The sequence below is a fragment of the Acinetobacter towneri genome, assembly GCF_017498585.1.
GTDB lineage: Bacteria > Pseudomonadota > Gammaproteobacteria > Pseudomonadales > Moraxellaceae > Acinetobacter > Acinetobacter towneri.
Genome location: NZ_CP071766.1, coordinates 2,017,433 through 2,132,775, shown reverse-complemented (window position 1 = coordinate 2,132,775; position 115,343 = coordinate 2,017,433). Strand labels below are relative to the sequence as shown.

Sequence of the window (115,343 nt, the reverse complement as noted above, 5' to 3'; positions counted from 1 at the left end):
CGCAAGACATCAGCGCTGCACCTGCATTGGCACGTGCGTCGCCACGACCTGCGCGTACTTCCATGCCTAAACTGGCAATGGTTGCGGTGCTTGATACAAAACCTGAAGCAATTGCAGATAATATGAGGGCGTTGCTGCTTGAGAGTAAACGCTTGGCGATATGCGCCAAAGCCTGCACACTTAGAATTAAAATCAATAATTTTAAAATCACATAAGGATTAAGCACATTGCCCCATAGTGCAGTATTAGGCGTCAGTGGCAAGGCAATTAACACCAAAGCCAGTAAAAACAAGCCATCACGTAGTTCAGCTTCGGTAATCCACTGACTGACAATGCCATGCATGGTGTGCTTGGTCATGAGTAAACCTGTCAAAATAACCGATAAACCTGCTGCCAATGGAATATTCCATAAACACAATGCACCAATAAAATAGGTCATCACGAAGGCAAGTTCGGTGGTAGCGCCGGGGTCATCTTCCGTTTGATTTTTGAGGGAATATAAGCCAATTCCCCCAACAATCAACGCACCCACAATGGCAATGCTCGTGCCCAATAAGAAGCAAATGGCACCTAATAATGCGCAAATTCCAAAGGTACGTACGCCTGCAAAACGGTGATGTTGTCCATTTTTTTTACTGCGTTCACGCTCTAATCCAATCAGTAAGCCACAGCCAAGTGCTGCTGCAAACATGGTGAGCAGTTCGGGAAAATTGGTTGTAACCAAAGATGGAGGAGTCAGAAAATCCACAGCAACATTCCAAATACAAGGTGTTATTTTAAACATCATATATTTGAATTGTGTTTATCGCCATTTATGAATCTATTTTCACTCTAAAATTATGGCTTAATCGAACCATACAAGATTACTGTATTAAAGAAGTCATTCAGCCCTGAAAGCAAACTCTGCTATAGTAAACCCAGATTTTGGGGCATATAACAATGAATTTTAATTTTGAAATAGACAGTACTTGGTGCTTAGAACAATTAGTCAAAGATGGTAAAATTACCGAACGTGATCAGGCTTTGGTACAAACCACGCATCGTCAACGTGATCAATTAAAATGGCATCCGTTACAATGGATTGCCAACTTTAATTTGGTCGATCAAAGTCATCCCCAAACCACTTTAACTTTAAACCGTTTATGCCAATGGCTGGCTGATAAATCAGGCTTGCCATTCTATATTATTGATCCGTTAAAAGCCGATGTTGCTGCTTTAACAGCTGTGATGTCGCAGGAATTTGCACTGCGTAACCGTATTTTAGCGGTGGAAGTGACTGCAGATGCGGTGTTAATTGCGACAGATCAACCTTATAAAAAAGAATGGGTTGCCAACTTAGAACATAGTTTATTGCCCAAAAAAATTCAGCGAGTTTTACTCAGCCCAGATCAATTACAGCGTTATTTGATCGAATATTACCAAGTGAGTCGCGCAGTACACTCATCACAAAAATCTTCTGCACATGACCGTGAAAATAAAGGGGTCGAGGCTTTATTGCAATTGGGCGATACCCAAAACCCAGATGCCAATGATCAACATATTGTGAAGTTGGTGGATTGGGTGCTGCAATTTGCCTTTGAACAAGGCGCAAGTGATATTCACCTCGAACCACGTAAAGACACAGGCAAAGTACGTTTTCGTATTGATGGCGTGTTGCACACCATCTATAACATGCCTGCCAATACGCTTACCGCAGTCATCTCACGGATTAAAATTTTAGGGCGTATGAATGTAGCCGAAAAACGTAAACCGCAAGATGGACGTTTAAAAACCCGAACTCCAAAAGGACAAGAAACTGAACTGCGTTTATCGACCTTACCAACGGCGTTTGGCGAAAAACTGGTGATGCGTATTTTTGACCCAGAAGTATTGGTACGCAGTTTTCAGCAATTGGGTTTTGATAGTCGTTTGTTGAATGAATGGCATGCCCTGACTGCACATAGTCACGGCATTATTTTGGTTACAGGCCCTACAGGTTCGGGTAAAACCACCACGCTGTATTCATCGCTAAAGCAATTGGCTACCGATGAAGTCAATGTCTGCACCATTGAAGACCCGATTGAAATGTTAGAACCGAGTTTTAACCAAATGCAGGTGAATACTGCAATTGATTTAGGTTTTGCCGATGGTGTGCGTGCCTTAATGCGTCAAGACCCTGACATTATTATGGTCGGAGAAATTCGAGATCAGGATACCGCAAATATGGCGATTCAAGCGGCACTGACGGGGCATTTAGTTTTATCGACACTGCATACTAATGATGCGCCGTCAAGTTTGACTCGTTTGCATGATTTGGGCGTGCAGCCATTTTTGACTGCTGCCACAATTTTAGGCGTTTTGGCACAGCGTTTGGTGCGTAAGCTATGTCCGCATTGTAAGCAGGAAGGCTCAATAAATGAAAAAGACTGGGAACATTTGACCTTTGACTACATTATGGAAATGCCTGCACAAGTGTTTAAACCTGTCGGATGCGATGAATGTCGTCAAACGGGCTATAAAGGTCGGGTCGGAATTTATGAGTTTATGCCTTTAAGTTTAGACACCAAACAGCTCATCAGTGCCAATGCCAATTTAAATGAATTACGTCAGCAAGCTAAAAAAGAGGGCATTGAACCGTTGCGTATTGCAGGCGCACGCAAAGTTTTAGAAGGCATGACCACTTTAGAGGAAGTGTTGCGAGTCGTGCCATTAAATTAGCAGATTCAAACTTTTTACGATGAATTTTAAAAAATGGAAATCTTAAGATTCAGCTCATCTTGCTTTGTTTTAATCACCATAACGAAATGAGCAACACAAAAAGGTGAAGCAATGAAATTTACAATGAAAGCAATGTTGATGGCAGGTTTAATGGCAATGGCTTCAATCACCATGGCAAACGACAGCATTAACACCCAAGCACTACATCAAAATGTAACTGTAAAACAAGCTTTAAGCCTGAAAGATGACAGCAAAGTGCAGTTAAAAGGTTATGTGGTGAAATCTATTGGTGATGAAAAATATCAGTTCCGTGATAACACAGGCACTATTACGGTCGATATTGATGATGACTTATGGAATGGCAAAGCAGTTTCTGCCAAAACGCCTGTTACCTTAATTGGTGAAGTGGATATTGATCACAAGCCTACAAAACGTATTGAAATAGATGTGGATCAAGTTCGTTTCTAAATCTACGCTGTGTAAAACAGCATTAGTTGCTACACAAAACTGATTTCACTCAAAAACCACATACGCTGTAAGGTGTATGTGGTTTTATCATGTAAAGTATTTTGAAATCATAAAATTTTGAAGCATAAATAACAGAGGAAGATATGCGCTTACTCTTGGCTGAAGACGATGTATCGCAAGCAGAAAGTATAAAAACTTGGCTGGAAATGGATGGTTATAATGTCGATTGGGTTGAACGTGGTGATCATGCCATTTTAGCGATTCAGCAGCATCATTATGATTGTGTGTTGTTAGACCGTGGGTTGCCTAAAAATAGCGGTGATGAAATTCTGCACGCTTTACGACAGCAGCAACAGGACACACCTGTTATTTTTATTACTGCGCGCGATAGTATTCAAGATCGGGTACAGGGACTTGATTTAGGTGCCAATGATTATTTGGTCAAACCGTTTAGCCTTGAAGAACTATCGGCGCGGGTACGCAGTCAGTTACGCAGTGCGCAAAGTCATCCGACACAGCAGCTTGAATTTGCCAACTTGGTTTTAGATACGCAAAGCAAACAAGTGAAAGTGGATGATCAACAGGTCAATTTAACGGCCAAGGAATTCCAGATTTTACATAAACTGATGCAAAACCCGCAGCATGTGGTGACTCGTGAACAGCTCGAAGAGTCTTTATATGCATGGGGCGATGAAATTGAAAGTAATGCGATTGAAGTATTTATTTATCAATTACGCAAAAAAATTGGCAGTAGCCGCATTAAAACCATCCGAGGTTTAGGCTATCGTATGCAGCAAGATAACTAATTCAGTTTGATCTCCGCATGTCTAAACAGGTCATTTCTTTACAGTCCAAACTGGTTAAAAGCTCCGTTTTAAGTTCGGTCTTGGCGGGTGGACTCGCCCTGATTTTATTATTGGCGGTTGCCAGTTATCAGACCATGCGCGTGCATGATGACATTATGGATGAAATAGCCGATATGTTGCTGCGAGCAGACTTGCGTGACCATGCAGGCAATCAGGTCGATGAGTTGAGTGAGCAATTTCATATTGCCTATCAATTGGGATTAGATGATCTGATTTTGACTACCTCTGAAGATGAACATGACATTTCTCAGCTTCACTTGTCTCAGCTTGCCGTGGTATCTGAGCATGGTTTTTCATTTCACTGGCAAGATGGACAAATTTGGCGCAGCTATGTGGCAGAGGAAGATGGCTTGCATGTGATTGTCGCGCAGCCGCTTAAATATCGCTTCAAGGAAATTGCTGCAACCAGTTTAGGTTATGCCGCTATTTTATTGCTGTTGTGGTTGCTGCAATGGGCCATTGTGCATTTTATGATTGGTCGTCAATTTAAGCGGATTCAGCAACTCTCCCAACAAATTGCAGAAAAAAATCAACATGATTTGACGCCAATTATCCCCACACAACCTGAATTGAAAGAACTGCAACCCATGCTGCAGCAATTGAATAAATTGTTGGGGCGAGTAGAGCAGTCTTTAATTGCAGAACAGCGATTTACAGCAGATGCTTCGCATGAATTACGCTCTCCTTTATCTGCCATTCAATTGCGTTTGCAGGTGCTAAAACGTAAATACCAACAACAACCTGAGTTGGCACAAGATTTAGAGCAAATTCAGCGTGATGTCAGTCGTGGTACACAAGTATTGGAAAATTTGCTGTTATTGGCACGTTTAGACCCGACAGATGCGGCATCGTTAAATAAAAGTGCGGTATCTATAGCAGACTTGGTGCAGGAAGTTTTACAAAGTCTGACGCCGTTTATTCAGGAAAAAGCCATTCAGATTCAGTCAGATATTCAACCGATACAAGTGCAAGGCAATCCTGAATTGCTATTTAGCTGCCTGCGCAACTTGATTGACAACGCAGTGCGTTATGCAGCACCTCAAGGACGTATTTGGATTGAAGCGAAACCGCATGAATTGATGCAGGAAATTTGCATCGCCGACAATGGTCATGCAGTGACTGATGACGTTTTGGCACGTTTGGGCGAACGCTTTTACCGTGCTTTAGGCAGTAAAACTCAAGGTTCTGGTTTAGGACTGTCGATTTGTAAGAAAATTATAGAGTTGCATGCAGGAAAAATTGAATTTTCACGTGCTGAACAAGGTGGTTTAAAAGTGCGTATTTTGTTGCCTAAAGCCCAGTTGTAAATATGATTGGTTTTAGGAAGCAAGTTAAAATTAAACAAGTCAGAACTTAAAAGCAGTATGCGCTGATTCATACTGCTGTTTCCACGTTTATTATTGTGTTGATTATTTTAATTATTTTGTGAGAATAAGACGATTGTTACGGGTTAAGCGTAAACGATATTCTTCGCCTGCATGCAAAATACGAATTTCGCGTCCTAGCGCGAACAAGTTATTTGAATGTAACATAGGTAGGGCATGCTGAGTGTCTGAATGACGTGAAAATAAGTTAAATGGGGCGTTCATTTTGAGTTACTCCGTGGTGTGTAAGAATAGTTTTAAATGATAATGATAATGATAATGATAATGATAATGATAATCATTATCATGTAAACCTGTCAACGGATTATTTTTAATTTTATAAAAGTCTACAATTTGCAGTAAAACGTACATTGCAAAAAAGGAATCGGGTTCATGTCCAAGCCAAATATTCATGTGGCAATTGCGCTGTTATTTCATCAAAACAAAGTGTTGGTGGGTTGGCGCGAAGCCAAACAACATCAGGGCAATAAACACGAATTTCCAGGTGGGAAAGTGGAAGCAGGCGAAACTCCTGTAGATGCTTGCCGCCGTGAAGTGTTTGAAGAAGTTGGTATTGGCATACAGCATTGGCATGCCTTTGATATTATTTGCCATGAATATGATGATGTGATTGTCAATCTGCATATTTTTCAGGCTGCTGTACCCGCAGCTTTATTAAAAGATATTCAAGTGCCTTGGACATGGTTTAGCCGTCCGCAACTTTTAGAGCTGAATTTTCCACAAGCCAATCGTGCAATTGTGCAACGACTAGTGTGGCAACAGGCAATTAAAGTCAGTGAAGATTTAAAACATTTAGCAAATTTGCCTAAGCAAAAACTGCTGTATTGGCGGGTTGAACCCAATGCTGCATGCAAGGTCGAATTGTCAGAATATTGCATTGAGCAACTGGGGCAAGTGATTGTCAATTTGGAATTGTGGAAGCAATTAAATACGATTCAGCAACACGCCATTGCAGCAATTCATTTAAAACAATCGCAACTGATGCAATTACAAAAGGGCGATTTAAAAGTTGGGCAGCGTTATATTGCAGCATGTCATGACATTGTTTCGGCACAACATGCACAGCAAATTGGTTGTGAAGCAATTTTACTCAGTCCTGTTTTAGTAACCACCACGCATCATGATGCCACACCTTTAGGATGGGAAAAATTCCAGCAGATCGCTGAATTTGTCGATATTCCTGTTTTTGCTTTGGGTGGCTTAACTCAAGATGATTTAACTACCGCAGAGCAGCATCATGCCTATGGCATTGCAGGTGTACGTTTTATTTGATTTTTTCTAGTTTGCGCAAATAAAAAAATCGCTGATGTAATCACACTCAGCGATTTTTAGTTTATTAAATTATCGTCCTTACAAATCTTTCAAAGCTTGTTGGGCTTGCGCAAGGCTTTTGGCATTATTTTGTTGCTGTGCTGCTTTTTGAATGACTAGCCATAATTGACGTTTCATGGCATCGCTTTGTGCATAGCTTAAACCACGACGTGCCAAGGCTTCTGCATTAGCGGGTTGCTTCTTTTGGTTGGCAATTAAAGCCAAATATAAATAGGTTTCAGCCGCTTGCGGGGCAAGTCGCTGCGCTTGCAAAGCTGCTGTTTCGGCCTGATTGAATTGACCTTGTTTATAAGCGGTCTGGGTTTGCTGCATCAACTTTTGAAAAGCAGGCAAACTACGACCATCCTCTAATTTTTGTTGCACGGTTTGTTGTGGCACCACCACTTGCAACGATTGACGCTTAATTTCTTCACGTTCATAAGGACGAATCACCACACCTTCTGGTGTCGTCACAGTTTTAGGTTTTTCAGGCACAGGCTGAGGAGCAGGCGGTTCAGGTAAACTCTGGCAAGCTACAATCGTTGCCATCGCACCCATAGCGAATGTGGTGAAAAAAACTTGTCTTAAACGTGATAATTTCATAAGCGTAACTGACCGATATCCTCAAGTTTAATTGATATAACTGCCACTTGAGATGACACGACCATCGGTATTGTCATCTGTTACGGGTTCAGTTTCACGGATATAATTTTCGATACTGTCACTGGTTTCAGGAGCTGTTTGCTGAGTTTCAGTATCGGGTTGGTAAACGGGTTCAACTTGATAGTGTGAAAAACCACATGCGGTTGCCTGACGCGGTACATTATTACGATTCACTGGAATATACATCGCACCTTCACAGCCTTGTGCAGATAAATGCCCAGAACTGCGGTCAATCCAATGCCATTGAATTTGTTCGGTCTGACGTAAGTTGACAGGTTTTTGACGCAATTGCTGCATCACATTACTCCAGACAGGCAAAGCACCAGACGAGCCTGTTAAGCCTGTGACTTTGTTATCATCCAAACCAAGCCATACAACGGCTAAATAATTGCCTGAATAGCCCGCAAACCATGAATCACGAGTATCATTGGTTGTACCTGATTTACCTGCCAATTTTAAATCTGTCGATAAGCTATTGTAAGCTGAACGACCTGTACCAGAACTCATCACTTGCTGTAAGCCATAATTCAAAATATAGGCGGCAGAAGGATCAATGGTTTGTTGTACGGTTAAACCATAACGATCCAGTAAACGTCCATTGGCATCGACTACGGTGCGAATCGCTTTGGTCGGATATTTAAAACCACCTGTGGCAAAGTTACCGTAAATGTCCATCACTTGCATTGGTGATAAATCTACCGCACCCAAGAAAATAGATGGATATTGCGGAATCGCATCACTTGGTACACCAAATTTAATGAGGTGATTACGGAAGGTGGATAGTCCAAACTCCTGACCCAAACGAACTGCAGACAGGTTATAAGACTGCGATAAGGCTTGTGACATAGACACAATCCCATGGTCGCTGCCACTGTAATTACGTGGTGTCCAAGATTTACCATCAATTGGGATGCTGATCTGACTGTCTTCTACAGGACTTGCCCAATTATAACGACCAGACTCAATTGCACTTAAATAAATAATCGGTTTGAGCAGTGAGCCAACTTGACGTTTGGCGTCCAAGGCACGGTTAAAACCCGTAAAATCTTGCGTAGAACCTACCGCTGCCACTAACTCGCCATTTTCAGGATGAGAAATCAGCACCGCGCCTTGTAAATCTTTTAAACGCTTTGGATTGGCTTTACTTAAACGCTCAACCGATGCTTTAAAAGCATTTTGTACGTTGGTTTGTGCAATCGGATCAAGCGTCGTGAAGATACGCAAACCCTGATTGGTCAAATCTCCTTCTTGATATTCAGTACGTAATTGACGGCGGACAATATCTAAAAAGTCAGGGAAACGGGCAGGGCCAATGGTCGGTTTTGTAATGACATTTAAGGGACGCGCAGTTTCTTTTTCATATTGTTCTTGGTTTAAATAACCCATCACCAACATATTGTTTAGCACAATGTCACGGCGCTTTTTGGCAGCTTCTGGGTTACGCCAAGGATTATATAATGATGGGCCTTGTACCAAACCCACCAAAAAGGCTTGCTGTGAAATGTTTAGCTCACGCAACGGCATACCAAAATAAAACTGTGAAGCCAGACCATAACCATTAATAGAATAGTTACCGTTTTGACCTAAATTCACTTCATTTAAATAGGCTTCTAAAATTTCATCTTTGCTGTAATGCAACTCAATCAGCATAGCCATGAGTGCTTCATTGGCCTTACGTTTTAAAGTGCGCTCAGGACTTAAATAAAAGTTTTTCACCAATTGCTGTGTAAGGGTAGAACCGCCCTGACGTTTGCCACCCGTGACGTTGCTGACAATAGCACGCGCAGTACCACGAATTGAAACGCCGTGGTGTTGATAGAAATTACGATCTTCAGTGGCAATAAGGGCTTCAATCAGCGGTTTAGGTACTTTATTCAGTTTAATCAGCACACGATCTTCATTGTGCTGTGGATAAATTCCGCCAATCAACATCGGTTCTAAACGTGCAATACCTGTATTAGATGGTTTGGTGGCGCTCACTTCACTAATTTGATTGTTGGCAAAACTGACTTTTAAAACCTGTTCAGGTTCGACACTGTCTCCAAAGTCAAAACCACGGGTATGCACAAATAAAGTATTACCATCGCTGACATAACTGCCTGATTTAGCATAATTATCTGTATTTTTATAGCCAAGCAGTTTCAGTTCTTGAGTAAAGTCGGTCTGGCTGACAGGTGCATTGCTATACACTTCTAACGGGCGTGCAAAAACCTTGGCTGGAATATCCCAACGCTGTCCTTCAAATTTGTCTCTGACAATATTATCCAGACGAATCAAGTAGATACTAAATGCAATAAATCCACCAATAACGATGATGCAAAATAGTAATGCAATTATGCCTATGCCACGCTCAGACTTCATAAATCGCGATAAGATCCTGATAAATTTTGCTAATCATGCGAAGCTTTTACTGAATTTGCAATAATTAATCTGTGACTGAAGGGAAAATATCGTCATAAAATTGAGCAGAAATGTAGTTTTAAAGTTTTTTTAAATCAACTAGGTTAGTGCTATGATAGGCGTCGAATCGTAGCGGAGCGATATCGCAGGTGCAAATTTCACATAAGAACTTTCGGAACATTGGACTGATTGGCCGTCCAGACAAATATTCTGTCGTAGAAACATTATGTCTGATTCACGACCATATTTTAGGATTGGGTTTGCATCCCGTTTTTGATTCTGACACTGCTCAACTTGTACCTTATAACAACACCCAAACAGTCAGCCGTGCTTTATTAGGCGAAGTGGTCGATTTGGTGATTGTGGTGGGGGGGGATGGTTCATTGCTGCACGCAGCGCGCGCTTTGGTTAAATACAATACCCCTGTAATTGGTGTGAACCGTGGGCGTTTAGGCTTTTTAACCGATATTAAACCGACAGAAGTAATCTTTAAACTCGATCAGGTTTTGCAAGGACATTTTCAGTCAGACCGTCGTTTTTTATTGGAAATGGAAGTGCGCTCTAAAGGTGAAATCATTTATGAAGCGATTGCCTTAAATGATGTGGTGCTACATTCGGGTAAGTCGGTTCACATGATTGACTTTGAACTGAATATTGATGGGCAATATGTCTATCGTCAGCACAGTGATGGTTTAATCGTTTCGACCCCAACAGGTTCAACGGCTTATGCTTTGTCGGGTGGTGGCCCAATTGTACATCCGAGCATGGATGCAATTGCATTGGTGCCTATGCATCCACATACCTTGTCTTCACGCCCAATTGTGGTGGGTGGACACAGCGAAATTAAAATCAATATTCGTGAAAACCGTGTGTTGCCGATGGTTAGTGCTGACGGTCAACATAGTGTTTCATTAAATGTCGGAGATAGTTTGCATATCCGCAAACATCCTTATAAATTAAATTTATTACATCCACCAGGTTATGACTTCTATATGGCTTGTCGAACCAAGTTAGGGTGGAATCAAGATTTTGAATCAATGCAACAGCAGGATGAATGATGAATATTGAACAAATGCTTGCCGTACTCGATCCTGAAATTGTTGGACGTTTAAAAACGGCAATTGAAATTGGCAAGTGGCCTAATGGTGTTGCGCTGACCCAAGAGCAACGTCAAATTTGTATGCAAGCAGTGTATGCGTGGGAAATGAAAAACCTGCCTGAAACTGAGCGTAGTGGCTATATTGACCGTGGCACTAAAGAAGAAGGCGAGCAGTGTGATGACGATCATCACAAGCATGAAGAATTTAAACCGATTCGTTTTGTTTAAATGATGTAAGAAAGCTTTCAGAAAAATTGAAAGATAAAAAAGACACCTGAGATGGGTGTCTTTTTTTGTATTTTCAATGACGTTTTAGTTGTGACGATTTTGCCAAAGCTGCTGTGCGTTTTGCATCGCTACAGCATAATCATCACAAACGCCCATGGTATATAAAGCGATACCTATGGTTTCGGTAATGGCGACTTCACCATACTCATGAGTTTGCTGATCTAGCCAGACGGCTTTAAATACTGCCAAATCCAGTTCTTCTTCTATAGGGCTGCGGTTATCGGTCAGTTTAGGCAGTTCGTGTTCATATAAAGCGCCATTTTTGATGCCACAAATTAAAGTTTTGGCATCGGGGTTGCGTTCAAACTCGCCACCTTCGCCTTTAATCACTGCACTGTTTTGATAACCCAGCTGAAATGCGGCTTGTTGATGTGAACTGCGATAGGCAGGGTGAAAAATCGCCTGCATGGTGGCTTTGGCATTAAAAGGATTGATTAAACGGGCAAGGGTATGAATAGGAGAACGTAAACCCATCACATTGCGTAAATTAATCAACTCACTCAAAATCGGTGAAATAACATCTAAAGGTAAATAAGCAAAATTACGCTGCGCTAATTGTTGCTCAACGTCTAGGTCATTTTGGCAAATTGGATAATCTAAATATTGCAGTGCTTGTTCGGTATATAAACGGTTGATGGTATGCCCAGAAGCACCATGCATCACCACTTTATAGCCATGTTTTGCTAAAGTCAGCGCTGCCAATAAAAACCACGGATAATGTCTGCGTTTACCTGCATAAGATGACCAGTCTAAATCGACCTGAAGCGGTTTAAATTGCAGTTGATCACGGGTAGCTTGTACAAAACCTGCCAACTCCTCTACAGATTCTTCCTTCACACGCAGCAACATTAAAAAAGCACCCAATTGCACATCCAACACTTCATTGCGCAAAATCATAGAAAAAGCTTGATAGGCCTCGTCATAGGTCAGTGAACGTGCGCCTGTTTTGCCTTTGCCAATAATTCGAATAAATTGTGCGAATGGATGTTCTGCATCTTTATAAATATTTCTTTTATTGGGGTTTGTATTTGGCATAAGCGAGTTCACACACATCTTTAGTTAGTATACTAGTGTATAAACTTCGGCAACAGTTTGCAGCACTATTCACAGCTTCAGCTTGTACGAGCTGCCACAAGTTTCATTGCATATCTGAAATGACGACTAAAGTTTGACTGTAAAGTAAGACAATCTGTAGGGATAACACATGACAGCCTGTATAAAAATGCATAGCATGGATACTATTGAAAACAACAATTGAAAAATAAAGGATTGGATATGCTGGCTTATGATGCTGATTTAGAATTATTTAGAGATAACTTTCGACGTTTTATGCAGGAGCATATTGCACCGCATTATGCTGCGTGGGAACGTGAGGGCATCATGCCGCGCAGCGTGTGGAATCTGTTAGGTGAAAATGGCTTTTTATGTATTGATGTGCCTGAAGAATATGGCGGCTATGGTGTTCCAACGCATTATTCCCTAATGTTGGTCGAAGAGTCGGCACGTGCAGGTTATAGCGCACTCTCTACAGGTATTTCCTGTCACTCTGAAATCGCTGCGCCGTACATTTTGCATATTGGTACAGAAGAACAAAAACAATACTGGCTGCCTAAAATGGTGTCGGGTGAAGTGGTTGGTGCAATTGGCATGACCGAGCCAGGTGCGGGTTCAGACTTACAAGCCATGCGTACCAACGCCATTTTGCAAGATGATCATTATGTACTGAATGGTTCTAAAACCTTTATTTCTAACGGTCAGCATGCAGACTTAGTGGTTTTGGCAGTAAAAACAGATCCGCAAGCACGTGCCAAAGGCGTGTCGCTCATGTTGGTCGATACTCATTTAGAAGGCTTTAAAAAAGGCACCAATTTGGAAAAAATTGGTTTGCATTCACAAGACACGTCAGAGCTATTCTTTGACAATGTCAAAGTGCCGAAAAATCAATTGTTAGGACAGGCAGGGCATGGTTTTGCCTATTTAATGCAAGAATTGCCACGTGAACGTACTGCGATTGCAGCTACTGCATTGGGTGCTATTCGAGGTTCAATTGATGTGACCACACAATATGTGCAAGAGCGTCAGGCGTTTGGACAAGCCATTGGTCAGTTCCAGAATACCCGTTTTGTTTTGGCACAGGCTAAAATTGATGAATTGGCAACCGCTGCTTTTTATAATCAAAACGTCGAATTGTATATGCAGGGCAAACTGGACGTCGAAACTGCAGCCGCTTTAAAAAGCTTTGCGACAGATATGCAAATGAAAATTGCCGATCAATTGCTGCAACTGTTTGGCGGTTATGGCTATATGACGGAATACCCGATTTCTCGTTTCTTTGTCGATGCGCGAATCCAGCGAATTTACGGTGGAACCAATGAAATTATGAAAGAAATTGTCGCGCGTGGTTTATTGGGGCGTTAAAACAATGCCTAAAAGCCCAATTGAATAAAGATCAAGGATCATCTCCAGAGTCAGCCCAGTGCTGGCTCTTTTTTTATGAATTTGATCAGACTTAAAAGCAATGAGCTGATTGATAATTACACTTAAAAATAAAATTACACCGCTTAGAATTAGAGATGCAAAAAAGAAAAGCATAGTTGCCCAGTTTTAAGCGGTACGTTGTGCAAAGTTGCGGCTTAAATGTATAGATTGGTGATGCTTTGATCAACTGTATGTTTTTAAATCTGAAACACTGAAAGTTGTATTGCGCAACATTTGAAAGCTAACTATTGTTATACTATTTGCAAAATGTTTATGAAGGGCGACATAACAATGATCCAAGACGATCAGAACACAACGACTTCTCTTGATCTCGCTAAAATCCGTGAAGATATTGACTCTGTAGATCAACAGATTCAGCAGCTGATTAACCGTCGAGCACGACTTGCTGAAGCGGTGGCGAAAGCAAAATTTGCAGCAGAAGAGAGCCCGTTGTTTTACCGTCCTGAACGTGAAGCGCAAGTTTTACGTAATGTTATGGAACGCAACGAAGGGCCGTTGTCTGATGTGACCATGGCACGTTTATTCCGTGAAATTATGTCGGCATGTTTGGCACTTGAAGCGCCACAAAGTATTGCGTTTTTAGGGCCAATTGGTACTTATACGCATTCCGCAGTACTTAAACATTTTGGTCAAGATGCGATTGTGCGTCCTTTGCCTACTATTGATGAAGTTTTCCGTGAAGTGGAAGCAGGCAGTGCACACTATGGTTTAGTACCTGTCGAAAACTCATCTGAAGGTGTGGTGAACCATACTTTAGATTGCTTTAAATCATCGCCATTAAATGTGATTGGTGAAGTGGAATTGCGTATTCATCACCAATTCCTTGTGTCAGAAAACACTCGTAAAGACAGCATTAAACAAATTTATGCGCATCAGCAAACTTTGGCACAATGCCGTAAATGGTTAGATGTACATTATCCGGGTGTAGAGCGTGTAGCACTCAGCTCCAATGCAGAAGCAGCACGCCGTATTCGTAATGAATGGCATTCTGCTGCAATTGCTTCTGAAATTGCGGCCAATATTTACGAACTTGAAATTTTACATAGCAATATTGAAGATAACCCAGAAAATACCACACGTTTCTTGGTGATTGGTCGTGAGAAAGTTCCACCTAGTGGCAATGACAAAACTTCATTGTTGGTGTCTGCACATGACCGCGCAGGGGCGTTGCTTGAGATTCTTGCGCCATTTGCGAAGCATAATATTAGCTTGACCAGTATTGAAACACGTCCTGCCTTGCCTGAAAAATGGGCCTATGTATTCTTCATTGACCTAGAAGGGCATGTCGAGCAAGACAATGTCCGTGCAGCGATTGAAGAAATCCGTCCATTGGTGAAAGAAATTCGTGTCTTGGGTTCTTATCCTGCTGCCGTGTTGTAATCGTATTTAATTCAGTGGTGTGCATGTTTGTCATGCGCGCCACATTCACCACCTAGTCAACTGGAAGTGTAAAATGTCGTTTGTCCCAGCCAATGAAGGCATCTCGAAGTTAAAGCCTTATCAACCAGGTAAACCAATCAGTGAACTTGAGCGTGAGTTGGGGATTACAGATATCGTCAAACTTGCTTCAAATGAAAACCCATTGGGCTGTTCAGACAAAGTCAAAGAAGCCGTTGCAGCAGAAATTGCTGAAATTGGTCGCTATCCAGATGGTGGTGGTTTTATTTTAAAAGACCAAATTCAAAAACAATTTGGCTTTGCGCATGACCGTATTACTTTGGGCAATGGTTCAAACGATTTGCTAGAAATGTTTGCTCGCGCATTCGTTTCAGATCAAGATTCAGTGTTGTATAGCCAACACGCCTTTGCAGTATATGCTTTGGTGACGCAAGCGATTAATGCTCAAGCGATTGAAGTGCCTGCCAAAGGTTTTTCACATGACTTGGATGCTATGGCGGCAGCAATTCAAGACAACACCAAGTTAATCTTTATTGCCAACCCAAATAACCCAACAGGCACATGGTTTGAAGAGGCTGAATTTGAAGCCTTTATGCAAAAAGTTCCTGCACGGGTGATTGTGGTATTAGATGAAGCCTATGTGGAATATTTTCCAGAGAACTTCAATAGCCTTAAATTCCTTGAGCAATATCCAAACTTAATCGTGAGCCGTACTTTATCTAAGTGCTATGGTTTGGCGGCGCTGCGCGTTGGTTTTGCTTTAGCTTCTGCAGAAGTGACCGATTATTTAAACCGTATTCGTCAACCATTTAACGTCAATCACTTGGCAATGGTGGCTGCGGTTGCGGCATTAAAAGACGAAGATTTTATCGAAAAATCACGTATTACCAACAAAGCAGGCATGGCGCAATTGGAAGCAGGCTTTAAAGCATTGGGTCTGAATTATGTGCCTTCACGTGCTAACTTTATTTTGGTAGATGTAGAAGCCGATCCGGGTCAAACTTTTAATGCCTTATTGAAAGAAGGTGTAATTGTACGTCCTGTGGGTATTACGACCCATTTACGTGTTTCAATTGGCACAGAAGCAGAAAATGCCAAGTTCCTGCGTGCATTAGCCAAAGTATTGGGCAAGGAAGCGAAGGCATAAAACATGGCGCAACCATTGTTTGAAAAAGTTGCATTTATCGGACTCGGGCTAATAGGCTCGAGTTTGGCACGTGTAATGCTGGCAGAAAACTTAAGTCGGCATATTGTGGCATCGACCCGTTCTGAAAAAACGCTGCAAGATGCTTTGGAATTAGGATTAATTGAACAAGGCTTTAACAATCCTGTAGATGCGGTACAAGGCGCAGATTTAGTGGTGTTGGCGCTACCTGTGCAAGCTACAGAAAAAGTCTTGCGATTAATTCAGCCACATTTGGCAGATAATGTAATTCTGACCGATGTAGGCAGCACCAAAGGCAGTGTCGTGGCTGCAGCCAAAGCGGTTTTTGGAGAACATTTACCTGCAGGTTTTGTACCCGGGCATCCAATTGCTGGGGCAGAGCATACAGGCGTGCATGCAGGCAAGGTTGATTTATTTGCCAATCACAAAGTCATTTTGACACCATTGCCAAGCAGTGCGCCGTGGGCAGTCAATAAACTGATTCAAATGTGGGAAAGCGCCAAAGCCGAAGTAATTTGCATGGATGTGGAAAAACATGATGAGGTATTGGCGTATACCAGTCATCTTCCACATTTAATGGCCTTTAATTTGGTCGAACAATTGGCAAATCGGGAAGATAATTTAGACATTTTCCGCTATGCTGCAGGTGGCTTTCGTGACTTCTCACGTATTGCTGCCAGCGATCCACAAATGTGGCATGACATTTTCTTGGCCAATAAAACTGCATTGTTAAAAGCGGTGGATGGCTTTGAAAGTCAACTCGCGATTATTCGCCAACTGATTGAACAAGAAGACTCGCATGCTTTAATGGGCTTGCTTGGACATGCACAAGCGGCACGACAGCATTTTAATCATATGCTCGCCAAGAAACCTTTTATGGAGAACAATAACGTGACACAACAATTTACGATTTTGCCAGGTGCTAAGACTTTCCAAGGTAAATTTACCGTACCGGGTGACAAATCTGTGTCACATCGTTCAATTATGTTTGGTGCAATTGCCGAAGGCACTACGCATGTGACAGGTTTCCTTGAAGGTGAAGATGCATTGGCGACTTTGCAAGCATTTCGTGATATGGGTGTGAGCATTGAAGGCCCTAAAAATGGTGAGGTCACCATTTATGGCGTAGGTATGCAAGGTTTAAAAGCACCTGCAGGCCCAATTTATATGGGTAACTCAGGCACATCTATGCGTTTGTTGGCAGGCATGTTGTCTGCACAGCAGTTTGATTCTGTTATGACAGGTGATGCGTCACTGACCAAGCGTCCAATGGAACGTATTGCTAAACCATTGCGTGAAATGGGTGCACAAATTCAAACGACGGGTGAACGTGGCACACCGCCAGTATCGATTACAGGTGCGCAAGCGCTGAAAGGTATTCACTATGATTTGCCAATGGCATCTGCACAGGTGAAATCTGGTATTTTATTGGCAGGGCTTTGGGCAGAAGGTGAAACTTCAGTGACTGAGCCTGAACCAACGCGTGACCATACCGAACGTATGTTACGAGCATTTGGTTATGAAGTGAAAACTGAAGGTAACCGTATTTCATTGCAAGGCGGCGGTAAATTGGTGGGTACAGATATTCAAGTACCTTCTGATATTTCATCTGCGGCATTCTTCATGGTGGGTGCAGCCATTACAGAAAATTCAGATGTAACCTTAGAAGCGGTGGGCATTAACCCAACCCGTACAGGTGTGATTGAAATTCTGAAACAAATGGGTGCAGACCTGAGCGTGGAAAATGAACGTATTGCAGGCGGTGAACCAATTGCAGATATTCGTATTCGTGGTTCACGTACTTTAAAAGGGATTCATGTTCCTGAAGATCAAGTGCCATTGGCAATTGATGAATTTCCTGCATTGTTCATTGCTGCAGCTTGTGCTGAAGGTCAAACTGTACTGACAGGTGCTGCAGAATTGCGCGTAAAAGAATCAGACCGTATTCAAGTGATGGCAGATGGTTTAAAAACCATGGGCATTGACTGCACACCAACTGACGATGGCATCATCATTCAGGGTAAAGGCAAAGCAGGCGACTGGTCAGCGATATTTACAGGCGGCGAGATTGAATCACATCATGACCATCGTATCGCCATGAGTTTCTCTATGGCAGGCTTGCGTACTTCTGGTGAAATTAAAATTGTAGGTACAGAAACAGTAGCAACAAGTTTCCCTACCTTTACTGAGCTTGCAGGTGTGGCAGGTCTGAATATTCAAGTGACAGAATAAGCCAAAACGATAGGGGCTGCGATGAAGAGTCGCAAAGCCTAGACTTTATGCTGAAACAGCCAAGCTTTTGCTTGGCTGTTTGCGTTTTATTGCTTATGCTAAACCCATACAAGAAAAAAGCCTTTGGGTTCGAGCATGCGCAAATTAAAATTTATGGCGAATTGTGAAAATAAACAAGAGTTACAAGATTGCACTCTGGCACAGAATTATGTGGCGAATTTACTTTCACAAAACTTATCTCATTATGGCTTTCAAACGTTGCCGCAGAGTGGTGCACAAGTCGCTGTAAGTGTAGATCAACATGCGCTGCCTTTGGCAGTAAACTGTCAAAGCCGTGGTGAAGATGGGCATCTTGTTTGTGAAATTACTTCATACCCAAATGAGGAACAAGACTGGCTAGAACGAATTACCGAGCAAAGTTTATTAAATCAATTGGCGCAAGCGGTAGAAAATACTCTGAAAGAAGACCAATCTTTTAGTGAGTTTGAATGGAAAGGTTAAACCAAGCTGCAAAGACGTTGGATGTTTAAAATTTATACTTGATTTTTAAATTAAAAATAGGGTCTGTTGACATTTCATAAAGGCAGCCACAGATAAATACAAGCTAAGGCAACTGCGCTTCGAAAGTTTCGCTTTAGTTTATCAAACCGTGTAGCAATTCCTCGGAATTGCTACAAACGGCAAAAAGCATTCTCAACTAAGTGTCTGATTTTATATAAATACCAGTCCATATGATCATTACTTGATTTCGTGTTTGATTTCTTCGGTATATTCGCTTTAGCACTTTAATTTTTAATCTGCTCTCTTAATATTTCAGAATCATAGCCTTTATCCATACAGACTATTTCAGTGTCAGTTAAATCTAATTGTTCGACTAAAATAGGGGCAACTTTGACATCATGGGTGGTTCCATCTGAAATAATAAATTCGATCGGGTTACCGTGAGAGTCAATAGCTAAGTGAATTTTAGAACTATTACCCCCAACACTTTTTGAAATATCCTGATTAGGGATTTCTGCTGAATGTTGGTGTGCTCTAACATGAGTAGCATCAATAAATATCCATTCACGATCAGCGTTCTCTGAGAATATTTTAAATATTTTCATTATCTTATCTTTATTAGACCAGCGATTTTACTTTTTAAAAATTGAGTTTGGATTACCAAAAACCTCGGGTAAATCTCTCGAAGGGCATCCTGTTCTAATACGATATAGGATTGCCTCAAAAAAATTTCTCAAATTTGATTTGAGATAAATATTAAAATTGCGAGAATAGCTTTTAACTTAGACCAGTGTTGATCATTCAACATTGTACGAGGTATAGCGAGTAGTGAATTTGGTTTGGCGATTGAATTTTACTATCTCGCTATTTTTTTATACAGCAAATGTCAACAGATCCTATTCATTTTTTAATTGAAATGTCATCTAAATGACACATCGCAACCGTATATTAAGCAGCAAGAACAATACAACAAAATAATTTTTATTTAACCCGCTTAATTTGGGAGAGTTAAGTGGGTTTTTTATTGCCTAGAGAAATGTTGCAAGTACTATAAAAAAAATAAGCTCAACTGATCAGAGTGAATCAATGTTTTTTTAAAGCAGACACTGAAATAAAAGCACCTCAGCCTCCACGTTGGATTGATCTAAGAGATCATCTTCTAGCAATACAACGCAACGTGTTTTTCCGATAGGGTTAAACAAAAACACGCATTGGAGTTTGTTGAAAGCTGCTGCTATAGTGAGCGCAGTATTTTTTATTTAGGTGGTTTATGCTCGCTTTAATTTCTCCAGCCAAGACTTTAGATTATGAAACTGCATTACCAAGCGATGAATATACTCAACCTAGATTACTTCAACATTCACAAGAGTTAATTGATGTAGCACGTAAACTTTCTGCTACAGAAATTGCCAGTTTAATGAGTGTGAGTGAAAAAATTGCCACTTTAAATGTCGAGCGTTTTCGTGACTGGCAAGCAGAATTTGATCTTGCCAATGCGCGTCAGGCCATGTTTGCTTTTAAAGGTGATGTGTACACAGGCTTAGATGCTTATAGTTTGTCTGCTGCAGATATTGAGTTTGCTCAACAACACCTGCGTATGCTTTCTGGCTTATATGGCTTATTGCGTCCATTGGATTTAATGATGCCGTATCGTTTGGAAATGGGCACTAAGTTGCATAATGCGCGCGGTGAAAATTTGTATCGTTTCTGGGGCGATATCATCACCAATTTAATTAACCAAGATTTAAAACATAACCAGTCGGCATTATTGGTGAATCTAGCTTCCGATGAATATTATAAGTCGGTGCAGGAAGCAAAAATTCAGGCTGAAATTATTAAACCTGTATTTTTAGATCAGAAAAATGGTAAATATAAAGTCATCAGTTTTTATGCCAAAAAAGCCCGTGGTTTGATGGCACGTTTTATCATCGAGAATAAATTAGAACGCGCAGAAGACTTAAAAGCATTCAATAGTGAAGGTTATTATTTCGATGCAGACAGTTCTTTAAAAGGCGAATTGGTCTTTAAACGTGACGAGCAAGCCGCCTAACTGTCGGTTTAATCGTTGAATCTCCCATCATGCTAACCTATGGCAGATGGGGGCGAGACTGACCAATCTCCTGTTTGTACTCTTAAAGCTGTTTAAAGGCTTCAATGGCACGTAAACGGCTGAGCTTTAAATCTACAATTGGATGAGGATAATCCAGTTTTAGGTTTGGATTTTTCACATACGGTTCATGAATGTTTTTGGCATCTAAATGTGCCAGCTCAGGTAGCCATGTGCGAATATAATCACCATTGGGGTCAAACTTTTGTGATTGGCTTACTGGGTTGAAAATCCGAAAATAGGGCACTGCATCTGTACCAGTTGAGGCACACCATTGCCAGCCACCGTTATTGGCAGCCAAATCACCATCAATTAAATGTTGCATAAACCACTGTTCGCCCAAGCGCCAGTCAATCAATAAGTTTTTACACAGAAACATCGCGCAAATCATTCTGACTCGATTATGCATCCAGCCCTTTTGTAAAAGTTGCTGCATACCTGCATCCACAATGGGGATGCCTGTTTTTCCTTGCTGCCATGCTGCTAAACCAGCAGAATCATTGCGCCACGCCACTTGTGTGGTCTGATCTTTAAAAGGACGGTGCTTGGAAACTTTGGAATAATCAAACAAAATATGTTGATAAAACTCACGCCAAAGTAATTCATCTAACCAAGTTTGTTGTCCTACATTTTCGAGATGAAAATGCCCTTGTGAATGAGCAAAAACCGCAGCCAGACATTGCCGAATGGAGAGAATGCCACAGTTTAAATACGCAGATAATTGGCTGGTACCAGACAACGCAGGAAAATCACGCTGTTGCTGATAATCGTGCATTTTTTCACGTGTAAAATCATCCAACAAGTGATGTGCATGTTGTTCCGTGACTGCCCATAAGTTTTGTTGTGCCGTTGGAAGCGGGTCGAAACCTAAGTGTTCTAAACTTGGCACTGTAGAGAGATATTGTTTAGGAAGTTGGATGGGTAGTTGTGGTTGCGGCAGAGGAAAGCAACGCGGAATACTGACATTCAACTGTTGATAGGCATACTTTTTAAATGCGCTGAATACCTGATACGGTTTCATGCTCTGATTGCGCACCGTACCCACAGGAAAAAGCGTGCGGTCATGGTACAAAACCAAATCCTGACCGTGTTGGTTCAAGGTTTGTTGAACTTCAAGATCACGTTTTAGCTCATTCACTCCTAATTCAATATTGGCATAAATATTTTGAATCGGATGTGAGTCTTTTAATGTTTGGCATAGTTGGAGCAGTGTTTGTGCAATGTCAGCCCAAGATGGTGTAATTTGAACAATCAGTGGGATATTGAGTTGTGCGAGTTCGTCTTTTAGTGCATTTAATTGACGCAAGTAAAAGTCAATTTTAATGGGCGCATCGTGATGTAAACGATATTGCTGAGGCGAAAGAATCACTACGCCAATACAAGCTCCTACTTGGCTAGCATGCCAAAGTGCGGTGTGATCTGAAATTCTTAAATCTTGTCGGAACCAAACTAAATTATAGTTTTGCATGGGAAGAATGCTTGATGTGAGCGCTAGAAAGGTGACTTCATTATAAGCATGACTGGGTAAAATTGTCTTAAATGTGAAGGATTTATTTGACCAATAAAACAACAATGTGCTGTGTTGATTTTTCCTATAATGATCTTTCCGCAATAGTCTGCCTGAAAGGATCTTTCAGTCATGTGCTTATCCTGAATTTTAGAATGACAAACAAAAAAGGCAAAGTAAAAATACTTTGCCTTTTGCTTCGATCAATACTGATCTTAGTGGTGATGACCACCCGCACCGTGTACGTGACCGTGATCTAATTCTTCTTGAGAAGCTTCACGGATTTCAATGATTTCAACTTCAAACGTTAAATCTTGACCAGCAAGTGGGAAGTTTGCATCAACAATTACGTTGTCGCCTTCAACTGCTTTTACAGTTACGATTTGAACGCCATCATCAGTTTGCGCTTGGAATTGCATGCCTGCTTGGATGTTGTCTACACCTTGGAACATTTGTGCAGGAACTTCTTGTACTAAGTCTGGGTTGTATTCGCCATAACCTTCAGCTGCAGGTACGTTTACAGTAAATTTTTCACCTACTGTTTTACCTTCTAACGCTTTTTCTAAACCAGGGATGATATTACCTGCACCATGCAAATAGGCAAGTGGTTCACCTTGAGATTTGTCGAGAGTTTCACCCTCTGCGTTAGTCAATGTGTAGTGGAAAGAAACCACGAGGTCATTTGCAATAGCAGTCATGTTATTGATCCATTCAATTTTTTAAGGGTACATCATAAAGTGAAACGTGGAATTTGTTATAGACATTTCTGCAAATTCTTCACTTTTCCGAGTTTTTTATGACATTTTTTAGTTAATCGGGGCAATTTTTATAATTTCAATGCAAATTTGTGCGTCATACCTATAAATTTGCAGATTTTATTGCAGGCTCATTTTAAGCCCTTTGTATGATGTGTAGATGACAATAAAAAAGATGGGACATTGCCCATCTTGGTGATATTTAATTCTTGAGGATCATCGGCTTCTAACCGAGTGAAGTTTTCTCATCTTCTACAGGTTGATGGCTAAAGAAATTAAACAAACTGCCAAACCACATCATGATTCTTTCAAAAATATTGGCTTCAACAATGTTGACCTGTTCTTCAATTGCAAAGCTGTTAATCAATTGATTATTTTGATAAACGTGTACGGTTGCCAGTTTCATAACCTGTGCCAATGGCGCAGTCAGTAACTTTTCAGACAATTCAATATTGACATGCGTTTGTGTACGCTGTGCAGGTTCAAGTGTTTCTAATTCGCCCTGTGCATTCGTAAGTTGTAGACGTTGAGTGCTTTGATCAAACTGCGCCAAGTTAATTGCATGTGGCTGTTCATACAGTGATGTCGTTACAAACTTTGGCTGACTGCTTTCAATCTTAAACATGCGTAAGGTCGATTTCACCACAGGCAATTCTGCAATCATTTGTTTGGGTTTAATCGCGACTTCATTACGGGTATAGCTATAAGCTAAATTTAATAATTGATGTGCCACTTCAGCACGTTTTTGCGCACTCTTGGTTCCCATCACCACCACCACTAAACGACGCTCAGGTGCAGCACTATCCAATGTTGGGCGGTTTGCAGTTAAGGCAAGGTTGTAGCCTGCAGCTTTGGTGAAGCCTGTTTTTAACCCATCTACACTTGGGTCTTGTTTTAATAATATATTGGTCGCACGGTGAAAGTGCTGATTGTAGGTAAAACTAGTTTGTTTTGAATAAGCCAAATAATCGGGTGTTTCAGTCACTATCGCTTGTGCTAAACGTGCCATATCTGCCGCAGAAGAATAATGACTAGGCATAGTCACACCAGACGGATTCTGAAAATGTGTGTCTTGCATACCCAAAGCTTGCGCTTCCTGATTCATTCGGGCAATAAACTGCGGCACACCACCTGCAACACGTTCACCTAAAGTGAGTGCAGCATCGTTAGCAGACATAATAATTAAGCCTGCCAATAATTGATCTACCGAAATCTGCTCACCTGCTTTTAGATACATTTGTGATTCATCCCACATCACTTGTTCTACCACAGGTGTTGCGGTCAAAATTTCATGTCGGTCTAATTTACCTGCCTGAATATCTTTCAGCACAATATAAGCCACCATCATTTTAGTGAGTGAAGCAGGTGCACGTTGTACGTGACTATTGTGTTCTGCAATCACTTGCCCAGATTGTGGGTCTAAAATTGCCCATGCTTCGGCTTCGACACTTTCAGCTTGAATATTCAATAATGCGGCATGCGTGATTGCGCTGCAGAGCCAGCAGAGCGCCGCAATCAGATAGATAACACGTTTCAAAGAAGTTCCTTATTTACACCAATCCATTGGTGTCACAATGGTTTTAAGCAGCAAAAACAATAACAATTGACTAGGGAATGCTATGCCTTTTTTGCTCAGATGGCTACCCATAAATGCAGACAAATCTCGTCTTGACGCATCAAATGCTAAAAAAATGTTAAGCTTGTGGCCAAGTTCTTATTTATACATTTTGTATTGCCCATTATGTTGCATTATCAAATCGAATTTGACGATTATCGTCAGCATCTTATGCATGTCACCGTGCGTTTTTTGGCTAATCCTACTCAGGTTTTATCTCTACCCACTTGGATTCCAGGCAGCTATTTAATTCGTGAATTTTCCAAACATCTTGAGTCGGTACGTGCTTATGATGAAGCGGGGCGTATCCTCAAAATTCAGAAATTTGAAAAGAATAAATGGCGCTTATTTAACACCGATCATGAATTGATTACGGTGGAATATGATGTCTACGCTTATGATTTGTCAGTGCGTGGCGCTTATGTCGATCAAACCCGTTTATACGTCAATCCTGCCTGTGCCTGTTTGGGCTTAGATGGGCAAGAAGATAAAGCTATTGAAGTTGAATTATTTTTACCAGACGAGCTGAAGCATTTTCAGCTTGCGACAGGTTTGGCAGCAAAAAGTTTGGTAAAAGGGCGTTATACCTTAAAAGCCAAAAACTATGCCGAACTGATTGATGCACCGTTTGAATTGGCAGAACAAACTCGTTTTAGTTTTACCGCAGCAGATATTCCACATGAATTTGTGGTTTCGGGTAAACATGCAATGAATGCTGCACGTATGCAGCAAGATATTGAAAAAATCTGTGCCACGCAAATTGCTATGTTTGGTTCTGCGCCATTTGCAAACTATACCTTTATGACCATGGTAACAGGCAATAGCTATGGTGGCTTAGAACATCCAAACAGTACCAGTTTAATTACACCGCGTGATGATTTGCCGAAAGCTAACGAGCCTGAACAACCCTCTAAAGATTATCAGCGCTTTTTAGGTCTGTGCAGCCATGAGTATTTTCACAGTTGGTTGGTGAAATTCATTCGTCCTGAAAATTTTGTGAATTATGACCTGAATCAGGAAGGTTATACGTCACTGTTATGGATTTTTGAAGGCTTTACGTCTTATTACGATGATCTGTTATTGCTACGCAGCGGTGTGATTGATCAGGCGTCTTATTTGGAGCTGCTCAAAGCACAAATTAATCGTTATTTGCAAAACCCGGGTCGTGCGATTCAAACGGTGGCAGAATCCAGTTTTGATGCTTGGGTCAAGTTCTATCGTCAAGATGAAAACTCGAACAATGCAGGAACCAGCTACTATAACAAAGGCTGTTTGGTGGCTTTATGTTTAGATTTGGGCTTGCGTTTACGTGGTTCAAGCTTAGATACCTTAATGCAGAAATTGTACGCTAATGCGCAACAGGGCATTCAAGTGCATGAGCGCACCATCTTTGATTTATGCAAAGAATTAACTGGGGATGATTGGTCGGAGCAAATCCACCATTTAATCAACACGACTGATGAATTGCCGCTCGATCAGTTATTGCCTGAGTTCGGGATTGATTATCAGCTAAAACAGGATAAGTCTTTGCCATTTGGTTTGAAATTGGCAGATAAACCTGAAGGGGTATTGGTACAAACTGCACATCGTCAGGGTTCAGCGGCAAAAGCGGGACTTTCTGCGCATGATGTGATTATTGCGATTGATGGTTTAAAAGCTACGGTAAAATCCCTTGAGCGATATGCCAAACAGGATGCAATTTATACTGTTCATGCTTTCCGCCGTGATGAGTTGATGACTTTTGAGCTAAATGCTGCGCAGATTGAATTGCCAGAAGTGGTATTAAATGTTACAGATCAGGCAAAAGTAGAGCAGTGGTTGAAAGGTTGATTTAAAGTTTAATTTAAAATTCAGCTAAAAAAAATGGATGTTTCGGCATCCATTTTTGTATTTTGAACAAGTTGAGTTTTGACTCACCAACTCATTAACGTGCCCGACGTCCACGGCTTTTGGTATTAGGGCGTGTAGTACCATTGGTCTTACGACGAGGTTTCTCACTTTCTTCCATTTGCCAAATACGTGGCGTACCTGATTTTTTCTTGGTAGTGCCATCTTTATTTTTCTTTTGATGGATTGGCTTGCCACCCGTACCACCAGGTTTTTTCACATACGAACGCGAGCGATACGGTTCAGCAGCAGGCACATCTTTAAAATCAGGATACAACAACGGTTCGATTTCTTTAGTTTCACCGGGTTGTAAACCCAATTGTACCAAGTCAATTGAACCAATTTTGGTGCGGATTAAACGCAAAGTTGGAAAACCAACCGCAGCCGTCATACGACGCACTTGGCGGTTGCGACCTTCACAAATTGAAATTTCAATCCACGAAGTAGGTACAGAAGCACGGAAACGTACAGGAGGATCACGCTCCCACAACCATTCAGGCTCATCGACTTTATACGCTTGCGCAGGCAAAGTCATGCCATCTTTCAGTTCCACGCCTTTACGCAATTGTGCCAAGGCATCTTCAGTGACATCACCATCGACTTGAACCAAATAGGTTTTGTATTTTTTATTGGCTGGATTGGTAATAAACTGATTCAAGCCGCCATGATCAGTCAAGAACACCAAGCCTTCCGAATCCATATCTAAACGACCAGCTAAACGTAAGTCTGGATCATCAACAAAAGCCGACATGGTGAGATGTTTTTCATCTTCACGGAATTGAGAGAGAACGTCATATGGTTTATTTAAGATGACGATTTTCATAAGAAATGCTTCTTTAAATTCAATAAATTGGGAAAATTGAGAGTATTTAAAAGGAAAAACGGGCGATTTCCAATTAAATCGCAAATACAGTGCGTTTGAGATGGCTCTATTATGCGATAAGAATGGGGGAAAGTATTGCTTATTGATAAATATTTTTTTGGTGTGCTTGCCAAAATGAGCAGCAGTATCACAACGATTAAAAACTAGAAAGCTAAGCGCTAAAAAAGCCCAATGTTGGGCTAAAGAAGACAGCTTTTACAAACTTGGCATCACAGCCAATAACATACTTCCCTGATACTACTGCTCGCTTTATGCCGAATTAGTCCAAAATCAACCCGCTTGGCAGATTGAAAGTACAGAAATTGGCTAGGCACTTATAGTGAAAAGAACTTAAGATGAAATAAGTGTATATATTTTTAGGATCATGAGTTCATTAATGAAAATTTACCAAGTCGATGCTTTTAGCCATGAATTATTTAAAGGCAATCCTGCTGCCGTACTTGTTAGTAAAACATGGTTAGCCGATGATTTAATGCAAAATATCGCATTGGAAAATAATCTGTCTGAAACCGCTTTTGTCAAAATGATAGATGCGGAAAACTTTGAAATTCGCTGGTTTACACCCACAACAGAAGTCGATTTTTGTGGACATGCTACACTTGCCAGCAGCTTTGTTTTATTTAAGGATTATACCGAGGCAAAGACAATTCAATTTCATGTGAAAAATTTGGGGATTTTTACAGTTCAGCAACAGCAAGATGGCAAAATTTGCATGAATTTCCCGATTCGTGCTGCACAGCAAGTTACAGATTATCCCGACATTTTGCGTCAAGCGTTAACTAAACCGTTTAAAAACGTCTATATCAATGCTCAAGCCTATATTGTGGAATATGAATCGGTACAAGATGTGCTAGATGAACAGCCTAATCTTGAATTATTAAAACAATTGGGACAATTGCGCACAGCCATTACGGCGCAGTCGAGTGATGATGTTGCGATTACTGCTTCTAAAAATGCACAGTATGACTGTGTGTCGCGTTATTTCGCACCCGCTATGGGCATTGCAGAAGACCCTGTTACAGGCTCAATTCATACTGCAATTGCACCACTTTGGGCAGAAAAATTGCAGCAAACCGAACTTGTGGCATATCAGGCTTCTGCCCGAGGTGGCATACTGTATTGCAAGATGTTGCCTAATGGTCGTATCGAAATTTCAGGTTATGCACAGCTATATTTGCAGGGCGAAATCATGATTTAAACTATGTCCTGCATTAGATTTCTTTCATCCTTTAAAAATGATCAAATGCATAGTCAAATTTACGATCGATCATTGCTTTATTTTTGTCATATTAAGTTTTCATCTTTCTTTATTGGAAAAAAGCTGAGATGAGAGTAGTTTGCAAGTTTTGCTTGGTTTAAATCATATATTTTGCAAATTTTTACGGTTGATTTAATCGCAGCTTGGTATGCTGTTAAGCTCAAGTTGAAAATTGCCATTTTCGATGGCAAATCAAAAATAGAATGAAATCAATCGGGAAAAAGAAGTTGCTACGTTTTAAAACCCTCACTTTATCTTTATGTGTACTGGCATTTAATGGCGTGATTTTCGCGCAGCCAGTTTTAGTAAAATCTAAGCAAGAAATACAAGAATATCAACTTGATAATGGCTTAAAAGTCATTTTGGCACCCAATCAGAAAGAAAATAAAGTCTTTATGAATATGGTGTATTTAACGGGTTCATTGAATGATCCACAAGGCAAAGGTGGTTTGGCACACTTGTTGGAACATTTGGCATTTAAAGGTACAGAAAACGTACCTGCCGAGGAGTTTCAGCGCCGTTTAGATCAATATAGTTTAATGCACAATGCCAGCACCGACTATTACTCCACTAAATACACCAACATCATTCGTCCTGAAACTCGCGCCGTCAATGAGATGATTTATCTTGAAGCGGAACGCATGGATAAATTGGTCATGCAGGAAAAATATGTGCCTGCCGAAATTGCGATTGTAAAGCGTGAACGCGAAGTGCGTATGGATCAACCGTTTTCAGTCTTGTTAGATCAGGTGTGGAAATCGGCCTATGGCAATCAGTATTTCGGACGCTTACCCATTGGCGATTTAAATGAACTGCAATCCATTAAAATGCAGGAGTTAAATCAATTTTATCGCACATGGTACGCGCCGAATAATGCCATTTTAGTGATGACAGGCAAGTTTGATCAGGCAGCGGTGTTAAAACAAATTGATCAACATTTTAGTCCAATTGCAGCACGACAAATTCCCAAACAAGTACAAGTGCCACGATTAGACAGCAACAAAATTCAGCAACGAAATTTTGTGGTACAAAAGGGCAGTCAACTGGCCAAGTTTAATCTGTATTTAAATGGCAATGACGAAAAGATCAAAACCGCTTTGGTGCTGTCACCATATTTACATACATTGCAACCGAGTGGGCATTTGTATCAAGCACTGGTAGAAACAGGCAAAAGTACCATGGTGCAGTCCAGCACATGGTTAGATCAAGATTTTAATTTGGTGTTGATGGGGGCTTTGTATGCACCCAATCACGATGCCAAGCAAGTACAAACTGGCTTGAATCAAAGCATCGAACAGGCAAAAAACTTTGATGATGCTGAGTTACAACGCGTCAAAAACCTGATTCAAAATCAGGCAGACAGTGTGATGAATGATGCGGTGGCTTTGGGTGGTCGCTTGAGTGATTATGCTGTGGCTTATCAGGGTGATTGGACACAATATTGGCGTGATTTAAACAATATTCAACAGTTAAATGCAGATGAACTAAATCAGCGTTTAAAACAGTTCTTCACTGCACAGCATCGGGTCATTGGCGATATTCAGCCCACACCTGAAGATCAAAAACAGGCACTCACAGCAAAAAATAATCTAAATACAGCAAAAACTTTAGATCAGCAAGATACACCTGTTACACCTTTGAAAGATGTGAAAAGTTATCAGCAAGAAGTGACAGACTATGTGCAAAAATCTAAACAAGCTTTGATTAAAAATGAAAAAAAGATTCAGCGTGGCAGCTTAAAAAATGGTGCCAAATATGCATTATTTCCAACTTCAACGCGTGATGATAAAACCTATGCGACCATTTCGGTGAATTTTGGTACGGCACAATCTTTATTTAAGCAGGGCGAAATTCTGGATTTAACCGCGTATTTGCTGCTGCGTGCATCTCAAGAGCATAGTTTGCAAGACATTGCCGATCAATCGATTGCTGCAGGGGGTTCTGCTTTTGCCCAAGCCGATGGCAACGCAATTCATATTCAAATTGTGGCGAAAAAAGAAAAGTTTAACGCATTTTTTAATTTTGTTTTAGATGTCATGCAAAACCCAAGTTTTGAGCAAAGTCAGTTTGATTTAATTCGTTCTCAAAGTTTATCCAGTTTAGAGCGACCTTATACCGAGCCTGAAACTGTGGCAGCTTTGACTATGGCGCGTTTAATTGAAATTTACCCGCAGGGCGATTTACGTTATCACTTCGAGCCTGAATTTGCGAAGCAACAACTACAAGCTGCAACCCAAGCGCAGGTGCAGCAGTTATATCGTCAATTTTTTGCCATGAATCATGCACAGATTGCCATTACAGGTGAGTTTGATCCGAAACAAATCAAAAAAACTTTAGTTCAGCGTTTGGGGCAATCGCGTAATACGGAAGTGTATCAACGCTTAGATTCAGCCTATACGGCATATCCTGCGAAAAAGTTGCATGTATTGGCAGAACAGCGCGAATTTGGCAGTTATCAAAGTTTATTGACCTTGCCTTTGGGCGTAAATCATCCTGACACACCTGCCATGATGGTGCTGAGTTATATTTTGGGCGAATCGCAATTGTCTTCACGTTTGGCGCAAGAATTACGTGAAAAAAATGCATTGGTTTATGGTTTTAGTAGTGGTTTGAGTTTAAGTGAATTTGAACAATCGGGTGCGCTCAGTATTTCTGCGCGATACAGTGCAGGCAAGTCGGCTCAAGTGTCACAGGCGGTGCATAAAGTGTTGCAGGAATTGCGCCGTGATGGTGTCAGCTTGCAAGAAGTTGAAGCTGCAAAAGCCGATATTTTGAAAAAACGTGTGACTGCCTTAGAAGATGAACGCAGTATCCACCGTATGTTGGTACCGCAATTAGAACAAGGTCGTGATTTACGTTACCGTGAGCGACGTGATCAAGCGTTAGCAAAACTCAGCAAAGCCGATGTAGATGCTGTGATTCAGAAATATTTACGCTTAGAACATTTGCTTGAAGTAGCCGCCGATCAATATGGTCAAGCCAATGTTGAGGTGCTGCCGTTAAAGCCGCAGTCTAAATAAAGATTCAATTTAATTTTGAGCAGATACAAAAAACGCATCCATTTCGATGCGTTTTTTGTCTTCAAGTTTGCTATCTATGCTCAATTGGCTAAAGCTTTATAAACGATAAAACTGTTTGGCATTATGATGAAACACTTGCTGCAAAGCATTTGGATGATAGGCCGCAACAATATCACTAGTCGCATCAATTAAATTGACCAAAGACGTGCTCACTCGATCCATTGGAAAATTGGAAGCAAACATCAACCGATATATTCCAAAGCTTTGTAAGGCATGCTGAATCAGTGGTGCAGTTAAATCTATAATTTCCTGTTTTGAGGCTTCACGTTTTTGCAAGTGAAATTGATGTCCTAAAACAGGCATAAATAACCCTGAAATTTTGCTGTAAACATTTGGACAGTGTGCCAACTCGGCAATATCTTCTTGCCAACGAAACAGAATGTTTTCCCGTGCTGTTTTGGTCACGCCTGTATGTGTGCCAACTTGCCCGAACAGCCCTGCAGGTGTGCCCAAATGGTCAAGTACAATAGAAGTTTCTGGAAATTGTTTAGCCAGCGCCAAGACATCGCCCAATTGGGTCGAATACGTCCATGCATCAAAACTTAAATTATATTGCGCTAAAGCTTCAAAACCTTTTAGAAACTTTTTGTTCCGATATAAATGTGGTTCGTCTGCCCAAGAGAAAATCCCGTGATCTTCATGCACGGCTGCCATTTTACGAATTCCACGGAAGTTTGGAGAGGCTTTGTGATGTAATTTTAGAATTTTCTTAAAATTAGAATCGCGCGGGTCTGCAGTGGCGACAATCGCGCCCAAAGCCAAACCATTATTTTTAAAATCCAGACTTTCTATAAATTCGGTTTCACCAACTACACCTTTGCCTTTATGGTTGTGCCAATTGGCTTCAATATGCACAACTTTTTCAGCCGTATAAAAACCTAAGTCGCGGGCATAATGCTCAGGTAAATAGGGCGATGTGACGTGCTCGGTGCGTCCCAAAGTTTCAATGAGTGTTTTCGGTTTTATCAGGCGGATGGTTTTATCTAGCAAATTGGGATGCTTGCCCAAAAGCTTAACAGCAAGTCGTGCGCTGTGTGGCGTGTTATACGGATCCCACTGATGAATATGTGCATCAATGAGTGCAAATCCTAGATTCTGCATAATGATCCTGTTTTTATGACGCTATTATTTCACTATTCAAAGCCATCATGTTACAAAAGGGAAGGGTTATTTATCGAAATCTACAAGTTTGAAAATTAGCCGCAATAAAAAAGCCCCGTAGGGCTTTGTTTATATGCAAAATTAATGATCGTGCGAGTGGTCGTGATCATGTTTATGGGTATGAAATTCTTCGTTGTGACGGAAGCGCAAATAGTTTTCAAACTGTTCGCAATATTCATCATAGTTATCTTCAAGCATCATTTGAAATTGCTGCAAGATATATGACATAACTTGGTCTTTGGCATCGCGCATTTCATTGCCATCTTTAAAATTATTGGCTGCCACCCAAGTATTAAAACGTGCAGTAGCAAATAACATGGCAGCACTCACCTGACCACGAATTTCGGCAGGTTTTACTGTGGAGCCTTTTTCAAAATGACAGAAGCCATTGGCCTGTTTAATAAATTCATCGGCACGTTCAAAAAAAGCCGCATTTAATGCTTCTTCTTCGGTTACATCGGTTGCTTCAATCTTTTGAACCATGAATTTTTCCTAAGCTAAAAATCTGAATGTTTCATTATAGGCAAAGCCTTGCAGAAACAAAACCTTTGCCTTAAGCTAAAAATAGCCTAAGCAAAATTGGAGTGGTTGATGCAAGATGCGATTGCGGTACAAAGTTTAAAAAGCGACATTGCTTTATTACGTCAAAATATTTGGCCACCCGTGCAACTTGCCCATGTTGAAGGCTTGCCGATTTACTATGGTACACGTGCAGAAGTAGCAGAATACTATAAGCAATGGACAGGGTTGATTGAACGCGCGCAGGATTTATTTCAACCTTTTATGCAAGATGAAGTCATTGATGCGGTGCATTTGCCCAGTCATTTGAACTTGCCTTTATTTTATTTTCATGTCGATCGGATTCGAGTGAATAAAACCCGCGCCAAAGAATCGAAAACTTTTCGAGGGATTGCCAGCCTGATTGAAAAATGTGGGCAATTTGAACCGCAGGAAATTCAGGTTATGCAGCGTTGGTTAGACAGCGATGACAGTGCAGCACTGGTGGCACATCGTGAGTTTATTGATTTGCGTACTTATGTGTTTCAGCATGGGCAAAGTGACTACACGCGCACCCGTTTTTATGTGAATGGTATTGTGTTAAGTGTCGAACCACATTTTGAACTGGTCGATGCCCGAGATAAGCCACGTAAGCAGCGCAGTGACAGTTATCAAGACCCTTTGGCAGATAACCAAACATGGAAAGTATTTGGTAAATATCGTTAATCTTTTAGAAAGTTTGGAATTTGCAGATTAAATACTAATCTAAGATATAAAAAATAAGCTCAACATGAAATGAATCCCTGTTGAGCTTAAATGTGATCATTGATTGATGATCAAACTTCAACTACGACCAAAAAGGCTGACTTTCAGCAAACTGCTGTAAATCCTGTTCAATCTGTATGGAAATATGACGTTCTTCCGACGCAATCCAACCCAATACAAACCATGTTTTCGGTTCCGCTTGGGTATGGCTTTCGAATAAACCTTGTGCCACCATCAAATCATTAAAATGTCCTAAAGTTTCCTGTAATGGTTTTAGAGTTTTTAAATATGTTTTGACATCATCTTCTGCAAATAAACTGCTCACAAACTCCACGGTATAGCGTAAGCGTTTCACACGCTTACGTGTGCGGTGTTTAGAGTCCACATCTAAGGTTTGGAAATGACCTGTATCATCACAAATTTGTTGATGCATTTTCTGCAAGCGTTTACGTAATACTTTTTTGAATGGTTTTGATTCTGCATCTGCAATCGCAGCCGAATGTGCAAAACTCATAAGTTGTAACAGTAATAAGGTTGTGGTCGGTGAGCGGAAAATTGCATCAATCGCAATGTTTTCAGATGCTGCAGGTGGTAGTTCGGTAATAGGTGAGCCTGCATTTTCAAGTTGCGGAATCAGACTTTCGCGCAAAGCATCTTGATCGCGGGTCGAACCTAACTGCTGAAAAAGTGTCGCCAATTGACTTTCCCAATTGTTATTTGCCAACGCATCATATTCAGCAAAAATTTTTAAGGCACTGCGTAAACGTCGAATGGCAACACGCGCTTGATGCACATGCCCACTGGCATAATCTTGACTGGCAATCGCAGCTGCATTGGGTAGCAAGTGTGCCAAACAATTCTGAGTAATTTGTGTCAACAACTCATGCATATTTTCGGGGTGTTGCAATTGTAAAGCACTTTGCTGCTGTACAGGAATCATGGTTTCATTGTTATACAGCATATTGCCACGCTGCGATTTACTACGTGTGTCGAGCCATAAATGATATTTTTTAATCCACGGCTGAATATAGGCAATTAAATCTGCAATTTCACCTTGTTTCAGTTCAAACTCAACTTCGTAAATTTCAATCGAATTTTTACCTTGTCGGATTTCACCTAAATCAAAAGCAACTTCAATTTGGCTGTTTTTATAATGTGCCAATTGACTGTAGCGTAAAACATCGTTTCAAACTGCAGAGTTAAATTGACTTTTGAACCATCCAAAGCCTTTTTTAAAATCTTCCGAGCTTGTTTATGATTTTCATAACATGCCAAATCACACAATTCAGGCGCATCATGTCCTAACTCATGTTCAAGCTCAAAGCGTTCATAATGTTGTGGACTAGGCGCTTTTAAAGTTTGTCGCCAAATATCTCCCTCTAAACGCTGACGCAGGGCAATGCGTTGCTTGGCTAAGTGCTGTTCAGGACTATCATAATATTTAGCCCATAAGCGTTGTTGTTGAACCAGTTTGTTCTTTTTAAATGCTTTTTCAAATGCCGCACGATAGTTGTGTGGAATTTGAAATTTTAATTCTATTTCACACATCGGGAATGCCCTCGATGAAACAAGATAAGTTCTCTTTACTATAGTGTAAATCTATAAATGAACAAGGGGAGAACTGTGAACAAAAGCTTGAAAAATAAAATAATTTGTATTCAGTTTTTAACACAAAGCAGCCGAATGAATATTCACAAGGCTGCCGTTGTATTGCAGTATTTTTAGCGTGTGCTTTGAGGATGTTAAGGATACTTATTTTAAGAATTTACGGCTCACCATAAATTGTTCTGTCGCTTCCAATAAACGCTGTGCATACACTTCCTGTTTTGCAGTGAGCCAACCTAAAACAAACCAGTCGCTCGCTTCCAATTCAGTTTGTTGAATGTATGCTGCAGAAGATGCCAACACTTGATATTCCTGTGCTGCAAGCTGTGCATCATTCAAAGCTTTACTATATTTCTGCAAATTTTTGACATCATAAATATGCGTCAAAATGGGGAAGCTAAATTTTAGTTCCTGAATACGCAAAGCCAGTTGATCTAAACTTTCAAAATCGTGAATATCACTGTGCTGTAATTGTTCATGCAACTGCTTATATTGCTGTTGCAACGTGTTTTGTGCGGCAGTTTTTAAGTCTAAACCTGAGTGATCGCTCGCGGCTAAACTAAACATCAATAATTCTAAATAGTGATGCACATTTTGCGTTGAACGGACTAAATTGACCAATTTTTCTTGGGCGTACAAGGTATCTTTTTTTAGGTTCTCTGCAGTCGTCGGGTTCTGTAAAAATGCGCCGAGTGTGGCTTGCATGTGTTCCAAATGCTGCAGGTGATCAAAATGTTGTTTAAATGCTGCAATTTGCATTGCCCATTTATCGCCTAAATGCTTCGACCAATCTTTAAATAAGGATAGTGTTAGTTGTAAATGTTGCAAAGCGAACTGCGCCTGATCAATATGACTTTGTTCGGCAACTTGAGCAGAAATTGCGGCAATATTGGGCAATAAATGCTGTAATTGTTGTGCAATTAACAGGCGTAAATTTTGGTCGGCATGGTCTTTTTTACTGAATTGAAATTCTTTGCTCTGAGCCGCAGGGCTGACTTTTTGCTGCACAGAAAGCAAATGTCCAATTTCTGCTTTATTGCGCACATCCAGCCATAAATGAAATTTTTTCACCCATTCAAAACTAAAAGCCAGCAATTGCTGAATTGAACCTTGTTTCAGTTCAAACTCAACTTCATGTACTTCAACTTCAGCATCTGCACAACGAATGTGACCAACATCTAAACTGATTTCAATGTCAGTATCTTCAACGGTCATTAGTCGTGAGGTACGTTGAATATCGGTTTCAAATTGTAGTTGCAACTGATCCCAATTTTGTCCCAAAGCTTGATTTAGCAATTGTTGTGCTTCGGGAATACTTTGATAAATTTGCAGATCAAGTTGTGGTGGAGTATCTGGATTTTCAGTTGGCGCAAGTGGATGGTTATGTTCAAAACTATGAAAATGACTTTGACCTGCCGCTTTTAAAGTTTGTACCCATTGCTCACCTTCTAAACGCAGTCTTAACGCCATGCCATGATGCGCCAAGCTGTGCGTAGATGTATCAAAATAGCGTGCTTTTAATGGAATTTGAGTCGATTTTTTCGGGTCTAAAGTTTTGAGTAGTGCAGTACGACGTGCGACTGGAATTTGAAATTTTAATTCAACTTCGACCATGAAAAATATCCTGAACGTAAAGTATGTTGCGCCAAAGCAGCGGCAAGCAAATTGGTATTATGAATGTGTGAAAATTGCAGAACGAAGGTTTTGCAAAAGTGCGTTTGATTGTAACCAAAATATGCCAAGAAGTAAGGCTTGACCTTGGCTTTTTTAGGGTCTGTTGGCATTTCCTAAATGGCTTGCGCTGTAGGCTAAAACTGAGCAGATCAGGCATGAAACGTAGGGTATAGCGAGACTATTGCCAAGTTTCATAACGCAATCTGAGAAAGTTTTAGCCACAGCCTTTCAGGACAAGCATATTTTTTGCTGCTATTGCGTTATGAGTCAGTTATTTAGAACGACTAAATTTCCTGTCTCATGCCTTATATCAGCTGAAAAATATGCGTTGTCGCAAACATAGACGAAGTGTCAACAGACCCTTGAGTTTGGTTTTTTTTTGGCTTAGTTTAAAGTGTCGTTGAGCGTAGCAAAAATAATTCAAACCTATAAACATCAGGATGATGAACATGAACGCAGCATTAAACCCCGAATTTGAGCCGACACCAGATCCCAAGTTTGAATTGCCAATTCAGGATTATTCAACATTTTATCGCTTTTATTTAACTGAACACCGCAACATTATGAGCCGTCGTTTGCACGTTGTTGGCAGTAGTATCGGTTTATATTGTGTGAGTAAAGCCATACGCCATAAAAAAGCCAAATATGTACTCTATGGTTTGCTGGCAGGCTATGCTTGTGCATGGGTCGGGCACTTTGTTTTTGAAAAAAATAAACCTGCCAGTTTTAAACAGCCTGTGTATAGTTTTATTTCAGACTGGCGGATGTTTGCCGATGTTTTGCGTGGTCATTTAAGTTTGCAAGATCGTGCTAAAGATAAAATTCCAAGTTGAATTGAGCGCTTAGTTATACCGTTTAGGCAAAAACTAGACGATATGTGATTATTTTCATAAAAAATGTACAAATAAAATTAATTTTTTGTTGAAATGATAGAGTGAATATTCTAATAATGTGTCATCAAATTTATTGATAAAAGTTTGTGACTTTCCAAGCCTAGAGTGACCTTTCTCTAGGCTTTTTTTATGTGAAAAATTATATTCAGAATGGTGTTAAATCAGAAATCATTCATCTTTAAGCAAGGATATAGAGCAAGCAGGTTACTGATAGAGCGGCATGAAAAAATATAGACACATGATCATTTGTCGCATCCCCACATGCGCTCTGGCACAAATGATCATGTGTCTAAATGGGCGACCTAAATATGTCGTTATTCGCTGTAGTCACCCGTATGGATTTTAAAATCCATATCTTATTGAACTGGTTGCAGTTCTTGTTTTGCGCAGTTCAATTAAAGCTAAATCTATCTTTTAGCGCTATCACTAGAATTTGGTATTTTTAAGTTTTTGACTCAATAAAACCCAAACAAAATAGAAGCTTATAGAGCCTATATAAAAAAACTTGTTGAGCCTGAGGTTCTGACGCATGCCGCCTGAATGTGTAATAATACAGACCTTGTATTATTTGTGGCTGAGATTATGCGCGGTTTATATTTGATTACCAATGATGATCCTATCGAACTGCTTTTGGCAAAATTAGAAGGGGCGATGGCAACTTATGAAGTCGCGGTGTTGCAATATCGCCGTAAAAATGTGCCTCAAGCTCAGCAGGCATACGAAATTGAATATATGAAATCGATGTGTGATCAATACAAAGTGCCATTTGTGATTAATGATGATCTTGAAACTGCAGTGAAATATGGTGTTGGCGTACATTTGGGTCAAGAAGATGGCTCTATTGTTGAAGCGGTTGCACGTTTACCACAAGATGTATTGATTGGTCGCAGTTGTAATAACTCGATTGAATTGGCAGAGCAAGCCATTGCCGATGGTGCAAACTACGTGGCTTTTGGTGCAGTCTATGCAACTGAAACTAAACCTGAGGCAAGTACACTTACATTAGACACGCTCACACTGGCGAAGCAACAACTCAATGTGCCAATTTGCGCGATTGGTGGTTTAACTGTTGAAAACAGTCAGCCTGTCATTGAAGCAGGTGCCGATTTATGTGCAGTGATTAGTGATATATTAAGACGTCCGATGCATACTGTTGCACAGCGTGTTTATGATTGGTCTGCACTTTTCAAAGCAGACACTTAAAGCAGACAGCTAATTTTTTATTTTATTTTTTGAGTTGAGTGCCTCCATGAGCTTATCTCCAAAGCAAGAACAATTGTTTAAACAAGCCAATAAGCATATTCCAGGTGGGGTCAATTCACCTGTACGCGCATTTAACGGGGTAGGCGGAACCCCTGTATTTATTGAAAAAGCCAAAGGTGCTTATTTGTACGATGTCGATGGCAAACGCTATGTCGACTATGTAGGTTCTTGGGGACCAATGATTTTAGGTCATGCCCATCCTGCTATTATTCAGGCGGTGCAAGCTGCAGCTGAAGATGGTTTGAGTTTTGGTGCGCCAACGGTGCATGAAACGACTTTGGCCGATATTATTTGCGAAATTATGCCTTCAATTGAGTTGGTTCGCATGACCAACTCAGGTACAGAAGCCACCATGACCGCAATTCGTTTGGCGCGTGGTTATACAGGTCGTGACAAAATCGTCAAATTTGAAGGTTGCTATCATGGACACTCAGATTCGCTGTTGGTCAAAGCAGGCTCTGGACTTTTAACCAGTGGTGAAGGTGAAGCGACTTCTGCGGGTGTTCCTGCCGATTTTGCTAAACATACGCTGACTTTACCGTATAACGATATCACCACCTTAAAAGAATGTTTTACAAAGTTTGGTGCTGAAATTGCAGGGGTGATTGTTGAGCCAGTTGCGGGCAACATGAACTTGGTTAAACCAATTGATGGTTTCCTGCAAGCAATTCGTGATGTCTGCGATGAACGCGGCTCAGTCTTTATTATTGATGAAGTAATGACAGGTTTCCGTGTTGGCTTAGGCGGTGCTCAGGCGCATTATAATGTTAAACCAGACTTGACCACACTCGGTAAAATTATTGGTGCTGGCTTACCAGTAGGTGCATTTGGTGGTAAACGCGAAATCATGGAATGTATTGCGCCATTAGGTAAGGTGTATCAAGCAGGTACTTTGTCTGGTAACCCGTTGGCGATGCGTGCGGGCATTGAAATGTTTAAACATTTACGTGCCGAAGGTTTTTATGAAAATTTAACTGCGCAACTGGAAAAATTGTTGGCAGGCTTACAAGCTGCGGCAGATGAAGCAGGTATCCCGTTCAAGACGCAACAAGTCGGTGCTATGTTTGGTTTGTATTTTACTGACCAAGATGACATCACCAGTTTTGATTCTATGCTGAATTGCGATGTCGATGCTTTCCGTAAATTCTTCCACGGAATGTTGCAACGTGGTGTGAACTTGGCGCCATCTGCTTTTGAAGCAGGCTTTATTTCATCTGCGCATAGTGATGAAGATATTGCCTACACCATTCAAGCTGCAAAAGAAACATTTGCGGAAATGAAGGCGTAATTTGACCTCTGCTTAACACTGTCCTAAAAGGCATAGATATCTCCAAAATATCTATGCTTTAGGTTAAATTGAAGACATACTCTTCAATTTAATATCAAAGGCTTAGATCAGCGTCTTGTTAAACACTAAAATAGCCTGGTCAAACTAAATATGAATCCTATTACTTCATTTGCTCCCGCCATCAAAGATATAGCTTCAGAACGGCTTTGTTGTGCAACTATCTTGCACTATGATTTCATTGTATTTTTCTATCCAAATTTTAAAAACCTTTAAAACAGTATCTTAAAAAATATTTATGCAACAAAGCCTCCTGCATGCTATAAAACCCACATTTCTAAAAGCAGGCTGATTTAAAATTCAGCAGATTGTCTGATTCAGGAATGTAAATCGGAAAATTCATCGGGAATTGATGTATTTTGCATTGTAATTCTGTGTCAGGCTTTTTATTATTGCCGCCTTGTTTTCACGATCGGCCCGGAATTGAAATTGAGTAATTTTCTAAGCGAACACCTGATTCATCGTGACGATGAGTTTATGGTGATACATAAACCCGCTGGCATACTCACCGTTCCAGGTAAAACAGCAGATTTGCAAGATTGTGTGATGAGTCGTCTAGTTAAAATTGAGCCGCGCACTTTGCTGATTCATCGCTTAGATCGTGATACTTCGGGTATTTTGGTATTTGCACTCACGAAATGGGCGCAAAAACAAATTTCGCGTCAGTTTCAAGAACGCCAAACCGATAAAACCTATCAGGCATTGGTGGCAGGGCAACTGCAAGGTGAAGGCACTGTAGATGTGCCTGTGGTCTATGATCCTGCACATCCTCCATTACACATTGCCGATGCAACCCATAACAAACCTGCGTTAACGCATTGGCGTGCATTGGAGCAATTTGAATTGCAGGGGCAAATTGTGACTCGTGTGCAACTGACGCCTATCACAGGTCGTTCGCATCAACTGCGAGTACACATGCAATATTTAGGTCATCCAATTATTGGTGATACTTTGTATGCCACGCCCGAACAGCAACAACTCATGCCTCGTTTGTGTTTACATGCAGCAGAATTAAGTTTTCTGCATCCACAAACTGAGCAACGTGTACAGTTTACTTGCCCAGTCCCATTTTAAGCGAAAAAGATTACGCAAAGCCTGTGCTTTAGGCTCTCTTTTTAGTGCGCTTTATGTCAAAATATATTGCTATACGCCCTGAATTTTTGCTCAAATACTCAGCAGGTTTTGCGCAAAAATTTATACGTCCTAACTTCTAAATAAAGGTGGAAAAATTGCAGCAGTTTGCTATTGGTCAACGTTGGTTATCAGACACAGAAACGGAATTAGGACTTGGTGTTCTGATTGATGTAGATGAGCGATCGGTCAGCATTTTATTCCCTAAAAGTGATGAAACCCGTGTCTATGCACGCAATAACGCACCTTTATCGCGTATCATTTTTAATGTAAATGATGAAGTTCAAGACCAAGAAGGCAATGCGTGGACGGTTGAATCGGTCGAAGACCGCCATGGCGTATTGCGTTATAACGTGGTGCGTCGTTTGCAAGATGGCACAGAAGAACATAAATCACTGAATGAAACCCGTATAGGGGCCAGTATTCAACTGTCTAAACCTTTAGACCGCTTGCTTGCCAGCCAAATTGATTATAAAGAATGGTACGACCTGCGTATTGAAGCGATGTTGATGCAAGCCAATATGCAAAGCAGTCCATTACGAGGCTTGGTCGGTTCACGTGTCGGTTTAATTCCGCATCAGCTTTATATTGCACATGAAGTGGGTAAGCGTTTTGCACCACGCGTACTGTTAGCAGATGAAGTTGGTTTGGGTAAAACCATTGAAGCAGGTTTGATTATCCATCAGCAACTCAAAACAGGGCGTGCAGAACGTATCCTGATTTTGGTGCCAGATTCTCTGCAATATCAGTGGATGATTGAAATGCGTCGCCGTTTCAATCTGCAATTCTCTTTGTTTGATTTAACCCGTACGGCATCTATTAAAGAACACGATCCTGACCTGAATCCATTCTTGACCGAACAATGCATCATTGCTTCAGTCGATTTAATGATTGACCACGATGATTTACGCGAACAAGCCCTAGAAGCAGGTTTTGATTTGCTGGTGGTCGATGAAGCGCATCACTTAATGTGGAGCGAAGAAGAAGGTGGTAATGACCGTTATGATCTGGTCGAAGAATTAGCCGAACAAACCGCAGGGGTGTTATTGCTCACTGCAACGCCTGAGCAACTGGGTGTAGAAAGCCATTTTGCGCGTTTACGTTTACTCGATCCGCAACGTTTTAGCTCGCTCGACCGTTTCTTGGATGAAGAAGCACAATATCAACATACGGCAAAAATTGCCGAAGTCCTAATGTCAGATGCAGCATTGGAAGAAAGCCATTTGGCTGCACTGGAAGGCTTGTTGGGACATCGCATAGAAGATAACCCTGAACAGCGTTTCCGTGCTATCCACGAATTATTAGACCGTCATGGTACAGGACGTATTTTGTTCCGTAATACCCGTGAAGCAATTCAAGGTTTCCCAGGCCGTGATTGTCAGCCTGCGCCGTTACCTGCACCAGAAAACTGGTCTAAAGATGGTAAATTACGTGAACAAATGTGGCCAGAAGAAGCACAGCTCGATGGCAGTTGGATGGAAACTGACCCGCGTGTAATGTGGTTAATGGAGCGTTTGCGTAGCGACTTAAAACATAAAAAAGTGCTTTTAATTGCGCGTAGCGGCCCTGTGGTAGAAGCCCTTGAAAATGCGCTGCGCCTACATGCAGGTATTCGTACTGCAATGTTCCATGAAGGCATGAGCTTGTTAGAACGTGACCAAGCGGCAGCATATTTCGCAGAAGATTCTTATGGTGCACAAATTTTATTGTGTTCCGAAATTGGTTCAGAAGGGCGTAACTTCCAGTTTGCATCAGACCTGATTTTGTTTGACTTACCTGCCAATCCCGACGTGTTAGAACAACGTATCGGTCGTTTAGACCGTATTGGTCAAGAAAACCGTATTCAAATTCATGTGCCGTATTTGGTGGGGACTGCGCAAGAGCGTATGTTCCGTTGGTATAACGAAGCACTCAATATTTTCAGCAATATTTCACCCACTGCACAAACCTTGCAGGAAAACTTTATTGTCGATTTAAAACACTGCTTACTTGCAGATTTAGGACAACAGTTTGAAGATTTACTGGAAGCAGTCAGTGTGCAGCGTGAAGCTTTGGAAGCAGAACTTCAAGCGGGTCGAGATCGTTTGTTGGAATACAACTCTTGCCGTCCTGTGGTGGCGCAGGAAATTGTACAAGCTTTAGAAGATTACGACGACAATACCACGTTGCCTATGTTTATGAAGCGCTTTATGGCATCGACCAATATTGACTTCGATGAACAAAGCAATGGCACGGTGATTATTAAACCAACTGATCAAATGCAAGTGCAAGGTTTGACCTTAGACGAAGAAGGCATGACCGCGACGTTCTATCGGGATCAGGCGCAAATTCGTGAAGATGCACAGTATTTGACCCTAGAGCATCCATTCACAGAAAGCGTGATGGAAATGATCAATACACAAGGTTTTGGTAGCACCAACGTTGCGGTATTAAAATCTGCCGCTTTGCCACAAGGTTCTGTGTTGCTCGAAGTCTGGTTCAAAGTGGATGTCATTGCACCTAAAGCCCTGAATTTGCCATCAAGCTTGCCACAGCAACTCATTCGTGTCTTATTGAGCGAAAAAGGGCAGGATTTATCGCAAAAAATTGCCCCTGAAATTTTAAAACCTTATTTACATCATTTAGATGGCAACAGTTGTCGTCAAGTGGTGAAAGCACGCCGTGACGCGATTGAAGCGCGTTATACACAGGCTTTGGAGTTGGCTAAAGCTGCATTGCCTGAATTTAAGCAACAAGCTAAAGATGTATATAGCAAAAAATGGCAATATGAAATTGACCGTTTAAGCTATTTGAAGCAATTTAACCCAAGTATTCGTGAAGATGAAATTACACGTTTACAGAAATTGCAAAAAGAAGGTGTTGCATTATTAGATGGTTTGTCGGTCACGCCTGAAGCAATTCAGGTGATGGTGGTGGTAAAGCCATAAAGAGTGCATTCAATACAGGTGTCTAGACGGTGTATTTGTATTGAGTCGGTTTTAATCAATCACTTTTTTAAATATTTGGCATCTTCTAAATTGCACGTTTTAAGTTGGGCATTGCGCCTCATTTTTACGGAGCAGTTTAGCGGGTGCTTTTTTAATATCGCAATAAAAATTTTGTGCGAGATTTTTCACATCACGGACTTAAACAAAGTAGCAACCAGTGCTTATGTGTCATTAAAATGACTCATAATTCATCTTTTTCAGCATTCCGGTCATTTGCAAAACCCAGTGGTATGCGTAGTTTAAAGGCTGTTGATCTTTTATCTATGATTGATGTGCCAAGTGTTGAATCTGTAAGCGCGTACGCATAGATCAAGTCACAGACCCGATATTCTTCTTTTAAGCGTATTTTAAATGACTAAAGCTGCAATTCATTTTACCCATGCCAATGGTATTCCTTCTGCCAGTTATCAAAAGTTTTTTCAATGTTTTGAAGCAGATTATCATTTAAAGGCAATTCCACTGATTGGTATGCAAGCAGAATTTCCTGTGACCTATAAGTGGACCTATTTGATTCATCAAGTGATTCAGGACATTGAGCAGCAGTTTCCAAAGCAACAAGTGATTGGTTTAGGGCATTCTTTTGGTTCATTATTAACCCTGATGTGTGCCTATCAGCGTCCAGATTTATTTTCTCAATTGATTATTATGGATCCACCTTTTGTGATTGGATCGAAGTCGGCATTATTTGAAATTTTACAAAAATTTAAACTGAAATATGTAGATCAACTCACACCTGCCGCCGTGACCATGAAGCGTCGAGATCATTGGGCTAGCCATGCAGAAGCCTATCAAGCTTTGCGGCATAACCGTTTATTTAAAAAATTTGATGCACAATGTTTTGAAGATTATTTTGCCAGCGGCATACAAGTCGATGCATAAAGAGGTGGTGTGACTTTAACAATTCCAAAACGGGTAGAAGCTGAAATTTTTAGAACCGTACCTGCATGGTGGTGGCGCACACCACGCAAAGCCCCAGATGTACCTGTGCATTTAATTACAGCAAGGCATAGCCCATTTTATTTGCAAGGTTTACCGCAAGGCATGCAAAAAACTTATGGAATTGAGTTTAGTGTGGTCGAGGGAGGACACATGTTTCCTTTGGAAAATCCTGAAACCACGGCAACACATGTGCAGCAATTAATTCAAAAACAACACGCTTAACAGCGAAGTCTAGCAATTAAATGCTCAAACGGGCGTGACCTGATTCAGGAAAATCGCCCGATTTATCCTGTGTTATGTTAACGAATTTTGGCATCATCCAAATGTCGTGCACCTTCTAAAATCATGCGAATCATGGTCATGGTTTGTTCAGCGGTTTCTTTACGTTCAGTCGCAGGCATATCAATGACTTTAGCGCCCATATTAAACACCAACTGGGTAATGGCTTTTGCGACAATATCGGGATGCGCTAACTTGCTGTTATTTAAACGTTCTAAACGAATTAAATCATCCTGCAATTCTTGCTGGAAATAATTCAATTGGCGCTCAACAGCTAGCTTATAAGAGGTTGAACCCGTATAACCTTCACGTAATAGCAGACTTAAATTGCCTTCATCGGTATCTAATTGTTCAATAAATACTTCAACCGAGCTGCGAATAATACTGTTTTGTTTAGATGCTTTTAAACGTGCTTCATGCAGAATTTGACGCAACACCACACCTGCACGATCAATCAGTTCAATCGCGAGTTCATCAATATCTTTAAAATGACGATAAAAACTGTTTGGTGCGATGCCTGCTTCACGTGCAACTTCACGTAAACTTAAAGATGCGATACTTTTTTGTGGGCCAATTAAATTTAATGCTGCCTGAAATAATTCTTGTTTGGTAATGGTAGCTTTACGCCCAACCGTACGCACGACAAGAGGCTCATGAACCGTTTCAGATTCTGGAAAAGTCACATCATGGTTTGTTTTCATGGCAGGCTGAGTCATATTTTCAATAATTTATAAGCTTAGAGGCATTATAGCGGTTGCGCCAGTACTTGTGAAATGATTAGAAACAATACAGGTGTATATACAAATATATATACATGTGTATAATAATTAAAATTTCATCGGGTGGTGCTGAATCATGCAGCTAACTGAAAAAAGAAAATCTCCCTTAACCAGTATTGCAACTGCAGTACTAGACCCTTATGCCGCCAATTTCTGGTTGCAAAAAATTAATCCATTATGGTCGGTGAATCAGTCACTCGGCAAAATTGTAAAAAAAGATACCGCTGCACAAGGTGTAGTGAGCTTTACTTTGCAATTCAATAAAAAATTCCAAATTGGCGCAGCAGGGCAGCATCATCCTGTTTATGTGACAATTCAAGGCGTACGCTATGAGCGAACCTATAGTTTGACTCAGCTTGATGCACAACACGTTTTATTGACGGTAAAAAAAGTTGATCAGGGCAAAGTCAGCACATGGCTGGTTGAGCAAGCCAAAGTTGGTGATACTTTGGAATTTGGTGCGCCTTATGGTGATATGCAACTGCCTGCACAAGCCCAGCCTTTAATTCTATTGGTAGCGGGTAGTGGTATCACACCAATGTATAGTTTGCTACAAGACATGGCGAAATCAGGTCGTCTTGGTAGCACTCCAGTAACTTTAATGTATTGGGTAAAAACCTTTGCAGACGCAGCATTTAAAGCACAGTTTGAAGCATGGGCACAACAATATCCAAACTTTAAATTTCAAGTGTTTTATACTCAAGAGCCGAGTGTGGCGCACAGCCGTTTAAATGCAGAACATTTACAAGACTTGGCACAAATCGAGCAAAGTGCAGTGTTTGCATGTGGCCCATCGGGTTTTACCACGCAAGCTGAACAATTATTTGCACAAGCTGCTTTGCTGAAAACAGAAGCTTTTAGCATGACCCCTGTGTTAAGTGACGATGTTGGTTTGGTACAAGTTACACTGACTCAATCGAAAAAGATTGTCACTATTCCAAAAGGCAAGTCCATTTTAGAAAGTCTGGAACAGCAAAATATTAAACCTAAATACGGCTGTCGTATGGGAATTTGCCATAAATGCGTATGCAACAAGGCTGAAGGTTCAACTAAAAACTTGGTCGATGGTGTTCAAAACAGCGAACCGAATAACCAATTGAAAATCTGCGTCAATTCAGCACAAACCGATTTAATTATTGATTTATAAGCGAGTTCCGATTATGAATATGCCAGTAAAAATAGAATATTTCCGCAATCCTAAAAACCGTGAACTCACTCAATTTGAATTAGATGAGCTTGCACGTGAATTAGACGCCATTAAACAAGAAGTTTTGGATGATATTGGCGAAAAAGATGCTAAATACATCCGCCGTGTTTATTCAACCATTCGTTATAGCTCAATGGCAGGTCGTGCCTTATTGTTCGCAGGATGGTTCCCGCCAGCATGGGTTTTGGGTACAGGCTTGTTAGGCTTTGCCAAAATTATGGAAAACATGGAATTAGGTCATAATGTCATGCACGGTCAATACGACTGGATGAATGATCCTAAATTTAATGGTACAAGCTATGAATGGGATACTGTGGGCACTTCAGACAACTGGCGTCAAACCCATAACTTTAAACACCATACTTATACCAATATTAAAGGTATGGATGATGATATTGGCTATGGTTTGGTGCGTTTGTTCCCAGAACAGCGCTGGAGATCAGGCTATTTATTGCAACCTTTATACAGTATTCCTTTCTGCTTACTGTTCCAATGGGGTGTTGCCATTCAGAATTTAGAAATTGGTAAAATTTTGAATGGCCGTAAAAGCAAAGCCCAAGCCAAAAAAGAATGGCAACCTATGCAGAAGAAAATTGGAAAACAATTGTTTAAAGATTATGTGTTCTTTCCATTGATTGCAGGCCCTTCGGCTTTACCAGTGTTTACAGGGAACTTGGTTGCGAATGGTATTCGTAATATTTGGACATTCAGCATTATTTTCTGCGGTCACTTTACGAAGGATGTAGAAGTATTTCCAAAGTCTGTGATGCAAAACGAAAGCCGTGGTCACTGGTATATGCGTCAAATTCGTGGTTCATCGAATCTTACAGGTTCTGAAGCATTCCACATTTTGACAGGACATTTAAGCCATCAAATTGAACACCATTTATATCCAGATATTCCTGCACGTCGCTATCGTAAAATGGCTCCAAAAGTACAAGCTGTGTGTGAAAAGTATGGCTTGAACTACAACAATGCGAGCTTAGTTAAACAGTACGGCAGTGTGCTTAAACGTATTGTGAAATATGCTTTTCCATTTAAGAAATAAGTGACTTACAAATGAGTTGTTTAGTACGAATAGATTAAGTGATTGATCTTGGTTTAAAACTATACTTCTATTTTGAATTAGAGGTGATGCTGTAAAGTGTCACCTTTTTTATTGCTTTAGGTGTTGTAGTCGTTATTTTTATGCAGAATCATCAGCTATTTTATTAAGAGAAAACTCTATTTTTATTTTCTATTCTGGGTATAAAAAAGTAATCACCATAGGCGGCATCCGCTACATGTAACTTAAAAAACCCACAATTCAAATTGTGGTTTTATTATATCATTCATCAAAATCAAGCCAGTTTTTTATAAGTTACAATTTCTGGCAATGAATGATCACTACCCACCATATAAGAATAAGTCGCTAAACTCAGCATGGCATCATCTTCATCACTATTACCATACGCATAAATAGCAGCATAATTTTCTAAATCATATTGTTCTAAAATCCGAATTTGCTTTTGTTCCCGACTACAATCAGCTGTAGAGTATCGTCCTGTAAATTGCTGATTTTCAATTTCTGTTTCGGTACAAATCAAACCAACATTTAATTGCTGACAAATATACTGCAAATAAATATCCACACTCGCAGAAACCACCACCACATCATCACCATTGAATTGATGTTGTTTTAATTGCTGTAACAGTTGTGGGTTTAGATCATGCATTAAATCTGCTGCATAGCGTTGTGCAAGTGCTAATATTTCAGTTGTACTTGCATCTTTAAACATGGCATTAAACAATTTAGGGCGCATGGCATGTGCAGGATAGACTTTTAAATAAAAGGCCTGAATCCACGGTAAGGTTTTTAAACCTTGTTTGATAATGTGTCGTTTAGATAACGCATAGAAAATGAACTCCGTAAAACTGTCTTTGCTGCACAGGGTTCCATCAAAATCAAATAAGGCTAAATTTTTATATTTTTGGCTTTTTGCATGCATGTTTTATAACGTCCATTGACTCGCGTAGCAAACCAATTGGTGTTGTAATCTCGACTCAGTTTAGGCCCTGAAATGACCACTTGCGGCATCATGGCATAAAATGGCTCTTTGCCCGTTTGTGCTTTATAAAGTTTTGTAACCGCTAAATAGGTTGCAGTGTCTTCAAATTTCTTTTCTTTTTCTTTTTTTAAGTCTGCACGAATTTGTCGTGGTGTAACCAAAATATTATGTTTGGCAAAAACAGCAATTAATTCACGTTCTGATTCACTCTTTGCATTACGCACACCGCCATCTTTAGCGTAAAGAAGTAAATCACCATCTAAATCGAGTTCAGCTTCGGTTAAATCATTCAGCATACTTTGGAATGCAGCATTGCGGCTCGAATACATGCCCGAGTTATAGTCAGCAAAACGGTATAGCGGTTGATCATAGTCGGCAGGGTACATCATTAAACGATGAATCCCGTAATATAATCCGCCATATTGAGTGTATAGATCGCTGCGTAACTCTGCGATGTTACCGCTTTGGCGTTTATGCTCTTTGGCATAGCTAATATGTACTTGCATCGAGCCTAAAGTAGTAATTGGATTAAGTTTTTCGCCAATATTTTGTCCAAACAGTTTGGCAGCACCTGTTAGCGCAGACACGTGATAATGTTTGGCCATATAGTCAAAAATTTCACGATACAATTCATCCAGTTCACGTTCGGTTTTCACACGACGCATTTGGCTTAAATAGTTATCTTCAGGGCTTGGGTGGTTTTTCAGTACATCCTGAAAATAGCCTGCAACCGTACCACCAATGGCTTCGCCCAGTTTATCTTTAAATTTCTCATCCAAACGGTCTTGCACTTCTTTAACTGCTTTTTCACCCAGACCATAGACTTGAGGGTCGGCTACAAAGTTCGATTCCTGATCCACCACGGCAATGATGGTGCACATATTTTCTTTGGTTTGTGGGATGCCCAATTGCTCTGAAATATCGTAAATATCTTTTGCCCAAGCACTACGCTCACTGACCCTATTCGGAATGAGTTTGCGGATTTGTTCTGCTTCAAGGGTTGGCTCATTGTCCTTAGACCACCATGCGCTATCTCCACAGGCAGCCAAGCTTAATGATAAAGCAAGCAAGCTGAAGGGTTTCATCAAAGAAGTGAATACAGTGTCTTTCATAGATAGGGAAAACTCGTTCCTAATGGATGAGCCCAAAGGGCAGATGCAGTATACTATGCCAATCGTTAAAGTTAAGAATATATATGTATATTGGTCCCTATCAACTGTCAAATAATTTGATCGTTGCCCCAATGGCGGGTGTTACAGATCGGCCATTTCGCTCACTGTGCAAATACTTTGGTGCTGGGCATGCGGTCAGTGAAATGATGACATCTGACAAAACTTTGCGCATGAGTAAAAAGAGTTTGTATCGTGCCAACTTTGATGGGGAACTTGCACCAATTTCTGCACAAATTGCAGGTTCAGACCCGCATGATTTGGCCGAAGCCGCACGTTATCAAGTCGCCAATGGTGCACAAATTGTTGATATCAATATGGGCTGTCCTGCCAAAAAAGTCTGTAATAAGTTAGCAGGTTCTGCCTTGTTGCAAGATGAAGATTTGGTGGCACGTATTTTAGATACTGTCGTTGCTGCAGTTGATGTACCTGTAACCCTTAAAACCCGTTTGGGTTTTTTAAATGGTCAGGAAAATATCTTACGTGTGGCAAAGCGTGCGGAACAAGCTGGTATTGCCGCTTTAGCTTTGCATGGTCGTACCCGTGAAGATATGTATTTAAATCATGCACGTTACTCACTCATTAAAGACGTGAAAAGTATGTTGCAGATACCTGTGATTGCCAATGGTGATATAGATAGCCCTGAAAAGGCCAAATATGTCTTGGACTATACAGGCGCAGATGCGATTATGATTGGACGTGCAGCACAGGGGCGTCCGTGGATTTTTCGGGAAATTGCACATTATTTAGCAACGGGGGAGCTGCTTGCCGCACCGAGTATTGCAGAAGTTCAAAAAGTCCTATTAGGACATTTAGCTGAGCTGTATGAATTTTATGGTGAATATTCAGGTTGTCGCATTTCACGTAAACATATTGCTTGGTACACCAAAGGTTTACGTTCAAGTAATGAATTTCGTCAAAGTATGTATCAAGTAGAAAGTACGGCAGAGCAATATAAAGTAGTGGAAGATTACTTTAATCAGCTACTTGCGCATGGTGAAATCATGAGTGATGTGCAGGTTGAAGCGGTGAACTTATTAGATACAAAGTAAAAAATTAAAACTCAACCGTGATACACGGTTGAGTTTTCTGTACCTATATTTAGCGTGCGTGAATCATTTCTAAAACCAACTGATTAATTAAATCTGCAGCTTCTAATTCACGAATTTGGCTAACATTACTGCCTGCCCAGAATGGCGCATAACCTTGCTCACCTTGTGTGACGGCTGCTGCATGCAACTGTTTTGCAAGATCATACGTATATGGATAGGTGGGCACAGTTAAACGATTTGGTGTATCTACCTGTGTATGCCAATGATTAATTAAACCACGGGCAGGACGTCCAGAGATGCTGTCGGTAATTTGAGTAATGTTTTGCTGAAATAAAGCTTGTCGATAAGCTGGATTGGCATTGGAACTTTTACATTGCACAAAGGCTGTACCCAGCTGTACCGCAGAAGCGCCCAATTTCAGCATTAACTGTGCTTGCTGACCATTCATAATGCCACCTGCGGCAACCACTGGCAGGGTACAATGTTCACGAATCAGTTGTACTAAATCGCTGGTTTTAATTGCACTATCAAAAGTTTGGTTAAAGATACCCCGATGTCCACCTGCCTCAATGCCTTGGGCGATAATGACATCAATTCCCGCTGCTTCAATGGCTTGAGCTTCGGCTAAGTTGGTTGCTGAAACCATAGTAATGATTCCTGCATCTTTTAAAGCCTGAATTTGATGCGCATGCGGAATCCCGAAGTGAAAACTGACGGCTTGTGGTTTAGTTTCTAGTACAAGATCTAAATATCCATCATGGTCTTTAAAACTTGGATAAATACAATTTAGTTGACTCGGTGCAGTTGCGCCATAGCGTTCAAAGATTGGCTGAAAATGTGCAATCCACGCTTGTGCAGCGACTTCATTTAGTGGACTTGATTCATGGCAAAAGAAATTGACCTGAAATGGAAAATCAGTCAGTTCTTGAGTGCGTAAAATTTGCTCACGTGCAGCATCTACCGTGTTTGCACCTAAACCGAGTGAGCCAAAACCACCTTGATTAGAAACCTCGGCTGCAAGTTCGGGAGTAGAAACGCCAGCCATTGGAGCAAGAAAAATAGGATGCTTTATATTCAGTTGTTCTAATAAGGTCATATTATTTACTCCATGTTTTTATCTACTTTGCCCAACTCTAGGTAGATTGGCAAATCATATCCGTCATTTCTTTATGAAATATTAAGATGAGCGATATCATTAAATTTGCAGATGCTTTCAGGCATAATAAGCCTGATGTATGAATTGATGAGTAAATTAATGAAGCCTTTCGTTTATGGTGGTTTGCTTGTGGTGTGTGGATTAAGTGCGTGTAGCAATCCACAGCAAACTCAAGTAAAAATTGATCCAAAGCAATATCAGGTTCAGGATGCGACTGCATTACAACAGCGTATAGATGCTTTAAATGTCAAATTGGCGCAAGACTTCAAACAATTTAAACAAGTCGAAAATATCGCATTTGCACATCAATTCCCTTTAGATGTAAATAACTTACAAACTTTAAATCAGCATTTAGTCGCCAGTACTGCTTTAAAGCCGACTAAAATTGCTTATTGCGATATGATGAATGGTCATTTTGCTGAGTTATATCGTTTAGGACATTACAATCTAGATTTTCTCAAAGATGTAAAATTACCGCGTGCAGAGCAGGAAAATTTGGTTGAAAATTTTGTCAATGCAGAATCTTATTATGATTTTATTTTGAATCGTTACACCAGTTACCGCCAAGTACAACAGACCATGGGCTATGGTTGTAATTTAAAAGCGGCGTTATAGTTGCGGCAGGATTTAGGTTTACTAGGGTCTGTTGATATTTCATAAATGGCTTGCGCTGTAGGCTAAAACTGAGCAGATTAGGCATGAAACGCAGGGAATAACGGGTTTATTTTCAAGTTTTATAACGCAATCTGTGAAAGTTTTAGCCACATGAGCAAAAACAAAGCACTGCTTTGTTTGCTGCGCAAGGGTACAAGCATATTTTTTGCTGCTATTACGTTATGTGCCAGTCATTTAGAATGAGTAAATTTCCTGTCCCATGCCTTATATCAGCTAAAAAACCTTGCGAGATATATCTCTCATGTCGCAAACATAGACGAATTGTCAACAGACCCTAATTAAATCGTGCTGAATAAAAAACTCCTGAGAACTTGCTCAGGAGTTTTTGTTTTATACAATCAAATTATTGTTGTGCTTTTTCTTTCACATTTGCAGCACCTTGTTCAACCGCACCTGCAGTCGCAGCAGTTGCATCTTTAGCAGCTTGTACAGTCGCATCAGCTGCGTTTTCTGTTGCTGTTGCAACATTGTGTGCAGCATTTTCAGTTGCTTGCGCTGCGTTATCTACCGCAGTTGCTGTAGCAGTAGCAGCTTCATGTGTTGCATCTTTGGCATCATGTGCAGCTTGAGCCGCAGCGTTTTCTAAGTGTTCACCCGTAGTTGCCCCTGTTTCTGGTGCTTTTTCTTTTGCACAACCTACAAGTGCTACAGTGGCAGCAAGACCTAAAGCAATAAGAAGTTTATTCATTATCATGTTTCCTTTTTTTACATCCACTTAAGATGGGATAATGCGAATATAACCAAAAAACAATCAATTTGAAGCTTAAAATTGTTCAAATAATGTAATGGGTTTAGATATTTTTTTGTTGTGTAGATTAGAACGATAAATTAGAGAAAAATATGCCGATGCGATTCATTTTTTCTGATAAGGTGAAATCTTAAGAATGGTTACAGTTTTTATTGTACAGTAATGCCATTCTGTAAGATTGGGATTGTAAAATGCTTAAAAAAGGGATTTATCAACATTATAAAGGGCAATTGTATCAAGTGCTGCATGTGGCTACACACAGTGAAACCCAAGAGAAATTGGTGGTTTATCAATGCTTATATGGCGATTATTCTATTTGGGCCAGACCGCTTGATATGTTCACGGAGAGTATTACTTTGGATGATGACCGTGAACAGGAACGCTTTAAATTGATTCAAGAAGTGTATTAATATTTGAAGTTATTTACCTATTTAAAACGATCCAATCTATTTTTAGATTGGATCGTTATGTGGATGCTCAAAGTTTAATAAAATCAATTATTGAATGGAAATACGGTTAAAGCTTAAATCGTATGCTAAATATTTACTCACAAAAGCTGCTTTATCACTGCGTCTTAATAAGTTGTCATAAATAAATTGTGGTACAGGATGGAATAAATCCCCAGAGCCATTTTCGTAAAATATTTTTAAATAACGTGAAGATGCACTGTATGTCCAGGATGTCACGGCAAGTGTTTTACCCATAAGCAACTCCTTTATTTTTTATATTATTTTTCACAGAATAAATCTGCTTATTTTGAACATAAGTGAAGTGCTTGCTAAAAAGTATTACAGAATTGTAACTTTTGAATATAAGTTTTTTGCGCAACCTAAACGTGCCAAAAACGACAAAACTATTATGAAGCGAAATAAAACACCACATTTAGGATGTGGTGTTTATGCTTTGCACATGAATAGTCATTCATTTAAATAAAATGATTGAAAGACTAGATTTTATAGATGACGACATTGATCTTCTTTGTCACCAGAAACACGGTTTGTGCCGCCAGTCGGTTTTACGCGGTTATCTTCACATTCTAAATTGCCATTCACGCGGTTATTTTTTACAACGATTGAGCCTGAATTATCTTTAAGTTGAATATTGCCATTTACACGGTTTGACGTGAGTTGGATGTTACGCCCATCTTCGAGTTGGATATTGCCATCAATGCGGTTGGCATGTGCATTAACCTGACTAAAGTTTCCTTTAGATTCTAAATTGCCATCAATCGTACTATTTTTAATTGCCGTATGTGAGTTGGAATGCAACATTAGGTTGCCCTTAATAGTCACATGATCAAGAACACATTGTTTATGCACTTTGACATTATCATCAATTGTTCGATTTTTAATGCTGCCATTACAGTTGAAATCAGCTAAAGCTGGCACTGAAAATGCTATTAATGTTGAAAGTAAAAATAATTTTTTCATAGAACAGCCCTCAAAAATAAATCTCACAACTGTTACCGGTACAGATTCGATTGTAGTGTTGTAATGTTTTTACATTTTCTATTCTAGAGATGAAATATGAATAAATAAGGTAGAAAAGGGTGATGTTCTGATTAAAAAAAACCACGCAAAATATGCGTGGTTTTTTTGAGTGGTTTAATCTAAAACTTAGATTTTACCTACTAGGTCGATAGATGGGGCTAAAGTTGCATCACCTTCTTTCCATTTAGCTGGGCATACTTCACCTGGGTGAGCGTGAACGTATTGAGCTGCTTTAACTTTACGAAGAAGTTCTTGAGCATCACGGCCAATACCGCCAGCATTGATTTCGATGATTTGGATTTTACCTTCTGGATCAATTACGAAAGTACCACGGTCAGCAAGACCAGCAGATTCGATTAATACTTCGAAGTTTTTAGAAAGCGTCCAAGTTGGGTCGCCAACCATTACGTATTGGATTTTTTTGATTTCTTCTGAAGAATCGTGCCAAGCTTTGTGCGTGAAGTGAGTGTCAGTAGAAACTGCATAGATTTCAACGCCTAATTTTTGGAATTCTGCGTAGTTGTCTGCAAGGTCACCAAGCTCAGTTGGGCAAACGAAAGTGAAGTCAGCAGGGTAGAAGAATACTACAGACCATTTGCCTTTAAGATCAGCTTCAGTTACTTCAATGAATTGACCGTTGTGGTATGCATTTGCTTTAAATGGTTTAACTTCAGTATTAATTAAGCTCATCATTGTCTCCATGATTAAGGTTTGTATTTCGTTGGCAATAGAGTATCTAATTTTGTTTTATTGCTGAAATGGTATTTTTACATTACTAGCATCGGAAAAACAAATGAGTATGTAAAAAGCGTACACTTTCATCACAGTATTATTGAGTCTTTATTAGGCCTCAAAATGATGATGATTGCATGACAACCTATTTTTCAGGTTCAAATACAACCCATTTCAAGCAATTGGTGAACATACATCTATATAGGGATGCTATTTTGAAATTCAAGGGGGGATTTAAAACTTTTTAAATACGCATTCTAAATCACTGTTCTTTCGCTTAAAGGCATTACAGCGTAAAATACGCGTTTGTGTTTTGGTTAGGAAGCGTATTCTGTGCAGAGTCATTTAAATGTAGACCACCTCGTTTTGGCGCGTGATCGTCATCGTTTAAATCGACTACGAAAAGGCAAAGATGCCAATCCAAAGCAATATCAGGAATTATTTGAAAAATCTAATTTAAAAGTGTTGGAGCGTGCACAGCGCATTCCCAACATTAAGTTGAATCAAGATTTACCTGTGACTCAATCTGCCGAACAGTTGATTACTGCAATTCAGCAACATCAGGTCATTATTGTGGCGGGTGAAACAGGTTCAGGGAAAACTACACAGTTACCACAAATTGCAATGTTGGCAGGTCGTGGTTTAACGGGGTTAATTGGTCATACTCAGCCACGACGTCTTGCTGCGCGTAGTGTATCGCAGCGTATTGCCGAAGAAGTTGGTGAAAAGTTAGGTGAGTCCATCAGCTTTAAAGTTCGTTTTAATGAACAGGGTTCGCAAGATTCAATTGTCCGTTTAATGACCGATGGTATTTTGTTAGCAGAGCTTGCCAATGATCGTTATTTAAATAAATACGACACCATTATTATAGATGAAGCGCATGAGCGTTCTTTAAATATTGACTTCATTATGGGCTATTTAAAGCAACTTTTGCCACGTCGCCCTGATTTAAAAGTCATCATCACTTCTGCAACTTTAGATGTGCAGCGTTTTAGTAACTATTTTAACGGCGCACCTATTTTTGAGGTCGAAGGTCGAAGCTATCCTGTCGAAGTACGTTATCGTCCAATTTCTGAATTAAGCATTGGTGGTAGTGATGATGATGAGTTTGATGACTTTGAAGAAAACTTGCCACGCGCAGTGGTGCAAGCGGTAGAAGAATGCTTTGCCGATGCACAGGAAAAAGGTCATCCTGAACATGCCGATATTCTAATTTTTGCCAGTACTGAACAGGAAATTCGGGAGCTGCAAGAAACCTTGCATAAGCATGGACCGCGTCATACTGAAATTTTACCGTTGTATGCGCGTTTGGCTTTGGCGGAACAACAAAAAATCTTTAATCCTTCAGGTGGTGGTCGTCGCATTATTATTGCCACCAACGTCGCTGAAACCGCACTCACTGTACCCAATATCCGCTATGTGATTGATAGCGGTTTTGCACGTATTTCACGTTATAACTATCGCTCACGGGTGCAGCGTTTACCGATTGAAGCAGTATCTCAGGCAGCAGCGAATCAGCGTAAAGGACGTTGTGGTCGTATTGCACCAGGCGTTTGTATTCGCCTGTATTCAGAAGAAGATTTTTTAAGTCGCCCAGAGTTTACTGAACCTGAAATTAAACGCACCAACTTGGCATCGGTCATTTTACAAATGCAAAGTTTGGGCTTGGGTACGCTCGAAGATTTTGATTTTATTGAGCCGCCAGATCATCGTTTAGTCAATGATGGTCGTAAGCTGTTGATTGAACTGGGTGCGATGATTGAGAAGGGTAAAGCCCCTCTTTTAGACGGAATGAGCAGCTCTGCGACGCAAAAGGGAGACAATCATCCGAATAATTCCACTAAATCCACCGCTAATAAAGGCGAGCTTCAAGGCAGCAGCTTAACCAAAATTGGTCAGCAAATGGCAAAAATGCCGATTGATCCAAGACTGGCACGTATGATTTTAGGCGGTGCGCATTTTGGGGTGTTAAATGAAGTCCTGATTATTGTAGCGGCATTGGCGGTACAAGACCCGCGTGAACGTCCTGCAGACAAACAAATGCAAGCCGATCAAAAACATGCACTGTTCCGTGAAGCAGATTCTGACTTTTTATTCTATTTAAAATTGTGGGAAACTTTACACGAAAACCGTGATGGCATGAGTGAAAACAAACGTCGTACTTTTGCCCGTCAGCATTTTTTAAGTTGGTTGCGTTTACGTGAATGGAAGAAAACTCATGAACAATTGGTGGATTTGGCGCGTGGCTTAAAACTGTCGTTTAATGAGAAAAAAGCCAGTTATGAAAATCTGCATCGGGCGTTATTAACAGGGTTGCTTTCTTTTATTGCCAATAAAACCGATGAGCGCAATGTGTTTATGGCAGTACGCCAACAAAAAGCACGAATTTTCCCTGCATCGACTTTGCATAAAACCAATACACCGTGGGTCATGGCATTTGAGATGGTAGAAACTTCGCAAGTGTATCTACGCACCTTGGCAAAAATTGAACCTGAATGGATTTTATTGGCTGCACGTGATTTGCTGAAGCATCACTATTTTGAACCACATTGGTCTAAAAAAGCAGGCGTGGTGAATGCCTATGATCAGATTTCGCTGTTTGGTCTAATTATCGAGCCGAAACGTCCTGTCAATTACGAAAAGGTCGATCAGGAAGCCGCCCATGAAATATTCTTACGTGATGCTTTAACCACAGGCAACTTGGGCATTACCCCACCATTTTTAAAACACAACCTGCTTAAACTGGAAGAAGTGGAACGGGTTGAAGATAAATTACGTCGTCGTGATTTAGTTGTTGATGAAGAAACTATTTATCAATTTTATGCCGCCAAAGTACCTGCAGAAGTTGCAAGCCGTCGTTCCTTTGAAGATTGGCGTGCCACAGTAGAGCCGCAAAATCCACGTTATTTATTTGTGGAAGATGATGCACTTTGGCTGAATGATCGTCCGACCACGCAGCAATTTCCTGACTATTTGCGTAATGGTGAGCTGCGCTTGGCGGCCAGTTACCGTTTTGACCCCAGCCATGATGAAGATGGCGCAACCGTTAAAATTCCAGTGCAAGCGTTGGCACAGGTCGATGAAAATATCTGGTCGTGGGGTGTTCTGGGTTGGCGTGAAAATTTAATTGAAGCCTTGCTCAAGACTTTGCCTAAAGATAAGCGTCGTCATTTGGTGCCTATTCCAGACACAGCTCGAAAGTTGCTACAACGTGTTGATGCGGTAAATTTACGCGAGCACATTTTTAGCTTTTTGGCATTTCAATTACGTGCTGAACACATCACCGAAAAAGACTTTAGCTTTGAGCGGGTAGATGCGTATTTATTGCCGTTCATTAAAGTGCTAGATGAAAAAGGGCGGGTGATTGAGCAAGGTCGTGATTTATCTGAATTAAAAGCGCGTTGCCATACCGAAACGCATAGTCCTGTAAAGCAGGTGCACGGAGAATTTCAAACTTTTCCTGAACGATTTGTATTTGAAGCTTCGCAAAAAGTTACGGGCGTAGTGGTTAAGCAATATCAGGCGTTGGTACCAAGCAAAACATTTGCAGAGCTTTTACCAAAAGATGAATCGGGTGTGGTGATTCAAACCTTTAATGATCAGAGTGAGGCGATTCGTCAGCACCGTGAAGGCGTGATTCGTTTGCTATATGTGCAATTGGGTGATTTATCACGCCAATTGAAAAAACAAATTGATAAACCCTTGGCTTTGGCGTATTCGCCTTTGGGTGATAAAGCTCAACTTGAGCAAATGTTGATCTATGCAACATTGCAAAGCATTATTGGTGACTTACCAGTCAACTTGGAAGAGTTTCAAAAGTTGCAGCTTGAGGTAAAAAAGACTTTCCTCAGTCATGGTCAAACCACGCTGCGTATCTTTAATGAAATTTATATTGCATGGCAAGACATCCGCCGTCAGCTTCTTATGCTTGATGAAGCAGTTTTTGCTAAAAATATGGATGATATAGAAGATCAGCTGGACTTAATGCATCTGGCAGACTTTGTGTATAGCAAGCCTGTAGAGGTGTGGAGCGAATATCCGCGCTATTTGAAAGCGTTGTTATTACGTTTAGACCGCTTACCCAATAACTTGCAAAGAGACGATGCTGCCATCGCCCAAATTGACCCTTGGATGGACAAATTGTTTAAACACAAACAAGATGCCCGACTCAAGGAATTGTACTTTATGGTGGAAGAATTACGCATATCGCTGTTCTCTCAACCCATGAAAACCAAAATGCCAATTTCTGCAACTCGGCTGCAAAAAGTATGGGAAAAGCTCGGAATCAGTTAAGATATTAGTAATTTCTAGAAGGAGTTTTACATGGGCATTCGCATTATAGGTACTGGTCTTTATCACCCAGAAGATGTTATTACCAATGAAGAGTTGGTCGAAAGTTTAAATGCTTATGTGGAACAGTATAATCAGCTCAATGCTGACAAAATTGCAGCAGGTGAGCTTGAAGAACGTCGTGGCTCAAGTGCTGACTTTATCGAAAAAGCCTCTGGGGTAAAACGCCGTTACGTGTCAGAAAAAACAGGTATTCTGGACATTAACCGTTTACGTCCAAATTTGCGTGAACGCGGGGATGATGAAATTTCGCTACAAGCAGAATGGGGTGTAATTGCTGCAAAACAAGCCATGCAAAATGCAGGCGTGACCGCAGAAGATATTGATGTGGTGATTTTGTCTTGCTCAAACTTGCAGCGTGCTTATCCTGCGGTGGCGATTGAAATTCAAACTGCGCTTGGTATTCAAGGTTATGCCTATGACATGAACGTGGCATGTTCTGCTGCGACTTTCGGCATTAAGCAAGCGCATGATGCGATTAAAGCAGGTGCGCGCCGCGTACTGTTGGTGAATGTCGAAATTACCTCAGGTCATAACGATTTCCGTTCACGTGACTGCCACTTTATTTTTGGTGATGTAGCAACCGCTTCAATTTTGGAAGACACTGAAACCAAAGCAGGTTTCGAAATTTTGGACATGAACCTGTTTACTCAGTTCTCGAATAATATCCGTAATAATTTCGGTTTTTTAAACTTAAGTGAAAATGCAGATATTGACGATAAACGCTTCCATCAAGATGGTCGTAAAGTCTTTAAAGAAGTTTGCCCCTTAGTTGCCAAAATGATTACTGCGCAATTAGAAAAGAATCAGATTGCGCCAACCGAGGTGAAGCGTTTCTGGTTGCACCAAGCCAATGCCAGCATGAACGAACTCATTTTGAAATTGGTGGTTGGTAAAGAAGCAGCACAACCAGGTTTAGTACCTATTATTTTAGATGAGTTTGCCAATACTTCTTCGGCAGGGGTAATTATCGCTTTACACCGTACTGCACACGAAGTCGAAAACGGTGAATATGGTGTCTTGTGTTCATTTGGCGCAGGCTATTCAGTTGGCGCGATTTTGGTACAAAAACGTGATGCTGCATAAGCTTTGCCAAACCGTATAAGATCAGCAAACGCCTAAGTACAGGTATTAAAAAGTTCCTTCTCCTTCGGGAGAAGGCTTGGATCATCCGCGATATTCTCTTCACACAGACACATACAGAATAAAAACATCGAAAAACTTTATGAAAAATAATGCTTAGGTTAAGATGGAGCATCTTTTAATAGACCTATTTTGAAAACCTATGCAACCATTTGTTCTATATAACTCAGAGCAACGAAAAAAAGTTGAATTTGTTCCGCGTAAAGAAGGACATATCGACATGTATGTCTGTGGCATGACGGTTTATGATTACTGTCATATCGGGCATGCGCGGGTTATGGTTGCATTTGACTACATCATTCGCTTTTTGCGCAGTCAAGGTTGGAATGTGAAATATGTCCGCAACATTACCGACATTGACGACAAAATTATTAAACGTGCCAATGAAAATGGCGAGAGCATTCAAGCTTTAACAGATCGTTTTATTCAAGCCATGAATGAAGATGCGGCAAACTTAGGCTGTGTTGAACCTGATGCTGCACCACGTGCCACTGAATATATTGATCAAATGCAAAATATGATTGGTAATTTGGTCAATAAAGGCACAGCTTATCCTGCAAGTAATGGCGATGTTTATTTTCAGGTTGAAAAATTTGACAAATATGGCCGTCTTTCAGGTCGCAAGCTAGAAGACATGCAGGCGGGCGCGTCTGAGCGTGTTGATGTTGAAGTCGACAAAAAGCATCCATTTGACTTTGTTTTGTGGAAACATGCCAAAGAAAATGAACCATCTTGGGCTTCGCCGTGGGGCAATGGACGTCCGGGTTGGCACATTGAATGTTCTGCGATGTCGACTTGCTGCTTAGGTAATCATTTTGATATTCATGGTGGTGGTTCAGACTTAATGTTCCCACACCATGAAAATGAAATTGCCCAGTCTGAAGCATCAACAGGTGAGCAGTATGTAAATTACTGGATGCACGTTGGCTTTATTAATGTCGATGGCGAAAAAATGTCGAAGTCATTGGGTAACTTCTTCACCATTCGTGATGTGATGGAAAAATTCCATCCTGAAGTGATCCGCTACTTTATTGTGTCATCGCATTATCGTAGCCCTGTAAACTTCTCCGATGTAGCACTCAAAGAAGCCAAAACCGCATTATCACGTTTCTATCACTCATTTAAAGCTTATCAACAAGCGTACGGTACGCAAACAGTTGAGCAGTTAGATGAGGCTTTGGTGGAACGTTTTAATGCCGCAATGCGAGACGACTTTAATACAGCCGAAGCAATTGCAGTTCTGTTTGAAGTCAATAAAGAGCTGAACCGTTCAGTAAAAGAGCAGCAGGCAGATCAGGCGGCGGTGTACTATTCGACTTTGCGTCATTTGACCAATATTTTAGGTTTGGTGCAGTATGATGTCGATGAATTCCTGAAATCTGATATTGGTCAGGACGCTTTAGGTTTATCTGAACAAGCCATTGCAGACTTCATTCAGCAACGTCAGGATGCCAAAAAAGCCAAAGATTTCGCCCGTGCTGATGAAATTCGTCAGTCTTTGCTCGATCAAGGTGTGGTCTTGGAAGATACCCGTCAAGGTACAGTATGGCGTCGTGCTGATTAATTGAGCACTTGGGAGCATAGAGAGTTGACAGTTGTATGAAATTCTCTATAATTCACTTCCATATTGCGGGAATAGCTCAGTTGGTAGAGCACAACCTTGCCAAGGTTGGGGTCGCGAGTTCGAGTCTCGTTTCCCGCTCCAAAATTTTAAAAAACGCTTATCGAAAGATAAGCGTTTTTTTATGGCTGTTTGTTACAGCTTGCTTGCAGTCAGCTTTATAGATGGGTTTGATCCATAATTTTTAGAGCATTTTCGTTGAAATATGCTTCTGAGCTAGTTCTATCTTTAGCTTTATCTGCAACTTTGAATCAATAAAATAAATAGCCTAAGCTCAAATATGATTGTTTTTCATTTGAAACTCGAGTCAAAAAGCGAGTTAATTAAAACAGCATACAAAAATGCGTTAAAACAAAAAACACACGCAGAATCAAAGTGTAGAATTGCATAGATATGCTAAAATTGCGAAAATTAAATGTGCTTCAATAAATCGCTTTTATTGAGGTGTAGAAAATACTCAATTTAAGTTGAACGTTGAATGCCAAACATGTCAAATACCATTGATTTCCAATCTGTAGCCTTAGACACTTTAAGAATAGAAGAACAAGCATTACAAGTCTTGGCGACGCAAATTGATCAGCGTTTTAGCCGTGCCTGCGAAATCATGTTGCATTGCAAAGGGCGTGTTGTGGTCACAGGTATGGGAAAATCAGGTCATATTGGTCGTAAAATGGCTGCGACGTTTGCCTCTACAGGCACGCCGTCTTTCTTTATGCACCCGGGTGAAGCAGGGCATGGTGATTTGGGAATGTTGGTACGGGGTGATGTTTTAATTGCCATTTCCAACTCCGGCAAAAGTGATGAAATTATGATGTTGATGCCACTCATCAAACATCTGGAAGTTCCTCTAATCACAATTAGCGGTGATGATCGCGGGCCGATGCCACAAAATGCTGATGTCGCTTTAACATTAGGCAATATTCAGGAAGCTTGTCCACTTGGTTTAGCACCAACCTCAAGTACGACTGCAACCTTGGCATTAGGTGATGCATTGGCTGTAGCGTTACTTGATGCACGTGGTTTTACTGCCGATGATTTTGCTCGTTCACATCCTGCAGGCGCTTTGGGTAAGCGCCTGTTATTGCATGTGAAACATTTGATGCATACCGGTACAGAATTACCTAAAGTTGCACCAGATACACCAATGAACAAAGTGTTATACGAAATTTCAAACAAACGTCAAGGTTTAACCACAATTGTCGATGAAAATGACGTCTTGTTAGGCATTTTCACCGATGGTGATTTACGACGTTTAATTGATAAACAACAGGGCTTTGATGTGAATTTACAAGTTGGGCAAGTGATGACTCAACATCCTGCAACGATTTCACAAGAAGCACGTGCAGTTGAAGCTTTAGAACAATTACGTGACCGTAAAATCAATCAGTTTGTGGTGGTGGATGATGCCAATAAAGTCATTGGTGTGATCAGTATGCATGACTTGATTCAAGCAGGGGTAAACTAAACAATGGCATCTTATATTTTATTAGAGCAAGCGCGTCATATTGAAGCTTTGGTTTTAGATGTCGATGGAATTCTAAGTGATGGTTTTGTCACCTTAACCAACAGCGGTGATGAAATTAAATCATTCGATATTCGTGATGGTTTAGGTATGAAACTGGTGCAACAAGCAGGTGTTAAAGTCATTATCATCACGGGTCGTAAAAGTAATATTGTCGAAAAACGCATGTCCGATTTAGGTGTAGATTTGGTCTACCAAGGACGTGAAGATAAAGGCACTGCATTGCAGGAAGCCTGTGCCAAGTTAGGTTTATCACCTGCAGATTGTCTCTATATGGGCGATGACTGGCCTGATCTTTCAGCGTTTTCGATTGCAGGGATGAAAGTCACAGTGCCAAATGGACATATTGAAGTGCGTCGTCGTGCCGATTTAGTCACACAGGCCATGGGTGGGCGCGGTGCGGTACGTGAAATCTGCGATATGATTTTAACCGCCAAAGGTGTGTACCAAAGCTTACTTGAAAAATATCTCAGCATCCCTCATTAATTAAGTCATACATTCAAAGGTTTGAGTTACAGCCCCACTTATGGATACTAAAGTTTTATACGTTACTGCGATTGCAATTGCAGCTGTAAGTGGTGGTTATTACTATTACAGCGGTAAAGGCAAAAAACTGGAAACTGACGCTGCTCGCTCTATGACTTATAGTGCAGAGCAAATTCATCTGACCCAAACAGATGAGCAGGGCAATTTATATGTGCGTGCGCAAATTGACCGTTTAGAGCAAGACATGCAGCAAAAAACCTCTAAGCTGGAAAATTTGAATGCCTCTATGTATAAAGCGGGCGCGGTGGATGCCACTTTTTTTGCTAAACAGGCACAAGGTTTTAATGACAATGAAAAGGTTGTGTTGTCAGATCAAGTGCTAGCAACCAAGTTACTCGCTCAAGGCAAACTGACGCTTGAAACAGTCGAGTTGAATGTGTTTCCTAAAACACGTGAAATCAGTACCGAAAAACAAGTGACTGTACAATCTCCACAGGCTGATTTTATCAGTCAGGGCTTAAAAGCCAATTTAAATGACGGGCAATACGAATTTTTTAATATTCGAGGAAAGTATGAACCATAAATCTAAGCTTACAGCTCCTAAAGCGTTGATAAAACAAGCAGCACTTGTGGGCTTGGCGGTGCTTTCATCGGCAGGTGCATGGGCAATTCCGTCAGACCGCAGTCAGCCTATTACTTTATTGGCAGACCGTGCGACCTTTAGTGAACGTACTGGCGTCACCACTTATACAGGCAATGTGGTGATTGAACAGGGCACCATGAAACTGCAGGCAGATTCGATTGTTGCTAATCTGAACAGCAAAAAAGAAATTAGTGTCATTACGGCAACGGGCAGACCTGCGCAATTCCAGCAAAAGACTGATCCAGCCAAAGGGCTTGCCAAAGGTCAGGCGCAAAAGATTGTTTACAATGCTGAAACAGGCATTATCACCTTAACGGGTGGCGCACTTTTAGAGCAAGATGGAGCCAGTATTCGTGGTAATACCTTGCGTTATAGTATGAACAAAGGCGATGTTGAAGCGATTGGTACACCGAACAAAACTGGTTCTGAAGCGGGTCGTGTAAAAATTGTGATTCCACCATCAAGTTCAAAATCATTCCCGGGAGCGCGTGATTAATGGATCAAACGAGCGCAGCACAGGACAGCGTCCAGCACGGTCAGCAGACTTTGTGTATTAAGCATTTAGCCAAAAACTATAATAAGCGCTGGGTGGTTAAAGACGTTTCATTTGAAATGAAAAGTGGTGAAATTGTCGGGTTACTTGGGCCGAACGGTGCGGGTAAAACCACCAGTTTCTACATGGTTGTGGGTTTGGTGCGTATGGATAAAGGCGAAATCCATTTAGATCAACTGGATTTATCTGACCTTGCCATGCATGAACGTGCGCGTAAGGGGATTGGTTATTTACCGCAAGAAGCCTCTATTTTCAGAAAGCTGACCATCGCTGAAAATATTATGGCTATTTTAGAAACCCGCAAAGATTTAAATAAACAGCAACGTCAGCAGCGTTTATTAGAATTGCTGGCAGATTTTAAAATCACGCATATTAAAGATTCATTAGGGATGAGTGTGTCGGGTGGCGAACGCCGTCGTGCAGAAATTGCCCGTGCTTTGGCAGCAGACCCTAAATTTATGTTGTTAGATGAGCCTTTTGCAGGGGTCGATCCTATTTCTGTCGGTGATATTAAAGATATCATTCGTACCTTAAAAGATCGTGACATTGGCGTATTAATTACCGACCATAACGTCCGTGATACTTTAGCCATTTGTGAACGTGCTTATATTGTTAGCGAAGGTTCAGTCATTGCAGAGGGTACACCGCAAGAAATTCTGGAAAATGAAATTGTGCGTGAAGTTTATTTGGGTGAAGACTTTTTTGTTTAAAGCTTGAATGTTCTAATCGTTATTGGTTTTCGTATGCTTACTGCATAAGTTGTAGAACAGAAAGTCGTGTAAACATTATTTAACCTTCTATACCTTTGAGGATAGAAGGTTTTTTCATGGTGGTTATCAGTCCAAATAAGCTATAACTCTAAATACGTTAGAGCGCTAAACACGTTATAATTATCAAGTTTTTATTTAACTGGTTGATTGATCTGGAGTGTTATGCCATTTACCATTGCTGCGCCCATCACTTTTGAAGAAGAAATTAAAAAAAGTCGATTTCAGGCAATTGCTGTGCCTGTAGATAATGAGCAAGCGGTAAAAACTTTTTTGGAACAGCAGCGTGATTCATCTACCACACATCAATGTTGGGCATGGAAAATCGGGCATCAATTACGTTTTAATGATGATGGCGAACCTTCAGGTACGGCAGGACGTCCTATTTTAGCCACGATTGAAGGCAATGAGTTGACTAATGTTTTGGTGTTGGTGAATCGTTGGTACGGCGGCATTAAATTGGGCACAGGCGGCTTGGTACGTGCCTATGGGGGATGTGCAGGGCAATGTTTGGCTCTAGCAGAAAAAATAGAACTGATTGAAAAAAAGACCGTGCAATTTTCCTGTCATTTTAATGAGTGGGCAATTTTACAATACGAGCTAAATAGTCAGCAGATTGAGTACAGCGAAGACTACACCGCCGAAGGCGTGTTGGTAAAGGCATTCATGCAAGTCGATCAAATAGACCCTTTAAAACTAAAATTACAAGATATTAGCCGTGGGCGTGAACAACTCAAAATCCTTGAGGATGATCAAGATGACTGAAGCAAATTCACCTGATCCATTATCGAAGTACCGTGAGCAGCATAAACACCGTTTAAACTACATGCCGTGGTTATATTGGTCATTAAAACCTAAACATCGTGCTTGGGCAGAAGCTTGGCAGCAGGAATATCAAGCTTATTTAATGGCAATGGAAACGGTAGAGATTGGCAAAAACTGTTTTATTTCACCATTGGCACATATTTTTGCAGAACCAGGACGTAAAATCAGTATTGGCGATAATACCTTTATTGCAGCCGATTGTACTTTGCATGGCCCTTTAGAAATTGGCAATGAAGTCGCGATTAATCACCACTGTATTTTAGATGGTGGCAGAGTTGGAATTAAGCTTCATGATCAGGTGCGTATCGCAGCATATTGTCATTTATATGCATTTGATCATGGCATGGCTTTGGATCAGCCCATTTATCAGCAAGCGGTGCGTTCACAGGGCATTGAAGTTGGTAAGGATGTTTGGTTAGGTGCGCATGTTGGTGTTAAAGATGGGGTGAAGATTGCGGCACATGCAGTCGTTGGTATGAATAGCATGGTCACCAAAGATGTTCAGGAGCGGGAAATTGTGGTAGGAAACCCTGCCAAATTGATTCGTTATCGTGAGTAAATACGATGCAGCAAGGCTAAATCTTTAAACTTCATTACATTTTTTCATGTCCCTGCAACACGAGTTGTGTTAAGTTAAAAATAACAACTAAAAAATAGCCTGCAAAAGGCAGTAAGAGAGGCAATAATGAAACGTGTAATTGCTTGTATTGATTCTTCGCCTTGTATTAATGCGCTTGCTGAAGCTGCTGCGTGGATTGCAACACAAACTCAACGTGAATTGGTGTTATTACAAGTTTTGGATTATTACCCCGCCAGTTATCATTTGGGGGAAATTAGTGGCGTGATTGGTTTTGAAAGTAATGCGATGTTACTCAAAGAATTAGCTGAGTTGGAACAAAAACAAAGTGAATTAGCACTCGACTATAGCAACAATTTATTGCAGCACATTTCCAATATGATTCAGGAAAAATATGAAATTGTACCTACTCAAATTCAAGAAAAAGGCGATTTTCTAGAACAAAGCTTCAGTGTGTTGAATGAAGACGATATTGTGGTGATTGGACGCGTGGGCGAAAAATCTGCTGAACGCAATAAGGCTTTAGGGAGTAATGTCGAAAACTTTATTCGTGGTGCAAATTGTACCGTGATGACTGTGGGAGAGCATTTTAAAGCACCAACCCGCTTTATTTTTGCTTATGAATATTCCCCAACTTGCATCAAAATGATGAAGCGAATTGCACAAAGTGATTTGCTTAAATTACTGCAATGTCATTTGCTTTATGTGGGCGATCATCCTGAAGTTTTAAATGAACCTGCAGATTTTTTAACAGCAGCGGGTTTAGATGTGGTGGTTGAATATCGTTATGGTGATGTAGCTGAAAATATTTTAGATTATCAACGTGAACATGGTATCCAGTTGATTGTACTAGGGGCATTTAGCCACAGTAAAATTCATCAATTTTTCTTGGGAAGCATTACCACCAATATTTTCCGTAACTCAACTGTTCCTTTGTTGGTGGCAAAGTAAAAATCGTAAATGATTCAAAAAAGATCATTTCAAAAGATTGTTTAGTTGAACTGATGTAAATGCTTGCTGACTGTCCATGGTTATCCGCATAATTTGTGGATAACTGTATGGACAGTATATGTAACATTATAATATATAATGTAAAATTGCTTTAGGTTGTTTTTTAACCTTGTGTGGACTTTACTTTACAATCGCTAAAGCAAAGCCATCATGTCCTTTGCTGCCTACAGTTTGTAATGCTGTGCACGATAAAATTCGCGAATGATTTTGCATGGCTTTGAACATGTCACGAATCCCTTCAATGCTTGGTTTGTGATTGTCAGGATTTAAAATTTCCCCTGCACGAATTACATTGTCTAAAAAGATAATTGTACCTGAGCGTGAAAGTTTAAGACTCAGTTCCAAATATTCAGGATAGCTTTGTTTGTCGGCATCAATAAAAATAAAATCAAAAGCTTCAGTATCTTCTGGCAGAGCTTTTAGAATTTCTGCAGCACGACCAACTTTTAATTCAACCTTTTGTTTTAATTGAGCGCGGTCAATATTTTCCTGTCCCAAAGCTGCATGGGTATCACGTCCTTCAATCGTGAGTATATAACCATCTTCAGGCAGCGCACGTGCTAGCCACATTGTGCTATAAGCTGCGAATGTGCCCAATTCCAACACACGTTTGCATTGATTCATTTGAATGAGCATTTGTAGCAACATGCCCTGATTTGCCGCAACTGCAAGGTGATCTGGAAAACCTTTGGCATCGGTATTTTCTAAAGTTTGCGTCAAAACTGGGTCTTCGGGAATTAAATGTGATTCGATATAGTGATCGATATCCGTCCACATTTGTTGCATAGCGTGCTCACCTTTGTTGCGATGTGTGCATTGTAAACTTTTCTGCTCAGAGTGCAATTTATTCGCGGAATGGAGCAGGTGATAATCTATTTCGCAATAAAAAAAGAGGTCAATTTGACCTCTTTAGGATTTAATTCTAAACAACACTGAATTAGAAATTACACATAGATGAATGGCGGCTTAAATCTGGCCCCCAAGTTCGATAACCTTGTGTATCAATATGAATTTGTCCTGAAGCGTATAAGCCTAAGCCCATGTTTAAACTTTGACCATATTGCTGCCAGAACTGACACAGTCTGTATTTGGTACTTTCAATATAGGCATAGTCTTCGGCATTCGGGAATTGTGGCCCAATTCTAAAATCAATGGCTGAGTTAAATAAGTGACGCGATGAGTTCGCACCACCTGCACATTGATTCAGTGGTAAATCTCGATAGACAGAAGTGACTTCAAAATCAGTTAAGACTTTAGAGGCGACCAAATATTTAAATACACGCAAGGTAGGCACCTGATTTTGCCACAATTCACGACTTGGAATCATAAATTGCGAACGTCCACAACGCTGCCAATCTCGCGCAGTACGCATTAATTCAAAACTTGGGATAATATTGCCCACCCCATTTTGTTCTAAGAAGCGTTCATACTCACGGACTTGACGTAAATTGTCACTTACGGCCACCCAAGCATTGTAGGCGTAGGGCACAATTTTGGGTGCTGCCTGTCGTTCGTAGGTAATTTTTTCTTGAGGAATGAAAATTCGTTTTCCATCGGGCGTGGTGATCGTTGTTGTTCTGTCTGGGGTTGAGCTACAAGCCACCAAAAGCATGGGAACAATGCTGAACGAAAACAGCGCCTTGAAAAATTGCTTCATTAGGCAAATCAGATATTTATTTAAAGTGTCCGTATTCTAATCGAAAATACGGGTTAAAATTTGAAAATATTGCAATCAAATGTGTGTTTTAGGTATAAAAAAAGATCAGCACAGGCTGATCTTTTTAAAAACAGGACAAACTTACTTTTCTAAGTATTGTAATTTGTCTGGCTTGCCATTCCATTCTTCACGGTCAGCAGGTTGATCGCCAATTTGTGTAATGTTTGGCCAAGTTTGTGAAAGCTCTGCATTTAGCTCAATAAAGACTTCTTGACCTTCTGGTAATTCATCTTCAGAGAAAATTGCATTTGCAGGACATTCAGGTTCACACAATGCACAGTCAATACATTCGTCTGGATTAATGACAAGGAAGTTTGGACCTTCGTAGAAGCAGTCAACAGGACAAACTTCAACACAATCTTGGTATTTACATTTAATACAGTTTTCAGTGACAACAAATGTCATGGCGACAGCTACCTAAAAATATGGTTCTAATTCAGAATAGTCTATTTTAGGCAAAAAACACTGTAACTAACAATTGCTTTTACTGATATTTGATATAGATAGTGCTACTAAATTTGATAAAAAGTGGGTAAAACCATCAAAAAAACTTATAAATGAAAAAGACTCTCAATTGAGAGTCTTTAGTTTGTTAATTTTTTCTAAAAATCTTAGCGGTTTAAATTAGCTATTCAGTTGCTCTTTTAAAGCATATAACTGATCTAATGCTTGACGTGGAGTCAAATTATCTACATCTATACTGCGCAATAAGTCTAGCGCAGGTGATGGTTTTTCTACCTCTATTACACGTTCAATCACTTCTGGTTCAGCTGAGCTTGTTGCTGGTGCAAATAGGTCATCTAGAACGGCTAAATTGACATTTTTGTGCTGCTGTTTTTCTAAAATTCTTAAACGGTTTTGCGCTTCTTTAATCACATTGGCTGGAATGCCTGCCAATTTTGCCACTTGCAAACCGTGACTTTGGCTTGCAGGACCTTGTTGAACTTTGTGCAAGAGAATCAGGTTGCCATTCATTTCTTTGGCGGTTACGTGGTAGTTATCCACCCCAGATTCTTTGCTTAATTCGGTCAATTCAAAATAATGCGTTGCAAATAGGCATAAACATTTGATGCGTTTGCTTAAATCCAACACACATGCCCATGCCAAAGATAAGCCATCGTAGGTACTGGTTCCGCGACCAACTTCATCCATCAGCACCAAAGACTGTGAGGTTGCATGGTGTAAAATTTGTGAAGTCTCAGTCATTTCGACCATAAAGGTCGATTTACCTGTCGATAAATCATCGGCAGAACCAATACGGGTAAACACGCGATCAATAGGACCTAATACGGCTGTTTGGGCAGGCACATAACTACCACAATAGCCAAGTAGGGCAATGAGTGAGGTTTGACGCATATACGTTGATTTACCGCCCATATTCGGGCCAGTAATAATTGCCAAACGATGATTGTAGTCGAGTAAAGTATCATTCGGTGTAAAGGCGGTTTTACTCAAGGCCTCAACAACAGGATGACGTCCTGCAGTAATTTTAATTCCAATTTCAGGGCTATATTCAGGGCGTGCCCAATTGCGTAAACGTGCTTGATGGGCAAAGTTTGCCAATAGATCAATTTGTGCAATCGCGCTGCTCATCATTTGTAATTGAGCAATGTCTTGGCGTAATTCATCCAATAGCATTTCAAATAGCATCTTTTCACGGGCTAAAGCACGGGACTCGCTAGACAGGACTTTATCTTCAAAACTTTTTAGCTCTGGGGTGATGTAGCGTTCTGCATTTTTTAAAGTTTGACGACGGATATAGTGTTCAGGTGCTTGCTCGGCTTGGGCGCGAGTGAGTTCAATGTAGTAACCACTGACACGGTTGTAGCCAATTTTTAACGTTGGGATACCGCTTTCTTGGCGCTCTTTGACTTCTAAATCAATCAGGAATTGCCCCGCATGATCACGGATTTTGCGTAGTTCATCGAGTTCACTGTCAAAACCCTCTGCAATGACATTGCCATCACGCAATAGTACAGGTGGGTTTTCTACAATTGCCTGCATCAGCCGTTGATGCAGTCCATGAAAATCGCCCAGTTCTTCATTCAGGTTTTGAATGAGTGCGGATTGTTGTGCAGAAACAATGGGCTGTAAGGCATGACGCAAATAGGGAATTTGCGCACAGGCCTGACGTAGTTGTACCAAATCACGTGGGCGTGCGCTACCGAGTGCGACACGACTCAGCACACGTTCAATATCACTAATTTCTTTCAGTACCAAACGCACAGGCGACTCATGGTAACCTTGTATTAAGGCTTGAATTGCATCCAGTCTTGCATCTAACAATGCCGTGTCACGCAAAGGTTGCATCAAGGTACGACTCAGTAAACGGCTACCCATGGCAGTTTGGCAATCGTTAATCAGTTGGAATAAAGAAGTGCCGTGTTCAAATAATGGTTCAACCAATTCCAAATTACGTCGGGTCACAGGATCAAGCGCAATAAAATTGCTGCTTTGTTCTAATTGAATACTGCGAATATGTGGTAAAGCCGTTTTTTGGGTTTCTTTGGCGTAGTGTATTAACGCTGCCGCTGCTGCTTTGGCTAAGGGCAAATGATCAATACCAAAACCTGAAAGTGTCGATACAGCAAACTGATCACAAAGCGTTTTTTGCGCATTGTTTAGGTTGAAATCGACATTTGGGCGTTTGGTCACAGGGCAGTCAAGTTGCTTTTTAACCTGTTCAATAATATTCGGATCGACAATATCTTCATCGACCACAATTTCGCTTGGCATTAAACGAGAAAGTTCAATCGCGAGTTGTTCAGGCAAATAATCCATTTGCTGAACTTTAAAAATCCCTGCACTTAAATCCAGCAACGCGATACCAATTTGGTTTTGCTGTAAGCATAAAGAGACCAAGTTGGAAGATTGATGACTGTTGAGCAGGGCATCATCGGTGAGCGTACCAGGGGTGATAATCCGTACCACTCCACGCTCTACAGGACCTTTGCCTGTTACCTCGCCAATTTGCTCACAAATTACCACGGTTTCGCCTTTTTTAACCAAGCGAGCGAGATAACCTTCGGCAGCATGATACGGTACGCCTGCCATTGGGATAGGTTTGCCGCTGGTTTTACCTCGATGGGTGAGGGTAATGCCTAAGAGTTTGGCGGCTTTGTGTGCATCATCAAAAAATAATTCGTAGAAATCGCCCATGCGATAGAACATTAAAGAATGTGGATGTTCCATCTTCACCCGTAAGTATTGCTGCATCATTGGAGTGTGTGAAGATAGATCAGCCATGATTTCTGTCATGTTCATGCAGTTGAAGTCCTTTAATTTGAAGCGTAATTTAAGTGTAAGTATGTGACTAGCTTATTTTACGCCATCTTAGTCAAATTAGTGAACCTGCATGTCATTGTTGCTCGCTCTCTAACGAGTCGAACATCGAGCGGTTTAAGCTTTTAAATGGATAATATTCAATTGATCTGGTGTGTTAGTGAGCACACAGCCATAAAAAATATCGCCCATAAAATCTAAACCGACAGTTTCAAAAATGATATCGCATAGCTCAAAGAGCTTAGCTGTTGAAAATGTATGATTTGCGAAGTTAAAAGTGAAAATTATTGTGTCATTTGGCTGAATTTTACTGAGTTTTTCGTGTAATTCATCGTTATAAAAAGCATCGAAATTTGATTGTTTTCTATGGATTCATTTAGAAAGTAGTGCATGTTGTAACATTATGCTTTGCATGGTCTTATTTCTAGCTAAAAGCCGTACTTTGGAAAAACTTCATCACAATCAAAGTAAAAAAAGCCATCATCTTTTCAGATCATGGCAAGCTATTATTCAAACTCAAGCTATGTAGAATTTAAAAATTCAAACTATATGACACGCCCAAAATATTTTGGCTCATGCTTAAATTGGCTTCGCCACCACCAAAATCAGCGGGGATAGAGTTGTTACCTTGCACTGTTTCTTTGAGTGCGTGTGTATAAGCCACACTTACATTTTGTTGATCATCGAGTTGCCAAGTTGCACCAACACTTAAATGCTCTTGTACCACACCTGGTGCCAAAATATTTAGGAAGGTTTGATCATTTTTAACAGGCTGATCGTTATAGCTATAACCCGCACGTAAAGTCAGTTTTTCTGAGGCTTGATAAGTCGCTGAAATTTTATAGACATTGATGTCATCCCATCCAAAACCAGGACCTTGTGTTGTGCCAAATTTATTGTTTGCGAATAATTGATCCAGTTTATTGCCAACAGAATCTACATCTGAATAATTAATGCGTAAGTAATCTGTCGCGACTGATAAAGCAGGGGTAAGTTGATAATTTAAACCTACACCATAGCTTTCAGGTACGTCAAAATCACCTTGTTTGGCAAATAAACCTTCATATTTCTTAAAGCGGCTGGCATTAATTTTAGATGAATAGCTTGCACCAAGGGTCAGTTTATCATTTGGTTTTGCCGACCAGCCAATACGTGCACCTACGCCGTATGAATCGTCATTGCCACGATCGCTAATTGCCGCACCGTTTGACGAAGCACCACCAAAGACATCACCAGCAAAACCTTGTGCACTAAAACGTTGATATAAAATATTTGCAGCCAAGGCTATAGATTGATTTTCTGCATATTTCCAAGATAAAGCAGGTGAAATAAAGGCTTGGGTTAATGAAATACCTGCGCTTCCTGTATTATCATAAACTGCATAAGGATTATTTTTATAATTGGTATTCATGCCACCATTGCCATAAACCGCAATACCCGCAGTGACTTGTTCATTCACTGGGTGAACATAACCTACATCTGGAATTACAAAGTATTTACGGCTATTGCCATCATACTGACCATTTGCTCCATAACCATTTCCTGTAATTTCAGACTCACGATCTGGAGAGAAAATAGTTAAACCTGCATCAACACGCTTATCTAACCAGCTCAAACCCGCTGGGTTGCTTGCAATAGTCAGACTGTCCTGAAAATTGGCAATGGCTGTGCCTGCGTTTCCTTGAGATTTCACACTATATGCATGCATGAAATATCCTGTTGTTGCAAAAGCAGATGTTGAAAACAAAGGTGCGATAACAGCAATTGAGATAAAAGAAGATAGATATTTCATGAGAATATAGATCGAGTAAAAACAATATATGCGGCAGTATATTGAAAAGTTGTATTCTTGTATTTGAATATAAATTCATATCTTTATTCTATTTTTGAATATATAGCTATGAAACAGCAAGGGTATTCATTCTATATGTATATCAAAATGATGCTTCAACTCCTTTGACCAAAGAAGCTCCCTTGGGAGCTTCTTTATTGATTTACATTGCTTTAATTCATAATTATAAAGTGCTTTATGCCAAGTTTTCTAACACAAATTGTGGCGATTTAATAAATAATCGAATCAATGCTTGAGCAGAACTCGACGGTTGACGGACACCACGTTCCCAACTTTCTAAAGTTCGGGCAGAGATACACAATTTTGCCGCAAGTTCAGTTTGTGAAATATTCATTTTTTGTCGAACTTTAATGATCTGTTGTGCTAAATCCAAACAAGCCGTTTGCTCTACAGTATGATTCACATGATTATGACTGTGTTGAAGCAGATGCATAGTTATCTCCTCCTTAGGGTCGAATAAACAAGTCAATGAGTTATTAAAATAAGTATTGTCCTACAGCTGCATAAATTTGATACTGCAAAATTTACACTTTAGAGTGAAGCAAAGATGGCAACACTGTAAGAAATGATAAGAAAATTCAAAAGTCAAAACGAGGCGGAGCACGACCTTGTGGTAGAATAAAAAGCGGCTCAGTTTGAAATAGTGTTGGTGTAAACGATGTTTTAAAAGACAAAATCCGAATTTGCGTTCGGACTAAAATTGGTCTGATTTTGTTTTCAAATAATGGTAGTGCAAAACTATAAACTAGACAGTATTCACATTCATGATCTGTATGCGCCGCATCTTCAGATGATGCATGTTCGTGTGAACTTTCAAGTCCGAATGCAACATGAGTCGCAGTTTCATGGTGTGTAGATGAATACGAAGAATGGGGTGCGGTGCGTTCTAAAAATAATGCTTGGGCAATAGTTTCACAGACAGAGGAAAAATGTTGTTTCTCTGGCAATAAAGGCTGTAGGAACACAGCGACTTGTAACAAGATTGCAAATAATCCTAGCAATCTGCCCCACATCATAAACACTGTATCAATCTTTTATTCAATTTATTCATGTAATACTATAACAAAAATGACAATGATAAATATTGAAGTATTACACGAAGTTTTAATTAATATTTAACCTAATATTGAGCGTTATTTAAGCATTCAACAGACCCTAGTATCATCTTGTAAAAGAAACTGTCGGAAAACCTGCTTCCAGCCAAGCTTGCATACCACCTTGCATTGAATAGACTTTCTCGAAACCCATTCTTTGTAAGGCTTGAGTGGCAAGTGCAGAACGCGCACCAGTACCACAAAGTAAGTAAATATCTCGTTCAGCCAGATTGGTAAGAGCACGTTCAACATCGCAATAGTGGTTTACTACAGGGTGTTGTGCAATTTTCATTTCTAACATGCCGCGTGGAAAATTCACTGCACGGTCTATTGCACAAGCCTGATGTTCTTCAGGTTCTCGTACATCAATCAAAATAATATCGGGATGTTGCAAATATTTTTCATGCAATTCTTGCACGCTAATTTCTGTAATTTCACTTTTGGCTTCAGTGATTAGTTGATCTGGTGTTTTCATTCATCCACACTCATTTATTTTGAGTTTATATAATATAATATTATATATTTAATAAGATTTTATTATTGTTAGGAAATGTGTCTGATCGAATATCGTTGTGATTTTCTATAAAAACATTTTAAATCAGGTGTTTAAATCCTAATAAAATTTAAGTCATCAATTGATCAAAAAGTCATATCTTATTCAACTATAAGGTATATACTAGATCTAACACTTTTGTTCGATTGTTCAGGGGACGTCAAATGCCTGCAAGATTTTTTGGAATTTTTCTGGGTTTAATTGCAGCGGTATTAATCATTGGTGGATTATTCATCAATATGATCAGTGGTGAAGCTACCGTCGTGGAATACTGGATTTTATTGTTGCTTCCATGTTTTGGTATTCCAATTTTGTCTGCAGTGTGCCTAAAAGAAATAGACTAAGCACAAAAGTATAAGTTTTCTTTACATTAAAATTGATAGATGATTCATCGCATTTAATTTTAATGATCCAAAAGCCCATGCGATCATGGGTTTTTGTGTTTACAGCAAAACAGTTGGTTTTGAGTTTTATTTGAATATTTGCAAAGCAGCGTTGCAGAATTGGGCTGTTCAGCAGCCTAGTCATAGTTAAATGCTATTAAAATCTAAAGACAATATTTAAGTTTAATAACATGTAAGCATTCCATTATCAGGTATTGCCAATCAATGTTCATTTTGGCGTAGGTCATCTGCAAAAAATTCAAGAGATTTTACGATCTTATACCTATAGGCGTATTTTAACTATTGCCACTGCAGGGCAAAAAGCCGCAGGCGAGCGTTTATTGGCACTAATCCAAGACATGGCTGTAGCGGTCTATCCTCATGCGGTGATGCATGTGCCAAAAGAAGTTGCCGATCAAGCCATTCAAGATGTGCAGCGTTTAAAGGTCGATTGCTGTTTGGCACTCGGCGGTGCTCTGCGATTGGTTTAGCCAAAGCAATTGCTTTAGAAACCCATTTACCGATTATTGCAATTCCGACCACTTATGCAGGTAGTGAAATGACTGCGGTGTATGGCATCACCGAAAACCAGCTGAAAACCACAGGCAAAGCAGCTCAAGTTTTGCCTAAAGTAGTGATTTATGATCCTGAATTGACACTCAACTTACCCACTGAAATTTCGGTATGTTCGGGTATGAATGCGATGGCACATGCAGTTGCGGCATTATATGCACAGGATAAAAATCCCATTGTAAGTTTAATGGCGCTAGAGGCGATTACTCAACTGGCACAGGCTTTACCTGAAATTGTGCAAGCGCCTCATAATATGCAGGCACGTGAACATGCTTTATATGGCGCATGGTTGGCAGGTGTGTGTTTGGGTTCGGTGGGTATGGCAATTCATCATAAAATTTGCCATAGCTTGGGCGGACGCTATCAGTTACCACATGCGCAAACCCACGCCATTGTGTTGGCGTATTCAGTGCATTACAACCGACATGCAGATATTGCTGCAATGAATCAACTGGCAGCGGCTTTAAATGTGTCAGATCGGGAACAGTTAGGCTTGGCGATTTATCAGCTTAACCAAAAATTGAATATTCCAATGGCACTTAAAGATTTAGGATTACCCGAAACAGCACCTGCCCAAGTGGCACGTATTATCTGTGATAGTCCATATTATAATCCACGTGAATATGACTATGCCGAATTAGAGGCTTTATTGACCAAAGCCTATTGGGGACAAGCACCGCTATAATGCTGCTAAAAAATAGCATGATAGATAAAAAAACCGAAGCCACTTAGACTTCGGTTTTTTATTTGCCGTGACGGATTACGGTTTATACAAGCCTAAATCTTGCAAATGTAATCTAAGAATACGTCGCAGTTCCAATACAGCTTCTGGCGTTTCCTGAATGGAATGTCCGCCTTTAATAATTTTTTCTGAAACAGCGCCATCTAAGTGGGCACTGTTGTAATGCACCACATCGTCATTCATTAACAGATGCTCAGTGCTGTCGGTATTATTGCCAATAATACTGTGATATTTAAATCCTTTGACAGGCAAAATATCTTCAGTTAATTCCGTAAATTTGGAATTTTTACTTAAATCACTCGGTCCATTTTGAATGACGCCATGCCCAATTTCTTTGGTTAGATTTTTTAAATCGACTTCATGTTGCTGCAAGGTATCCGCAAACGCGCTTAAAAATGCAGTCGGTAAGCGAATGACTTTACGTGCTGCAAGGGTGAACCAGCGGTCTGCAAACTCTGTACCTTTATGCGGTGCAGCCAAGAATATTGCACGGTTAAAATTGGTGATGGGTTTAAGGCGCAAACGTGCTTGCAACAAAGGATCAGATTTAAAGCGTTCCAGACGTCGGTTTTTAAGCATTTGCATGGCAGGTTGAGTTAAATCAGTATCGCTGACCAACAAACGTGCCAAAATACCACCCATGCTGTGTCCAATTACTACAGCATCTTTTTTGGCTGCAGCAGAAGGACTGACCTGTTTAAAGCCTTGTTGAAGCAAGGCATAAATTTGGAAACGGCTTTCTAAAATTGGCATATTGGTCGAGTAAAACACTTGCCAGACTTGAAAGTTTTCCCGCAATACAGGATCGCCCATAATATCGTTGGTTAAGCGAATCCACGCTTCGGGGCTACTGGCCAAACCATGAATGAGGACAATGACTTTTTTATTCGGATTATACGGCTCAAGTAAGTACAAATGCGGCATACTGAGTCGTTCTTCACGATCAATTAAGGATAAATAAGCCGATTTACCTAAATTATTTTGCGCTAACCACAAGCCATAAGGTGCAGAAAAGTTAGCTGCAAGCGGGTAGTTCTTTTGTGCAATTTGGGCAGATTCATATTTATACGGATCATAAGCCTTGAGCTTAAAATGCGGCCGATTCAAAATATCTTCAATGGAATTGGCGCTATGTGGTTCTGCAGTGATTGTCGCGGCTAAATAGCGAGCTTGGTGAATATTTGGATTTTTTCCTGCAGGATAATCATATTTTAGCGGATCAATAATATATTTGCTTTTGCTCAGATCATCGTTTGGATTTTCAGGCAATACCACCAGAAATTCAGACCCAAAACCATCACGGCGCGTGACCGAGCGCAAACCCGAAAAGTTCAGGTTATAGGTTGACATCAACTGCTGAATTTTTTGTTGTTTCAGCTGCGGGTAGTACTCAAAATCAATGTCATAAATGCTGTTGCCAACACGAATTTGTTGTTGCAATTCATCGTGTTTATAGCGCAGCGCATAGCTGCTGACCAATTTGGCAATCGCCTGATTATAAAAATCCCGAATTTGGACTTGTCTGTTATCAAAAAGACGGTCTTGCGGCGCACGTTTGGTTTTAAACATGTAGGCGTAACTATAACGAATACTTTGATCGAGCATGTGCAATTGCTGATCTAAACATTGTTCATAATTGGCCTGATGAATTTTTTGTTGTTCTTCCGATCTTTTACTGTTCAGAATACTGATTTTACAGGACGATGAATTTTCCAGTTCAATCGCTTTCGCTAAATATAATTCACTGGCGGTTGAGAGCAGTTGTTCATCCTGAATTTGTGGGATTTGCTTGAGTGCACTCACACATTCTTCAGGTTTTTCGGCACAAATATTGGCTTCACGTCCTGTCATCGACAAGACATTTAAACTGGCTTCACTCAGTTTTTTGCGCGATAAAATACTATCACGTTCATTGGCAATACTAACTTTTAACGCCTGATTTTTAACACTGACCACCTGACAACCAGACAGCAGTGTTGTACTGAGCAATGCAGCAATCACAATTTTATTCATGGAAAGTCTGGCTTAATTTTTAAGATTTTTTTCCATCATACGTTTTTTTAAAGCTTTTTCAATTGCGTAGAAAGCAAAATAGACCGTCGAAACGGTCTATTTTTAGGTATTTTTGTATCGATTTTTTATTAAGTGCGTGGTGCGATCACTTGCCACACATTCCAGCGACCTTGCTTTTCAATTTCAGCAATCAAACGGTCAGCCACTTCGGCTTCTTGCGGGTATTTGATTTTATAGTTTTTCAAAGTTTGTACTGCATTTTTCTTTTGTTCCATGGCAATATAATTGTTTGCCGCAGACAAATAAGCTTCCTGCACACCTGCTTTCATGGCTTTGTCTAAATAAGGAATGGCTTCACGATGACCGCCACCTTCAGACAGACCGAAACCAAACCAGAAATTCGCTTCGGCATCTTCCTGATTAATTTTTAAGATACGCTGCGCATAGTTAAGTGAGCGTGTGGTGTAAACAGAGCCTAAGTCTAGATTACGTGCCATAACACTGGCTTTAAATGCACGCATCAAAATATCAAAAGAGGCATTTTCATTGGCTGCCAAAGTGTCTAATTGTTGAGTCAATTCTTTGAGCTTTGCCTCGAAACCACGACGTTCCTGACGTTCGCTAAAACGTGGTGGATAGTGACGTGCTTTGCCTTCGACCAATTGTAAGAAGTCATCAATTTCGGTGATGTCAATTTCGTTTTCACCTGCCAAAACTGCAAACTTCAAGCTACGGGCATTGTTATTGACCGTAGGTACAATCAATTTGTTTTGATCTAAGGTAATGCTTTTGCTTGGATCATTTGGGTTAGTAACCACCATTTTAGTCACAGGCTGTGCTGCTGCTTTTTGTAGGTTAATTTCAAATGGTGGTGGGGCATCATAATTAAATGGATTTAAGGCATAGAATGGTGCACTTAATTCAGGTTCGGTAAATACGATAGGTGGTTTTACTTCTTGTTTTGGTGGTGCAACACAGGCGCTAACGAGCGTTGCGGCTAGAATACTGAGTGCCAAAGGCTTAAGAGTCATGGTGTTCTTCCGTTCAATTTATTTTAAAAGTGAGAGGTGATTGTGTCGGATTAAAATATTGCATGTCGGTCAGTCTAAGAAATCTGTTCCGAACATGCAATACAATTGAGGGGGCTTAGTTACACAGTGATACGAAGTTTTTTTAAGTATGTAGGATTGATCAAATAAACAGCCCTATTTACTTTGTGCTTCACACTCACGTCTAACATCTTCAATTATTTTTAATTCTTCTGCACTATAAGGTTGTTCATTTTGCTGTGGGTTTTTAAAGCTTGGGTCAAGTAAAGAGAGACGCTGACATAATAAATTCATACGTTTTTCATTTTGTTCCAAGCGATCTAGTAATACTCGCATGCCGTCCAATACTGGGTCAGATTGGTCCTGCGTTGCTGCATAAGGTTGGAAACCAATACTGGCAGCATAATCACGACGACGTGCTTCCTGATCATCGGCAGGTTTATTTTTCATAATAAAGCGCGCAGGGTTACCCACAGCAGTTGCGCCTTCAGGTACTTCTTTGGTCACAACCGCATTAGAGCCAACTTTGGCATTTTTATGTACGGTGAATGGGCCTAGAATTTTCGCGCCTGCACCGACTACTACGCCATCTTCCAAAGTTGGATGACGTTTGCCTTTATTCCACGTTGTGCCGCCTAAAGTCACGCCATGATATAAGGTGACATCATCACCAATTTCAGCAGTTTCACCAATCACCACGCCCATGCCATGGTCAATAAAAAAGCGACGACCAATTTTTGCACCGGGATGAATTTCAATTCCTGTAGCAAAACGGCTAAATGACGAGAGTAGACGTGCCGACCCCTTGCAGTCTTTGTTCCATAATTCATGCGCCACACGATGCATAATTAAAGCGTGAATTCCTGGATAAGTGGTTAAGACTTCAAGTGTATTTCGAGCAGCAGGATCGCGCGCGAAGACAGCTTGAATGTCTTCTTTGAGCTGTTTAAGCATTAGTTTGATCCTCGTCCTGTGTTGATGTAGATTTTTTCCATGAACCGTTATTCATTGCTTGTACGCGGCTAAAAATACCGCGAAGTAAATGGTATTCCATACGATCTAATTGTATACGTCCGAAAAGCCGACGCAAGCGCAAAGGCAATAATCGTGGATTTTTTGGATCCATAAATTCAATTTCTGCCAGCATTTTTTCTAAATGTGGATAGAACTGTTGCATTTGTTCATGGTTGACCAAAGGTTCATCCCATTGCATCGCTTCAGAATCTGTCACTTGCATCGTCGCTGCAGGATCGGCAATTTTTCCGACAATATCGATGGCAGCCATACGCATTTCATAGCAAATCACTTGAATGGCTTGAGCAACATTGAGCACACCATATTCTTCATTGACAGGAATCGTCACGTGATAATTCGCCAAAGCCAGCTCTTCATTGGTTAAACCACGATCTTCACGTCCAAAAATAATGGCAACATTTTGCCCATGCTGTGCCACAGCATTTAACGACTTTTCTGCCGCAGGGCGTGCATCTAAGAGTGGCCAAGGAATAGTACGACTACGTGCACTGGTGCCAAAGACCAAATGGCAGTCGGCAATTGCATCTTCGAGCTGTTCAACCACTTCAATCTGTTCAATTAAATCGGTTGCACCTGCCGCCAAAGTATCAATATCTGGATGCGGATAGGTTTTTGGATCAACCAAAACCAATTTACATAGCCCCATGGTTTTCATGGCGCGTAAGGCGCTACCGATGTTGGCAGGCAGGGTGGTATTCACCATGACAATACGCACGTGGGAGAGGTGTGCGGCAACAGCTGCATTGTCGGTTTGACTCATAACAAATCCAGATGGGTTAAATTTTTAATTAAGAATATTGATCAACTTCGGTATGGTATAAATCCATAGCATCATCCATGCTCATATCAGCAGGTGGTGGAGCAATCGATGCAGGTTTCGCCACATCGACAGCTTTCGCGGCTTTGGATTTCACTTGATATTCGATATGCAGGCTTTCTTTACCAAAATAGTCACGCAATTTGACCAAGGCTTCATCTAAGGGTGCGATTTTCCACTGAATGCCCAAATGTAATTCTGCAGTGGCATAAGCATAGTCAAGGTGCAATAAAACAGGAATATGCGTGCATAAATCCACATTACAATAAGGCAGCAACATATTTTGTAAGTCTTGACTCAAGGTCTTGCTTAAATGTTCTGCATGCAAGTGAATTTGAATACTATTGGCGCGTTTTTGACGAATTTCATTCAAGCTAAACGCTTTGGTTAAGCGTCCCATTGGGCGGTCAAAACCTTCACGTTCGTAAATTTCGCCTTCAATCACCACCACTTTTTCAGTTTGTACAATATCTTTAAAGCGTTGGAAGCGCTCATGGTTGGCAGATACTTCAATACGTGCCGTACCATCATCTAAAGTGACCACCATCCGATTTGGGAAGTTGGCGACATCCACCACCAAGCCTGCAAAGACGGTGGTCACGCCACGACGGGTTGGCGTCAGTTCATTAATTTTACTTGGAATAAAGGCTTTTAATTCATTGCGATAGACATCAATCGGGTGACCAGTGAGGTAAAGTCCAAGTGTGTCTTTTTCACCTTTAAGTCGGACTTCATCTGACCATGGTTTTACAGGTTTGGCAGGCTTACGTTGTACTTCTTCAACTTCACCAAATAAATCCATGATGCCTGTTTCACGGTTGGAACGTGCTTGTTCCGCCGCTTGTACCGCTTCTGGCAATTGTGCCATTAAACTTGAGCGTTCGATGCCTAAACAGTCTAATGCACCCGCACGAATTAAGGCTTCAAGGGTTCGTTTGTTGATTTTTTTCAAATCAATACGATGACAGAAGTCAAATAAATCGCGGTATGGGCCTTCTTTTTGGCGAGAATCAATCACCGATTGCATGGCTTGTTCGCCCACGCCTTTAATTGCGCCAAGTCCGTAGACAATGGTGCGTTCATCGCTGGCGTGGAAATGATACAAAGACATATTTACCGAAGGTGGTAAAACTTCCAGACCATTGTGGCGACAGTCATCAATCAGGAACACCACGTTATCGGTGTTTTGCATTTCCGACGACATTACCGCAGCCAAGAATTCGGCAGGGTAATGTGCTTTCAGCCATGCCGTCTGATAGGCAACGAGGGCATAAGCAGCCGCGTGGGATTTGTTAAAACCGTAGCCTGCGAACTTTTCCATATAGTCGAAAATATGGTTGGCTGTGGCGGCATCAATGTCTTTTTTCGCAGCACCTTCAATAAAGATTTGGCGCTGTTTCACCATTTCTTCAGGTTTTTTCTTACCCATAGCACGACGTAGTAAGTCCGCACCACCGAGGGTATAGCCTGCACAATACTGTGCCGCCTGCATTACCTGTTCCTGATAAACCATAATGCCGTAGGTTGGTTCAAGCACACCTTCTAGCAAAGGATGCAGATACTCAAACTCGCCACCGTGCATACGGTGAATAAAGTCTGGAATGAGATCCATCGGGCCAGGACGATACAAGGACACGAAGGCAATAATTTCCTCAAATTTGCTTGGGCGTGCTTCTTTCAGCATCTTTTTCATGCCCACGGATTCAAACTGGAATACCGCTGTGGTGTTGGCATTGGCAAAGACTAAATAGGCATCTTTATCGTCCAATGGAATATGGGCAATATCTAGCGGTGTATCGGCTTGGATGCGTTTATTGATATTTTGTACTGCATCTTCAATAACCGTCAGGTTACGTAAACCCAAGAAGTCAAATTTGACCAAACCTGCCGATTCAACATCGTCTTTATCGTATTGTGCAACACGGGCGGTTCCATCAGCATCGCACATAACCGCAGAAAAGTCGGTGATTTTGGTTGGTGCAATGACCACACCACCTGCGTGTTTGCCTGTGTTGCGGGTAATGCCTTCAAGTTTTAAAGCCATTTCCCAAATTTCTGAAGCATCGTCATAGTCTGGGTTAGATGGATTGGTCACCACATCTTTCAGCTGTGGTTCGGCTTCAATTGATTCTTTCAAACTAAGCCCTAAAGGTTTAGTTGGAATCAGTTTAGAAATACGGTCTGCCAAACCATAAGACTTGCCCAAAACCCGTGCGACATCTCGAATCGCACCTTTGGCGGCCATAGTACCGAAAGTGGCAATTTGTGATACCGCATCACGTCCATAAGTGCGTGCCACATAATCAATGACTTTATCGCGTCCTGCAATACAGAAATCGACGTCAAAGTCGGGCATGGATACACGTTCTGGGTTTAAGAAACGTTCAAAGAGTAGTTCATAACGCAATGGGTCTAAGTCGGTAATTTTTAAGCTATAAGCGACCAATGAGCCTGCGCCTGAACCACGACCCGGCCCAACAGGTACGCCATTATTTTTAGACCATTGAATAAAGTCCATGACGATGAGGAAGTAACCCGGGAAGCCCATCGAGTTAATAATATTAATTTCGTATTCAATTCGTTCATCATAAGGTTTGCGAATTTCTGCCCAGTCTTCATCGCGCTGTGTGACAGGATAGAGCACATTTAGACGTTCTTCTAAACCTTGTTTGGATAGGTGCGCGAAGTAGGTATCAATGGTGTGTCCGTCTGGAATTGGATAATCTGGAAGGAAATATTTACCCAATTGCAGCGTGACGTTACAGCGTTTGGCAATGTGATAGCTGTTTTCAATAGCACTTGGAATGTCGGAAAATAATTCCGTCATTTCTGCAGTAGTTTTAAAATATTGCTCAGGACTATACGTTTTAGGACGACGGTTATCCCCTAAAACATAACCATCGGCAATACAAACTCGCGCTTCGTGCGCTTCATAATCTTCACGGCGGACAAAGTGCACATCATTATGTGCCACCACGCCAATATTATATTTTTTAGCTAATTTAACCGCTTCGGCAATAAAAGCATCTTCATCGGGACGATCTGTACGGGTCAGCGCCAAATAGACCCGATTACCAAATTTTTCTATCCATTCTTCTAGCAACGGTTCGGCTTTTTGTGGATTGGACGTGATCAGCATTTTGCCGACATCACTTTGAATGCCGAGTAACAGAATCAGATCATCGGCTTGTTCTAAAATCCATGCTTTATTGACGCAAGGGATATTGAGTTGCTGACCTTCAATATAGCCACGCGACACCAGTTCGGTCAGATTGCGCCAGCCGTGATTGTTCATCGACAATAGCGTCACACGATGATCGGCATCATTTAAACGCAGCACTGAACCTAAAATCGGTTTGATGCCTTGCCCCAAACATTTGCCATAAAACTTTACGGCAGCGTGCAGGTTAGAGAGATCGGTCAATGCCAAAGCAGGCATTTCTTCATTGACTGCAGCTTTAATCAAGTCAGGTACGCGTACAATCGACTCGGTAATCGAAAATTCTGTATGTATACCTAAATGAACAAAGCGCATGAATCAGTCCCTTAAAAAATCACGGGTTAGTTTAGCATGCTCTGCTCAAGACAAAACATGCTGCAAAGTTTTTCCTACGGTTTTCGATGATCTTGACCGTATATCAAAATTTCAGTTTTTTGGATGTTGATATGGCGTGAATCACGTATGCATGGAGAAGGAGTGTGGTTTTAACCCCTTACACACTCATACGAGTAGCAAGGAGTTAAATGGTGAATCTATTTCTGATGTGTAGATGAAAGATTTATCTGAGTTTAGATAACCAATCGCCTAAACTTTGCACCAATTGCACTAAAATTAATAAGACCACCACGGTTAGCATCACGACACTACTATCAAAGCGTTGATAACCATAAGAAATAGCAAGGTCACCAATGCCGCCTGCACCGACTGCGCCTGCCATAGCAGTTGCGCCAATTAAGCTAATGGTGGCTGTGGTTAGGTTCAAAATGAGTGAGCTACGTGCTTCAGGTAAAATAAATTTGAAGATAATCTGTAAGGGTGTAGCACCCATTGCCTGTGCAGATTCGACAATCCCTTCATTGACTTCAAGCAGTGAAGTTTCTACCAAACGACCAATATACGGGCCGACATAAATGGTCAGTGGAACAATGGCTGCCCAAGTTCCGATGGATGTACCCACTAACAATTTAGTCAGCGGAATCACCGCAATCAATAAAATAATAAAGGGTAGGGAGCGCAGTGCGTTTACAATCGGGTTAAGCCCGTGATAAATCACACGGTTTGGCAAAATACCTGTCGGACGAGTCACTACAAGGGTAATGCCCTGAATAAAGCCCCAGATACAACCAAACAACATGGCAAAGAACACCATGTGAAAGGTTTCTTGTAAGGCTGTAACAAACTGGTCAATAGATAAAGAGCTTTTCCAGAAAGGCGCAGTTACTGAGGTCAGCCACTGTACAATTAAATCTCTCATGCTTGTACTCCTGACTGTTCAACTTCAACACCATTGGCTTGCAGAAATTCAAGTGCTTGTTGAATGACGCTTGCATCACCGAGCAATTGTATAAACATTTGCCCAATCACAGCGCCATCAATTTCGGTCATATTGGCAAATAAAATATTCAGGCTGATATCAAACTGTTTAATGACGGCTTGAATTACGGTTTCCTGAGCTGATTTACCTAAAAACTTCAGACAATAAATGCTGTGCTGATTTTGATTTTCCAGATTATTCAAAATATTGATAGGCAATTGCTGCTGCAACACGGTTTGAATAAAGCTTTTGGTGGTCGGATGTTGCGGTTGACTAAATATTTCTAGGGTTGAACCTGTTTCAATGACTTTGCCTTGTTCCATCACCGCCACATAATCACAAACCGATTCAATCACATCCATTTCATGTGTGACCATTACAATGGTAATGCCTTGTTCGCGGTTAATTTTTTTCAGTAATTCCAGCACAGATTTGGTGGTTTGTGGATCAAGTGCTGAAGTTGCTTCATCGCAGAGTAAAATTTTAGGATGATTGGCTAGCGCACGCGCAATACCGACACGTTGTTTTTGTCCGCCTGAAAGTTCATCAGGGTAGGCGTCTTTTTTATGTTTTAAATCAATAAACTCAAGTAATTCATTTAAACGCTTTTCGCGTTCGGCTTTGTTCCAGCCTAACAGTTTCATCGGCATTTCAATATTGGCAGCCACAGTTTTGGTCTGCAATAAATTGAAGTGCTGAAAAATCATTCCAATATGGGCACGTTCTTGACGTAATTCGCGGGCATTGAGTGCAGTAAAATCTTTTTGATGAATGATGACTTGCCCAGCATTTGGACGCTCCAACAAATTGATCAAGCGGATTAACGTACTTTTACCTGCACCACTATAGCCAATAATGCCAAAAATACTGCCTGTTGGAATTTGTAGGTTAATTTGATCCAACGCACGCAGTGTTTGACCTTTGAGCTGATAGTGCTTTGAAATGTTTTTAAATTCAATCATATCGTCAAGAAATGTCCATAAATGAAAAAACAGGCAAAGTTCGCTTTGCCTGTTTTGTTTAACGCATTATATTACTATTTTGCTGCTTCAGTGAAATAGCTGACAGGTTTATTTACCGCAACTTTTGTTCCGCCAAAGTGCTGATCAATATATTGCTTCACCGCTTCGGTATGATACAACGCAGCTACTTTTTGCAAGATTGGGTCATTTTGACGATCTGCAGCAGTCGCGAGAATGTTGACATTCATTTTTGTGCTCTGGTCAATTGGCTCGTAATAAATTGAATCTTTAAGTACGTTCAAACCACCTTCCATTGCAAGAGTGTTGCCCAAAACAATTGCATCGACTTCATCTTTTACACGTACAGCCGTTGCCATTTGAATCGGTTTGATTTGAATTTGCTTCGCATTTTCTACGATGTCTGCAGGCGTGCCTTGAACATTGTCAAAACCATCTTTCAGTTTAACCAAACCAGCGGATTGAAGTAATAACAGTGCACGTGATTCATTGGCACCATCATTTGGAATAGCAATGGTTGCACCTGTTTTGAACTCATCCAACTTTTTCACTTTGCTTGAGTAAATACCCATTGGCTCTAAGTAAGTTGTCGCTACTGGTGCAATTTGATCTTTATTGTTGGCATTAAATGCCACCATATAGGCATAAGATTGGAATGCGTTAAGATCAATTTCTTTATTTGCTACCGCCGTGTTCATTGACACGTAATCGGTGAAGTTTTTCACTTCAAGTTGAATACCTGCTGCTTTGGTTTCAGGTAAGTCGGCAATAAAACGCCAAATATCTGCATCTGAACCAGTCGATGCCATAGTGACAGTGTGTAGAGCAGAAGAATCTTTTTGTGCCGCGTCAGTCGCAGGCGCTTCTTGTTTGCCACAGCCAGCCAAGCCAACTGAAAGACCAAGTACAAGACCAAGGAGCTTTTTCATGAATATATCCCGAGCAAGTTTAAGCCGTGCCTAAAGTTGCCAATGATTGAGAAGAATCAAATCAGCACGATGGATGGAATCGCATGATGATTTTGTATGTTTCTCAAATATGTTGTAGGTATTGTTTGAGTACTGAAAAAGTCAGCCCACAGCTCAATCAATAATTTTGAGATGGATGGGCAATTCACTTTTTCAAAAGATGCACCATCATAACAATAAAAAATAATTCTATATAGTGCTGTGTATGTTATGCATATCACTGTTTTTACAACAGAAAGCGAATAAGTCAAAATAAGTTCTTATAAATAAATATATTCTGTAAAGATTAAGGATTTGAACAAGTGTTTAAATATTTAGGTGCTTTAAAATTTATTCTGCAATCGATAGTAAAAAACGAGATATGAAATTGTCGGTATGAAATCGGCTTAGTTACAAGAATCAGAACATGGCTGTAAATACATAAAAGAAGTTATGAATGATTTTTCCAACGATAATATATCGCCCATATATAAGGCAAACAGAGTAACAATGAACCTATCCCTATAAAAACATAAGCCAAATATATTAATCCTGCAAAAATAAAAAGTATTTGCAATGTAAACTCAACGAATATTGAAATTAAAAATTCTTTGAAGCTTTTTATTTTTTGCATGTTTATTGATCTAAAGTATTTTATAAACGTAGATCATCACAATGTACATGGGTTACAACCTGATAAACAAAAAGCTCGTACAGTGACGAGCTTTTTTATGGACTTAAATTTTTAGGCTAAACTAAAAATTTTAAGCATTTTCACGAGCAATGGCACGATAGCCAATATCTTTACGATATTGCACACCATCAAAGGTAACTTTTTCGCACAGTTCAAGGGCTTTAGCTTGCGCTTCGCCAATGGTATTACCGAGCGCAGTTACACACAGTACACGACCACCATTGGTCACAATCTCACCATCGGCATTGCTTGCTGTACCTGCGTGGAATACTTTCGCATCTGCCATTTGTGTTTCTAAACCAGAAATCACATCACCTTTGCCTGAAGTTTCAGGGTAACCCGCAGTCGCCAATACAATCCCGACAGTTTTGCGTTCATCCCAGTCTGCTTCGGCAGGTAAGTTGCCAGCAATACCTGCTTCAACCAAATCTACCAAAGATGACTTTAAGCGCATCATAATTGGTTGTGTTTCTGGGTCACCAAAACGGCAGTTAAACTCGATCACTTTTGGTTGACCTTTGTCGTCAATCATTAAGCCTGCGTATAAGAAACCTGTATAAACATGACCGTCTTTTTTCATACCTTCAACAGTAGGACGCATCACTTCATTCATGGTTTTTTCAAATACGTCTGCAGTCACGACAGGGGCAGGAGAGTATGCACCCATACCACCAGTATTTGGACCTTGGTCGCCTTCAAAAATACGCTTGTGGTCTTGTGAAGTTGCCATAGGAAGGATGTTGTCGCCATCAATCATACAAATGAAAGAAGCTTCTTCACCTGCAAGGAATTCTTCAATGACTACACGTGAACCTGCATCACCAAATTTGTTGCCTGCTAGCATGTCATCAATTGCATCAAATGCTTCTTGATTGGTCATCGCCACGATCACGCCTTTACCTGCAGCAAGACCGTCCGCCTTGATGACAATTGGCGCACCATTTTGTTCTACATAAGCTTTGGCAGCATCTACTTCAGTGAATACGTCATAGAATGCAGTTGGAATGTTATGACGTTTTAGGAAGTGTTTAGCAAAGGCTTTTGAACCTTCAAGCTGTGCCGCAAACTGGGTTGGACCCCAAATTTTTAAGCCTGCTTCACGGCAAGCGTCTACTACACCATTCACCAATGGCGCTTCAGGGCCAACAATAATTAAATCGACTGCATTATTTTTGGCAAATTCGATAATGGCAGGGTTATTTTGAATGTCTAACGCCACATTTTCGCATTTGTTTTCAGTTGCAGTTCCTGCGTTGCCTGGTGCAACAAAGACTTTAGCAACTTTTTCATCTTGTGCGATTTTCCATGCCAATGCATGTTCACGACCGCCACTACCTAAAACTAAAATGTTCATTTATTAAAATCCTTAAAAATTAATCCCCCTTGTATAAGGGGAACTCCCATCGTTCTACAATAATATAGAAAACCCTCCTTTATAAATAAAGGAGGGCTAGGGAGGATCGTCTAAAAATTAGTGACGGAAATGACGCATACCTGTGAATACCATTGCGATACCAGCTTCATCTGCTGCTGCAATAGTTTCTTCGTCACGCATTGAACCACCTGGTTGAATGATGCATTTGATACCCGCTTTAGCAGCGTTATCAATACCATCACGGAATGGGAAGAACGCATCAGATGCCATAACAGCACCTTCAACCACTAAACCTGCATGTTCAGCTTTGATCACAGCAATACGTGCAGAGTTTACACGGCTCATTTGACCTGCACCTACACCAATCGTTTGACGGTTTTTCGCATAAACAATTGCATTTGATTTCACGTATTTTGCAACTTTCCAAGCAAAGATCATGTCATCAATTTCTTGTTCAGTTGGCGCACGTTTGGTCACGACTTTTAAGTCATCTTTAGTGATCATGCCCAAGTCTTGGTCTTGAACCAATAAACCGCCGTTGACACGTTTGTAATCCATTTGTGGAGCGCGTGCATCAATCGCAGGAAGTTCGCCACATACCAGTACACGTACGTTTTTCTTCGCGCCAGTCACTTCAAGTACGCCATCTGCAATGCTAGGCGCAATGATTACTTCAACGAATTGACGGTCTACAATCGCTTGTGCAGTGGCAACGTCTAACTCACGGTTAAACGCAATGATGCCACCAAATGCAGATTCAGGGTCAGTTGCATAAGCAAGGTCATAAGCCGCTTGAATACCGTCTAAAGATACAGCAACACCACATGGGTTCGCGTGTTTTACGATCACACAAGCAGGTTTTGCAAATGATTTCACACATTCAAGTGCGGCATCAGTATCTGCAATGTTGTTATAAGATAATTCTTTACCTTGAAGCTGTTTCGCTGTAGAAACAGAAGCTTCAGTTGCAGCAGGGTCTACATAGAACGCTGCAGATTGATGCGGGTTTTCGCCGTAACGTAAATCTTGCGCTTTGTTCAATTGTGTATTGAATGTACGTGCAAATTGGTCAGCAGTACCTTCTTCTTTACCTACACGTGCACCTAAGTAAGAGGCGATCATGCCGTCATATTGTGCAGTGTGTTCAAATGCTTTCACTGCCAAATCAAAACGAGTTTCGTAAGACAATGCACCGTTGCTTTTCATTTCTGCAATAACAGTCGCATAGTCAGAAGCATTTACTACAATACCTACAGAAGCATGGTTTTTCGCTGCAGCGCGAACCATAGTAGGGCCACCAATGTCGATGTTCTCAATCGCATCTGCAAGTGAACAATTTGGTTTTGCAACAGTCGCAGCAAATGGATAAAGGTTAACAACAACCAAGTCGATGGCATCAATATTGTGTTCTGCCATGACTGCTTCGTCTAGACCACGACGAGCCAAGATACCGCCATGAATTTTTGGGTGTAACGTTTTTACACGACCATCCATCATTTCAGGGAAACCAGTATGCTCTGATACTTCTACGACAGCAATATTGTTGTCTTTAAGCAACTTATAAGTACCGCCAGTAGATAAAATTTCTACCCCAAGAGCAGCAAGGTCTTGTGCAAATTCAACAATACCTGTTTTGTCAGAAACAGAGATTAAAGCGCGTTTAATAGTCATGATCTTCGTCACAGTTTTCAATTACAGATTAAAACAAACTAGCAAAATGCAGGTAAAAAAAATGCCTGCGGAGGTCGCAAGCATTTTATCACTTATTCACTCATTAAACCGTGAGCTTTTAACTTTTTACGTAAAGTACCACGGTTTAGTCCAAGAATTTCAGCAGCGCGTGTTTGGTTACCGCGAGTGTATTCAAGAACAACAGATAAAAGAGGTTTCTCCATTTCTGCTAACACCATGTCATACACTTGTGAAGGTTGTTCACCTTGTAGTTGTGCAAAATAATGGCGAACTGCGCGATCTACGTGAATACGTAAAGCAACATCAGATTGTGCAGTAAAAATAGGAGATTTGCTATTCATGCGAATTAATCCGAAAATCAGATATCACTGGGATAAAGTGATATATCAATGTGGTCTATAAATTAAATGAACTCCGTTTTAGATCCTAAAACGGGAAGTTCTAAAACTGGAACATTTAGCTTGCCACAACTCTAGGCATTGGTCGAAATTTAAGCGTAACAATACATTAATAATTGTTACAGACCAAAATCAAAACAAAAAATCTACTCTGTACGCGATATATAAAAATAAAGCGCATTAGACAGATCTATATTTGTTGTGAATCTTGCGAGGAGTTTGCAGCACAAAGCTTTCGTGGCGCGTATGATACCATTGTATGAGAAAAAGTGAGCAAGAAAACTGCAATTTTTTTAATTTTTTTCGCTATTTTTTCACTATTTTTTTGTGAATTAAGGCTTGATAATTTCTAAAGTATAGGCATCGAAGTCGTTTCGTGATATTGGAACTAAAATGTCAAACTTAAATGGACTGTTTTTAGGAATACGTTGAATGCTCGAAAGACTTTCGACCAAATACTCCTGTGGGGAATAGATGTAAGTCGATAATGTTTGTTGTTTTTCTTTTAAAGTGACTTTGATATTAGGCAAAGCCAAGCTTTTATCATAGTAATTGATCAGCTCACCCGTAAATTGTGTATTCATACGATCTACACGTTTAACCTTCACGCGATTTGCTGAAATTAAGCTATAGCGTTCTTCTAAACTGCTACAGTTAAAAAATTGACAGACTTGGGTAAACACAGAATTCAGTGCAGGGCTGCTGTTTAAAAACTTTGGGTTAAACCACAAAATTTGGAAGATCAACAAGCCAATCAATAAAAGATTAATAATTCCCCAAAGTAAGTAGTAACCATTGCCATGCTTTTTTTCACTTTCAAGATCAGGCGCAGACAACTTCATGGCAGGAATGTTGCCAATCGGTTCAGTACTGAAATAATTGAGGTTATTCAGATAGGTTTTCAGATCAATATTGGAATGTTCAACTTTACGCTGAAAAATATCTAAAATATGTTGCGGTTGCGCAAGTTCAGCAGTTGCCTGCATAAAACTGCGGTTTTGAATGTGATGTAATTGTGATGTGACTGAGTTTTTATTTTGAGGAAAGGCAAATACCAAATGCGAAAGAGCATTAAAGGTATTGTCGCATTTAGGACAACAAACCATCCCTTGCGCAACGGTCAGCTGCGCAACGGATACTTTATAAACAGTTTGGCATTCAGGGCACTTGGTTTGCTTGTCACTCATAACTCAAAAATTACAGTTAGTGGGGATGGCGTTTCCCAGAAATTCGACACCAGTTTTCTTCACGTTTTTCGACTTGTACTATATCAAAAAATTCAGAATAAACACTAGAAACTTCAGCAACTTGCTCTTCAATTACACCTGCAAGTGCGAACTCGCCCTCAGATTTAATTAAAGTTGCAAACTCTGGCGCAAGCATCATCAATGGGCCTGCCAAAATATTGGCAACTAAAATGTCTGCTTTTTCATTACCGATGGTTTCATTGAACTCTTCTGGAAGTCCCACATATAAGTTTTTAAGTACACCGTTGAGTTCTGCATTTTGTTTGGTCGCTAAAACTGCTTGCGGGTCAATATCAGTCGCATAGACTTTTTTTGCACCGAGCAACAAAGCCGCTACTCCTAAAATACCTGAACCACAACCGTAGTCGATCACGACTTTATCTTTTACATTGGTTTTACCTAACCATTGCAGGCACAGGAACGTACTGGCATGGTTACCTGTACCAAAAGCCAAACCTGGGTCAAGTTTAATATTGACTGCATCTGCCTCAGGTGGTTCTAACCATTCAGGTATAATCCAGAATTTCTCTGCAATCTGGATTGGCTCGTAGTAATCCATCCATGAGCGTTCCCAAACCTGATCTTCCAAAAATTCACTGCGTAAAGGGGCATCTGGCATTTGCGCACGAATAAAGGTTTCTAAGGCTGCAACATCAATTTCTTCACCTTCGTCTTGTGCATAAATACCTGTCACAATGACTTTGTTCCAAAGTGGTGTTTCACCTGGCAGTGGCTCAAGTAAGTCCTGATTTTCCGCATCATCTAAGGTTACGCTGACTGCACCCAATGAACTGAGCAGGGTTTCAGTAAAATCGACTTGCGCTTGATCAACAGTAATATGTATTTGTAACCACTTCACGGAGATAACCTAAAATTTAATGCGAAAGCGCTATTGTAACTGAACTGGTGCAGACGCTGTTATTTTTTATTCGGATTGCGAAAGGGAAAACTCTATACGATTGGAAGTTTCAAATTCGCTTTATGCTTATAGTCGAATAATGTGACAAAAATATAACTCTAAAAAATATAAGTTAAGAATTTGTTTGAACCATCATCGCTCAATCATCCCCAAAACAGTCAAATTGCTGGATTGGGGATGATTGAGAGACTTGTTTAGGATGCAGATTGCTCCGATGCAGGTGTCGGCACAAATTTATTTAGTAATGTGCCTAAAATTGCGGCAAAAATATACATGAAAATAGAATAAACCGCAGCAGGCATGGCAATGGTTGAGCTTGACATAACGGTTAGGGCGATAGTCATTGCAAGGGTACTGTTGTGAATGCCAATTTCAAAGGCGCAGGCTCGGGCTTGTTGGCTATTTACGCCAAAGAAACGCGGGACAAAATAACCAATCAATAAACTGCAGGCACAGAACAGGGCAGTGGCAAGTCCTACATCTGCCAAATAAAGCATGATGTTGTTTCGCTCTTTGGCAATTGCGCCAATAATAATCACAATTAGAAAAACCACAGCAAAAATACGCACAGGTTTGTTTAAGCGGTCTGCCGTTTGAGGGCTAAAATGGCGTACTAACATCCCTAAAGTGACAGGGATAATAATAATTAAAAACACCTGCAATACTTTGGCAAATTGTAAGCCAACTTGTTGCCCATCCTGCATAAAATGCTGAATGGCAAAGTTGACAATCAGTGGTAAGGTAAATGCTGCAATCACGGAATTGACGGCAGTAAGGGTGATGTTTAGGGCAATATCGCCCTTATATAAGTAGCTAAACAAGTTGGCTGTTGGCCCGCCAGGAGATGCTGCCAGTAGCATGAGTCCGACTGCAAGCAATGGTGGTAAATTCAGCAGTTTACAAATAAAAAATGCAATTGCTGTCAGGACGACCAATTGACAAAATAAAGCAATAAACACTGCTTTGGGGTGTTTGCTCACCCGTTTAAAGTCGTTAGGAGTGAGTTCTAAGCCAAGTCCAGCCATGACCACGGCCAAAGCCAGCGGCAAAAATATTGTGATTAATCCTGAATCCATAAACACTCCTTTGTTTTTACATCTATAATGATCTATTTAATATCTAACTATTTGTTTAATCTGTGGTTAATTGAATATTACTCACATCTTAAATTGTATTTTTATTGTGGTTTAAACTCTGCTCCTGTTTGTTTTGAAGGGCAAGTTTGGCAGATTGTCTAGCTAACATACTCCCTAAAATAAAGCTGAACATATACATAAAAATGGTGTAAATCGCAGAAGGAATGGCAATTTCAGTGCTTTGCAAAACCGATAGCGCAACGGTTAAAGAAACAGCAGTGTTATGAATGCCAATTTCAAAACAACAAGAGCGTGCTTGTTGATCAGGCACACCCGCCAAATACGGCACAAGATAACCAATAAGTAAACTTAAAAAGCAAAAAAGCGCTGTGGCGATACCAATCGCACTGAAATAGTCAAAGACATTGGCGCGTTCGCGGAAAAGCGCATAAAAGAATAAAGCGAAAATGAAATAAATGGACATCAAACGCATAGGTTTGCCCAACTGTAATGCAATTTGTGGCATCGCATTACGCACCGCCATTCCTACACATACAGGCACAATAATCAGTAAAAAAACCTGTGCCATTTTTTCAATAGGCATGCCAATTTGTTGTTGATCGGTCATAAAATATAGAAAAGACAAATTAACAATAAAAGGCAGGGTAAAGGTTGCCATCACAGAGTTCATTGCGGTTAGGGTAATATTTAGGGCAACGTCACCTTTATAGACATAGCTAAATAAGTTCGCAGTAGGCCCCCCTGGTGAGGCAGCAAGCAGCATTAAGCCAATTGCCAATAGCGGTGGCAATTCTAAAAATAAACAAATTGAAAATGCTAAAACAGGCAAAATGACCAATTGTGAAAAAAGCGTTAAAAAAATGACTTTAGGAAATTGATTGACCCGAATAAAGTCTTTAGGCGTGAGTTGTAAGCCTAAGCCCATCATCATCACAGCCAAGGTCAGTGGTAGAAAAAAGGTAAAAAAGCCTGAATCCATAGCACATCCTTTATTTTTTTCTTATGGGTATAATTTTCCCTCTCTTTGCAGTGTAATTGTTTTTTGAGCTTGTGCAATAAACAAAGCAGTCACTTCTTATAAATGACTGCTTTGGTGTTATTTTCATGCTTTCAGTTTGAATGAATACCCGATCTGTTCATGAAAATATAGATTAAGTGATTGATCACATTGCAGCAGGGCGTGGTGGCGTAAAGCCTAAGGCACATTTGCCTTTTAACTCAGTACCATTGACTGTAATGACGGTGCTTTGCGCATCTGCCATACAAGAACGGTATAATTCAGGCTCATTGCCTTGTAATTGCACTGCTTTAGATGAACTAAAGAATTGTGGTTCACAGGTACCATTCCAGATAATCCCACGATAAGCAAAGCTTACAGGTGCGCCCTGAGTTTTACCTTTACAGACTTGCTGGAATTTTTGCGCGTTATAGACGGTTTCTACTTTATCATTTGCCTGCACTGCAAATGGACTGAAAAATAAGCCACAAAGCATAGAGGACAGCAAAATTTTCTTATTCATGATGTTTCCCTTTGTTTCTCATATCTGTGTTATTAGGATAAAAAATAGACAAATTAAAACAACGGTGATCTGGTTAATTTTTAGGTCTAAATGTTTTTATGTACAGTAAAAATGCAAATTTGGATTACAAAATATTAATTTTGTAGCGCGGTTAAGCCAATAAAATCGACTGAATCTGTCAACTTATGCCACAAGTTTTGCTATAATATTCCGTCTTTATTTTTTATCTCTCATTGACCATTATGCACTATCCTAAAGTTTACGATGTCATTGTTATTGGTGGCGGTCACGCAGGCACCGAAGCGGCGCTTGCAGCAGCACGTATGGGTCGTCAAACCTTACTCTTAACTCATAACATTGAGACTTTAGGGCAGATGAGCTGTAACCCTGCAATTGGCGGGATTGGTAAGTCGCATTTGGTACGTGAGATTGATGCCTTAGGCGGTGCAATGGCATTGGCTGCCGATAAAAGCGGGATTCAATTCCGTATTTTAAACTCGCGTAAAGGTGCTGCGGTTCGTGCAACACGTGCGCAGGCAGACCGTGTTCGTTTTAAAGCTGCGATTCGTGCCACTTTAGAAAACCAAGCCAATTTAGATATTTTCCAACAAGCAGCCGATGACCTGATTGTAGAAGGCGATACTGTAAAAGGTGTAGTCACTCAAATGGGGATTCGTTTTGATGCGAAAACCGTGGTATTGACCACAGGTACATTCTTGGGTGGTGTGATTCACATCGGTTTAGAAAAATCGAGCGGTGGTCGTGCAGGCGATCCTCCATCAATTGCTTTGGCGGCACGTTTACGTGAATTAAATTTGCCTGTAGGGCGTTTAAAAACAGGTACGCCACCACGTATTGATGCACGCTCAGTCGATTTTTCGGTCATGATTCCGCAGCCAGGTGATTTCCCATCACCAACCATGTCATTCATGGGTGATGTGTCGATGCACCCTGAACAAGTGAACTGCTATATCACCCATACCAATGAACGTACTCACGAAATTATTCGTGGTGGTTTAGATCGTTCACCGATGTATACAGGTGTGATTGAAGGTGTTGGCCCACGTTACTGCCCATCGATTGAAGATAAAATTCACCGTTTTTCTGATAAAGACTCGCATCAGGTATTTTTGGAGCCTGAAGGTTTAGATACACATGAATTGTATCCAAACGGGATTTCAACCTCTTTACCGTTTGATGTGCAGTTCGAGTTAGTTCGTTCAATTCGTGGTATGGAAAATGCGCATATTTTGCGTCCAGGTTATGCGATTGAATATGATTACTTCAATCCACAAGCCTTAAAATTCACTTTGGAAACCAAAGCCATTAATAACTTGTATTTTGCAGGTCAAATTAATGGTACGACTGGCTATGAAGAAGCGGGTGCGCAAGGTGTGTTAGCTGGTTTGAATGCGGCACGTCGCGCTTGGGATCAGGAACAATGGACACCAAAACGTGACGAAGCTTATATTGGTGTATTGGTTGATGATTTGATCACGCTAGGTACCAAAGAACCGTACCGCATGTTTACCTCACGTGCGGAATACCGTTTGATGTTGCGTGAAGATAATGCCGATCAGCGTTTGACGCCAATTGGTCGTGAGCTTGGTTTGGTGGATGACACTCGTTGGGCAGCTTACTGTGAAAAAATGGAAGCAGTAGAACGTGAAACAGGGCGTTTACAACATTTGTGGGCTGCACCAAACAATCCAATGGGTAAAAAATTTGTTGAAATGACAGGTGCAGATTTATCCAAAGAATGTTCTGCGATTGATCTGTTAAAACGTCCAAATATCAGTTTTGCGCAAATCGCAGAATTAACGGGTTCAGACGTTTCTGCACAAGTGGGCGATCAAATTGAAATTGCAGTGAAATATGCAGGTTATATCAACCGTCAGCATGAAGATGTCGCACAATTAAAACGCTTGGAAGAAACCAAAATCCCTGCCGATTTTGATTATGATGCAGTGTCAGGTTTATCGCGTGAAATCACGCTAAAATTGAAGCATGTTTTGCCTGAAACTTTGGCACAAGCCAGTCGTATTCCAGGTGTGACACCTGCCGCAGTTCAATTGGTGATGATCACCATTCGTAAAAATGCACAGTCACGTAAATCTGCTTAAGGTTTGATGGATTGATGAAGAAGCCCACAATTTAAATTGCGGGCTTTTTTATGCGCCAAAGTAAATCAGATGCTAAGCAAAGAAGAAGTTGCGTATAAGAATAAATCTGATTTCGACTGCATATCTTATGATTTCACAGCTAGATCAGGAGCATTTAAAGTGACACTTATCAACATAGATAGGAGCAAAATATGACTTTAAAAAGCATTCGTTATAGTACAGCTGAACTGGCATGCCCACGCTGAACGATGCCGAGTCAATGTTAACTTTAACTTCAATCACAATAATTAGATTTGAACAAGAACGATAATGCGATTGCCCCAATATATTTGGGGCTTTTTTATTCCTGAGTTTGATGCACCGCATTGGCAACTTCTACAGGTTCAATCTGAATTAGCTTTTTACCAAAACTACGCAACCACCAAACCAATTGTGAGGTAAACGGCACAGTGGCAGTCACCAACACATTACCATTTTCCAGTGTTTCCATAGTTTGATCTTTGCTTAATTGGCTTTCATCGAAGTATATGGCATCAGCTTTTTGCATGGTAAGTTTGAGCTGAATATTTTCAGTAGCTTTACTGAAATCGACTCTAAAACCTAATTCGCCAGATTCAATATAGGCATCAATATCAAAATTAACAGGATGCAAGGCGCGTGAATCTAAAACTTTGGCTGCTTTAAAACGATGCAGGGCAAAGGTTTGAATGTCGGTTTTGTCAAATCGAGTACAGATTAAATAAATCACCGCACCTTTTTGCACCAAAGCCAAAGGATTCAGCACATAAGTTTTTTCTTCGCCTGAATTGCTGCGTGATTGATAAATACATTCTAGTTGTTTGTCTTGGAGCAAGCCTTCATATATCGCCTGTTGTGCATTGCGGTCTACGACTGGTGGAATTAAAGGTTGTGTTGCAGGCACAATTCGCACACGATTAATCCATTGGCGGACATTGTTTTGGGTCGATAGACTGCGTCGTGCCAAATCAAACCATGGGTTCATTTCTTCAATCAAACTTGGCGGCAGCAGATGTTTTAAATGTTCCTCGACCATCATAAACGTTACCGCTTGAGAGCTGGTCATGTGCGGTAAACTTTGAATCGGTGCATCTGAACGCCAGCGCCAACCTTGTGGTACGGTACCATTACTTTCAATTGGAAAGCGCTGAGAAATTTGATTTAAGTCACGTTGAATCGTACGCAAACTAATGTCGATACCTTCACGTTGCAGGACATCGTGTAATTCACGTGTGCCCATCCATTTACCTGTAGAAAGGCGCGATAAAATTTGCCATTGGCGATATAAACTATTCGATGTTTCTTTTTCTTGTATAGACATATTCAATATTTACTAGGTCAATTCATACGGATGAAAACTTGTTCTTCCACACAATAAGAAAACTCGGAATGATTAGCAAGTTTTTTACTGAAAAAGGGCAAAATATAACCGCAGATTTTGCAGTAAATATCACAAAATTTGGACGGGCAAAGTTAATCAAATAATAGAAGTGAATCAGAAACTATGACCTCAAGCCATAATTGGATCAATTAGAAAAGCAAGATTGAATAGTTGTGTTTAAGTGAAAACCTGTCATTGTTTTGTATGGTAGATACAGGTTTATGTAAATAAAAGCGGTCTGAGTGGATGAGTGCTGTAGGTTAATTGGGCAAGGCGATTGAGGTGCTTTATCGCGATGAATTATCAACAGACCTTAGAGTTAGGAGGATGAAACAACCGTGAATTTATCTAGCAGCGATGCGCGAGAAATTTTTTGGTTAGCCCGATATTTAACCCGTATTCAATATGTATGTCAGCAATTTCCATTTAAACAAAATGATGCTGCTTTGACTTATGCACATGCCTTTTGTTTGCCTGCATTTGATGCAGCTTCTTTAAATGAATTGATTTTAAACGAAGAACAGCCTGCTTCATTTGCGATGCAGTTTGAGCAAACACGGACAAAAATTCAAAACTTGGCACAGGTGTTTTCTAAAGCTACTTATGTTGAATTACAGCAATGTATTCAAAATGCGTGCGATAACGCGAGTTATATTTGTGATGTGGTACAAGACTGCGAAGCACTATTAGATGCAGAACCACAGCAGATATATTTATTTTTCCAATTGGGGCAAAAAATTGAACAATTAGACCGACAAATTCGGTTAAAACAATCGACTGAAAAGACTTTGTCGCAATTGGAAATGATTGTGCAATGCCTAAAAGATTTAGGTTGGACGTCGTTTGTAGACGCATGGCAACAGCTGAAACAGCAACCCGATACCATGCATTTTTATCACTTTAGTGATCATATTCAGCACTTACTTTCGGTGGATTAAGCAGAACTTGTCATGTCAAATTAATCGACAACAATATTATTTTAAGCTCTGTGTAGTTAAAAAAATAGTGGAAGCCGAAGCTCCCATTATGTCTTAACTTATTACTGGCTTTGAACAGCTATCAAATTCAATAGCTTTGACTCGTGCAGTACTTTCGGCTCGGTTACTTAGTCGCGTTCAACCGCAAGTGCAACACCCATACCACCGCCTACGCAAAGCGTTGCGATGCCTTTTTTCGCATCACGGCGTTGCATTTCGTGTAGTAACGTCACGAGGATACGGCAACCTGAAGCACCAATCGGGTGACCGAGGGCAATTGCGCCACCATTCACGTTTACTTTATCTAGGTCTAAGCCTAATTCTTTGGCAACACCTAGTGCTTGTGCGGCAAAGGCTTCGTTGGCTTCAATTAAATCGACCTGATCTAAGCTCCAGCCTGCTTTATTTAAGGTTTTCTTAACCGCTTCAACAGGGCCAAGACCCATAATTTCAGGCTCAATACCCGACATTGCATAGGCTTTAATACGTGCTAAAGGTTGTAGGCCTAATGCTGCAGCTTTGTCTGCGCTCATCATTAACACTGCTGCTGCACCATCGTTGATACCAGAAGCATTACCTGCGGTTACGCTGCCATCTTTTTTGAACGCAGGGCGCAATTTATTCAAGCTTTCAAGGGTGGTATTGGCTTTGATGTATTCATCTTCAGCAAATACAATTGGGTCGCCTTTACGCTGTGGAATGCTTACAGCTGCAATTTCATCTTTAAATTTACCAGCCGCTTGTGCTGCAGCCGCGCGTTGTTGTGAAGTCAGTGCCAATTGGTCTTGTTCTTCACGGTTTAAACCAAGCTTTTCTACAATATTTTCTGCAGTAATACCCATGTGATATTGGTTATAAGCATCGGTTAAACCATCAGCCACCATACTGTCGATCAACTGGGCATTCCCCATTTTTTGACCGTTACGCAACTGCATATAATGTGCGCTTTGTGACATTGATTCTTGACCACCAGCAACTACAATTTCTGCTTCATCACACTGAATCGCTTGTGCAGCCAAATGTACGGCACGTAATCCCGAACCACACACCACGTTTAGCGTTGATGCAGGCACTTGTACAGGAATACCTGCAGCAATTGCGGCTTGACGTGCAGGGTTTTGTCCTACACCTGTAGTGAGTACGTTACCCATAATCACCTGATCGACTTGTTCAGGCTGTACTTTAGCACTGTCTAAGACTGCACGAATTGCTGTTTGCCCCAATTGTGGTGCAGATAAAGAAGCGAGACTACCTAAAAAGCTACCAATTGCAGTACGTTTTGCAGCAACAATGACAACATCTTTCATTTTATATCCTTAAATTTTATGTTTACGTTTCTGTGGATGCACATGATATATAGCATGTGCATTGCTGTTGTTATATGACTGATTAAAATAAATTTACCAAAACATAGCGACCTGGTGCTGCTTCTATCATTGGATATTGCGCATTACCTAAGGCGCGGGCAGGGACTTGTTCGCCTGCATACGGTGTGACCCAAGCCTGCCAGCGTAGCCACCAAGATTCAGGATGATACTCTGCACCATCTAGCCATTGCTTGGTATTTTCAAACTTGGCAGAGTTGGTATAGCAGCCGTATTTATTACGACTTGGCGGATTCACAATGCCTGCCAAGTGTCCAGATTCACCAAGTACCAGTGTAGATTCACCGCCTAAGTAATCTGCACCACGGAAGCTTGTATCCCAAAGTGCGATATGATCTTCCTGCGTTGCAATAAAGAAGCTTGGTGTTTTGACACGAGAAAGGTTGAGTCCAACACCGTTTACTTTCACTGCGTTTGGTGAAATCAATTCATTATTCAAATACAAATTACGCAATAAGAAATTATGAATTTTGGCAGGAATATTGGTGCCGTCGCAGTTCCAATACAAAATATCGAAATCTGAAGGCTCTTTGCCTTTTAAATAGTTCTCGATGTAGTAGTTCCAGTACAGGGTATTTTCACGTAACAAACTGAACGTAACTGCCAATTGGCGACCATCAAAATAACCGAATTGATTATTTAAGGTTTCTAAACCATTAATCACAGGTTCATTAATAAATACGCCTAAGCTGCCTGGGTTTTCAAAGTCGATAATGGTTGCCATATACGTGGCAGATTTCACATGACTTTTCAGGCGTTTTGCCACGTAATAAGCCTGCGTTGCAGCAAGTAAAGTACCACCAATACAATAGCCGATACAGTTGGCTTCTTTTTCTCCTGTAATTTCTTCAATAACACGCAAAGCTTCAACCGCACCTGCGGTGATCAGATCAGCGAAAGTGAGTTATTTTTGTTCAGCATTTGGGTTACGCCAAGACATTAAAAAGACCGTATGACCTTGCTGACGTAACCAGTTCACCAATGAGTTTTGTTCGCGTAAATCCAGCACATAATATTTATTAATAAATGGCGGCACGATTAGAATCGGGGTTTGATATACATTTTCTGTCGTTGCTTCATATTGCAACAACTGGAAAATTTCATTTTCAAAGACCACTGCGCCTGGTGTATAGGCTAAATCTTTACCCAAGCTAAAAGAGTCACTATTGACTATGCGAATAGATAAATATTTTCCGCTATTGACCACATCATCATGGAAAATTTGCATACCACGGACAAGGTTTTCGCCTTGTTCGGTAATGGTTTGCTGAATCACTTCAGGGTTAGTCCAAAGAAAATTGCTTGGTGATAAAGCATTAATCATTTGACGGGTAAAAAAGTGAATGCGGTAACGCACTTTGTCTGGAATGCCTTCTACGACATCCACCATATTTTGTACCAGTTGGCTAAACAGCAAATAAGACTGCGATAACAGGTCAAAATTGGGTTGTTCTTGCCATAATGGGCTGTTAAAACGACGATCACCACTTTCAGGTTGAATGAATGGTTCGATGTCTTTTGCCACACTGCGCATCATCACATTTTGGTAGATTTGCATTTGACCTTGCCACCAGCTCCATTGCATTTCCATCAAGCGTGCTGGATTTTTAGACAAAGCTTCAAAGAACATAGACATATCTTCTTTGTTGAGCTGTGTTAAGGCGTCATTAATAGGGCTTTGCCCATAATAAAATTCTTGTAGTTTTTTCCAGATATCATCGTGGCTAGAGAAAAATTGTAATATATTTTCTTTGAATTGAAATGAGTTCTGTTTCATTTCATCGCTCCATAGCACATGGCTTTTAGCAATCAAATTGAGTGCAAGGCTGAAACTAAAACGGGGAAATTTTCACACTTCCCCGTAACATTCGTCCTGATAACGCATGGTTTTCAGAGCAGTGTTTATTTATTATTTGGCATTGAATCGCTGACTAACTTTTCAAATTCTGCTTTGACTTCTGAAGTCAGTGTTGCTAATTTTTTGCCATCTTCAATCATTTGCTGACTGAGTTTGTTTATAGTTTCTAATTGCTTGGTGGTGCAGTTCACCATGCTTTGCATGTCTTTCACTTCGCTATTGGCAAACATTTGTGCTAAACCAATGTTGGCATAGTTGCGTGCTGCTTCTAATTGTAGGTTGGTTAAGTTAGCAAAATTTTTTGCAACTATACTGTTGAATTTGGTGTACGGTTCAAACACGTTTTTGTATTGAGCATTCATGTTTGAAAATAAGTCGCCGTATAGCATGGGTGTCACTCCAGTAAATAAACTTGTAGATTAAAATGAGGTGTTACACGCTTAGTGCATGTATAAGCCGCCGTTGATTGATAAGGTTTCGCCTGTTACGTATGCAGCATGATCACTCACTAAATACATAACTGCTGCCGCAATTTCGGTAGGGGCGGCAAGACGTTGCAGAGGAATTTGTGCTTCAATGCTTTTAATTACTTCTTCGCGCATGGCTGTGACCATCGGGGTTGCGGTATAACCTGGTGCAACGACGTTCACGCAGATATTTGAACGTGCGCCTTCTTGCGCCAAAGCTTTGCTAAAGCCGATGATGCCTGCCTTAGTTGCAGAGTAGTTGGCTTGACCAAATTGACCTTTTAAACCGTTGACTGAGCTGATATTGACAATACGTCCCGACTTTTGTTCTAACATTTTGTTAAACACGGGCTGAGTCACTGTGAACAATGTTTTTAAGTTGGTATCAATGACTTGTGACCACTGTTCATAGCTCATCTTTTTAAAAGTTGCATCACGGGTGATGCCTGCATTATTGACCAGCACATCGACACGACCTTCAGCAGCAATTGCTTCTTGAATAGCTGCTGTTACCGCTTCGTGGTTATTTAAATCCGTTAAGACAAAGCGTACATCGCTGTCTTGAAATCCTTCACTTTGAAGCCATTGTTTTTCGCGGTCTTCTTCACGTGGTACAACCGTTGCGATAATTTTATAGCCTGCTGTAACCAGTTGACGGCAAATCTCACTGCCAATACCACCTAATGCACCCGTCACTAAAGCTACTTTTTGTTCAGACATGTTGTTTTCCTAAGCAGAATAAGGTTATAAAAAATAAGAAGTTTTTCCTCTTTATTCTTGTTTAGAAATTAAGCGTTTTATATTGCAAACAGACTGCAGTTTGATGATGCTTTAAAGTCAAAAGTAAACAAATATTGGAAATATCTTGAGGAAGAAACGGCAGCATATAAGGATTTGAACAAGCAGCTACAGTGAAGTTATTGATTCATCGTGCAGGACGCAGCAAAGTTCAGAGAACTGGTGCAAATAAGGGTTTGCTATAAGTTGTAGATATATGACAGTTAAAATACATACTGCGAGCAGATTATTTGGATTTAGATTTTTTTAATATGTGCAATTAATAGTTGTTGTGCTTGAAGTGCGTTGTAATGTTGAGGATGGATTTAAAGTTGAATTATTCACTTAGATAGACATATTAAAATGAAATGGCATGTAGCGATCTAGCTACATGCCATTTAACAAAGCTATATAAAGAATATTTAAAGTGCAGTTGTTTTACGTTGCGGACGTGGGCTTAAACGACAGAGGAGTTCATAACCAATCGTACCATTGGCTGTGGCAACATCATCCACCAAACGGTGTTTGCCCCATAGTTCAACTTGTGTGCCTAATTCAACGTCTAAACCTGTGACATCAATGGCAATCATATCCATAGACACACGACCAAGTACAGGCGTTAATTTTGTACCAATCGCAACAAAATTTGGCTGCACAAATGTACGTGGATAACCATCGCCATAGCCAATTGAAACAATCGCAATTTGCATGGCTTGTTCTGCAGTAAAGGTTGAACCGTAGCCGACGTGTTCGCCTGCATCAATTTCATTTAGTGCGATCACTTCTGCGCTTAAAGTCATCACAGGCTTTAAGTCGAGTGTATGCACATTATGTGCGGCAAAAGGCGTTGCACCGTAAAGCATAATGCCTGGGCGTACATAATCAAAATGCAATTCGGGATAACGATAGATTGCAGCAGAGTTACAGCAAGAAGCAAGAATAGGGCTGCAATTGTCTTTGACATGCAAAAATTGCGCGACTTGTTGATCATTTAAAGCATGATCACCATCGGCATTGGCAAAATGCATGGTCAACACACAGGTAAAACCTTCGGCTTTGAGCATGTGAATCACATCAATAATTTCAGGAATTTTAAAACCTAAACGATTCATGCCGCTGTTGAGTTTGACCCAGACTTTTAAGCCTTGTGCGATATAATCAGCTTTATGTTGTAGTAGCCAATCGAGCTGTGCTTGATGATGCACTACACATTCCAATTTGTGTGCCAACACACTTTGCATTTCATCGGCAGAAAAAACACCTTCAATCAGGGTGATGGGCTGCGTATATCCCAATTCACGAATTTCTAAGGCTTCTTCAACGCAAGCGACACCAAAGGCATCGCTGTATTTTAAAGCTGCTAAGCAGTCTTTTACACCATGTCCGTAAGCATTGGCCTTGACCATGCTAACAATTTTTGCTGTTGGGGCAAGTTGTTTGACACGGTTTAAATTATATTGCAGTGCCTGACTGTCAATATAAACTGTTGCTTGGCGCACCCTAAATACTCCTTGGGAATGACAATTGGTAATTTGTGTTAGATACACTGTGGAGTGATAAATAAATACTAAAAATAGTTCTATTTAAAAATATTCACTATTGTAGACCTATCAACCTCAAATAGACATGAACATTTAAGTTTTTGATCATAAATTAATTTAAGATCGAAAAATCTATTAGGTTATTGATTGCAAATAATTTGTAAAAGTTTCAGACTTTATTTTTCATATAAAACTATACGTTCTAAAAGCTATTATGGTGTTAGATGCTCTCACTCAGGAAATTCTAAACTGTACGAGTTATGGCAAGATTCAGATGATTGTGGAGAGTGGGTTCGTAATTTAAATGAACTCAAAGAGAGATTAAACAATGCATTTTAAACTTGGATATGTTGAATAAATAATGAAAATATTTTGTTATCTGGGATGGAGTACTTTATTTTTTTGTCAGTCAGTTATGGCTTGTATGCCACATTCACCCAATGACGTATTTATTGCCCGTTACCAAGGTTCACTGGCAGTACAGGGGAGTTCAGACTTCATCTTTCAACTTAGTTCAGGTCAATTTATTTTTCGCTCAATACTAGATGAAGTTAAATATAAAAAGCCCACCCAATGGTACAGTGGATTTTCAGGTAAAAGTACAGCTAAAAACCAATTAATTATTGGTTTAGCTTATGCACCAGATGGTGCTAAACCCCAGCAATATCGAGTAATTTTATTTGCAGCATTAAACTGTAAGAATGACCAGTTTGTTTTATCTAAACCGATTGCCCCATTTTTAGCTTGGAATAAGCAGACATCAAATTGTTCTACAGGCGATAGAGCAGAGGTTGGGATTTTAGATGGTTTTATAGACTATGATCAGACACATTATTTGGCGCAACTGCAACAAAAGTATCCGACATGCGAGCAACTAAATAAAGCATTTCCATCATTTGAAATGGAAGAAAATAGCCAAGATTGGAATTTACTCTCAAGCTGGAAACTATGGTGGGCAAAGTTAATAAGTCAGATTAAATCATGGTTTTAATAAAAAGAGCAATGCAAGCATTACTCTTCATCATCATACTGAGCATAATACTCAGGAGATAAATTACTAAAACGGGTATATTGTCCTTCAAAAGCAAGACGTACCGTACCAATAGGGCCGTTACGCTGTTTACCAATAATAATTTCGGCAGTGCCTGCTTCTTTAGATTCTTTATTGTAAACTTCGTCGCGGTAAATAAACATGATTAAGTCCGCATCTTGCTCAATTGCACCAGATTCACGCAAGTCAGACATCACAGGGCGTTTATTAGGTCGGTTCTCTAATGAGCGGTTGAGCTGTGACAAAGCAATCACAGGGCAGTTCATCTCTTTGGCCAAGGCTTTTAAGCTACGTGAAATTTCTGAGATTTCGCCGACACGGTTATCGCCCATGCCTGGGACTTTCATTAACTGCAAATAATCGACCATGATACAGCCAATTTTACCGCCATGTTGTTTGGCAATGCGTCGCGCACGTGCACGTACTTCCGTAGGCGGCAGGGCAGATGAGTCATCAATATACAAATGCTTTTCTTGCAGTTGTAAAATCGTGCCTGTGACTTTTGACCATTCATCGCCACTGAGTTTACCTGAACGTAAATTCCCTTGATGCACTTTGCCGTATGCAGAAATTAAACGCATTGCGATTGAGTCTGCAGGCATTTCCATAGAGTATACAAGGGCAGGCAAATCATTGTTAAACAAAACACTTTCGACCAAGTTCATGGCAAAGGTGGTTTTACCCATAGATGGACGCGCAGCGACAATAATCAAGTCACCTGCTTGCATGCCCGAAGTTTTATTATCTAACTCCACAAAGCCTGTGGTTAAGCCTGTGATGTTACCTTCCATTTTAGAAAGTTCATCAAGTTTGTCGAATACATCGGCAACCACACTCGAAATGGCTTTTGGGCCTTGCGCTTTGGCATTGTTATTGTGTTGTTCGGCAATTTGGAAAATATTAGTTTCAGCCAAATCTAAAATCTCACTTACACTACGCCCTTTGGTGTCATAGGCATTTTGTAAAATTTCAGAACTGACTTTAATCATGTTTCTGAGGGTTGAGAATTCTTTAATTTTCGTGGCATAGGTTTCTAGGTTATAAAAACTAGAAGGTGAGTCTGCCATGAGCTGCATTAAATATTCTTCACCGCCCGCAGCTTCGAGTAAATTTTGTTTAATCAGCCAGTCATTCACCAAAACAGCATCATAAGGTGAGTTTTCTTTAGATAAAGAATCAATAGCGCGGAAAATATATTTGTGGCGTGTCGCGTAAAAATCAGATTCTTGTAATACATCACCCACTTGTTCAAAAGATTCGGCTACAGTCATCAACGCAGCCAAAACAGCTTGTTCGATGGCTAAGTTATGCGGTGGGGTACGAAACTCTTTAAGCGGGCTGTTCTCATTTGGTTTTAGATCAGACTTTGCAGTATGTTGCTTTGCGCTAGCAGTCGCCTGTGACATATAAATCCCTGATTTTTAAAACAGTAAATGCTGAATAATGCACGGGGGATAGAACTTGAAACTCATATTCTTTCCACTTCCCGATGATACGCCCTCTAGAAAAAAAAGCGAGTAGATTTTGGTGAAGGATAAGTCAAAGCGTATAGATCGATTTAGGAAAATTGTACTAACTGTATATTCTAAAGACAAAAAAAGAGCATGCGATTAGGCATGCTCTTTTCTTTTGCAGAAAATTACTCAGATACGATAGTAACGAGAACTTCAGCAACAACATCATGGTGCAATTGGATTGCGATGTTGAATTCACCAGTGTGACGAAGCGCACCGTTTGGTAAACGAACTTCTGCACGGTCAACTTCAAGACCAGCATTCGTTAACGCGTCAGCGATGTCACGAGTACCGATAGAACCGAAAAGTTTACCTTCATCACCAGCTTTAGCAGTGATTACGATGTTAACTTCGTTCAATTGGTCAGCACGTGCTTGAGCAGCAGCTAAAATTTCAGCTTCTTGCTTCTCAAGTTCAGCACGACGAGCTTCAAATGCAGCAGTGTTTGCTTCAGTTGCAGCAACTGCTTTACCTTGAGGGATCAAGTAGTTACGGCCGTAACCAGCTTTAACTGAAACTTTATCGCCTAATTTACCAAGGTTCTTAATGCGTTGTAATAAGATAATATCCACAGCTCAA

97 protein-coding genes, 1 tRNA gene and 3 pseudogenes (1 of these 101 cut by a window edge) are annotated in these 115,343 nt (G+C 40.5%); 46 read left to right on the top strand and 55 right to left on the bottom strand.

Annotated features, from left to right (window positions below; all coding sequences use genetic code 11):
• Positions 1-691: the 5' portion of an MgtC/SapB family protein gene (locus tag J4G44_RS10275; RefSeq protein ID WP_167846470.1), read on the bottom strand. Its footprint begins 512 nt before the window's first position; 691 of the gene's 1,203 nt are visible here — the first part of the coding sequence; its start codon is at positions 689-691; the stop codon falls past the left edge of the window.
• A gap of 248 nt (positions 692-939) precedes the next feature.
• Here J4G44_RS10275 and tfpB point away from each other — a divergent pair, with 248 nt between their 5' ends.
• The 4 genes from tfpB (at position 940) to J4G44_RS10255 (ending at position 5,338) form a co-directional block, all read left to right on the top strand.
• Positions 940-2,697, top strand: coding sequence for a type IV pilus assembly ATPase TfpB (tfpB, locus tag J4G44_RS10270; protein WP_004972956.1), 1,758 nt, complete (start codon positions 940-942; stop codon positions 2,695-2,697).
• A 111-nt stretch (positions 2,698-2,808) separates the two neighbouring features.
• Positions 2,809-3,165 (top strand): NirD/YgiW/YdeI family stress tolerance protein, encoded by a 357-nt coding sequence (locus tag J4G44_RS10265; RefSeq protein WP_179988821.1) that lies wholly within the window; start codon positions 2,809-2,811, stop codon positions 3,163-3,165.
• Between the two features lie 143 nt (positions 3,166-3,308).
• Positions 3,309-3,971 carry a response regulator transcription factor gene (locus tag J4G44_RS10260; RefSeq protein ID WP_004972960.1) on the top strand — a complete coding sequence of 221 codons (663 nt, stop codon included), beginning with the start codon at positions 3,309-3,311 and terminating at the stop codon, positions 3,969-3,971.
• A 17-nt stretch (positions 3,972-3,988) separates the two neighbouring features.
• The gene (locus J4G44_RS10255) at positions 3,989-5,338 is read left to right on the top strand and encodes a sensor histidine kinase (RefSeq protein ID WP_004972962.1); all 1,350 of its coding nucleotides are present in this window, start codon (positions 3,989-3,991) and stop codon (positions 5,336-5,338) included.
• 111 nt (positions 5,339-5,449) lie between these two features.
• Here the strand turns inward: J4G44_RS10255 and hemP are convergent, their stop codons facing one another.
• On the bottom strand, positions 5,450-5,620 hold the full coding sequence (hemP, locus tag J4G44_RS10250) for a hemin uptake protein HemP (protein WP_004972965.1): 171 nt from the start codon (positions 5,618-5,620) through the stop codon (positions 5,450-5,452).
• Between the two features lie 168 nt (positions 5,621-5,788).
• Here hemP and J4G44_RS10245 point away from each other — a divergent pair, with 168 nt between their 5' ends.
• Positions 5,789-6,688, top strand: coding sequence for a thiamine phosphate synthase (locus tag J4G44_RS10245; protein ID WP_207973602.1), 900 nt, complete (start codon positions 5,789-5,791; stop codon positions 6,686-6,688).
• Positions 6,689-6,766: 78 nt separating this feature from the next.
• On the opposite strand, the gene J4G44_RS10240 is transcribed toward J4G44_RS10245, so the two are convergent.
• Together J4G44_RS10240 and mrcB are read right to left on the bottom strand one after the other, a co-directional pair.
• Positions 6,767-7,285, bottom strand: a complete 519-nt coding sequence (locus J4G44_RS10240; RefSeq protein ID WP_096901888.1) for a hypothetical protein — start codon at positions 7,283-7,285, stop codon at positions 6,767-6,769.
• Between the two features lie 72 nt (positions 7,286-7,357).
• The gene (gene mrcB / locus J4G44_RS10235) at positions 7,358-9,751 is read right to left on the bottom strand and encodes a penicillin-binding protein 1B (RefSeq protein ID WP_131261780.1); all 2,394 of its coding nucleotides are present in this window, start codon (positions 9,749-9,751) and stop codon (positions 7,358-7,360) included.
• Positions 9,752-9,930: 179 nt separating this feature from the next.
• Between mrcB and J4G44_RS10230 the strand changes: the two genes are divergently transcribed.
• Positions 9,931-10,848, top strand: a complete 918-nt coding sequence (locus tag J4G44_RS10230; protein ID WP_207973958.1) for an NAD(+) kinase — start codon at positions 9,931-9,933, stop codon at positions 10,846-10,848.
• Positions 10,848-11,117 (top strand): YeaC family protein, encoded by a 270-nt coding sequence (locus tag J4G44_RS10225; RefSeq protein WP_004972971.1) that lies wholly within the window; start codon positions 10,848-10,850, stop codon positions 11,115-11,117. Before J4G44_RS10230 ends, J4G44_RS10225 begins: the two co-directional genes overlap by 1 nt.
• Before the next feature lie 84 nt (positions 11,118-11,201).
• Here the strand turns inward: J4G44_RS10225 and J4G44_RS10220 are convergent, their stop codons facing one another.
• Positions 11,202-12,212, bottom strand: coding sequence for a glycosyl transferase family protein (locus J4G44_RS10220; RefSeq protein WP_180060925.1), 1,011 nt, complete (start codon positions 12,210-12,212; stop codon positions 11,202-11,204).
• A gap of 240 nt (positions 12,213-12,452) precedes the next feature.
• Between J4G44_RS10220 and J4G44_RS10215 the strand changes: the two genes are divergently transcribed.
• The 5 genes from J4G44_RS10215 to J4G44_RS10195 all read left to right on the top strand — a co-directional run bounded on the left by J4G44_RS10215 (position 12,453) and on the right by J4G44_RS10195 (position 18,972).
• The gene (locus J4G44_RS10215; protein WP_096901859.1) at positions 12,453-13,595 is read left to right on the top strand and encodes an acyl-CoA dehydrogenase family protein; all 1,143 of its coding nucleotides are present in this window, start codon (positions 12,453-12,455) and stop codon (positions 13,593-13,595) included.
• A gap of 351 nt (positions 13,596-13,946) precedes the next feature.
• A complete protein-coding gene (gene pheA, locus J4G44_RS10210) occupies positions 13,947-15,056 on the top strand; it encodes a prephenate dehydratase (protein ID WP_004972976.1) in 1,110 nt (369 codons plus the stop codon).
• Positions 15,057-15,129: 73 nt separating this feature from the next.
• Complete coding sequence (gene hisC, locus J4G44_RS10205; protein WP_180064771.1) at positions 15,130-16,221, top strand: histidinol-phosphate transaminase; 1,092 nt, start codon at positions 15,130-15,132, stop codon at positions 16,219-16,221.
• 3 nt (positions 16,222-16,224) lie between these two features.
• Positions 16,225-18,471 carry a bifunctional prephenate dehydrogenase/3-phosphoshikimate 1-carboxyvinyltransferase gene (locus tag J4G44_RS10200; RefSeq protein ID WP_154320591.1) on the top strand — a complete coding sequence of 749 codons (2,247 nt, stop codon included), beginning with the start codon at positions 16,225-16,227 and terminating at the stop codon, positions 18,469-18,471.
• Positions 18,472-18,606: 135 nt separating this feature from the next.
• Complete coding sequence (locus J4G44_RS10195; RefSeq protein ID WP_004972981.1) at positions 18,607-18,972, top strand: hypothetical protein; 366 nt, start codon at positions 18,607-18,609, stop codon at positions 18,970-18,972.
• A gap of 74 nt (positions 18,973-19,046) precedes the next feature.
• On the opposite strand, the pseudogene J4G44_RS10190 reads toward J4G44_RS10195, so the two are convergent.
• A pseudogene (locus J4G44_RS10190) lies at positions 19,047-19,792 on the bottom strand (IS5 family transposase).
• 450 nt (positions 19,793-20,242) lie between these two features.
• Between J4G44_RS10190 and yaaA the strand changes: the two are divergent.
• Entirely contained in the window at positions 20,243-21,022 is a 780-nt protein-coding gene (gene yaaA, locus J4G44_RS10185; RefSeq protein WP_179991061.1) for a peroxide stress protein YaaA, read from the top strand.
• A gap of 82 nt (positions 21,023-21,104) precedes the next feature.
• On the opposite strand, the gene J4G44_RS10180 is transcribed toward yaaA, so the two are convergent.
• The 3 genes from J4G44_RS10180 to J4G44_RS10170 all read right to left on the bottom strand — a co-directional run bounded on the left by J4G44_RS10180 (position 21,105) and on the right by J4G44_RS10170 (position 24,878).
• Entirely contained in the window at positions 21,105-22,547 is a 1,443-nt protein-coding gene (locus tag J4G44_RS10180; RefSeq protein WP_207973601.1) for a cryptochrome/photolyase family protein, read from the bottom strand.
• A gap of 254 nt (positions 22,548-22,801) precedes the next feature.
• Entirely contained in the window at positions 22,802-23,284 is a 483-nt protein-coding gene (slyD, locus tag J4G44_RS10175; RefSeq protein ID WP_096901865.1) for a peptidylprolyl isomerase, read from the bottom strand.
• Positions 23,285-23,567: 283 nt separating this feature from the next.
• Positions 23,568-24,878, bottom strand: a complete 1,311-nt coding sequence (locus J4G44_RS10170) for a D-alanyl-D-alanine carboxypeptidase family protein (RefSeq protein WP_180168768.1) — start codon at positions 24,876-24,878, stop codon at positions 23,568-23,570.
• Between the two features lie 204 nt (positions 24,879-25,082).
• Between J4G44_RS10170 and J4G44_RS10165 the strand changes: the two genes are divergently transcribed.
• Entirely contained in the window at positions 25,083-26,786 is a 1,704-nt protein-coding gene (locus J4G44_RS10165) for a M61 family metallopeptidase (RefSeq protein ID WP_207973600.1), read from the top strand.
• Positions 26,787-26,880: 94 nt separating this feature from the next.
• Here the strand turns inward: J4G44_RS10165 and J4G44_RS10160 are convergent, their stop codons facing one another.
• Positions 26,881-27,666 carry an rRNA large subunit pseudouridine synthase E gene (locus tag J4G44_RS10160; RefSeq protein ID WP_096901872.1) on the bottom strand — a complete coding sequence of 262 codons (786 nt, stop codon included), beginning with the start codon at positions 27,664-27,666 and terminating at the stop codon, positions 26,881-26,883.
• 436 nt (positions 27,667-28,102) lie between these two features.
• On the opposite strand from J4G44_RS10160, the gene J4G44_RS10155 reads away from it, so the two are divergent.
• Both J4G44_RS10155 and J4G44_RS10150 read left to right on the top strand, forming a co-directional pair.
• The gene (locus tag J4G44_RS10155; protein WP_207973599.1) at positions 28,103-28,924 is read left to right on the top strand and encodes a PhzF family phenazine biosynthesis protein; all 822 of its coding nucleotides are present in this window, start codon (positions 28,103-28,105) and stop codon (positions 28,922-28,924) included.
• Positions 28,925-29,187: 263 nt separating this feature from the next.
• Positions 29,188-32,004, top strand: coding sequence for a M16 family metallopeptidase (locus J4G44_RS10150; RefSeq protein ID WP_207973598.1), 2,817 nt, complete (start codon positions 29,188-29,190; stop codon positions 32,002-32,004).
• A gap of 96 nt (positions 32,005-32,100) precedes the next feature.
• Here the strand turns inward: J4G44_RS10150 and J4G44_RS10145 are convergent, their stop codons facing one another.
• Together J4G44_RS10145 and J4G44_RS10140 are read right to left on the bottom strand one after the other, a co-directional pair.
• Complete coding sequence (locus tag J4G44_RS10145) at positions 32,101-33,165, bottom strand: amidohydrolase family protein (RefSeq protein WP_096901876.1); 1,065 nt, start codon at positions 33,163-33,165, stop codon at positions 32,101-32,103.
• Between the two features lie 141 nt (positions 33,166-33,306).
• Positions 33,307-33,708 (bottom strand): DUF3144 domain-containing protein, encoded by a 402-nt coding sequence (locus J4G44_RS10140; protein ID WP_004973007.1) that lies wholly within the window; start codon positions 33,706-33,708, stop codon positions 33,307-33,309.
• 108 nt (positions 33,709-33,816) lie between these two features.
• Between J4G44_RS10140 and J4G44_RS10135 the strand changes: the two genes are divergently transcribed.
• The gene (locus tag J4G44_RS10135) at positions 33,817-34,449 is read left to right on the top strand and encodes a hypothetical protein (RefSeq protein WP_179996253.1); all 633 of its coding nucleotides are present in this window, start codon (positions 33,817-33,819) and stop codon (positions 34,447-34,449) included.
• Positions 34,450-34,570: 121 nt separating this feature from the next.
• Here J4G44_RS10135 and J4G44_RS10130 read toward each other — a convergent pair.
• A pseudogene (locus J4G44_RS10130) lies at positions 34,571-36,036 on the bottom strand (CYTH and CHAD domain-containing protein).
• A gap of 204 nt (positions 36,037-36,240) precedes the next feature.
• Positions 36,241-37,707, bottom strand: a complete 1,467-nt coding sequence (locus tag J4G44_RS10125) for a CYTH domain-containing protein (RefSeq protein WP_096901882.1) — start codon at positions 37,705-37,707, stop codon at positions 36,241-36,243.
• Between the two features lie 503 nt (positions 37,708-38,210).
• Between J4G44_RS10125 and J4G44_RS10120 the strand changes: the two genes are divergently transcribed.
• From J4G44_RS10120 to J4G44_RS10095, 6 genes and pseudogenes are all read left to right on the top strand, one after another.
• Positions 38,211-38,600 (top strand): Mpo1-like protein, encoded by a 390-nt coding sequence (locus J4G44_RS10120; RefSeq protein ID WP_373682974.1) that lies wholly within the window; start codon positions 38,211-38,213, stop codon positions 38,598-38,600.
• A 642-nt stretch (positions 38,601-39,242) separates the two neighbouring features.
• Positions 39,243-39,863: a thiamine phosphate synthase gene (gene thiE, locus J4G44_RS10115; RefSeq protein WP_096900945.1), complete on the top strand. Its 621-nt coding sequence runs from the start codon at positions 39,243-39,245 to the stop codon at positions 39,861-39,863.
• Positions 39,864-39,909: 46 nt separating this feature from the next.
• The gene (gene hemL, locus J4G44_RS10110) at positions 39,910-41,211 is read left to right on the top strand and encodes a glutamate-1-semialdehyde 2,1-aminomutase (protein WP_167846092.1); all 1,302 of its coding nucleotides are present in this window, start codon (positions 39,910-39,912) and stop codon (positions 41,209-41,211) included.
• 486 nt (positions 41,212-41,697) lie between these two features.
• Entirely contained in the window at positions 41,698-42,342 is a 645-nt protein-coding gene (locus tag J4G44_RS10105) for an RluA family pseudouridine synthase (protein WP_004973024.1), read from the top strand.
• A 146-nt stretch (positions 42,343-42,488) separates the two neighbouring features.
• A complete protein-coding gene (gene rapA / locus J4G44_RS10100; protein WP_180158728.1) occupies positions 42,489-45,326 on the top strand; it encodes an RNA polymerase-associated protein RapA in 2,838 nt (945 codons plus the stop codon).
• A 411-nt stretch (positions 45,327-45,737) separates the two neighbouring features.
• Positions 45,738-46,547: pseudogene (locus J4G44_RS10095) on the top strand (alpha/beta fold hydrolase).
• Between the two features lie 77 nt (positions 46,548-46,624).
• Here the strand turns inward: J4G44_RS10095 and fabR are convergent.
• A complete protein-coding gene (fabR, locus tag J4G44_RS10090; protein ID WP_026438369.1) occupies positions 46,625-47,305 on the bottom strand; it encodes an HTH-type transcriptional repressor FabR in 681 nt (226 codons plus the stop codon).
• A gap of 154 nt (positions 47,306-47,459) precedes the next feature.
• Between fabR and J4G44_RS10085 the strand changes: the two genes are divergently transcribed.
• Both J4G44_RS10085 and J4G44_RS10080 read left to right on the top strand, forming a co-directional pair.
• Positions 47,460-48,530, top strand: coding sequence for a ferredoxin reductase (locus J4G44_RS10085; RefSeq protein ID WP_167846089.1), 1,071 nt, complete (start codon positions 47,460-47,462; stop codon positions 48,528-48,530).
• A 13-nt stretch (positions 48,531-48,543) separates the two neighbouring features.
• Complete coding sequence (locus J4G44_RS10080; protein WP_180158727.1) at positions 48,544-49,638, top strand: fatty acid desaturase family protein; 1,095 nt, start codon at positions 48,544-48,546, stop codon at positions 49,636-49,638.
• A 292-nt stretch (positions 49,639-49,930) separates the two neighbouring features.
• Here the strand turns inward: J4G44_RS10080 and J4G44_RS10075 are convergent, their stop codons facing one another.
• Positions 49,931-50,578 carry an HAD-IB family hydrolase gene (locus J4G44_RS10075; RefSeq protein ID WP_180158726.1) on the bottom strand — a complete coding sequence of 216 codons (648 nt, stop codon included), beginning with the start codon at positions 50,576-50,578 and terminating at the stop codon, positions 49,931-49,933.
• Positions 50,545-51,750, bottom strand: coding sequence for a DUF1615 family protein (locus J4G44_RS10070; protein WP_207973597.1), 1,206 nt, complete (start codon positions 51,748-51,750; stop codon positions 50,545-50,547). The genes J4G44_RS10075 and J4G44_RS10070 overlap by 34 nt, the downstream gene beginning before the upstream one ends.
• Before the next feature lie 83 nt (positions 51,751-51,833).
• On the opposite strand from J4G44_RS10070, the gene dusB reads away from it, so the two are divergent.
• Positions 51,834-52,859 (top strand): tRNA dihydrouridine synthase DusB, encoded by a 1,026-nt coding sequence (gene dusB / locus J4G44_RS10065; protein WP_180060200.1) that lies wholly within the window; start codon positions 51,834-51,836, stop codon positions 52,857-52,859.
• A 49-nt stretch (positions 52,860-52,908) separates the two neighbouring features.
• Here the strand turns inward: dusB and J4G44_RS10060 are convergent, their stop codons facing one another.
• The gene (locus J4G44_RS10060) at positions 52,909-53,955 is read right to left on the bottom strand and encodes an NAD(P)H-dependent flavin oxidoreductase (RefSeq protein ID WP_180060202.1); all 1,047 of its coding nucleotides are present in this window, start codon (positions 53,953-53,955) and stop codon (positions 52,909-52,911) included.
• A 159-nt stretch (positions 53,956-54,114) separates the two neighbouring features.
• On the opposite strand from J4G44_RS10060, the gene J4G44_RS10055 reads away from it, so the two are divergent.
• Positions 54,115-54,630 (top strand): hypothetical protein, encoded by a 516-nt coding sequence (locus tag J4G44_RS10055; RefSeq protein WP_180060203.1) that lies wholly within the window; start codon positions 54,115-54,117, stop codon positions 54,628-54,630.
• A 403-nt stretch (positions 54,631-55,033) separates the two neighbouring features.
• Here J4G44_RS10055 and J4G44_RS10050 read toward each other — a convergent pair whose 3' ends face one another.
• On the bottom strand, positions 55,034-55,378 hold the full coding sequence (locus tag J4G44_RS10050) for a hypothetical protein (protein ID WP_004973048.1): 345 nt from the start codon (positions 55,376-55,378) through the stop codon (positions 55,034-55,036).
• A gap of 251 nt (positions 55,379-55,629) precedes the next feature.
• Here J4G44_RS10050 and J4G44_RS10045 point away from each other — a divergent pair, with 251 nt between their 5' ends.
• A complete protein-coding gene (locus J4G44_RS10045; protein ID WP_004973051.1) occupies positions 55,630-55,848 on the top strand; it encodes a DUF1653 domain-containing protein in 219 nt (72 codons plus the stop codon).
• An 87-nt stretch (positions 55,849-55,935) separates the two neighbouring features.
• On the opposite strand, the gene J4G44_RS10040 is transcribed toward J4G44_RS10045, so the two are convergent.
• The 3 genes from J4G44_RS10040 to ahpC form a co-directional block, all read right to left on the bottom strand.
• Complete coding sequence (locus tag J4G44_RS10040; protein WP_004973053.1) at positions 55,936-56,142, bottom strand: hypothetical protein; 207 nt, start codon at positions 56,140-56,142, stop codon at positions 55,936-55,938.
• 249 nt (positions 56,143-56,391) lie between these two features.
• Entirely contained in the window at positions 56,392-56,709 is a 318-nt protein-coding gene (locus J4G44_RS10035; RefSeq protein ID WP_225530638.1) for a bactofilin family protein, read from the bottom strand.
• A gap of 345 nt (positions 56,710-57,054) precedes the next feature.
• Positions 57,055-57,618, bottom strand: a complete 564-nt coding sequence (gene ahpC / locus J4G44_RS10030; protein ID WP_004973058.1) for an alkyl hydroperoxide reductase subunit C — start codon at positions 57,616-57,618, stop codon at positions 57,055-57,057.
• 375 nt (positions 57,619-57,993) lie between these two features.
• On the opposite strand from ahpC, the gene J4G44_RS10025 reads away from it, so the two are divergent.
• The 12 genes from J4G44_RS10025 (at position 57,994) to J4G44_RS09970 (ending at position 71,098) form a co-directional block, all read left to right on the top strand.
• The gene (locus J4G44_RS10025; protein WP_179989567.1) at positions 57,994-61,953 is read left to right on the top strand and encodes a DUF3418 domain-containing protein; all 3,960 of its coding nucleotides are present in this window, start codon (positions 57,994-57,996) and stop codon (positions 61,951-61,953) included.
• Between the two features lie 30 nt (positions 61,954-61,983).
• Positions 61,984-63,096, top strand: a complete 1,113-nt coding sequence (locus tag J4G44_RS10020; RefSeq protein ID WP_154320667.1) for a beta-ketoacyl-ACP synthase III — start codon at positions 61,984-61,986, stop codon at positions 63,094-63,096.
• Between the two features lie 199 nt (positions 63,097-63,295).
• Entirely contained in the window at positions 63,296-64,717 is a 1,422-nt protein-coding gene (cysS, locus tag J4G44_RS10015) for a cysteine--tRNA ligase (RefSeq protein WP_180158725.1), read from the top strand.
• Positions 64,718-64,782: 65 nt separating this feature from the next.
• A tRNA-Gly gene (locus tag J4G44_RS10010) sits at positions 64,783-64,858 on the top strand.
• A 403-nt stretch (positions 64,859-65,261) separates the two neighbouring features.
• Positions 65,262-66,239, top strand: coding sequence for a KpsF/GutQ family sugar-phosphate isomerase (locus J4G44_RS10005; protein WP_207973596.1), 978 nt, complete (start codon positions 65,262-65,264; stop codon positions 66,237-66,239).
• A 3-nt stretch (positions 66,240-66,242) separates the two neighbouring features.
• Positions 66,243-66,782: a KdsC family phosphatase gene (locus J4G44_RS10000; RefSeq protein ID WP_004973069.1), complete on the top strand. Its 540-nt coding sequence runs from the start codon at positions 66,243-66,245 to the stop codon at positions 66,780-66,782.
• A gap of 40 nt (positions 66,783-66,822) precedes the next feature.
• A complete protein-coding gene (gene lptC / locus J4G44_RS09995) occupies positions 66,823-67,365 on the top strand; it encodes an LPS export ABC transporter periplasmic protein LptC (RefSeq protein ID WP_004973071.1) in 543 nt (180 codons plus the stop codon).
• Positions 67,355-67,921: a lipopolysaccharide transport periplasmic protein LptA gene (lptA, locus tag J4G44_RS09990; protein WP_004973072.1), complete on the top strand. Its 567-nt coding sequence runs from the start codon at positions 67,355-67,357 to the stop codon at positions 67,919-67,921. The genes lptC and lptA overlap by 11 nt, the downstream gene beginning before the upstream one ends.
• Entirely contained in the window at positions 67,921-68,688 is a 768-nt protein-coding gene (gene lptB / locus J4G44_RS09985; protein ID WP_154320669.1) for an LPS export ABC transporter ATP-binding protein, read from the top strand. Before lptA ends, lptB begins: the two co-directional genes overlap by 1 nt.
• A 222-nt stretch (positions 68,689-68,910) precedes the next feature.
• A complete protein-coding gene (locus tag J4G44_RS09980) occupies positions 68,911-69,510 on the top strand; it encodes an IMPACT family protein (RefSeq protein WP_096900925.1) in 600 nt (199 codons plus the stop codon).
• Positions 69,503-70,129 (top strand): acyltransferase, encoded by a 627-nt coding sequence (locus J4G44_RS09975; protein ID WP_004973079.1) that lies wholly within the window; start codon positions 69,503-69,505, stop codon positions 70,127-70,129. The genes J4G44_RS09980 and J4G44_RS09975 overlap by 8 nt, the downstream gene beginning before the upstream one ends.
• A gap of 126 nt (positions 70,130-70,255) precedes the next feature.
• Positions 70,256-71,098, top strand: a complete 843-nt coding sequence (locus tag J4G44_RS09970; protein WP_154320670.1) for a universal stress protein — start codon at positions 70,256-70,258, stop codon at positions 71,096-71,098.
• 180 nt (positions 71,099-71,278) lie between these two features.
• Here J4G44_RS09970 and J4G44_RS09965 read toward each other — a convergent pair whose 3' ends face one another.
• The 8 genes from J4G44_RS09965 to J4G44_RS09930 all read right to left on the bottom strand — a co-directional run bounded on the left by J4G44_RS09965 (position 71,279) and on the right by J4G44_RS09930 (position 79,578).
• Positions 71,279-71,944, bottom strand: coding sequence for an O-methyltransferase (locus J4G44_RS09965; protein WP_136144534.1), 666 nt, complete (start codon positions 71,942-71,944; stop codon positions 71,279-71,281).
• 151 nt (positions 71,945-72,095) lie between these two features.
• On the bottom strand, positions 72,096-72,815 hold the full coding sequence (locus tag J4G44_RS09960; protein ID WP_180158724.1) for a D-Ala-D-Ala carboxypeptidase family metallohydrolase: 720 nt from the start codon (positions 72,813-72,815) through the stop codon (positions 72,096-72,098).
• Between the two features lie 141 nt (positions 72,816-72,956).
• On the bottom strand, positions 72,957-73,280 hold the full coding sequence (gene fdxA / locus J4G44_RS09955) for a ferredoxin FdxA (RefSeq protein ID WP_004973093.1): 324 nt from the start codon (positions 73,278-73,280) through the stop codon (positions 72,957-72,959).
• A 219-nt stretch (positions 73,281-73,499) separates the two neighbouring features.
• Positions 73,500-76,139 (bottom strand): DNA mismatch repair protein MutS, encoded by a 2,640-nt coding sequence (mutS, locus tag J4G44_RS09950; protein ID WP_207973595.1) that lies wholly within the window; start codon positions 76,137-76,139, stop codon positions 73,500-73,502.
• Positions 76,140-76,689: 550 nt separating this feature from the next.
• On the bottom strand, positions 76,690-77,949 hold the full coding sequence (locus J4G44_RS09945) for an OmpP1/FadL family transporter (RefSeq protein ID WP_026438485.1): 1,260 nt from the start codon (positions 77,947-77,949) through the stop codon (positions 76,690-76,692).
• 235 nt (positions 77,950-78,184) lie between these two features.
• Entirely contained in the window at positions 78,185-78,442 is a 258-nt protein-coding gene (locus J4G44_RS09940) for a helix-turn-helix domain-containing protein (protein WP_004973099.1), read from the bottom strand.
• 145 nt (positions 78,443-78,587) lie between these two features.
• Positions 78,588-79,022: a DUF2946 domain-containing protein gene (locus tag J4G44_RS09935; RefSeq protein WP_180158742.1), complete on the bottom strand. Its 435-nt coding sequence runs from the start codon at positions 79,020-79,022 to the stop codon at positions 78,588-78,590.
• Between the two features lie 148 nt (positions 79,023-79,170).
• Positions 79,171-79,578, bottom strand: a complete 408-nt coding sequence (locus tag J4G44_RS09930; RefSeq protein ID WP_096900921.1) for a rhodanese-like domain-containing protein — start codon at positions 79,576-79,578, stop codon at positions 79,171-79,173.
• A 242-nt stretch (positions 79,579-79,820) separates the two neighbouring features.
• Between J4G44_RS09930 and J4G44_RS09925 the strand changes: the two genes are divergently transcribed.
• The 3 genes from J4G44_RS09925 (at position 79,821) to J4G44_RS09920 (ending at position 81,297) form a co-directional block, all read left to right on the top strand.
• Positions 79,821-80,000, top strand: coding sequence for a hypothetical protein (locus J4G44_RS09925; protein ID WP_004973110.1), 180 nt, complete (start codon positions 79,821-79,823; stop codon positions 79,998-80,000).
• Positions 80,001-80,254: 254 nt separating this feature from the next.
• Complete coding sequence (locus J4G44_RS13610; RefSeq protein ID WP_253103581.1) at positions 80,255-80,530, top strand: iron-containing alcohol dehydrogenase; 276 nt, start codon at positions 80,255-80,257, stop codon at positions 80,528-80,530.
• Positions 80,491-81,297, top strand: coding sequence for a maleylacetate reductase (locus J4G44_RS09920; RefSeq protein ID WP_253103578.1), 807 nt, complete (start codon positions 80,491-80,493; stop codon positions 81,295-81,297). The genes J4G44_RS13610 and J4G44_RS09920 overlap by 40 nt, the downstream gene beginning before the upstream one ends.
• Before the next feature lie 75 nt (positions 81,298-81,372).
• On the opposite strand, the gene J4G44_RS09915 is transcribed toward J4G44_RS09920, so the two are convergent.
• The 16 genes from J4G44_RS09915 to J4G44_RS09840 all read right to left on the bottom strand — a co-directional run bounded on the left by J4G44_RS09915 (position 81,373) and on the right by J4G44_RS09840 (position 101,672).
• The gene (locus J4G44_RS09915; protein ID WP_004973116.1) at positions 81,373-83,367 is read right to left on the bottom strand and encodes an esterase/lipase family protein; all 1,995 of its coding nucleotides are present in this window, start codon (positions 83,365-83,367) and stop codon (positions 81,373-81,375) included.
• 128 nt (positions 83,368-83,495) lie between these two features.
• The gene (locus J4G44_RS09910) at positions 83,496-84,398 is read right to left on the bottom strand and encodes an ABUW_2363 family tetratricopeptide repeat lipoprotein (RefSeq protein ID WP_154320674.1); all 903 of its coding nucleotides are present in this window, start codon (positions 84,396-84,398) and stop codon (positions 83,496-83,498) included.
• Between the two features lie 174 nt (positions 84,399-84,572).
• Positions 84,573-85,370 carry a serine O-acetyltransferase gene (gene cysE / locus J4G44_RS09905; RefSeq protein ID WP_004973118.1) on the bottom strand — a complete coding sequence of 266 codons (798 nt, stop codon included), beginning with the start codon at positions 85,368-85,370 and terminating at the stop codon, positions 84,573-84,575.
• Entirely contained in the window at positions 85,363-86,211 is an 849-nt protein-coding gene (locus tag J4G44_RS09900; protein WP_179988652.1) for an RNA methyltransferase, read from the bottom strand. The genes cysE and J4G44_RS09900 overlap by 8 nt, the downstream gene beginning before the upstream one ends.
• A 28-nt stretch (positions 86,212-86,239) precedes the next feature.
• Positions 86,240-89,803 (bottom strand): DNA polymerase III subunit alpha, encoded by a 3,564-nt coding sequence (gene dnaE / locus J4G44_RS09895; protein WP_180158722.1) that lies wholly within the window; start codon positions 89,801-89,803, stop codon positions 86,240-86,242.
• Positions 89,804-90,047: 244 nt separating this feature from the next.
• Positions 90,048-90,743: a methionine ABC transporter permease gene (locus J4G44_RS09890; protein ID WP_004973122.1), complete on the bottom strand. Its 696-nt coding sequence runs from the start codon at positions 90,741-90,743 to the stop codon at positions 90,048-90,050.
• Positions 90,740-91,765, bottom strand: a complete 1,026-nt coding sequence (locus tag J4G44_RS09885; protein WP_004973123.1) for a methionine ABC transporter ATP-binding protein — start codon at positions 91,763-91,765, stop codon at positions 90,740-90,742. Before J4G44_RS09885 ends, J4G44_RS09890 begins: the two co-directional genes overlap by 4 nt.
• A gap of 74 nt (positions 91,766-91,839) precedes the next feature.
• On the bottom strand, positions 91,840-92,712 hold the full coding sequence (locus tag J4G44_RS09880) for a MetQ/NlpA family ABC transporter substrate-binding protein (RefSeq protein ID WP_004973124.1): 873 nt from the start codon (positions 92,710-92,712) through the stop codon (positions 91,840-91,842).
• Between the two features lie 782 nt (positions 92,713-93,494).
• On the bottom strand, positions 93,495-94,778 hold the full coding sequence (gene purD, locus J4G44_RS09875; protein ID WP_180158721.1) for a phosphoribosylamine--glycine ligase: 1,284 nt from the start codon (positions 94,776-94,778) through the stop codon (positions 93,495-93,497).
• A 117-nt stretch (positions 94,779-94,895) separates the two neighbouring features.
• A complete protein-coding gene (gene purH, locus J4G44_RS09870; RefSeq protein ID WP_180158720.1) occupies positions 94,896-96,470 on the bottom strand; it encodes a bifunctional phosphoribosylaminoimidazolecarboxamide formyltransferase/IMP cyclohydrolase in 1,575 nt (524 codons plus the stop codon).
• 92 nt (positions 96,471-96,562) lie between these two features.
• Positions 96,563-96,832: a DNA-binding transcriptional regulator Fis gene (fis, locus tag J4G44_RS09865; RefSeq protein WP_001086304.1), complete on the bottom strand. Its 270-nt coding sequence runs from the start codon at positions 96,830-96,832 to the stop codon at positions 96,563-96,565.
• 389 nt (positions 96,833-97,221) lie between these two features.
• On the bottom strand, positions 97,222-98,076 hold the full coding sequence (locus tag J4G44_RS09860; protein ID WP_004973129.1) for a DUF3426 domain-containing protein: 855 nt from the start codon (positions 98,074-98,076) through the stop codon (positions 97,222-97,224).
• A 16-nt stretch (positions 98,077-98,092) separates the two neighbouring features.
• A complete protein-coding gene (prmA, locus tag J4G44_RS09855) occupies positions 98,093-98,995 on the bottom strand; it encodes a 50S ribosomal protein L11 methyltransferase (RefSeq protein ID WP_180158719.1) in 903 nt (300 codons plus the stop codon).
• Between the two features lie 254 nt (positions 98,996-99,249).
• A complete protein-coding gene (locus J4G44_RS09850; protein ID WP_004973133.1) occupies positions 99,250-100,131 on the bottom strand; it encodes a bile acid:sodium symporter family protein in 882 nt (293 codons plus the stop codon).
• Positions 100,132-100,219: 88 nt separating this feature from the next.
• Entirely contained in the window at positions 100,220-101,131 is a 912-nt protein-coding gene (locus tag J4G44_RS09845; RefSeq protein ID WP_178865778.1) for a bile acid:sodium symporter family protein, read from the bottom strand.
• Between the two features lie 184 nt (positions 101,132-101,315).
• The gene (locus J4G44_RS09840) at positions 101,316-101,672 is read right to left on the bottom strand and encodes a hypothetical protein (RefSeq protein WP_004973135.1); all 357 of its coding nucleotides are present in this window, start codon (positions 101,670-101,672) and stop codon (positions 101,316-101,318) included.
• Between the two features lie 242 nt (positions 101,673-101,914).
• Here J4G44_RS09840 and mnmG point away from each other — a divergent pair, with 242 nt between their 5' ends.
• Positions 101,915-103,795 carry a tRNA uridine-5-carboxymethylaminomethyl(34) synthesis enzyme MnmG gene (gene mnmG, locus J4G44_RS09835; RefSeq protein ID WP_096900911.1) on the top strand — a complete coding sequence of 627 codons (1,881 nt, stop codon included), beginning with the start codon at positions 101,915-101,917 and terminating at the stop codon, positions 103,793-103,795.
• 340 nt (positions 103,796-104,135) lie between these two features.
• Here the strand turns inward: mnmG and J4G44_RS09830 are convergent, their stop codons facing one another.
• Positions 104,136-105,134 (bottom strand): helix-turn-helix transcriptional regulator, encoded by a 999-nt coding sequence (locus J4G44_RS09830; RefSeq protein ID WP_004973137.1) that lies wholly within the window; start codon positions 105,132-105,134, stop codon positions 104,136-104,138.
• A gap of 398 nt (positions 105,135-105,532) precedes the next feature.
• Here J4G44_RS09830 and J4G44_RS09825 point away from each other — a divergent pair, with 398 nt between their 5' ends.
• Positions 105,533-106,132: a hypothetical protein gene (locus J4G44_RS09825; RefSeq protein ID WP_004973138.1), complete on the top strand. Its 600-nt coding sequence runs from the start codon at positions 105,533-105,535 to the stop codon at positions 106,130-106,132.
• Positions 106,133-106,299: 167 nt separating this feature from the next.
• On the opposite strand, the gene J4G44_RS09820 is transcribed toward J4G44_RS09825, so the two are convergent.
• The 6 genes from J4G44_RS09820 to alr form a co-directional block, all read right to left on the bottom strand.
• On the bottom strand, positions 106,300-107,478 hold the full coding sequence (locus J4G44_RS09820) for an acetyl-CoA C-acetyltransferase (protein ID WP_179988648.1): 1,179 nt from the start codon (positions 107,476-107,478) through the stop codon (positions 106,300-106,302).
• 82 nt (positions 107,479-107,560) lie between these two features.
• Entirely contained in the window at positions 107,561-108,418 is an 858-nt protein-coding gene (locus J4G44_RS13575) for an alpha/beta fold hydrolase (protein WP_265738105.1), read from the bottom strand.
• A 42-nt stretch (positions 108,419-108,460) separates the two neighbouring features.
• A complete protein-coding gene (locus tag J4G44_RS13570) occupies positions 108,461-109,333 on the bottom strand; it encodes a class I poly(R)-hydroxyalkanoic acid synthase (protein ID WP_228291689.1) in 873 nt (290 codons plus the stop codon).
• 125 nt (positions 109,334-109,458) lie between these two features.
• Positions 109,459-109,803 carry a phasin family protein gene (locus tag J4G44_RS09810; RefSeq protein WP_207973594.1) on the bottom strand — a complete coding sequence of 115 codons (345 nt, stop codon included), beginning with the start codon at positions 109,801-109,803 and terminating at the stop codon, positions 109,459-109,461.
• Between the two features lie 51 nt (positions 109,804-109,854).
• Complete coding sequence (gene phbB, locus J4G44_RS09805; protein ID WP_207973593.1) at positions 109,855-110,601, bottom strand: beta-ketoacyl-ACP reductase; 747 nt, start codon at positions 110,599-110,601, stop codon at positions 109,855-109,857.
• Positions 110,602-111,080: 479 nt separating this feature from the next.
• The gene (gene alr / locus J4G44_RS09800; RefSeq protein WP_180158715.1) at positions 111,081-112,157 is read right to left on the bottom strand and encodes an alanine racemase; all 1,077 of its coding nucleotides are present in this window, start codon (positions 112,155-112,157) and stop codon (positions 111,081-111,083) included.
• 466 nt (positions 112,158-112,623) lie between these two features.
• On the opposite strand from alr, the gene J4G44_RS09795 reads away from it, so the two are divergent.
• Entirely contained in the window at positions 112,624-113,190 is a 567-nt protein-coding gene (locus tag J4G44_RS09795; RefSeq protein WP_180158741.1) for a hypothetical protein, read from the top strand.
• Positions 113,191-113,210: 20 nt separating this feature from the next.
• Here the strand turns inward: J4G44_RS09795 and dnaB are convergent, their stop codons facing one another.
• Positions 113,211-114,656: a replicative DNA helicase gene (gene dnaB, locus J4G44_RS09790; protein ID WP_004973149.1), complete on the bottom strand. Its 1,446-nt coding sequence runs from the start codon at positions 114,654-114,656 to the stop codon at positions 113,211-113,213.
• 233 nt (positions 114,657-114,889) lie between these two features.
• Complete coding sequence (gene rplI, locus J4G44_RS09785) at positions 114,890-115,336, bottom strand: 50S ribosomal protein L9 (RefSeq protein WP_004973150.1); 447 nt, start codon at positions 115,334-115,336, stop codon at positions 114,890-114,892.
• Positions 115,337-115,343: the final 7 nt, after the last annotated feature.

Coding starts and splice junctions, on each gene's coding strand:
- J4G44_RS09820 (WP_179988648.1), bottom strand. CDS start 107,478: ATGAAAGATGTTGTCATTGTTGCTGCAAAACGTACTGCAATTGGTAGC.
- pheA (WP_004972976.1), top strand. CDS start 13,947: ATGATCCAAGACGATCAGAACACAACGACTTCTCTTGATCTCGCTAAA.
- J4G44_RS09970 (WP_154320670.1), top strand. CDS start 70,256: ATGAAACGTGTAATTGCTTGTATTGATTCTTCGCCTTGTATTAATGCG.
- J4G44_RS10080 (WP_180158727.1), top strand. CDS start 48,544: ATGAATATGCCAGTAAAAATAGAATATTTCCGCAATCCTAAAAACCGT.
- J4G44_RS10055 (WP_180060203.1), top strand. CDS start 54,115: ATGAAGCCTTTCGTTTATGGTGGTTTGCTTGTGGTGTGTGGATTAAGT.
- J4G44_RS09960 (WP_180158724.1), bottom strand. CDS start 72,815: ATGAAGCAATTTTTCAAGGCGCTGTTTTCGTTCAGCATTGTTCCCATG.
- J4G44_RS10060 (WP_180060202.1), bottom strand. CDS start 53,955: ATGACCTTATTAGAACAACTGAATATAAAGCATCCTATTTTTCTTGCT.
- lptC (WP_004973071.1), top strand. CDS start 66,823: ATGGATACTAAAGTTTTATACGTTACTGCGATTGCAATTGCAGCTGTA.
- J4G44_RS10125 (WP_096901882.1), bottom strand. CDS start 37,707: ATGGTCGAAGTTGAATTAAAATTTCAAATTCCAGTCGCACGTCGTACT.
- J4G44_RS10165 (WP_207973600.1), top strand. CDS start 25,083: ATGTTGCATTATCAAATCGAATTTGACGATTATCGTCAGCATCTTATG.
- slyD (WP_096901865.1), bottom strand. CDS start 23,284: ATGACTGCTATTGCAAATGACCTCGTGGTTTCTTTCCACTACACATTG.
- phbB (WP_207973593.1), bottom strand. CDS start 110,601: ATGTCTGAACAAAAAGTAGCTTTAGTGACGGGTGCATTAGGTGGTATT.
- J4G44_RS09845 (WP_178865778.1), bottom strand. CDS start 101,131: ATGGATTCAGGCTTTTTTACCTTTTTTCTACCACTGACCTTGGCTGTG.
- J4G44_RS10155 (WP_207973599.1), top strand. CDS start 28,103: ATGAAAATTTACCAAGTCGATGCTTTTAGCCATGAATTATTTAAAGGC.
- J4G44_RS09940 (WP_004973099.1), bottom strand. CDS start 78,442: ATGCATCTGCTTCAACACAGTCATAATCATGTGAATCATACTGTAGAG.
- J4G44_RS10135 (WP_179996253.1), top strand. CDS start 33,817: ATGCAAGATGCGATTGCGGTACAAAGTTTAAAAAGCGACATTGCTTTA.
- J4G44_RS09975 (WP_004973079.1), top strand. CDS start 69,503: ATGACTGAAGCAAATTCACCTGATCCATTATCGAAGTACCGTGAGCAG.
- J4G44_RS10040 (WP_004973053.1), bottom strand. CDS start 56,142: ATGGGTAAAACACTTGCCGTGACATCCTGGACATACAGTGCATCTTCA.
- ahpC (WP_004973058.1), bottom strand. CDS start 57,618: ATGAGCTTAATTAATACTGAAGTTAAACCATTTAAAGCAAATGCATAC.
- J4G44_RS09935 (WP_180158742.1), bottom strand. CDS start 79,022: ATGTGGGGCAGATTGCTAGGATTATTTGCAATCTTGTTACAAGTCGCT.
- J4G44_RS09965 (WP_136144534.1), bottom strand. CDS start 71,944: ATGCAACAAATGTGGACGGATATCGATCACTATATCGAATCACATTTA.
- J4G44_RS10215 (WP_096901859.1), top strand. CDS start 12,453: ATGCTGGCTTATGATGCTGATTTAGAATTATTTAGAGATAACTTTCGA.
- cysS (WP_180158725.1), top strand. CDS start 63,296: ATGCAACCATTTGTTCTATATAACTCAGAGCAACGAAAAAAAGTTGAA.
- J4G44_RS10255 (WP_004972962.1), top strand. CDS start 3,989: ATGTCTAAACAGGTCATTTCTTTACAGTCCAAACTGGTTAAAAGCTCC.
- J4G44_RS09930 (WP_096900921.1), bottom strand. CDS start 79,578: ATGAAAACACCAGATCAACTAATCACTGAAGCCAAAAGTGAAATTACA.
- yaaA (WP_179991061.1), top strand. CDS start 20,243: ATGCTCGCTTTAATTTCTCCAGCCAAGACTTTAGATTATGAAACTGCA.
- hisC (WP_180064771.1), top strand. CDS start 15,130: ATGTCGTTTGTCCCAGCCAATGAAGGCATCTCGAAGTTAAAGCCTTAT.
- cysE (WP_004973118.1), bottom strand. CDS start 85,370: ATGCTTAAACAGCTCAAAGAAGACATTCAAGCTGTCTTCGCGCGCGAT.
- J4G44_RS10225 (WP_004972971.1), top strand. CDS start 10,848: ATGAATATTGAACAAATGCTTGCCGTACTCGATCCTGAAATTGTTGGA.
- J4G44_RS10005 (WP_207973596.1), top strand. CDS start 65,262: ATGTCAAATACCATTGATTTCCAATCTGTAGCCTTAGACACTTTAAGA.
- tfpB (WP_004972956.1), top strand. CDS start 940: ATGAATTTTAATTTTGAAATAGACAGTACTTGGTGCTTAGAACAATTA.
- J4G44_RS10070 (WP_207973597.1), bottom strand. CDS start 51,750: ATGAAAGACACTGTATTCACTTCTTTGATGAAACCCTTCAGCTTGCTT.
- J4G44_RS09890 (WP_004973122.1), bottom strand. CDS start 90,743: ATGAGAGATTTAATTGTACAGTGGCTGACCTCAGTAACTGCGCCTTTC.
- J4G44_RS10195 (WP_004972981.1), top strand. CDS start 18,607: ATGCGCAAATTAAAATTTATGGCGAATTGTGAAAATAAACAAGAGTTA.
- J4G44_RS10075 (WP_180158726.1), bottom strand. CDS start 50,578: ATGCATGCAAAAAGCCAAAAATATAAAAATTTAGCCTTATTTGATTTT.
- J4G44_RS09810 (WP_207973594.1), bottom strand. CDS start 109,803: ATGCTATACGGCGACTTATTTTCAAACATGAATGCTCAATACAAAAAC.
- J4G44_RS10180 (WP_207973601.1), bottom strand. CDS start 22,547: ATGCAAAACTATAATTTAGTTTGGTTCCGACAAGATTTAAGAATTTCA.
- lptB (WP_154320669.1), top strand. CDS start 67,921: ATGGATCAAACGAGCGCAGCACAGGACAGCGTCCAGCACGGTCAGCAG.
- J4G44_RS10050 (WP_004973048.1), bottom strand. CDS start 55,378: ATGAATAAACTTCTTATTGCTTTAGGTCTTGCTGCCACTGTAGCACTT.
- J4G44_RS10140 (WP_004973007.1), bottom strand. CDS start 33,708: ATGGTTCAAAAGATTGAAGCAACCGATGTAACCGAAGAAGAAGCATTA.
- thiE (WP_096900945.1), top strand. CDS start 39,243: ATGCGCGGTTTATATTTGATTACCAATGATGATCCTATCGAACTGCTT.
- purH (WP_180158720.1), bottom strand. CDS start 96,470: ATGACTATTAAACGCGCTTTAATCTCTGTTTCTGACAAAACAGGTATT.
- J4G44_RS09850 (WP_004973133.1), bottom strand. CDS start 100,131: ATGGATTCAGGATTAATCACAATATTTTTGCCGCTGGCTTTGGCCGTG.
- dnaE (WP_180158722.1), bottom strand. CDS start 89,803: ATGCGCTTTGTTCATTTAGGTATACATACAGAATTTTCGATTACCGAG.
- lptA (WP_004973072.1), top strand. CDS start 67,355: ATGAACCATAAATCTAAGCTTACAGCTCCTAAAGCGTTGATAAAACAA.
- J4G44_RS09860 (WP_004973129.1), bottom strand. CDS start 98,076: ATGAGTGACAAGCAAACCAAGTGCCCTGAATGCCAAACTGTTTATAAA.
- purD (WP_180158721.1), bottom strand. CDS start 94,778: ATGAACATTTTAGTTTTAGGTAGTGGCGGTCGTGAACATGCATTGGCA.
- dusB (WP_180060200.1), top strand. CDS start 51,834: ATGTATATTGGTCCCTATCAACTGTCAAATAATTTGATCGTTGCCCCA.
- J4G44_RS09840 (WP_004973135.1), bottom strand. CDS start 101,672: ATGAATAAGAAAATTTTGCTGTCCTCTATGCTTTGTGGCTTATTTTTC.
- hemP (WP_004972965.1), bottom strand. CDS start 5,620: ATGAACGCCCCATTTAACTTATTTTCACGTCATTCAGACACTCAGCAT.
- J4G44_RS10045 (WP_004973051.1), top strand. CDS start 55,630: ATGCTTAAAAAAGGGATTTATCAACATTATAAAGGGCAATTGTATCAA.
- J4G44_RS09980 (WP_096900925.1), top strand. CDS start 68,911: ATGCCATTTACCATTGCTGCGCCCATCACTTTTGAAGAAGAAATTAAA.
- J4G44_RS09830 (WP_004973137.1), bottom strand. CDS start 105,134: ATGTCTATACAAGAAAAAGAAACATCGAATAGTTTATATCGCCAATGG.
- mutS (WP_207973595.1), bottom strand. CDS start 76,139: ATGAACATGACAGAAATCATGGCTGATCTATCTTCACACACTCCAATG.
- J4G44_RS09910 (WP_154320674.1), bottom strand. CDS start 84,398: ATGACTCTTAAGCCTTTGGCACTCAGTATTCTAGCCGCAACGCTCGTT.
- J4G44_RS10020 (WP_154320667.1), top strand. CDS start 61,984: ATGGGCATTCGCATTATAGGTACTGGTCTTTATCACCCAGAAGATGTT.
- J4G44_RS10120 (WP_373682974.1), top strand. CDS start 38,211: ATGAACATGAACGCAGCATTAAACCCCGAATTTGAGCCGACACCAGAT.
- J4G44_RS10000 (WP_004973069.1), top strand. CDS start 66,243: ATGGCATCTTATATTTTATTAGAGCAAGCGCGTCATATTGAAGCTTTG.
- J4G44_RS10150 (WP_207973598.1), top strand. CDS start 29,188: ATGAAATCAATCGGGAAAAAGAAGTTGCTACGTTTTAAAACCCTCACT.
- mrcB (WP_131261780.1), bottom strand. CDS start 9,751: ATGAAGTCTGAGCGTGGCATAGGCATAATTGCATTACTATTTTGCATC.
- J4G44_RS10260 (WP_004972960.1), top strand. CDS start 3,309: ATGCGCTTACTCTTGGCTGAAGACGATGTATCGCAAGCAGAAAGTATA.
- J4G44_RS10160 (WP_096901872.1), bottom strand. CDS start 27,666: ATGAAAATCGTCATCTTAAATAAACCATATGACGTTCTCTCTCAATTC.
- mnmG (WP_096900911.1), top strand. CDS start 101,915: ATGCACTATCCTAAAGTTTACGATGTCATTGTTATTGGTGGCGGTCAC.
- J4G44_RS09795 (WP_180158741.1), top strand. CDS start 112,624: ATGCCACATTCACCCAATGACGTATTTATTGCCCGTTACCAAGGTTCA.
- J4G44_RS10245 (WP_207973602.1), top strand. CDS start 5,789: ATGTCCAAGCCAAATATTCATGTGGCAATTGCGCTGTTATTTCATCAA.
- J4G44_RS10200 (WP_154320591.1), top strand. CDS start 16,225: ATGGCGCAACCATTGTTTGAAAAAGTTGCATTTATCGGACTCGGGCTA.
- fdxA (WP_004973093.1), bottom strand. CDS start 73,280: ATGACATTTGTTGTCACTGAAAACTGTATTAAATGTAAATACCAAGAT.
- J4G44_RS10240 (WP_096901888.1), bottom strand. CDS start 7,285: ATGGGTGCGATGGCAACGATTGTAGCTTGCCAGAGTTTACCTGAACCG.
- J4G44_RS10035 (WP_225530638.1), bottom strand. CDS start 56,709: ATGTTGCATTCCAACTCACATACGGCAATTAAAAATAGTACGATTGAT.
- J4G44_RS09880 (WP_004973124.1), bottom strand. CDS start 92,712: ATGAAAAAGCTCCTTGGTCTTGTACTTGGTCTTTCAGTTGGCTTGGCT.
- J4G44_RS10145 (WP_096901876.1), bottom strand. CDS start 33,165: ATGCAGAATCTAGGATTTGCACTCATTGATGCACATATTCATCAGTGG.
- J4G44_RS09945 (WP_026438485.1), bottom strand. CDS start 77,949: ATGAAATATCTATCTTCTTTTATCTCAATTGCTGTTATCGCACCTTTG.
- hemL (WP_167846092.1), top strand. CDS start 39,910: ATGAGCTTATCTCCAAAGCAAGAACAATTGTTTAAACAAGCCAATAAG.
- J4G44_RS09915 (WP_004973116.1), bottom strand. CDS start 83,367: ATGAATAAAATTGTGATTGCTGCATTGCTCAGTACAACACTGCTGTCT.
- J4G44_RS09885 (WP_004973123.1), bottom strand. CDS start 91,765: ATGATTGAATTTAAAAACATTTCAAAGCACTATCAGCTCAAAGGTCAA.
- J4G44_RS09925 (WP_004973110.1), top strand. CDS start 79,821: ATGCCTGCAAGATTTTTTGGAATTTTTCTGGGTTTAATTGCAGCGGTA.
- J4G44_RS10220 (WP_180060925.1), bottom strand. CDS start 12,212: ATGCCAAATACAAACCCCAATAAAAGAAATATTTATAAAGATGCAGAA.
- fis (WP_001086304.1), bottom strand. CDS start 96,832: ATGAATAGCAAATCTCCTATTTTTACTGCACAATCTGATGTTGCTTTA.
- J4G44_RS10085 (WP_167846089.1), top strand. CDS start 47,460: ATGCAGCTAACTGAAAAAAGAAAATCTCCCTTAACCAGTATTGCAACT.
- fabR (WP_026438369.1), bottom strand. CDS start 47,305: ATGAAAACAAACCATGATGTGACTTTTCCAGAATCTGAAACGGTTCAT.
- J4G44_RS13570 (WP_228291689.1), bottom strand. CDS start 109,333: ATGAAACAGAACTCATTTCAATTCAAAGAAAATATATTACAATTTTTC.
- J4G44_RS09900 (WP_179988652.1), bottom strand. CDS start 86,211: ATGAGTCAAACCGACAATGCAGCTGTTGCCGCACACCTCTCCCACGTG.
- dnaB (WP_004973149.1), bottom strand. CDS start 114,656: ATGTCACAGGCGACTGCTAGCGCAAAGCAACATACTGCAAAGTCTGAT.
- J4G44_RS10265 (WP_179988821.1), top strand. CDS start 2,809: ATGAAATTTACAATGAAAGCAATGTTGATGGCAGGTTTAATGGCAATG.